118 protein-coding genes (2 of these 118 running past the window's edge) are annotated in these 110,838 nt (G+C 65.8%); 81 read left to right on the forward strand and 37 right to left on the reverse strand.

Annotated features, from left to right (window positions below):
• A protein-coding gene (locus M2342_RS01910) for an isopenicillin N synthase family dioxygenase (protein ID WP_264577834.1) crosses the window boundary here: on the forward strand, positions 1-507 show its 3' portion. It extends 441 nt beyond the left edge of the window; 507 of the gene's 948 nt are visible here — the last part of the coding sequence; its start codon lies off the left edge, out of view; it ends in the stop codon at positions 505-507.
• Between the two features lie 79 nt (positions 508-586).
• Here M2342_RS01910 and M2342_RS01915 read toward each other — a convergent pair whose 3' ends face one another.
• Positions 587-958, reverse strand: coding sequence for a dihydroneopterin aldolase (locus tag M2342_RS01915; protein WP_181560925.1), 372 nt, complete (start codon positions 956-958; stop codon positions 587-589).
• Positions 959-1,123: 165 nt separating this feature from the next.
• Between M2342_RS01915 and M2342_RS01920 the strand changes: the two genes are divergently transcribed.
• The 4 genes from M2342_RS01920 to M2342_RS01935 all read left to right on the forward strand — a co-directional run bounded on the left by M2342_RS01920 (position 1,124) and on the right by M2342_RS01935 (position 4,132).
• Entirely contained in the window at positions 1,124-1,669 is a 546-nt protein-coding gene (locus M2342_RS01920; RefSeq protein WP_264577835.1) for a GNAT family N-acetyltransferase, read from the forward strand.
• Between the two features lie 83 nt (positions 1,670-1,752).
• Positions 1,753-2,319 carry a DUF1285 domain-containing protein gene (locus M2342_RS01925; RefSeq protein ID WP_264577836.1) on the forward strand — a complete coding sequence of 189 codons (567 nt, stop codon included), beginning with the start codon at positions 1,753-1,755 and terminating at the stop codon, positions 2,317-2,319.
• Entirely contained in the window at positions 2,316-2,915 is a 600-nt protein-coding gene (locus M2342_RS01930; RefSeq protein WP_264574110.1) for a CoA pyrophosphatase, read from the forward strand. The genes M2342_RS01925 and M2342_RS01930 overlap by 4 nt, the downstream gene beginning before the upstream one ends.
• Positions 2,912-4,132: a CCA tRNA nucleotidyltransferase gene (locus tag M2342_RS01935; protein WP_264577837.1), complete on the forward strand. Its 1,221-nt coding sequence runs from the start codon at positions 2,912-2,914 to the stop codon at positions 4,130-4,132. Before M2342_RS01930 ends, M2342_RS01935 begins: the two co-directional genes overlap by 4 nt.
• Here the strand turns inward: M2342_RS01935 and M2342_RS01940 are convergent.
• The 4 genes from M2342_RS01940 to M2342_RS01955 all read right to left on the reverse strand — a co-directional run bounded on the left by M2342_RS01940 (position 4,096) and on the right by M2342_RS01955 (position 10,248).
• The gene (locus tag M2342_RS01940; RefSeq protein ID WP_264577838.1) at positions 4,096-5,811 is read right to left on the reverse strand and encodes a putative bifunctional diguanylate cyclase/phosphodiesterase; all 1,716 of its coding nucleotides are present in this window, start codon (positions 5,809-5,811) and stop codon (positions 4,096-4,098) included. The genes M2342_RS01935 and M2342_RS01940 overlap by 37 nt on opposite strands.
• Positions 5,812-6,016: 205 nt before the next feature.
• A complete protein-coding gene (parC, locus tag M2342_RS01945; RefSeq protein WP_264571535.1) occupies positions 6,017-8,308 on the reverse strand; it encodes a DNA topoisomerase IV subunit A in 2,292 nt (763 codons plus the stop codon).
• A 41-nt stretch (positions 8,309-8,349) separates the two neighbouring features.
• Positions 8,350-8,835 (reverse strand): cyclodeaminase/cyclohydrolase family protein, encoded by a 486-nt coding sequence (locus M2342_RS01950; RefSeq protein WP_264577839.1) that lies wholly within the window; start codon positions 8,833-8,835, stop codon positions 8,350-8,352.
• Between the two features lie 48 nt (positions 8,836-8,883).
• The gene (locus M2342_RS01955; protein ID WP_264577840.1) at positions 8,884-10,248 is read right to left on the reverse strand and encodes an MFS transporter; all 1,365 of its coding nucleotides are present in this window, start codon (positions 10,246-10,248) and stop codon (positions 8,884-8,886) included.
• A gap of 175 nt (positions 10,249-10,423) precedes the next feature.
• On the opposite strand from M2342_RS01955, the gene hemB reads away from it, so the two are divergent.
• The 3 genes from hemB to M2342_RS01970 are packed head-to-tail and all read left to right on the forward strand — an operon-like array spanning position 10,424 to position 12,570.
• Complete coding sequence (gene hemB, locus M2342_RS01960) at positions 10,424-11,419, forward strand: porphobilinogen synthase (protein ID WP_264579966.1); 996 nt, start codon at positions 10,424-10,426, stop codon at positions 11,417-11,419.
• A gap of 21 nt (positions 11,420-11,440) precedes the next feature.
• Positions 11,441-12,016 carry a GNAT family N-acetyltransferase gene (locus tag M2342_RS01965; RefSeq protein WP_264577841.1) on the forward strand — a complete coding sequence of 192 codons (576 nt, stop codon included), beginning with the start codon at positions 11,441-11,443 and terminating at the stop codon, positions 12,014-12,016.
• Positions 12,013-12,570, forward strand: a complete 558-nt coding sequence (locus M2342_RS01970; protein WP_264577842.1) for a gamma carbonic anhydrase family protein — start codon at positions 12,013-12,015, stop codon at positions 12,568-12,570. The genes M2342_RS01965 and M2342_RS01970 overlap by 4 nt, the downstream gene beginning before the upstream one ends.
• Here the strand turns inward: M2342_RS01970 and M2342_RS01975 are convergent.
• Positions 12,545-13,069 carry a hypothetical protein gene (locus M2342_RS01975; protein ID WP_264571530.1) on the reverse strand — a complete coding sequence of 175 codons (525 nt, stop codon included), beginning with the start codon at positions 13,067-13,069 and terminating at the stop codon, positions 12,545-12,547. The genes M2342_RS01970 and M2342_RS01975 overlap by 26 nt on opposite strands.
• Positions 13,070-13,296: 227 nt before the next feature.
• On the opposite strand from M2342_RS01975, the gene rplU reads away from it, so the two are divergent.
• From rplU to M2342_RS01990, 3 genes are all read left to right on the forward strand, one after another.
• Positions 13,297-13,659, forward strand: a complete 363-nt coding sequence (rplU, locus tag M2342_RS01980; RefSeq protein ID WP_181561558.1) for a 50S ribosomal protein L21 — start codon at positions 13,297-13,299, stop codon at positions 13,657-13,659.
• Positions 13,660-13,749: 90 nt separating this feature from the next.
• Positions 13,750-14,019 carry a 50S ribosomal protein L27 gene (gene rpmA / locus M2342_RS01985; RefSeq protein ID WP_181560913.1) on the forward strand — a complete coding sequence of 90 codons (270 nt, stop codon included), beginning with the start codon at positions 13,750-13,752 and terminating at the stop codon, positions 14,017-14,019.
• A 231-nt stretch (positions 14,020-14,250) separates the two neighbouring features.
• Complete coding sequence (locus M2342_RS01990) at positions 14,251-14,823, forward strand: GNAT family N-acetyltransferase (RefSeq protein WP_181560912.1); 573 nt, start codon at positions 14,251-14,253, stop codon at positions 14,821-14,823.
• Between the two features lie 231 nt (positions 14,824-15,054).
• Here M2342_RS01990 and M2342_RS01995 read toward each other — a convergent pair whose 3' ends face one another.
• Positions 15,055-16,023: a magnesium and cobalt transport protein CorA gene (locus M2342_RS01995; protein ID WP_264577843.1), complete on the reverse strand. Its 969-nt coding sequence runs from the start codon at positions 16,021-16,023 to the stop codon at positions 15,055-15,057.
• A gap of 125 nt (positions 16,024-16,148) precedes the next feature.
• On the opposite strand from M2342_RS01995, the gene obgE reads away from it, so the two are divergent.
• The 7 genes from obgE (at position 16,149) to lptG (ending at position 23,674) form a co-directional block, all read left to right on the forward strand.
• Entirely contained in the window at positions 16,149-17,219 is a 1,071-nt protein-coding gene (gene obgE, locus M2342_RS02000; protein ID WP_181560910.1) for a GTPase ObgE, read from the forward strand.
• 268 nt (positions 17,220-17,487) lie between these two features.
• Complete coding sequence (gene proB, locus M2342_RS02005; RefSeq protein ID WP_264577844.1) at positions 17,488-18,618, forward strand: glutamate 5-kinase; 1,131 nt, start codon at positions 17,488-17,490, stop codon at positions 18,616-18,618.
• Complete coding sequence (locus M2342_RS02010) at positions 18,615-19,538, forward strand: NAD-dependent epimerase/dehydratase family protein (RefSeq protein ID WP_264579967.1); 924 nt, start codon at positions 18,615-18,617, stop codon at positions 19,536-19,538. The genes proB and M2342_RS02010 overlap by 4 nt, the downstream gene beginning before the upstream one ends.
• A 101-nt stretch (positions 19,539-19,639) precedes the next feature.
• Positions 19,640-19,888: an acyl carrier protein gene (locus tag M2342_RS02015; RefSeq protein ID WP_181560908.1), complete on the forward strand. Its 249-nt coding sequence runs from the start codon at positions 19,640-19,642 to the stop codon at positions 19,886-19,888.
• A 4-nt stretch (positions 19,889-19,892) separates the two neighbouring features.
• Positions 19,893-21,152, forward strand: a complete 1,260-nt coding sequence (spt, locus tag M2342_RS02020) for a serine palmitoyltransferase (RefSeq protein WP_264576896.1) — start codon at positions 19,893-19,895, stop codon at positions 21,150-21,152.
• Positions 21,153-21,364: 212 nt separating this feature from the next.
• Positions 21,365-22,576 carry an LptF/LptG family permease gene (locus tag M2342_RS02025; RefSeq protein WP_264577845.1) on the forward strand — a complete coding sequence of 404 codons (1,212 nt, stop codon included), beginning with the start codon at positions 21,365-21,367 and terminating at the stop codon, positions 22,574-22,576.
• A 3-nt stretch (positions 22,577-22,579) separates the two neighbouring features.
• On the forward strand, positions 22,580-23,674 hold the full coding sequence (lptG, locus tag M2342_RS02030; RefSeq protein ID WP_264574122.1) for an LPS export ABC transporter permease LptG: 1,095 nt from the start codon (positions 22,580-22,582) through the stop codon (positions 23,672-23,674).
• Positions 23,675-24,206: 532 nt separating this feature from the next.
• On the opposite strand, the gene M2342_RS02035 is transcribed toward lptG, so the two are convergent.
• Positions 24,207-25,022 carry a flagellin gene (locus M2342_RS02035; RefSeq protein WP_264577846.1) on the reverse strand — a complete coding sequence of 272 codons (816 nt, stop codon included), beginning with the start codon at positions 25,020-25,022 and terminating at the stop codon, positions 24,207-24,209.
• A 374-nt stretch (positions 25,023-25,396) separates the two neighbouring features.
• Here M2342_RS02035 and M2342_RS02040 point away from each other — a divergent pair, with 374 nt between their 5' ends.
• The 21 genes from M2342_RS02040 to M2342_RS02140 all read left to right on the forward strand — a co-directional run bounded on the left by M2342_RS02040 (position 25,397) and on the right by M2342_RS02140 (position 43,352).
• On the forward strand, positions 25,397-26,656 hold the full coding sequence (locus tag M2342_RS02040) for a sigma-54 interaction domain-containing protein (RefSeq protein ID WP_264577847.1): 1,260 nt from the start codon (positions 25,397-25,399) through the stop codon (positions 26,654-26,656).
• 17 nt (positions 26,657-26,673) lie between these two features.
• A complete protein-coding gene (gene fliE / locus M2342_RS02045; protein ID WP_181560903.1) occupies positions 26,674-27,030 on the forward strand; it encodes a flagellar hook-basal body complex protein FliE in 357 nt (118 codons plus the stop codon).
• Positions 27,031-27,034: 4 nt separating this feature from the next.
• Positions 27,035-28,801 carry a flagellar basal-body MS-ring/collar protein FliF gene (gene fliF / locus M2342_RS02050; RefSeq protein WP_264577848.1) on the forward strand — a complete coding sequence of 589 codons (1,767 nt, stop codon included), beginning with the start codon at positions 27,035-27,037 and terminating at the stop codon, positions 28,799-28,801.
• On the forward strand, positions 28,794-29,810 hold the full coding sequence (gene fliG, locus M2342_RS02055; RefSeq protein ID WP_264571519.1) for a flagellar motor switch protein FliG: 1,017 nt from the start codon (positions 28,794-28,796) through the stop codon (positions 29,808-29,810). Before fliF ends, fliG begins: the two co-directional genes overlap by 8 nt.
• The gene (locus M2342_RS02060) at positions 29,797-30,486 is read left to right on the forward strand and encodes a flagellar biosynthesis protein (RefSeq protein WP_264577849.1); all 690 of its coding nucleotides are present in this window, start codon (positions 29,797-29,799) and stop codon (positions 30,484-30,486) included. The genes fliG and M2342_RS02060 overlap by 14 nt, the downstream gene beginning before the upstream one ends.
• Positions 30,483-31,814: a FliI/YscN family ATPase gene (locus tag M2342_RS02065; RefSeq protein WP_264577850.1), complete on the forward strand. Its 1,332-nt coding sequence runs from the start codon at positions 30,483-30,485 to the stop codon at positions 31,812-31,814. Before M2342_RS02060 ends, M2342_RS02065 begins: the two co-directional genes overlap by 4 nt.
• Entirely contained in the window at positions 31,811-32,239 is a 429-nt protein-coding gene (locus M2342_RS02070) for a hypothetical protein (RefSeq protein WP_181560898.1), read from the forward strand. Before M2342_RS02065 ends, M2342_RS02070 begins: the two co-directional genes overlap by 4 nt.
• Positions 32,236-33,627, forward strand: coding sequence for a flagellar hook-length control protein FliK (locus M2342_RS02075; protein ID WP_264577851.1), 1,392 nt, complete (start codon positions 32,236-32,238; stop codon positions 33,625-33,627). Before M2342_RS02070 ends, M2342_RS02075 begins: the two co-directional genes overlap by 4 nt.
• 12 nt (positions 33,628-33,639) lie before the next feature.
• Positions 33,640-34,260 carry a flagellar basal body-associated protein FliL gene (gene fliL / locus M2342_RS02080; protein WP_264571515.1) on the forward strand — a complete coding sequence of 207 codons (621 nt, stop codon included), beginning with the start codon at positions 33,640-33,642 and terminating at the stop codon, positions 34,258-34,260.
• A 38-nt stretch (positions 34,261-34,298) separates the two neighbouring features.
• Positions 34,299-35,168: a flagellar motor switch protein FliM gene (locus M2342_RS02085; RefSeq protein ID WP_181560895.1), complete on the forward strand. Its 870-nt coding sequence runs from the start codon at positions 34,299-34,301 to the stop codon at positions 35,166-35,168.
• An 11-nt stretch (positions 35,169-35,179) separates the two neighbouring features.
• The gene (gene fliN, locus M2342_RS02090; RefSeq protein ID WP_181560894.1) at positions 35,180-35,509 is read left to right on the forward strand and encodes a flagellar motor switch protein FliN; all 330 of its coding nucleotides are present in this window, start codon (positions 35,180-35,182) and stop codon (positions 35,507-35,509) included.
• The gene (locus tag M2342_RS02095) at positions 35,506-35,778 is read left to right on the forward strand and encodes a flagellar biosynthetic protein FliO (protein ID WP_181560893.1); all 273 of its coding nucleotides are present in this window, start codon (positions 35,506-35,508) and stop codon (positions 35,776-35,778) included. The genes fliN and M2342_RS02095 overlap by 4 nt, the downstream gene beginning before the upstream one ends.
• Positions 35,771-36,730 carry a flagellar type III secretion system pore protein FliP gene (gene fliP, locus M2342_RS02100; RefSeq protein ID WP_264577852.1) on the forward strand — a complete coding sequence of 320 codons (960 nt, stop codon included), beginning with the start codon at positions 35,771-35,773 and terminating at the stop codon, positions 36,728-36,730. Before M2342_RS02095 ends, fliP begins: the two co-directional genes overlap by 8 nt.
• A 25-nt stretch (positions 36,731-36,755) precedes the next feature.
• A complete protein-coding gene (gene fliQ, locus M2342_RS02105) occupies positions 36,756-37,028 on the forward strand; it encodes a flagellar biosynthesis protein FliQ (protein WP_181560891.1) in 273 nt (90 codons plus the stop codon).
• Positions 37,025-37,801, forward strand: a complete 777-nt coding sequence (fliR, locus tag M2342_RS02110) for a flagellar biosynthetic protein FliR (RefSeq protein ID WP_181560890.1) — start codon at positions 37,025-37,027, stop codon at positions 37,799-37,801. The genes fliQ and fliR overlap by 4 nt, the downstream gene beginning before the upstream one ends.
• Positions 37,802-37,804: 3 nt before the next feature.
• Positions 37,805-38,950, forward strand: coding sequence for a flagellar biosynthesis protein FlhB (locus M2342_RS02115; RefSeq protein WP_264577853.1), 1,146 nt, complete (start codon positions 37,805-37,807; stop codon positions 38,948-38,950).
• 58 nt (positions 38,951-39,008) lie between these two features.
• On the forward strand, positions 39,009-39,452 hold the full coding sequence (locus M2342_RS02120) for a hypothetical protein (RefSeq protein ID WP_264577854.1): 444 nt from the start codon (positions 39,009-39,011) through the stop codon (positions 39,450-39,452).
• Between the two features lie 120 nt (positions 39,453-39,572).
• A complete protein-coding gene (gene fliD / locus M2342_RS02125) occupies positions 39,573-40,955 on the forward strand; it encodes a flagellar filament capping protein FliD (RefSeq protein ID WP_264577855.1) in 1,383 nt (460 codons plus the stop codon).
• 76 nt (positions 40,956-41,031) lie between these two features.
• Positions 41,032-41,400 (forward strand): flagellar export chaperone FliS, encoded by a 369-nt coding sequence (fliS, locus tag M2342_RS02130; protein WP_264576883.1) that lies wholly within the window; start codon positions 41,032-41,034, stop codon positions 41,398-41,400.
• A 133-nt stretch (positions 41,401-41,533) separates the two neighbouring features.
• Positions 41,534-41,686: a hypothetical protein gene (locus tag M2342_RS02135; RefSeq protein WP_264571511.1), complete on the forward strand. Its 153-nt coding sequence runs from the start codon at positions 41,534-41,536 to the stop codon at positions 41,684-41,686.
• Positions 41,687-41,852: 166 nt separating this feature from the next.
• Positions 41,853-43,352: a PQQ-dependent sugar dehydrogenase gene (locus M2342_RS02140; protein WP_264577856.1), complete on the forward strand. Its 1,500-nt coding sequence runs from the start codon at positions 41,853-41,855 to the stop codon at positions 43,350-43,352.
• 46 nt (positions 43,353-43,398) lie between these two features.
• On the opposite strand, the gene gdhA is transcribed toward M2342_RS02140, so the two are convergent.
• Positions 43,399-44,748 (reverse strand): NADP-specific glutamate dehydrogenase, encoded by a 1,350-nt coding sequence (gene gdhA / locus M2342_RS02145; RefSeq protein ID WP_264576881.1) that lies wholly within the window; start codon positions 44,746-44,748, stop codon positions 43,399-43,401.
• A 324-nt stretch (positions 44,749-45,072) separates the two neighbouring features.
• Between gdhA and M2342_RS02150 the strand changes: the two genes are divergently transcribed.
• From M2342_RS02150 to M2342_RS02160, 3 genes are all read left to right on the forward strand, one after another.
• Positions 45,073-45,225, forward strand: a complete 153-nt coding sequence (locus M2342_RS02150) for a hypothetical protein (RefSeq protein ID WP_264577857.1) — start codon at positions 45,073-45,075, stop codon at positions 45,223-45,225.
• Positions 45,222-45,962: a uracil-DNA glycosylase gene (ung, locus tag M2342_RS02155; RefSeq protein ID WP_264577858.1), complete on the forward strand. Its 741-nt coding sequence runs from the start codon at positions 45,222-45,224 to the stop codon at positions 45,960-45,962. Before M2342_RS02150 ends, ung begins: the two co-directional genes overlap by 4 nt.
• A gap of 74 nt (positions 45,963-46,036) precedes the next feature.
• Positions 46,037-46,966 (forward strand): DUF808 domain-containing protein, encoded by a 930-nt coding sequence (locus M2342_RS02160; protein WP_264577859.1) that lies wholly within the window; start codon positions 46,037-46,039, stop codon positions 46,964-46,966.
• Positions 46,967-47,021: 55 nt separating this feature from the next.
• On the opposite strand, the gene M2342_RS02165 is transcribed toward M2342_RS02160, so the two are convergent.
• A complete protein-coding gene (locus M2342_RS02165) occupies positions 47,022-47,375 on the reverse strand; it encodes a hypothetical protein (protein ID WP_264577860.1) in 354 nt (117 codons plus the stop codon).
• 44 nt (positions 47,376-47,419) lie between these two features.
• Here M2342_RS02165 and M2342_RS02170 point away from each other — a divergent pair, with 44 nt between their 5' ends.
• Positions 47,420-48,532 (forward strand): serine hydrolase domain-containing protein, encoded by a 1,113-nt coding sequence (locus M2342_RS02170; RefSeq protein WP_264577861.1) that lies wholly within the window; start codon positions 47,420-47,422, stop codon positions 48,530-48,532.
• A gap of 4 nt (positions 48,533-48,536) precedes the next feature.
• Here the strand turns inward: M2342_RS02170 and M2342_RS02175 are convergent, their stop codons facing one another.
• From M2342_RS02175 to pdxH, 4 genes are read right to left on the reverse strand one after another with little or no spacing between them, the layout of a single operon-like run.
• The gene (locus tag M2342_RS02175) at positions 48,537-48,950 is read right to left on the reverse strand and encodes a hypothetical protein (RefSeq protein WP_264577862.1); all 414 of its coding nucleotides are present in this window, start codon (positions 48,948-48,950) and stop codon (positions 48,537-48,539) included.
• Positions 48,951-48,956: 6 nt separating this feature from the next.
• Positions 48,957-49,784: a PhzF family phenazine biosynthesis protein gene (locus M2342_RS02180; protein WP_264577863.1), complete on the reverse strand. Its 828-nt coding sequence runs from the start codon at positions 49,782-49,784 to the stop codon at positions 48,957-48,959.
• Positions 49,781-50,785, reverse strand: a complete 1,005-nt coding sequence (locus tag M2342_RS02185) for a cation diffusion facilitator family transporter (protein ID WP_264577864.1) — start codon at positions 50,783-50,785, stop codon at positions 49,781-49,783. The genes M2342_RS02180 and M2342_RS02185 overlap by 4 nt, the downstream gene beginning before the upstream one ends.
• Positions 50,786-50,795: 10 nt before the next feature.
• Positions 50,796-51,413 carry a pyridoxamine 5'-phosphate oxidase gene (gene pdxH, locus M2342_RS02190; protein ID WP_264579968.1) on the reverse strand — a complete coding sequence of 206 codons (618 nt, stop codon included), beginning with the start codon at positions 51,411-51,413 and terminating at the stop codon, positions 50,796-50,798.
• Between the two features lie 166 nt (positions 51,414-51,579).
• On the opposite strand from pdxH, the gene M2342_RS02195 reads away from it, so the two are divergent.
• The 10 genes from M2342_RS02195 (at position 51,580) to M2342_RS02240 (ending at position 61,577) form a co-directional block, all read left to right on the forward strand.
• Complete coding sequence (locus tag M2342_RS02195) at positions 51,580-52,275, forward strand: DUF4136 domain-containing protein (RefSeq protein WP_264577865.1); 696 nt, start codon at positions 51,580-51,582, stop codon at positions 52,273-52,275.
• Positions 52,276-52,368: 93 nt separating this feature from the next.
• A complete protein-coding gene (locus tag M2342_RS02200; protein ID WP_264577866.1) occupies positions 52,369-53,295 on the forward strand; it encodes a DnaJ C-terminal domain-containing protein in 927 nt (308 codons plus the stop codon).
• A gap of 95 nt (positions 53,296-53,390) precedes the next feature.
• Positions 53,391-54,347 carry a YihY/virulence factor BrkB family protein gene (locus tag M2342_RS02205; protein WP_264572320.1) on the forward strand — a complete coding sequence of 319 codons (957 nt, stop codon included), beginning with the start codon at positions 53,391-53,393 and terminating at the stop codon, positions 54,345-54,347.
• Positions 54,344-55,153: an enoyl-ACP reductase FabI gene (gene fabI, locus M2342_RS02210; RefSeq protein ID WP_181560875.1), complete on the forward strand. Its 810-nt coding sequence runs from the start codon at positions 54,344-54,346 to the stop codon at positions 55,151-55,153. Before M2342_RS02205 ends, fabI begins: the two co-directional genes overlap by 4 nt.
• A gap of 52 nt (positions 55,154-55,205) precedes the next feature.
• Complete coding sequence (aroC, locus tag M2342_RS02215; RefSeq protein ID WP_264577867.1) at positions 55,206-56,276, forward strand: chorismate synthase; 1,071 nt, start codon at positions 55,206-55,208, stop codon at positions 56,274-56,276.
• Positions 56,273-56,860, forward strand: a complete 588-nt coding sequence (locus tag M2342_RS02220) for a hypothetical protein (RefSeq protein ID WP_264577868.1) — start codon at positions 56,273-56,275, stop codon at positions 56,858-56,860. The genes aroC and M2342_RS02220 overlap by 4 nt, the downstream gene beginning before the upstream one ends.
• Before the next feature lie 27 nt (positions 56,861-56,887).
• The gene (locus M2342_RS02225) at positions 56,888-57,304 is read left to right on the forward strand and encodes a secondary thiamine-phosphate synthase enzyme YjbQ (protein ID WP_264579969.1); all 417 of its coding nucleotides are present in this window, start codon (positions 56,888-56,890) and stop codon (positions 57,302-57,304) included.
• 73 nt (positions 57,305-57,377) lie between these two features.
• Complete coding sequence (locus M2342_RS02230; RefSeq protein ID WP_264577869.1) at positions 57,378-58,700, forward strand: dicarboxylate/amino acid:cation symporter; 1,323 nt, start codon at positions 57,378-57,380, stop codon at positions 58,698-58,700.
• Between the two features lie 8 nt (positions 58,701-58,708).
• On the forward strand, positions 58,709-59,644 hold the full coding sequence (locus M2342_RS02235) for a glutaminase (protein ID WP_413715072.1): 936 nt from the start codon (positions 58,709-58,711) through the stop codon (positions 59,642-59,644).
• 76 nt (positions 59,645-59,720) lie between these two features.
• Positions 59,721-61,577: an ABCB family ABC transporter ATP-binding protein/permease gene (locus M2342_RS02240; protein WP_264577871.1), complete on the forward strand. Its 1,857-nt coding sequence runs from the start codon at positions 59,721-59,723 to the stop codon at positions 61,575-61,577.
• A 1-nt stretch (position 61,578) separates the two neighbouring features.
• On the opposite strand, the gene M2342_RS02245 is transcribed toward M2342_RS02240, so the two are convergent.
• The 4 genes from M2342_RS02245 to M2342_RS02260 all read right to left on the reverse strand — a co-directional run bounded on the left by M2342_RS02245 (position 61,579) and on the right by M2342_RS02260 (position 64,777).
• A complete protein-coding gene (locus M2342_RS02245; protein ID WP_264577872.1) occupies positions 61,579-62,271 on the reverse strand; it encodes a methyl-accepting chemotaxis protein in 693 nt (230 codons plus the stop codon).
• A 100-nt stretch (positions 62,272-62,371) separates the two neighbouring features.
• Positions 62,372-62,902 carry a L,D-transpeptidase family protein gene (locus M2342_RS02250; protein ID WP_264577873.1) on the reverse strand — a complete coding sequence of 177 codons (531 nt, stop codon included), beginning with the start codon at positions 62,900-62,902 and terminating at the stop codon, positions 62,372-62,374.
• Complete coding sequence (ribA, locus tag M2342_RS02255) at positions 62,899-63,963, reverse strand: GTP cyclohydrolase II (protein WP_264577874.1); 1,065 nt, start codon at positions 63,961-63,963, stop codon at positions 62,899-62,901. The genes M2342_RS02250 and ribA overlap by 4 nt, the downstream gene beginning before the upstream one ends.
• Before the next feature lie 13 nt (positions 63,964-63,976).
• Entirely contained in the window at positions 63,977-64,777 is an 801-nt protein-coding gene (locus M2342_RS02260) for an exodeoxyribonuclease III (protein WP_264577875.1), read from the reverse strand.
• 621 nt (positions 64,778-65,398) lie between these two features.
• On the opposite strand from M2342_RS02260, the gene M2342_RS02265 reads away from it, so the two are divergent.
• Entirely contained in the window at positions 65,399-65,884 is a 486-nt protein-coding gene (locus M2342_RS02265) for a vgr related protein (RefSeq protein ID WP_264577876.1), read from the forward strand.
• Between the two features lie 5 nt (positions 65,885-65,889).
• Here M2342_RS02265 and M2342_RS02270 read toward each other — a convergent pair whose 3' ends face one another.
• From M2342_RS02270 to M2342_RS02310, 9 genes are all read right to left on the reverse strand, one after another.
• A complete protein-coding gene (locus M2342_RS02270) occupies positions 65,890-66,384 on the reverse strand; it encodes a flavin reductase family protein (RefSeq protein WP_264571491.1) in 495 nt (164 codons plus the stop codon).
• 134 nt (positions 66,385-66,518) lie between these two features.
• Positions 66,519-66,950 (reverse strand): SufE family protein, encoded by a 432-nt coding sequence (locus M2342_RS02275; protein ID WP_413715075.1) that lies wholly within the window; start codon positions 66,948-66,950, stop codon positions 66,519-66,521.
• A 40-nt stretch (positions 66,951-66,990) separates the two neighbouring features.
• A complete protein-coding gene (locus M2342_RS02280) occupies positions 66,991-67,251 on the reverse strand; it encodes a hypothetical protein (protein ID WP_264571489.1) in 261 nt (86 codons plus the stop codon).
• 25 nt (positions 67,252-67,276) lie between these two features.
• Positions 67,277-67,576, reverse strand: a complete 300-nt coding sequence (locus M2342_RS02285) for a hypothetical protein (RefSeq protein WP_181560864.1) — start codon at positions 67,574-67,576, stop codon at positions 67,277-67,279.
• Between the two features lie 29 nt (positions 67,577-67,605).
• The gene (locus tag M2342_RS02290; RefSeq protein WP_264572317.1) at positions 67,606-67,908 is read right to left on the reverse strand and encodes a cell division protein ZapB; all 303 of its coding nucleotides are present in this window, start codon (positions 67,906-67,908) and stop codon (positions 67,606-67,608) included.
• Positions 67,909-68,003: 95 nt separating this feature from the next.
• Positions 68,004-68,384 carry an envelope stress response membrane protein PspC gene (pspC, locus tag M2342_RS02295; protein WP_181560863.1) on the reverse strand — a complete coding sequence of 127 codons (381 nt, stop codon included), beginning with the start codon at positions 68,382-68,384 and terminating at the stop codon, positions 68,004-68,006.
• Between the two features lies 1 nt (position 68,385).
• A complete protein-coding gene (gene pspB, locus M2342_RS02300) occupies positions 68,386-68,652 on the reverse strand; it encodes an envelope stress response membrane protein PspB (RefSeq protein WP_181560862.1) in 267 nt (88 codons plus the stop codon).
• Positions 68,653-68,655: 3 nt separating this feature from the next.
• Positions 68,656-69,324: a phage shock protein PspA gene (gene pspA, locus M2342_RS02305; RefSeq protein ID WP_181560861.1), complete on the reverse strand. Its 669-nt coding sequence runs from the start codon at positions 69,322-69,324 to the stop codon at positions 68,656-68,658.
• A 66-nt stretch (positions 69,325-69,390) separates the two neighbouring features.
• On the reverse strand, positions 69,391-69,612 hold the full coding sequence (locus tag M2342_RS02310) for a hypothetical protein (RefSeq protein WP_264577878.1): 222 nt from the start codon (positions 69,610-69,612) through the stop codon (positions 69,391-69,393).
• 137 nt (positions 69,613-69,749) lie between these two features.
• Here M2342_RS02310 and pspF point away from each other — a divergent pair, with 137 nt between their 5' ends.
• Positions 69,750-70,790, forward strand: coding sequence for a phage shock protein operon transcriptional activator (gene pspF / locus M2342_RS02315; protein ID WP_264571488.1), 1,041 nt, complete (start codon positions 69,750-69,752; stop codon positions 70,788-70,790).
• 33 nt (positions 70,791-70,823) lie between these two features.
• On the opposite strand, the gene M2342_RS02320 is transcribed toward pspF, so the two are convergent.
• The gene (locus M2342_RS02320; RefSeq protein WP_181560858.1) at positions 70,824-71,387 is read right to left on the reverse strand and encodes a urate hydroxylase PuuD; all 564 of its coding nucleotides are present in this window, start codon (positions 71,385-71,387) and stop codon (positions 70,824-70,826) included.
• A gap of 247 nt (positions 71,388-71,634) precedes the next feature.
• Here M2342_RS02320 and M2342_RS02325 point away from each other — a divergent pair, with 247 nt between their 5' ends.
• Positions 71,635-72,246, forward strand: coding sequence for a superoxide dismutase (locus M2342_RS02325; protein WP_264571487.1), 612 nt, complete (start codon positions 71,635-71,637; stop codon positions 72,244-72,246).
• A 181-nt stretch (positions 72,247-72,427) separates the two neighbouring features.
• On the opposite strand, the gene M2342_RS02330 is transcribed toward M2342_RS02325, so the two are convergent.
• The gene (locus M2342_RS02330; RefSeq protein WP_181561548.1) at positions 72,428-72,883 is read right to left on the reverse strand and encodes a universal stress protein; all 456 of its coding nucleotides are present in this window, start codon (positions 72,881-72,883) and stop codon (positions 72,428-72,430) included.
• Between the two features lie 142 nt (positions 72,884-73,025).
• Between M2342_RS02330 and M2342_RS02335 the strand changes: the two genes are divergently transcribed.
• The 5 genes from M2342_RS02335 (at position 73,026) to M2342_RS02355 (ending at position 80,609) form a co-directional block, all read left to right on the forward strand.
• Positions 73,026-74,339, forward strand: coding sequence for a pyruvate dehydrogenase complex dihydrolipoamide acetyltransferase (locus tag M2342_RS02335; RefSeq protein ID WP_264571486.1), 1,314 nt, complete (start codon positions 73,026-73,028; stop codon positions 74,337-74,339).
• A 7-nt stretch (positions 74,340-74,346) separates the two neighbouring features.
• On the forward strand, positions 74,347-74,751 hold the full coding sequence (locus tag M2342_RS02340) for an acyl-CoA thioesterase (RefSeq protein WP_181560855.1): 405 nt from the start codon (positions 74,347-74,349) through the stop codon (positions 74,749-74,751).
• Between the two features lie 66 nt (positions 74,752-74,817).
• A complete protein-coding gene (gene lpdA, locus M2342_RS02345) occupies positions 74,818-76,233 on the forward strand; it encodes a dihydrolipoyl dehydrogenase (protein ID WP_264571485.1) in 1,416 nt (471 codons plus the stop codon).
• 11 nt (positions 76,234-76,244) lie between these two features.
• The gene (locus M2342_RS02350) at positions 76,245-76,907 is read left to right on the forward strand and encodes a phosphatase PAP2 family protein (RefSeq protein ID WP_264577879.1); all 663 of its coding nucleotides are present in this window, start codon (positions 76,245-76,247) and stop codon (positions 76,905-76,907) included.
• A 378-nt stretch (positions 76,908-77,285) separates the two neighbouring features.
• On the forward strand, positions 77,286-80,609 hold the full coding sequence (locus M2342_RS02355) for a TonB-dependent receptor (protein WP_264577880.1): 3,324 nt from the start codon (positions 77,286-77,288) through the stop codon (positions 80,607-80,609).
• A gap of 100 nt (positions 80,610-80,709) precedes the next feature.
• Here the strand turns inward: M2342_RS02355 and mtgA are convergent, their stop codons facing one another.
• Entirely contained in the window at positions 80,710-81,462 is a 753-nt protein-coding gene (gene mtgA / locus M2342_RS02360; RefSeq protein WP_264571482.1) for a monofunctional biosynthetic peptidoglycan transglycosylase, read from the reverse strand.
• Between the two features lie 29 nt (positions 81,463-81,491).
• The gene (locus tag M2342_RS02365) at positions 81,492-82,829 is read right to left on the reverse strand and encodes a dihydroorotase (RefSeq protein ID WP_264577881.1); all 1,338 of its coding nucleotides are present in this window, start codon (positions 82,827-82,829) and stop codon (positions 81,492-81,494) included.
• Between the two features lie 49 nt (positions 82,830-82,878).
• Here M2342_RS02365 and M2342_RS02370 point away from each other — a divergent pair, with 49 nt between their 5' ends.
• From M2342_RS02370 to M2342_RS02380, 3 genes are all read left to right on the forward strand, one after another.
• Entirely contained in the window at positions 82,879-83,655 is a 777-nt protein-coding gene (locus M2342_RS02370) for a YgfZ/GcvT domain-containing protein (RefSeq protein ID WP_264577882.1), read from the forward strand.
• Positions 83,652-84,398: a glutaminyl-peptide cyclotransferase gene (locus M2342_RS02375; RefSeq protein WP_264577883.1), complete on the forward strand. Its 747-nt coding sequence runs from the start codon at positions 83,652-83,654 to the stop codon at positions 84,396-84,398. The genes M2342_RS02370 and M2342_RS02375 overlap by 4 nt, the downstream gene beginning before the upstream one ends.
• 102 nt (positions 84,399-84,500) lie before the next feature.
• A complete protein-coding gene (locus M2342_RS02380) occupies positions 84,501-84,683 on the forward strand; it encodes a DUF2892 domain-containing protein (RefSeq protein WP_264571478.1) in 183 nt (60 codons plus the stop codon).
• Between the two features lie 139 nt (positions 84,684-84,822).
• Here M2342_RS02380 and M2342_RS02385 read toward each other — a convergent pair whose 3' ends face one another.
• From M2342_RS02385 to M2342_RS02395, 3 genes are all read right to left on the reverse strand, one after another.
• Positions 84,823-85,545, reverse strand: coding sequence for a DsbA family protein (locus M2342_RS02385; RefSeq protein WP_413715156.1), 723 nt, complete (start codon positions 85,543-85,545; stop codon positions 84,823-84,825).
• A 92-nt stretch (positions 85,546-85,637) separates the two neighbouring features.
• Positions 85,638-87,062: a M48 family metalloprotease gene (locus tag M2342_RS02390; RefSeq protein WP_264577885.1), complete on the reverse strand. Its 1,425-nt coding sequence runs from the start codon at positions 87,060-87,062 to the stop codon at positions 85,638-85,640.
• A gap of 89 nt (positions 87,063-87,151) precedes the next feature.
• Positions 87,152-89,839, reverse strand: a complete 2,688-nt coding sequence (locus M2342_RS02395) for an Rne/Rng family ribonuclease (RefSeq protein ID WP_264577886.1) — start codon at positions 89,837-89,839, stop codon at positions 87,152-87,154.
• Positions 89,840-90,351: 512 nt separating this feature from the next.
• On the opposite strand from M2342_RS02395, the gene M2342_RS02400 reads away from it, so the two are divergent.
• The 5 genes from M2342_RS02400 to M2342_RS02420 all read left to right on the forward strand — a co-directional run bounded on the left by M2342_RS02400 (position 90,352) and on the right by M2342_RS02420 (position 96,511).
• Positions 90,352-91,257, forward strand: a complete 906-nt coding sequence (locus tag M2342_RS02400) for an N-acetylmuramoyl-L-alanine amidase (protein ID WP_319801074.1) — start codon at positions 90,352-90,354, stop codon at positions 91,255-91,257.
• Between the two features lie 71 nt (positions 91,258-91,328).
• The gene (locus M2342_RS02405; RefSeq protein ID WP_264577887.1) at positions 91,329-93,830 is read left to right on the forward strand and encodes a penicillin-binding protein 1A; all 2,502 of its coding nucleotides are present in this window, start codon (positions 91,329-91,331) and stop codon (positions 93,828-93,830) included.
• A gap of 123 nt (positions 93,831-93,953) precedes the next feature.
• Positions 93,954-94,505 (forward strand): DUF2062 domain-containing protein, encoded by a 552-nt coding sequence (locus tag M2342_RS02410; RefSeq protein WP_264571473.1) that lies wholly within the window; start codon positions 93,954-93,956, stop codon positions 94,503-94,505.
• A 120-nt stretch (positions 94,506-94,625) separates the two neighbouring features.
• Complete coding sequence (gene prfB, locus M2342_RS02415) at positions 94,626-95,753, forward strand: peptide chain release factor 2 (RefSeq protein ID WP_181560842.1); 1,128 nt, start codon at positions 94,626-94,628, stop codon at positions 95,751-95,753.
• On the forward strand, positions 95,753-96,511 hold the full coding sequence (locus tag M2342_RS02420; RefSeq protein ID WP_264577888.1) for a class I SAM-dependent methyltransferase: 759 nt from the start codon (positions 95,753-95,755) through the stop codon (positions 96,509-96,511). Before prfB ends, M2342_RS02420 begins: the two co-directional genes overlap by 1 nt.
• Before the next feature lie 12 nt (positions 96,512-96,523).
• Here M2342_RS02420 and M2342_RS02425 read toward each other — a convergent pair whose 3' ends face one another.
• Positions 96,524-97,195 (reverse strand): helix-turn-helix transcriptional regulator, encoded by a 672-nt coding sequence (locus tag M2342_RS02425; RefSeq protein WP_264577889.1) that lies wholly within the window; start codon positions 97,193-97,195, stop codon positions 96,524-96,526.
• 102 nt (positions 97,196-97,297) lie between these two features.
• On the opposite strand from M2342_RS02425, the gene M2342_RS02430 reads away from it, so the two are divergent.
• Together M2342_RS02430 and M2342_RS02435 are read left to right on the forward strand one after the other, a co-directional pair.
• Entirely contained in the window at positions 97,298-97,483 is a 186-nt protein-coding gene (locus M2342_RS02430) for a hypothetical protein (RefSeq protein ID WP_181561545.1), read from the forward strand.
• Between the two features lie 38 nt (positions 97,484-97,521).
• Positions 97,522-97,875 (forward strand): hypothetical protein, encoded by a 354-nt coding sequence (locus M2342_RS02435; protein ID WP_264577890.1) that lies wholly within the window; start codon positions 97,522-97,524, stop codon positions 97,873-97,875.
• Between the two features lie 21 nt (positions 97,876-97,896).
• Here M2342_RS02435 and M2342_RS02440 read toward each other — a convergent pair whose 3' ends face one another.
• Entirely contained in the window at positions 97,897-98,376 is a 480-nt protein-coding gene (locus M2342_RS02440) for a hypothetical protein (RefSeq protein WP_264577891.1), read from the reverse strand.
• Positions 98,377-98,515: 139 nt separating this feature from the next.
• On the opposite strand from M2342_RS02440, the gene M2342_RS02445 reads away from it, so the two are divergent.
• The 4 genes from M2342_RS02445 (at position 98,516) to M2342_RS02460 (ending at position 104,405) form a co-directional block, all read left to right on the forward strand.
• Entirely contained in the window at positions 98,516-99,475 is a 960-nt protein-coding gene (locus tag M2342_RS02445; protein WP_264577892.1) for an NAD(P)H-dependent flavin oxidoreductase, read from the forward strand.
• Positions 99,476-99,577: 102 nt separating this feature from the next.
• Entirely contained in the window at positions 99,578-99,880 is a 303-nt protein-coding gene (locus tag M2342_RS02450) for a hypothetical protein (RefSeq protein ID WP_181560836.1), read from the forward strand.
• A 358-nt stretch (positions 99,881-100,238) separates the two neighbouring features.
• Positions 100,239-101,615 (forward strand): GSCFA domain-containing protein, encoded by a 1,377-nt coding sequence (locus M2342_RS02455; RefSeq protein ID WP_264577893.1) that lies wholly within the window; start codon positions 100,239-100,241, stop codon positions 101,613-101,615.
• A gap of 288 nt (positions 101,616-101,903) precedes the next feature.
• Positions 101,904-104,405 carry a PAS domain S-box protein gene (locus M2342_RS02460; RefSeq protein ID WP_264577894.1) on the forward strand — a complete coding sequence of 834 codons (2,502 nt, stop codon included), beginning with the start codon at positions 101,904-101,906 and terminating at the stop codon, positions 104,403-104,405.
• Positions 104,406-104,421: 16 nt separating this feature from the next.
• On the opposite strand, the gene M2342_RS02465 is transcribed toward M2342_RS02460, so the two are convergent.
• The gene (locus M2342_RS02465; RefSeq protein WP_264579970.1) at positions 104,422-104,916 is read right to left on the reverse strand and encodes a MarR family winged helix-turn-helix transcriptional regulator; all 495 of its coding nucleotides are present in this window, start codon (positions 104,914-104,916) and stop codon (positions 104,422-104,424) included.
• A 270-nt stretch (positions 104,917-105,186) separates the two neighbouring features.
• On the opposite strand from M2342_RS02465, the gene ectA reads away from it, so the two are divergent.
• The 6 genes in view from ectA to M2342_RS02495 are tightly spaced (at most 32 nt apart) and all read left to right on the forward strand, a layout consistent with a single transcriptional unit that may run on beyond the window.
• Complete coding sequence (ectA, locus tag M2342_RS02470; RefSeq protein WP_264579971.1) at positions 105,187-105,702, forward strand: diaminobutyrate acetyltransferase; 516 nt, start codon at positions 105,187-105,189, stop codon at positions 105,700-105,702.
• Positions 105,699-107,009, forward strand: coding sequence for a diaminobutyrate--2-oxoglutarate transaminase (gene ectB, locus M2342_RS02475; RefSeq protein WP_264577895.1), 1,311 nt, complete (start codon positions 105,699-105,701; stop codon positions 107,007-107,009). Before ectA ends, ectB begins: the two co-directional genes overlap by 4 nt.
• A gap of 15 nt (positions 107,010-107,024) precedes the next feature.
• On the forward strand, positions 107,025-107,438 hold the full coding sequence (locus M2342_RS02480) for an ectoine synthase (RefSeq protein WP_264577896.1): 414 nt from the start codon (positions 107,025-107,027) through the stop codon (positions 107,436-107,438).
• Between the two features lie 32 nt (positions 107,439-107,470).
• Positions 107,471-108,391: an ectoine hydroxylase gene (thpD, locus tag M2342_RS02485; protein ID WP_264577897.1), complete on the forward strand. Its 921-nt coding sequence runs from the start codon at positions 107,471-107,473 to the stop codon at positions 108,389-108,391.
• Complete coding sequence (locus tag M2342_RS02490; protein WP_264577898.1) at positions 108,388-109,824, forward strand: aspartate kinase; 1,437 nt, start codon at positions 108,388-108,390, stop codon at positions 109,822-109,824. The genes thpD and M2342_RS02490 overlap by 4 nt, the downstream gene beginning before the upstream one ends.
• A gap of 22 nt (positions 109,825-109,846) precedes the next feature.
• A protein-coding gene (locus M2342_RS02495; RefSeq protein WP_264577899.1) for an MFS transporter crosses the window boundary here: on the forward strand, positions 109,847-110,838 show its 5' portion. Its footprint extends 244 nt past the window's final position; only the first 992 of its 1,236 coding nucleotides appear in the window; the start codon lies at positions 109,847-109,849; its stop codon lies off the right edge, out of view.

Below are 110,838 nucleotides of genomic sequence, written 5' to 3' on the forward strand. Positions count from 1 at the left end.
CTCTCCGGCGTCGCGCGCCATCTCGGCCTCGGGCCCGACTGGTTCGACGCCAAGATCGACGACGGCAATTCCATCCTGCGGCTGCTGCATTATCCGCCCGTCTCCGCGCAGGCGCCCGGCATTCGCGCGGGCGCGCATGAGGACATCAACCTCATCACCCTGCTGCTCGGCGCCGAGGAAGGCGGGCTGCAGCTGCTGACGCGGGAGGGTGAGTGGATTCCGGCCACACCGCCCGCTGGCGCGCTGGTCATCAATGTCGGCGATATGCTGCAGCGGCTGACCAATCATGTGCTGCCCTCGACCAGCCACCGCGTCGTCAATCCCCCGCCCGAGCGCCGCCACATCCCGCGCTATTCCATGCCTTTCTTCTTGCATCTGGAGCCGGACGTGATGATCGAGGCGCTGCCGCAATGCGTGAGCGCGGAAAATCCGCTGCGTGAACCGCCGATCAGCGCGCATGACTATCTGCATGAGCGGCTGCGGGAGATTGGGCTGAAGAAGGGTTAGGTTTTCACGCCCCCACACATCTCGTGTCTCGACTTTGCTCGACACGAACGGGGGGCGGAGGGATGTGGGTCTGCGGACCCTATTTCCGCCAGCGGGAGAGGGTGATGCCGATCTTTTCGTTCCGCTCGGAGAGGGCCAGCTTGACGATCTTCACCGTCACATGGCGCGCCTTGCGGTCCTGCAGGAAGATGGTGTCGATGATGTGATCGGCCACCGCCTCGACCAGCATGAAGTGCTGGCCCCGGGTGATCGCCGTGGTCGCCGCATGCTTGAGGTCCATATAGTTTTTGGACGTGCTGAGCGGCGTGTTGGGCTCGTAATGGCTGCGATGCTCGAGCAGGGCGCGAATGCTGATTCGCAGCGGCTGCGGCAGATGGGTCTCTTCGGAATAGATGCCGGTCAGCACATCCACCTCAAGATCCTCGATCTCGAGCAGCAGCATGTCATCCATGGGATTCACGCCGTTTGCCGGATTGGCGCTGTGCCCTCCCGTTCCTGGCATTCCCGCCTCGCGTCCCGCCATCATAGCCTCGAATAACCCTTTTCATTTGGGCGTGAAGCGCTAAAGGCCGCCGCCTCGGGCGCTATTGCCCGCTTGGAAGGCGGACGGCAAGCGGTGACACGGATCGGCGAGCTGGCAGGAACCGGAGACGCGGCCATCACCGCGCTGCTCGATGCGGCATTTGGCCCGGCGCGCCACGGCCGCACGGCCTATCGCATCCGCCTGGGCATGGCCTGGTTCACGGATCTCTCCTTCGCCGCCTTCGATTCGGACGGGCAATTGATCGGCACGCTGCAAAGCTGGCCGGTGGCGCTGCACGGCCCGGACGGTCGCGAAACACCGCTGATCATGGTCGGGCCGGTGGCGGTCGTTCCCGCGATGCAGCGCCATGGCACCGGCCGTGCGCTGATGGACCGGCTGATCGAAACCGTCGATCTGCATCCGGGCGATCCGCTGGTGATGATTGGCGATCCCGAATATTATGGCCGTTTCTGGGGCTTCTCAGCCGATGCGACCGGGGATTGGGCCGTGCCCGGTCCGGTCGAGCGGCACCGCTTGCTGACCCGCGCGGCGCCCGGCGTCGTGCTGCCCTCCGCCGGCAGTCTCGGCCCGCGCGGCACGGCCCTGGTGGCGGGGGCGACGGCCACGCCGGCGGTCTGAGCGCGCTGATCGCGGTCAGCACCGCGTGGCACTGGTGTGAGACGCCCTTTGCCAAGCCGGCTGGCCTTGCCTATCTGCAGCGCATGGTTGCGCCTCTCGATCCCGGTTCCGATCTGCCGATTGCCGGCGTCCCGCAGGATGCCGATCCGGCGCGGCCCTATCCGGTCATGGACTGGTCGCCCACGCGCTGCGGGCACAGCGCGATGCGAATCGATGCGCAAGGCCGCTGGTTTCATGAGGAGCGCGAGATCCGCCGCCCCGAACTGGTGAGCCTGTTCGCGCGCCTGCTGCGGCGCGAGCCGGACGGGCGGCATGTGCTGGTGACGCCGGTCGAGATGCTCGACATCGAGGTCGAGGACGCGCCTTTGTTCGCGGTGGAAATGGCGAGCGAGGGGGAAGGGGAGGCGCGCACGCTGCGGTTCCGCATCGGGGCGACCGGGCAGTGGATCACGGCTGACGGCGCCCATCCGCTGGGGATGGAAGAGAATGCGGCCGGGCCGCGTCCTGCGCTCGGGCTGGAGGCAGGGCTGCGGGCCCGGCTGATCCGCCCGGTCTATTATGCGCTGGCCGATCTTGCCATTGCGGAGGGGCACGATCCTCTGGGCCTGTGGAGCGGCGGCATCTTTCACGCGCTGGAGACGACGGCATGAGCTGGCGGGACCGGCTGACCGCCTCGCTGCGGCCGGAATTCGACTCGGCGCATACGCATGATTTCTTCCTGTATCGCAACCGGCCCGAGCCGGAGGGGCCGTTCACGCCGGCAGCGGTGCTGATCGCGGTCACGGACCGTCCCGATCCGGGCATGATCTTCACCCTGCGCCACGCGGGGCTGCGCGCCCATGCCGGGCAGGTCGCCTTTCCCGGTGGCCGGCTGGACCCGGGTGATCGCGACGCGGTGGAGGCGGCGCTGCGCGAGGCGCATGAGGAAATCGCGCTGCCGCCCGAGGCGGTGGAGGTGATGGGCCGATCGGATCGCTTCCGCACCGGCACGGGGTTCGAGATCGAGCCGATTGTCGGCATCGTCCCGCCCGATCTGGCGTTGCGGCCTTCCGAGGCGGAGGTTGACGCCATCTTCGAGGTGCCGCTCGATTTTCTGCTCGATCCCACCAACCGGGCGTTGCGCACCGTGGATTGGGAAGGCGGCACCCGCAGCTATTACGAGTTTCTGTGGCAGGAGCACCGCATCTGGGGCGTGACGGCAGCGATGCTGGTCAACCTCGCCCGGCGCATCGAGGCGGCCGCATGAGCGCGCCCCTCCCCGAGCGGCTCCCCGATGCCGAATGGCGGGCCTGGCCGGGCCTGCTGGCGCTCTGCGAGGCGCTGGGCGCAGACCAAGGCGAAGCCCGCTTCGTCGGCGGCGCGGTGCGGGACGCGCTGCTGGGCATCGCGGTCAAGGATATCGACATCGCGACCGTCCATCTGCCGGAGGAGGTGGTCCGCCGGGTGAAGGCCGCTGGCCTGCGCGCCGTGCCGACCGGCATTGCGCATGGCACGATCACTGCCATTCTCGATCATCGCCCGATTGAGATCACCACATTGCGCCGGGATGTTTCCACCGACGGGCGCCGGGCCACGGTCGCCTTCGGCACGGATTGGCGAGATGACGCGGCCCGCCGCGACTTCACGATGAACGCGCTTTATGCCGATCCCGCCAGTGGCGCCTTGTCCGATTATTTCGACGGGCGCGCCGATCTGCTGGCTCGCCGCGTGCGCTTCATCGGTGATCCCAATCAGCGAATCGCCGAGGATCATCTGCGCATCCTGCGCTACTTCCGCTTTACGGCCCGGTTCGGCACGCTGGATCGTGACACGCCGGATTATCGCGCCTGCGTGGCGCACGCGACCAGCCTCATGGCGCTCTCTCGCGAGCGCGTCGCGGACGAGATGCTCAAGCTGCTCGGTCTGCCCGACCCGGCGGACGTGATCGCGGCGATGGTGGGCGACGGGGTGCTGGCGTCCGTGCTGCCGGAGATCGATGCCCACGGCGTGGCCGCCTTGCGCGCGCTTATCGCCGCCGAGCAGGCGACGGGCATTGCGCCGGCCGGCTTGCGCCGTCTGGCGGCGCTGCTGCCGTCCGATGGCGCGCTGGCCGATCAGGTCGGCGCGCGGCTGCGACTCTCCAACAAGGCGCGGCAGCGCTTGCGCGCGGCGGCTACGCCGGCCTCGGCGACCACCCCGCAGGCACTGGCCTATGCGCTGGGCGAGGACAGCGCGATCGATCAGCTGCTGCTGGGCCGGGCCTTTTCGCCCGACTGCGCGCCCGCGCTGATCGGCTGGCAGGCGCCGCGCCTGCCGCTTTCGGGAGGCGATCTGATTGCGATGGGGCTGACGGCAGGTCCGCTGGTGGCGCGGACGCTTCAGGCGCTGGAGAGAGCGTGGATCGACCGGGGCTTTCCCGCGCCGGATGAGACGCGCGAGATGGCGCGTCAGATGGTCGGGGCGGCGCTGCGCTCCAGCCAGTAGTGGAAGGCCTCCTGCGGCGGCAGGGGGCGCGCGAAGTGATAGCCCTGGCCGAAATGGCAGCCGAGCTTGCGCAGGGCATCGGCCATGTCCGGGGTCTCGATGCCCTCCGCCGTGGTTTCCATACCGAGCGCGCCTGCAAGGCTGACGATGGCGCGCACGATGGCGATCTTGTCGGCATCGCCGATCATGTCCGTCACGAAGCTGCGGTCGATCTTGAGCACATCGATGGGGAGCGACTGGAGGCTGGCGAGGTTGGAAAAGCCGGTGCCGAAATCGTCCATGGCCACCGTCACGTCCATCGCCTGCAGCGCCCCCAGCAATTGCCGGGTCTTGTCCGGGTCGGCGATGAGCGCGCTTTCGGTCAGCTCGATGATCAGGCGGTTGCCGGCAATGCCGGCATAGCGCAGCGCTTCTTCCACCGCGCGGGGCACATTGTCGCGCACCATCTGCACCGGTGAGAGGTTGACGTTCATCGTGATCGGCAGGGTTTCGCCGAAGCGGCTGTCCCAATCCGCAAGGGTCTGCACGCACTCGCACATTGCCCAGCGCCCCAGCGGCACGATCAGCCCCGATTCCTCGGCGACCGGAATGAACTCATTGGGGGAGACCTGCCCCAGCACCGAATCTTCCCAGCGGGTGAGCGCCTCGAAGCCCTTCACCGCGCCGGTCTGCAGGTTGATGAGCGGCTGGAACACCATGGTCAGCTCGCCATTGTCGATCGCCTCGCGCAGGCGGTTCTCCAGCGTGAAGCGCTTGAGCGCCTCGCGGAGCACATTGGCCCGGTAGACTTCCAGCGCGCCGGACTTCTTGGCGCGCTTCACCGCCGCCTGCGCCTGCCGGAGCAGCCGCTCGATATCGTCGCTGTCTTCCTGCGCCAGCGCGCAGCCCAGCGCGACCTCGACGTTGATGAGATAGGTGGAGAGGCGGATCGGCGTCTCGAACGCCTTGCGCACGCGCTCGGCAATCTGCAGCACTTCGGAGAGGCCGTGGCCGACATGGGCGAAGATGGCGAACTCGTTGCCGCCGATTCGGGCCAGCACGTCGCCCGCGCGCAGCACGGATTTGACGCGCCGCGCGACGGTGATGATCAGCTCGTCGCCCGCCATGGCGCCCAGCGATTCATTGATGCGGCTGAACCGCACGAGATCGAAGCCGATGATCGCATAGGTCGCCTTGCTGGCGGCCGGGCGGCCATTCTCGGCGAGGCCTTCGATCTGCTCCACAAAGCCGATGCGGTTGGGCAGCGAGGTCAGGCTGTCCGTCATCAGCTCCTTGCGCAATGTGCTTTCCGCATTGCGCTCGCTGGTGCGGTCCGTGGCGGTGAAGAGCACCAGCCGGGCGGGCTGCGCATCGTCTTCCTCCACCCAGGTCAGCGAGCAGCTGTAGGCGCGCAGCCCGAGCCGGTCATGAAATTCCAGCTCGAAGCGGTCGGAGCGGCGCTGCGAATCGAACATCGCCTGCGCGCGGTGCCGCCAGTTGCGCTGCCTGCGTTGGCTGTCCTCGCAGTCGAGCAATTCGTTGGCGGCCTGATCCTCGACGAAGCTGAAAAACTCCGCATTGCCGACCAGAACGTGCAGGCCTGATGGGGATTGGGTCAACAGTGCGGCCGGGTAGGGCAGCGCCTTGAGGAAGGCGGTATAGCCGCGCAGGTCGTCGACCGCCGGCAAGGGCGCTGTCATGGAGGCGTCAAAGGGCGCAGGGCGCGGGCGTGCCGCTGCCTCTACATGCTCCGTCTCGCGTTTTGCGCTTGCCGTCATGGATCGCCGGGTTAACGGCCCATGGTAAATTAAGGCTGAAAGTCTGGCGCAAGCCCCTATTTTTGTTGATGCTGCAACAGTCCCCCTCGTCCCGTGACGGGAAAAGGAGGATTTGTGCGCTGACGGGTCAGTCGAATCGGTTGTCGCGGGGGAAGCCGTTGGGCGGCATTCGCCCGGCAGCGCCGCGGGCCGCGCGCCAGGAGAGCAGGTCGGTTTCGGTGCGAGTCCGGCCGCTGTCCCCGCCCATCGTCCAGGAGAGGCCCTGCGCAAGCGTAAGCGTCATCGCGTCGGAGAGGCCGCCATCCTTGTAGCGCTGCAGGGTGACGCCCTGTCCGCGCGCCATTTCCGGCAGTTCGGCGAGCGAGAAGATGACCAGCTTGCGATTCTCGCCGATGACAGCGACCGAATCGGCTCCCGGCGCGACCGGCCGCACCACCTTGAGCTGCGCGCCGGCCTTGAGGTTCACCACCTGCCGGCCCTTGCGGGTCTCGGCGATGATCTCGCTCATCGCGGCGATGAAGCCGCGCCCGTCGCTGGCGGCGAGCAGCAGCTTGCCGTCGGCTTTCGCTGGCAGCAGCGCGACGATGTCGGTCTCATTGGCCAGGTCGATCATCAGCCGCACCGGCTCGCCAAACCCGCGCCCGCCCGGCAGCTTGTCCGCGCCCAGCGTGTAAAAGCGCCCGTCCGATCCGGCGAGCAGCAGCTTGTCGGTGGTCTGCGCGTGGAAGGCATAGGCCGGGCCGTCGCCTTCCTTGAACTTGAGCGCATCGGTGGCGGTGAGATCGGCATGGCCCTTCATCGCGCGAATCCACCCGCGCTGGGACATGATGACGGTGATCGGCTCGCGCTCGATCATCGCCTCGAGCGGAATCTCGCGCGCCGGCCCGGCCTGCTCCAGCCCCGTGCGCCGGGCGCCAATGCCCTTTTCCGGCGTGTAGCGCTTGCGCAGATCGGCAAGGTCGCGCTTGAGGCGGGTGCGCTGGCGGGCGGGCGATTCGACGAGCTTGTGCAGATCTTCGCGTTCGGCGGCGAGGTCGTCGCGCTCGCGCCGCAGCTCCATTTCCTCCAGCTTGCGCAGCGAGCGCAGCCGCATGTTGAGGATCGCCTCGGCCTGCCGGTCGGTCAGCTGGAACTCCGCCATCATCACCGGCTTGGGCTCATCCTCGCTACGGATGATCTCGATCACCCGGTCGAGGTTGAGATAGGCGATGATATAGCCGTCGAGCAGCTCCAGCCGGTTGTCGATCTGCTCGATGCGGTGCCGGGCGCGGCGGACCAGCACCTCGATCTGGTGCTTGAGCCATTCGGTCAGCAGATCGCGCAGGCCCATCACGCGGGGCGTGTGGCTGGCATCCAGCACGTTCATGTTGAGCGGGAAGCGGCTCTCCAGATCGGTGAGGCGGAACAGGCTGTCCATCAGCACGTCCTGATCCACCGTGCGGGCGCGGGGCTCCAGCACGATGCGCAGAACCTCGTCCGACTCGTCGCGCACGTCGGCGAGGATCGGCAGCTTCTTGTCGGCGATGAGCTGGGCGATCTGCTCGATCAGCTTGCCCTTGGCGACGCCATAGGGAATCTCGTCGATCACCGCGATCCAGGTGCCGCGCCCTTCATCCTCGCGGTGCCAGCGGGCGCGCAGGCGCATGCTGCCCCGGCCGGTCGCATAAGCGTCCGAGATCACCGAGGGCGGATCGACGAGCACGCCGCCGGTCGGGAAATCCGGCCCTCTCATATACTGCATGAGCTGGGCGTGATCGGCTTCCGGCTGGTCGATCAGCAGGGTGGCCGCATCGATCACCTCGGCGACGTTGTGCGGCGGAATGCTGGTCGCCATGCCCACCGCGATGCCGCTGGCGCCATTGGCGAGCAGATTGGGGAACAGGCCGGGGAAGACCTCGGGCTCTTCCTCCTCGCCATTATAGGTTGGGCGGAAATCGACGGTGCCATGGTCGAGGCCGGCCATCAGATCGGCAGCGGCCTGCGTCAGCCGCGCCTCGGTGTAGCGCATGGCGGCGGCGTTATCGCCATCGATATTGCCGAAATTGCCCTGCCCGTCGACCAACGGGGTGCGCAGGGAGAAGTCCTGCGCCAGCCGGACCATCGCATCATAGACCGAGGCGTCGCCATGCGGGTGATATTTGCCGATGACGTCGCCCACGACGCGGGCGCATTTCTTGTAGCTGGTGGTGTTCCGCTCGGGATTGGCGACGAGAATATCCGGCGCCGGCCCGCTCGGTTCGAGCCGCAAGAGGCGCATTGCCCACAGCAGGCGGCGATGCACCGGCTTCAGCCCGTCGCGCAGATCAGGTAGCGAGCGCGCGGTGATCGTGGAGAGCGCATAGACCAGATATCGCTCGGACAGTGCGGAATCGAAGGGGTGGTCCTTGATGCTGTCCAGCGGATCGCGAAAATCTGTCATGCCGCGCGATTAGCAAGCGCAGCGGCGCTTGGGTAGGGGAGCTATGCGCCTTCGGTTGCGTCGCCTGCGTTCTCCGAGCCATTGGCCTCCATGATCGCGGAGGCGGCGTCGGCCAGTCGGCGAGCGGCGAGGATGTCATTGGCCATGTTGGCGCGCAGCAGTGGCGCCAGCCGCTCGGCTTCAGCCATGAGTTGCGCGCAGAGCCAGGTGAAGCGGTCGGCCAGCGCCACCAGATCGTCCGCGGCCTGGGCTTTCTCACCCTCCGGGCGGGCGCGGACGAGGCGCGGAAAGCCGACGGCGTCCGCCTTGGCGGCGGCGAGCGCGCGATCCTGCAGGGCGCAAAGGCGCGCCGCCGAATCGTGCAAGGCAGGGTCGACAGGGGGATGGTGGAGGCTCACCGCGATCGCCTTGCGCAGGCAGGCAATGGCCATCGCCAGCGCACAGGCTGCAGCCGTGCCGGAGCCGGACGAGAGGTCGCCCGAGGCGATCTCCTCCAGAACATCCTCAAATGGTGCGCGCGCCAGCATGCGCCTTAAGCGGACCTGCGCAGATTAGGTTCCCGGGTCTTGATCCGCTCAGGCGGGCAGCGGGACCGGGCGCCCGGCGGGCGGCATATGCTGGTCGACGATGAAGGAGGCTGCCGAGACGAGAATGGCGCCGACTGCCAGCACCGCGAAGAAGGGAATGACGCTGCCATTGCCCAGCTCCAGCAGCGCGCCGCCGAACGCGCTGGCCGACACCGCGCCGACCCGGCTCATGAAGATGCCGAAGCCGATTCCCGACGAGCGGCAGGAGGGCGGATAGCCATGGGTCATGATGACATACATGGTCGCGATGCCGCCGCTGAACGCCGCCGCCGAGGCGCCGATCAGGCTGACCACGATCAGCCGCTCGGTCTCGGTCGGCACCGGGGAGAGCGTCTCGACGAAAAAGCCGAGCGTGACGATGCAGAGGAACAGCGCGATGCTGATGCCGCTCATCACCGTGCGGGTGCCCAGCCGCCGGCTGAGGAAACCGGCGGCAATCGCCGCGACCATGGAGGTGATGCCCGCCACCGAGACGGCATTGCCCGCCTGGGGCAGGGTGAAGCCGGCGGCGGTCAGGAATGTGGTGGACCAGTTGAGGATGCCATAGGCGACGAGGGCGCAGGCGGTGAAGGAGGTGCAGACGCCGATGTTCATCCGCAGGTTGCTGCGATGGAGCACACCGATGGCAACGCCGGCGCCATCATCCGCGCGATGGCGCTCCGGCATGAGGTCGATGTCTTCATCCAGCACGCGGCGGGCAACGGCCTGCGCCTCCGCCTTGCGGCCGCGCGCGATGAGGAAGGAGGGGCTGTCGCGCAGCACGGCGATAATCAGCACGATGAGGAAAAGCGTCGCGATGCCGAAGACCATGAAGGTCCAGCGCCAGCTATAAAGATCCGACAGGGCCGGGGCGACCCAGCCGACCACGGCGCCGCCAATCGGGGTGCCGACCGAGAGCGAGCTGACCGTAATCGGCCGCAGCCGGTCCGGCAGCCACTCGCTGGCCATGGTCAGCGCGTTGGAATAGGCCGCGCCAAAGCCGATGCCGCTCACCAGCCGCCACAGGGCCATGCTGGTCACACTGCCGGCCTGGCCCGCCGCGATGGTGCCGAGGCCGAAGATGATCGCGGCGAAGGCGAGGGCGTAGCGCCGACCGATCCTGTCGCCCAGCATCCCGCCCAGCCAGCCGCCGAGACCGAAGCCGATCAGCGCCGCGCTCATCGCAATGCCGAATGTGCCGCGATCCACGCCGAAATCGGCGATCACCAGGGGCGCGACGATGCCGAGCAGCTGCATGTCGATGCCATCGCTGACGAGGATGAGCAGGCAGATGCCGACCGTGATCCACTGAAACCTGCGCACGGGCCTGCTGGCCAGCGCGGCGCTGAATGTGGTGGCGGCGGTGGATGCCATGCCTGCCTCTCCCTCGGATATGTTGTTGGCCGGATATCGGCCGTTTGCGACGGCGTAACGGATTGAATATCATTTGTCGAAGGAATGAACGTGGATGGGCGCGCCCCACCGTCTCTCAGGGGCGGGCGGCGCCGCAGCCATTGATCGGGGCGCGCGAGAGGCCTATCCCGCCGGCATGACGCACGCTGCCTATCCCGAGCTTCGCCTTCGCCGCACCCGCGCTGCCGCTTGGAGCCGGCGCCTTCATGCCGAGCATCGCCTGACGCCGGCCGATTTCATCTGGCCGCTGTTCATCACGGCGGGGCGTGGGGTCGAGGAGCCGGTCGGCTCGCTGCCGGGCGTCTCGCGCTGGTCGGTCGATCTCGCCGTCGCGCGCGCGCGGGAGGCGGCAGCGGCGGGCATTCCGTGCCTCGCCCTGTTCCCCAATACCCCGCATGATTTGCGCAGTGACGATGGCACGGAGGCGCTCAACCCGGATAATCTGATGTGCGAGGCGATCCGCGCGATCAAGGATGCCGTGCCGCAGATCGGCCTGCTGACCGACGTGGCGCTCGACCCCTATACCGCGCACGGCCAGGACGGCCTGCTCGATGAAGCCGGCTATGTCGTGAACGACGCTACGGTGGAGATGCTGATCGGCCAGGCGCTCAATCAGGCCGCCGCCGGGGCGGACATCATCGCGCCGAGCGACATGATGGACGGGCGCATCGGCGCGATTCGCGAAGCGCTCGAGGCCGATGGTCACGCCAATGTGCAGATCATGGCCTATGCCGCCAAATATGCGAGCGCCTTCTACGGCCCGTTCCGCGATGCGGTCGGCTCGGGCGGGCGGCTCAAGGGCGACAAGAAGAGCTACCAGATGGACCCGGCCAATGGCGCCGAGGCGCTGCGCGAAGTGGCGATGGACATTGCCGAGGGCGCGGACAGCGTGATGGTGAAGCCCGGCCTGCCCTATCTCGATATCGTCGCGCGGGTGAAGGATGCCTTCAACATCCCGGTCTTCGCCTATCAGGTGAGCGGCGAATATGCGATGATCGAGGCTGCCGCGACCGTCGGCGCGGGCGAGCGCGACGCGCTGGTGATGGAAACGCTGATGAGCTTCAAGCGCGCCGGCTGTACGGGCGTGCTGACCTATCATGCGCTGCATGCCGCCCGGCTGCTGGGCGGCTGAGCGGGCCAGTGAGGGAACGCCATGGCCAGAATGATCGCTGAAACCGAGCGGCTGATCCTGCGGACCGAGCGGCCGGGCGATCAGGCGGTCTGGCTTGCCCATATGAACACGCCGGAAGTGCGGGCCTATCTGGGCGGCCCCAGACCGGCGGAGGCCATAGCGGACAATTTCGCGCGGATTGCCGCCGATTGGGAAGCCAAGGGCATCTCGCTGGCGATGATCGAGCGCAAGTCCGATGGGCTGCTGCTGGGCGATTGCGGGCTTGGCGTCATCGATTCGCCGGAAGCACCCGACGAGCTGGCCGGGCAGTGGGAGATCGGCTGGATCATCCGGCACGATTGCTGGCGCAACGGCTATGCGCAGGAGGCTGCGCGGGCGATGTTGGCGCGGGCGTTCGGGCCGTGGGATTTGCCGGCCGTTTTCGCGCAGACCTCGCTCAGCAATCCGCCCTCCTGGGGCCTGATGGAGAAACTCGGCATGCGGCGTCGTGCCGATCTGGACTATGTCGACAGCCGTTATCCGGCGGCCGACAATCCCACGATCATCTATGAGATGCGGCGCGCGGACTGGACGGCGCTGAGCGAGGACAAGTCATGACCAGGCCTCTTATTCTTCCCTTCAACGGCAAGACACCGAAGATTCACGAGACCGCCTTCGTGGCGCCGGGCTGCGTCATCATCGGCGACGTCGAGATCGGCCCGCAGGCCAGCGTGTGGTACAATTGCGTGCTGCGGGCGGACATCAACGCCATTCGCGTGGGCGCGCGTTCGAACATTCAGGATGGCAGCACCGTCCATGTCGAGAGCGATTTCGGTGATGGCGGGCATCCGGCGATCATCGGGGACGATGTGCTGATCGGGCATATGGCAATCATCCATGGCTGCACGCTGGAGAACCGCGCTTTCGTCGGCATGGGGGCCATCGTGATGGACGGCTGCGTGGTCGAGGGGGATGCGATGCTCGCGGCAGGCGCGATGCTCACGCCCGGCAAGCGCATGCCCTCAGGTCAGCTGTGGAGCGGGCGACCGGCCAAATATATGCGCGATCTGGGCGAGGCCGACCTGCACGGGATGCGCCGCGGCGTGGAGGCCTATGTCGAGGAGGCGGCGGTGCACACCGCCGCGCTCAAGGCTGCGGAAGCTGGCGCCTGAGGGCATCCAGCGCATCATTCTGCGCGTCGACCATTGCCAGCACGCGCAGGCGGGCCGGATCGATGACGGCAAGGTCTGCGGCGACGCGGGCGGCATCCTCGGCATCCTGCCGCTCGACAAACAGCGTGTCGAGCGCGGCGAGCGCGGCGACGCTTTCATAACGGGCACTGTCGAGCGCGCTGATCGCCGTCTGGGCGGTCACCCAGGATTCGCTGTTCGGCGCTGCGCCTGCCCCTGCTGCCACGCTGGCGCGACTGCCGGCGAGCAGGCTCTGAAAGGCCGTGTCGGCGCTGCCCGCATCGCGGGTGAAGCGATCCACCTGCGTGGCGAGCGCCGGGTCCGTCGCGGCGGGCTTGATCGCCGGGGCCGGCGGCACCGTGCGATCGCGGCTTTCCACCGGACGCTTAGCGAGCGACGGGAAGGCGCGCGGGTCGGCCTGCGCGTTGACGGCGGAGCCCAGAATCATCAGGGCGAAAAAGGCGGTGAGTCGGCGCAGCATGATGCCTTTCATTTAGGGTGGCGGGAGAAGCGCTTCAACCATGGCGCGCAGGCGGTGCCCGTTGCAGGTTTGACGGCGCGGCGCGTGAGGTTGCGCGGCGAAAATCCGAGTCTTTCCGTTGACAGGTCCGGCGACCCTCACTAAGGGGCCACATTCCCGCGCGGACAGCTCCAAATGGCTGTGCCATGCCGTTCGCGCCAAGCATTTGATTGATGGAAGTTAAGCCCATGTTCGCTGTCGTGCGTACGGGCGGCAAGCAATATCGCGTCGCCGCCGGAGACAAGATCGTCGTCGAGAAGATCGCTGGTGAAGCCGGCGAAACCGTCACGCTGGACGATGTCCTGCTCGCGGGTGACGGCTCGGAAATCAAGGACAGCAAGGGCCTCACGGTCTCGGCTGAGATCATTGCCCAGGCCAAGGGCGAGAAGGTGATCGTCTTCAAGAAGCGTCGCCGGCACAATTACCGTCGTCGCAACGGCCATCGCCAGCAGCACACGATCCTCAAGATCGTAGCGATCGGCGGCGAAGCGCCGAAGAAGAAGGCGGCCGCCAAGAAGGCCGACGCCGCTCCGGCAGCCGCCGAAGCCTGAGCCTGAATTTGGTTGATTGAGCATTTTCGGACGCAAAACCGGTTTCCACTTTTGCTGAAAATGCTCTGAAAGTTTCGAGGAGTTTAGACCATGGCACATAAAAAAGCTGGCGGTTCATCGCGCAACGGTCGCGATTCAGAATCGAAGCGCCTTGGCGTGAAGAAGTTCGGCGGCCAGAGCGTGCTCGGCGGCAATATTCTCGTCCGTCAGCGCGGCACGAAGTTCTACCCGGGCCGCAATGTCGGCATCGGCAAGGACCACACCCTGTTTGCGCTCACCGAAGGTCGCGTGGTGTTCCACGACGGCAAGCTCGGTCGCAAATTTGTGTCCGTGGACGTGATGGCGGAAGCCGCCGAATAATCGGACGATTCATGACAGGGATCGTCCAGCGGGACGATCCCTTGGTGAGCCGATGCCGGTTCATCTGAAACCAAGGGAGAAGGGATCGCCCCTCCTCCCTTTTTTCTTGTTCTCCCTGGACCCTCGATAGACCTCGGCGCGTCAGGAGCACGGTTGCTCGCAGCGTTCGCAAGGCTGTCTCACAGGCGTCATCTGTCTGCGGCAGAGCGCCCCGGAACCGGAGACAAGACCATGTTTGCACGTACCCCCCGTTTGCTGCTGCGGCCCGGCTGGCCGGAAGATGCGCAGGCGCTCTATGCCGCCATCGCGGATGAAGCGATCGTGCGGAATCTTGCCCGCGCGCCCTGGCCCTATACGCTGGACGATGCGGTCGATTTCCTCGCCGGCGATCACGATCCGCTGCAGCCCAAGTTTCTGGTGATGAAGCGCACCCAGGGAGTACCGCGTCTTATCGGCTCCTGCGGCATCCATACGCAGGACGATGGCGCGCTGGAGTTGGGCTACTGGATCGCGCGCCCTTACTGGGGCCTGGGTTTCGCGACCGAAGCGGCTTCGGCCGTGATGCAGATCGCCCGCGCGACGGGCGTGCGCAACATTCGCGCCAGCCATTTCACCGACAATCCGGCGTCCGGCCGGGTGTTGCGCAAGCTCGGCTTCCGTCCGGCGGGCCGCCCCGAGCCGCGCCACAGCCGTGGCCGCAATCGCGCCGATCTCTGCCAATTCTACGAAGAGGGCGGCGAAGGCGACATGCGCGAGGACGTGGCGGTGGAAATTTATGCGGATCGCGAGCCCGTCGCGGCCTAGGCCAATCGACATTCAGTCCTGACGGCCTGCAAATGGCGGCTTCCCGCGCTTCCGGTGCTCACGTACTAGAAGTACGCTGCGTCCGGGGCGCAGAAATCCACCATTTTGCCCTCCGGTCGTCTTCGACTCCGCCACGTCATCTTCTGAATATCGATCGGCCGGCTGGTCGCGCGACGGCGATGGGTTTGGCGGTCCGTGACCGTGCTCATCCCGAGTGCGGCCACGGGCCGATCACAGCCAGCCCAGCTTGCGGAAGCGCCGATATAGGAGTGCGCAGATGATCGCGATGCCGCCCAGCACGATGAAATAGCCGTAGCGCCACTGCAATTCGGGCATGTTGCTGAAGTTCATGCCGTAGATGCCGGCAATGGCAGTGGGCACGGCCAGAATCGCGGCCCACGCCGCCAGCATCCGCGTGATGTCGCCCTGCCGGCGCTGTTCGAGCAGGCTGCTCGTTTCCGCGACGGAGGTCAGATAGTCGCGCAGCCCCGCGACGCGATATTCGACCCGCCGGACATGATCCAGCACGTCGCGGAAATAGGGCAGCATGTTCTCATCGATGTTCGGCTGGACATGATTGACCATGCGCCCGGCAACATCGCTCATCACCCCGAGGATGCGCTGGAAGCGGACGATCTCCCGGCGGGTCGCGAAGATCTGGCGGATCTGGTCTGAGTCGAGGAAGGCCTCGCCGGCGGCGGCTTCCATCGCCAGCACCTGTTCCTCCAGCGCATCGACGACCGGGAAATAGCCGTCGACGATGAAGTCCATGATCGCGTGCAGCACATAATCCGGGCCGTGGGCCAAGGCGGCGGGCGCGCTCTCCAGCCGGGCGCGCAGATCCGAATGCGCCCGCGCCGAACCGTGGCGCACGGTGACGATGAAGTCCGCGCCGAGAAAGACCGAGGTCTCCCCATAGCCAATGAGATCGCCTTCCAGATGCGCCGTGCGCAGGATCAGGAAGAGCTGGTCTCCGTACAGCTCCAGCTTGGGCAATTGTTTGCCCTTGCGCGCGTCTTCCTGCGCGAGCGGGTGCAGGCCGAAACAGGTGCCGACCTGAGCCAGTTCTTCGGCATCCGGCTCATGCAGGCCGATCCAGACGAACTCGCCCGCCGGCAGCCGGTCATGGCGGGGGCAGTGGATGTCGACATCCCCCACAACCTTGCCATTGCGATATCGCCGTGCTGCTATGACGGTCACGCGCGTGCCTTTCACCAGTCGAACCCGGCTGAGGTAACGCCTCGCCGGAGAAATGGAAGCATGGGAAGGCCGGACCTTATGAGGCCGCGCTTCACCTTTGCGGGCAAAGGCCTTATGGGCGGCCGATGCATTTCCTAGATCAGGCCAAGATTTTCATTCGCTCGGGTGCGGGCGGGCCGGGAGCGGTCAGCTTCCGGCGCGAGAAATATATTCAATATGGCGGCCCCAATGGCGGCAATGGCGGCAAGGGTGGCGACATCATCTTCGAGGCGGTGCCCGGCCTCAACACGCTCATCGACTTCCGCTACACCCAGCATTTCAAGGCGCCGCGCGGCGGCCATGGCGAGGGTGGCGACCGCACCGGTGCGGGCGGCGATGATCTCGTCATCAAGGTGCCGGTGGGCACGCAGGTCATCTCCGAGCCGGATGAAGAAGGCTATAGCGAGGTGCTGGCCGACTTTACCGAGCCCGGCCAGCGCATCGTTCTGCTGCGCGGCGGCGATGGCGGCCGCGGCAATGCCAGCTTCAAGACCAGCACGAATCGCGCGCCGCGTCAGCATGGCACCGGTTGGCCCGGCGAGGAGCGCTGGGTGTGGCTGCGCCTCAAGCTGCTGGCCGATGTGGGGCTGGTGGGGCTGCCCAATGCCGGCAAGTCGACCTTCATCAATCAGGTGACCAACACCAAGGCCAAGGTCGGCGCCTATCCGTTCACGACGACCAAGCCGCAGCTCGGCGTGGTGCTGCACAAGGGGCGCGAGTTCGTGCTGGCCGATATTCCGGGGCTGATCGAGGGTGCCTCGGAGGGCGCTGGCATTGGCGACCGGTTCCTCGGGCATATCGAGCGCTGCCGGGTGCTCATCCACCTCATCGACGCGACCGGGGACGATCCGGTCGAGGCTTGGCGCATCGTGCAGACCGAACTGGAGAATTACGGCGAGGGGCTGGAGGACAAGCCGCAGCTTCTCGCGCTCAACAAGGGCGATCTGCTTGGGCAGGAGCTGATGGAAGATGTCGCCAAGGACCTGAAGAAGGCCGGCGCGGGCAAGGCCTTCATCATCTCCGGCGCGACCGGCGAGGGCATGGAGGCGCTGCTCGATGCCGTGCTGCCCATGCTGGGCGAGGTTCACCGCGCCGAGGCCGAGGAGAAGGCCGCGCAGGAAGGTGAGGTGGAGGACAAGCCATGGTCCCCCATTTGAGTGCCATTCTGCTCCCCTCCTCTTTAGGGGAGGGGGCGGGGGTGGTGATGCGCCGGTGTCGGGTGCGTAGTGCTTGCTCGCCCCTGTCCAGCACCACCCCAACCCCTCCTCTGAAGAGGAGGGGCTTTTCCCCTGTCCCCCGCGCCGTTCGTGTCGAGCGCAGTCGAGACACGGTTAGCACTGTCCTCGCGTGTCTCGACTGCGCTCGACACGAACGGAGCGTTTGTTCTGAGCATAAGAAGAGAGTGCGTGGGGGATGCCGCTCATTATGATTGACGCCCTCACCGGCTTCCCGCCCGCCGCCGTTCGGCGCATTGTCATCAAGGTCGGCTCGGCGCTGCTCGTCGCCCCGGACGGCTCCGTGCGGCGCGACTGGCTCACCAGCCTTGTCGACGAGATCGCCGCCCGCCGCGCGGATGGGCAGGAGATCATCGTCGTGTCTTCCGGCGCGATTGCGCTCGGCGCGCGCCGTCTGGGCCTCGCCAAGGGGGGGCGGGCGACGCTGGAGGATGCGCAGGCTGCGGCCGCCGTCGGCCAGATCGCGCTCAGCCAGGTCTGGGCCGACCTGCTTGCCGGGCACGATATTCCCGCCGCGCAGATGCTGGTGACGCTGGGCGACCTTGAGGATCGCCGCCGTTACCTCAATGCCTCCGCCACGCTGGACCGGCTCGCGGGCCTCGGCGTGGTGCCGGTGGTCAATGAGAATGACAGCGTCGCCACCGAGGAAATCCGTTTCGGCGATAATGACCGGCTGGCCGCGCGCATTGGCCAGGCGGCAGGCGCGGATGCGGTGGTGCTGCTCTCGGACATCGACGGGCTCTACACGGCGAACCCGCACAGCAATCCCGATGCCACATTGATCCCGCTGGTCGAGAAGATCGACGCCGCCGTGCTGGCCATGGGCGATGGCAACAGCGCCTCGGGCATGGGATCGGGCGGCATGATTTCCAAGCTGCAGGCCGCGCAGATCGCCACCGGCGCGGGTGCGCATCTGGCGATCATCTCCGGCCGCGTCGATGCGCCGCTCGGCCATTGGCAGAGCAGCGGACGCGGCACATTGTTCCGCGCCTCGGCCAAACGCGGCGGGCGCAAGGGCTGGCTCGCCGGGCGCCTCACCGTCAAGGGCAAGCTCAGCGTCGATGCCGGCGCGCGCGAAGCCCTGCGCAAGGGCCGCAGCCTGCTGCCGGCCGGTGTCACTGGGACGAGCGGCGTTTATGCGCGCGGCGACGTGATCGACATCGTCGGGCCGGATGGCGCGGTGATCGCGCGCGGCCTCGCGCAATATGACAGCCAGGATGCCGAGCGGATCATCGGCAAGCGCAGCGCCGAGGTTGCCGGCCTGCTCGGCGGCACCCCGCGCGCCGCGATGGTCCACCGTAGCTACATGGTGCTGCTCTGAGCACGCTTGCCCTCACCGGCGCCACCGGCTTTGTCGGCAAGGCGACGGTGGAGACGGCGCTGGCCGCCGGCCATGCCGTGCGCGCGCTGACCCGCCGCCCGCAGCCGCCGCGTGAGGGCGTAAGCTGGATTGCCGGCTCGCTGGATGATGCCGCTGCGCTGGATGCGCTGGTCGCCGGCGCGGATGCCGTCGTCCATATCGCCGGCGTAGTCAATGCACCGACCCGTGCCGGGTTCGAGGCGGGCAATGCCACCGGCACCGCTGCCGTCATCGCCGCCATGCAGCGTGCGGGCGTGGTGCGGCTCGTGCATGTCTCCAGCCTCGCCGCGCGCGAGCCGGGGCTCTCCGATTACGGATGGTCGAAGGCGGAGGCCGAGCGCCATGTGCAGGCCAGCGGGCTCGACTGGACGATGATCCGCCCGCCCGCGATCTACGGTCCGGGTGATGCCGAACTGCTGGAGTTGTTCCAGATGGCGACGCGCGGCTTCGTGCTGCTGCCGCCCGGTGGGCGCCTCTCAGCCATCCATGTCGATGATCTGGCCGATCTGCTGGTGCGGCTCGGCGCTCGGCAGGGCGGCGAAACGCAGGGCAAAGTCTATGAAGTGGACGATGGTACGCCCGAGGGCTGGAGCCATGGCGATTTTGCCCGGGCCATTGGCCGCGCCGTGGGGCGTGCCTCGGTGCGGACCATTTCCATGCCGTCCGCCCTGGTTCGCCTCGGCGCCCGGATCGACCGGCTGCTGCGCGGCGACAACGCGCGCTTGACGCCCGACCGCGCCGCTTATTTCTGCCATGCCGACTGGGTGTCTAAGGCAGCATTGCATCCGCCAGCCGATCTCTGGCGCCCGGCCATTGCCACCGAGGCGGGCCTTGCCATGACCGCGCAGGCCTATCGCGACAAGGGCCTGCTGCCGCGCTGATGCCCGAATCCCGCCTTATTCGCTTGCCATAGGCAGGGCGAAGCGGGCATTCGGCTCGCAACAGGGCCTTATTGGGCTATTACGGAAAGAAAGTCGCAGCCATGTCGGACCGTCAGGACGTCTACGCGCAGATCGCAGCGCAGATCGAACCCTTCAACAAGAAGGGCGTCGCCTTGAGCGACAGCACCACCTTCGCCGGCGACCTGGAGTGGGACAGCCTCACCGTCATGGATTTCGTCGCCGCCATCGAGGACGAGTTCGAGATCATCATCACCATGAACATGCAGGCGGAGATCGAGACGGTCGGCCAGCTCGTCGATGCGGTGATGAAGCTGAAGGCGGAGGGCTGAAGCCATGGCGAGCGTGATCGACGGGGCGGAAACCACCATGCGCGTGGCGGAGGCCGACAAGGACCTGTTCTCCAAGTTCGACCCCCTGATCGCCGAGCGCGAGGCGCTGCTGGCGACTGGTGTGCGCGATCCCTTCGCCATCGTGATGGACGAAGTGAAGTCGCCCACGCTTGCGGTGATCAAGGGCAAGGAGACGATCCTGCTCGGCACCTATAACTATATGGGCATGACCTTCGACCCGGACGTGGTCGCGGCGGGCAAGAAGGCGCTGGACGAGTTCGGATCGGGCACCACTGGCAGCCGCGTGCTCAACGGGACCTACCAGACCCACAAGGCCTGCGAGGATGCGCTCAAGGACTTCTATGGCACCAAACATGCCATGGTGTTCTCGACTGGTTATCAGGCCAATCTCGGCATGATCTCCACGCTGGCCGGCAAGGGCGATTATATCGTGCTGGATGCCGACAGCCATGCCAGCATCTATGATGGCTGCGCGCTCGGCAATGCCGAGATCGTGCGCTTCCGCCACAACAGCGTCGAGGATCTGGACAAGCGCCTCGGGCGCCTGCCGGCCGATGCGCTCAAGCTGGTCGTGCTGGAGGGCGTCTATTCGATGCTCGGCGATGTCGCGCCGCTGCCGGACATGGTCGCCGCGATCCGCAAGCACCCCAATTGCATGATCCTCGTCGATGAGGCGCATGGCATGGGCTTCTTCGGCCCCAATGGCCGTGGCGTCTATGAGGAGCAGGGCGTCGAGAAGGAGATCGATTTCGTCGTCGGCACCTTCTCCAAATCGGTCGGCACGGTCGGCGGCTTCTGCGTCTCGGATCATCCCAAGTTCGATGTGATGCGCCTCGTTTGCCGGCCTTATGTGTTCACCGCCTCGCTGCCGCCGAGCGTCGTCGCCACCGCCGCGACCTCGATCCGCAAGCTGATGCACGCCGGCGAGAAGCGCGCGCATCTGTGGGAGAACAGCCGCCGCCTGCACAAGGGGCTGATCGATCTCGGCTTCACGCTCGGCACCAAGACGCCGCAGTCGGCGATCATTGCGGTGATCCTTACGGACCAGACGCAGGCCGTGGCGATGTGGCAGGCGCTGCTGGAGCTGGGTCTCTATGTGAACATGGCCCGTCCGCCCGCGACACCGGCCGGCACCTTCCTGCTGCGCTGCTCGCTCTGTGCCGAGCATTCGAGCGAGCAGGTTGGCCAGATTCTCGAGATGTTCGCCACGGCGGGCCGGATGACGGGCGCCATCGCTGGCTGATCGACCGGCCGGGCCTGTCACGGCCCGGTCAAACCGCCCGCTTGTCGCACGACCGGGCGCCTTCCCGGCTCCGGCTGGCGCGTGGCGCTATGATCTGGCGAGCGTCCATACACTCTAAGGTTGCGGCGCGGGCGCATCCCGCTTACGGCCTTGCCGTGTCCGGACCTTCCGGCCGGGCCACCTGAACCGGCTCAAGGAACCTGCGGACTCTCATGCTGACCGCTCTGGACCGCTACATGGCGAGGCTGATCGCGGTCCCGCTTTTCGCAAGCCTCATCGTTGCGGCGATGCTTCTGGTGCTGGACCGGATGCAGCGGCTGTTCGTCTTCGTCGCGACCGAGGGCGGGCCGGTGAGCGTGGTGTGGCGGATGCTCGCCAATCTCCTGCCCGAATATCTCGGCCTTGGCATTCCCATCGGCCTCATGCTCGGCATCCTGCTCGCCTTCCGCAAGCTGGCTCTTTCCTCGGAGCTCGATATTCTGCGCGGCGTCGGCCTTTCCTATACGCGCCTGCTCAAGGTGCCGTATATGTACGCCATCGCGCTGGCGATCCTGAACCTGACCATTGTCGGCTTCATCCAGCCGGACAGCAAATATGCCTATGAGCGGCTGCGGTTCGAGCTGCGCTCGGGCGCGCTGGGCGCATCCATCAAGGTCGGCGAGTTCACCAAGCTGGGCGATGGCATCACCATCCGCATCGAGGAGAGCGAGGACGAAGGCAAGAAGCTGAGCGGCATCTTCGCGCGCATGGATAGCGACGGCGGCCAGTCGCTGGCGGTCACGGCGGCGCGCGGCCAGTTCCTGGCGACCGACGACCCCGATACGATCATCATGCGCCTCACAGATGGCGTGCTGGTGCATAATTCCCCCAGCTTCACCGAGCCGCGCATCCTCTCCTTCTCCAACCACGATCTGCCGATCTCGCTGCCGAAGATCGAGGAGTTCCGTACGCGCGGCGATGGCGATGTGGAGCTGAGCCTGCCGGAGCTGTTCCGCGCCGGCCTCACCCGCGATACGGCGCTCGGCCGGGCGCAGGCTTGGTCGAACTTCAATTTCCGCGTGGTGGAAGTGGCGATGATGATGTTGCTGCCGCTCGCGGCGATTGCCTTCGCGATCCCGCCGAAACGCTCAACCTCCGCGCTCGGCGTCTTCCTGTCGATCGTCTTCATCGTCACCTATCACAAGATCAACCAGACGATGCAGTCGCTGGGCGCACTGGGCCGGATCGATCCGTTCCTCGGCCTGTGGGGACCGTTCCTCATTTTCGCCGGGATCATCGCCTGGCTCTATTATCAGACCGCCTATGTGCCCGGCGGCCAGCCCATCGGCGCGCTGGATCGTCAGTTCGCCAAGCTGCTCGGCCTGTTCAAGTCGCTGCTCAAATGGTTCGGCGACCGGCGTTACCGCAAGGCACATCGGGGATAGGCCATGCTGCTCAACTTCTTCCCTTCCCGCGCGCTGGCGCTGTATCTGGGCAAGACCTTCCTGCTGCGTTGCCTGGCGATGCTGGCGATGCTGGTGCTGATCCTGCAGATGCTCGATCTGCTGAGCGAGGCAGGCAAGGTGCTGGCCTATCCCGGCAATGGCGATGCGCAGCTGTGGCAATATGTCAGCCTGCGCGCGCCGCAGATCATCTCGCGCTTTCTGCCCTTCTCGGTGCTGCTCGGCACGCTGATCACGCTGGCGACGCTCAATGCCAATAGCGAGGTGGTGGCGATGAAATCCGGCGGGCTCTCGGCCCACCAGATTCTCGCGCCGCTCATATTGGCCAGTCTTGCCGTCGCCGCGATCAGCTATGTGTTCAACGAACGGGTGGTCGTGCGCGCCACCGCGACGCTCACCGCCTGGGAGGCCGCCAAGTTCGGCCCCATCCCTTCGGACCCGGGGGTCAAGGGCAATGTCTGGGTGCGGCATGAGGATGACCTCATCCGGGCCGGGACGATCACCGGCCGCGGCAATGCCGTGCGGCTGCAGGATGTGAACGTCTATGACCGGCATAACAATGCCCTGATCTCGATCGTCTATGCCAAGCACGGGCGCTTTACCCCGGATGGCTGGCTGCTTGAGGATATCCGCGTGTTCGATGTCGTGCGCGGGGTCAGCCGCCATGTCGACCGGATGGTTGTCGGCAAGGGGGTCACGCCGGACCAGTTCACGCTGTCCTCGGTCGATCCCGACGCCATGTCCTTTGCCGACCTGAGCGAGGCGATCGATACCTTGCGCGAGGCGGGGCGCCCGGTTGCATCGCTCGAAGGGTCGCTCTGGCACAAGATCAGCGGGCCTTTGTCGGCATTGCTCATGCCGTTGCTGGGCTCTGTCGCCGCTTTTGGTATTGCACGCTCCGGCAAGCTGTTCGTGCGCGCGGTGATCGGCATGGCGTTGGGCTTCGCCTTCTTCGTGGCCGATAATTTCGCGCTCTCCATGGGCAATCTGGGCGTGTATCCCCCGATGCTGGCGGCGTGGGCGCCGTTCCTGCTCTTTCTGGTGGTTGGCGAAGCGGTGTTGATTACCACGGAGGAATAGGGTTCTGCCCGGATGGGTGGGGCGGTCCTTCGATACGCCGCTTCGACAGGCTCAGCAGCTACTCAGGACGAACGGAAGTGGATCCTTGGCACTCCACGTGCTGGATCGGAGCGGAACCGCCACTGTTTTCCCAAGCTCGGAATTTTGTCCACGCCGCCTAACCTTCCGTTCGTGTCGAGACACGTCGTGCGTAACGCTTCTCGACTTCGCTCGAAGCGAACGGAGGGGGAGTGCAATGGAAGGGATCATGGCTGGCCGCTCTCCTTTTGGCCTGCCCCTTACACCTCCGCATACGCATCTGCCTGACGGCTCACTCAGGTGGCTGTTCGATCAGGCCCCTGGATCATCCGCCGGGGGCCGGCGTCCCGCTCCCCACAATAGAAGAAACCCTCCGCCCGGGGGAGCGAAGGGTTTCCATATTCCCTGTTGGGGATGCTGACCCCCGGCACGATGGGGACTCTATGGTGCCGGGGGTCAACCGGGCCGGCGAGTGTGGACCAGTACCCTCGCCGTCCGATCTTAGGTGCTGCCCTTAGCGGAGCAGGCTGAGCACGCCCTGCTGGCTCTGGTTCGCCTGAGCGAGCATCGCCGTGGAGGCCTGGCTGAGGATCTGGTTCTTGGCGAGCGCCGTCGATTCCTCGGAGAAGTCGGCGTCTTCGATCCGCGAACGGGCGTCGGACAGGTTGGTGATCGTGGTGGTCAGGTTGCTGGCAGCCGATTCGAGGCGGCTCTGCGTGGCACCCAGATTGGCACGGCCGGTAGCAACCGCTTCGATCGCGGTGTCGATGGCGGTCATCGCCGCACCCACCGTCGCGCCGGCGCCGCCGATGTTCGGGGCAGCGGTTGCGAGCGCCGTCAGAGCCGTCGTCACCGCCGAGGTGTCAACCGAGACAGTGTCGGTCGAGCCGGTGCCGACCTGGATCGAGGTAGCCGTCGCGCTGAACAGCGCCACACCGTTAAACTCCTGGCCCTGCACCTTGCCGATCTGCGTCATCAGCGCGGAGACTTCCGCCTGCAGATTGTCGCGGGCGGCGGTGTCGTTCGTGCCGTTTGCGGACTGCACAGCCAGTTCCTTCATGCGGACCAGCATGTTGGAGATGTCGCCCAGCGCGCCTTCAGCGGTCTGCGCCAGCGAGAGGCCATCATTGGCGTTGCGGCGTGCGGCAGCGAGGCCACGGACTTCGGCGGTCATCTTGGTGGCGATGGCGAGGCCGGCGGCGTCGTCCTTCGCGGTGTTGATGCGCTTGCCGGAGGACAGGCGCTCCATGGCCTGCGACAGGCCCTGATTCGCAGCGGCCGAGGCATTCTGGGCCCGAATCGCGGACACGTTGGATGCAATAACAGTCATGTGGTTTCCTTTCCCGCTTCACTGAGGGTCGCTGCCCTTTGGCGGTGGCGGCCTCGAAACCACAGAACGGATAAGGCCTCAGGAGCTTTAGGTGACCGTCTCAAATTTCCCGAAATCACCAATTAATATAATGAAATAAAACGATATATTTTGCAACAAAGTGCGGCGGGATGGTTCGTCGAGAGGGAGAGCGGAGGCTCTGCACGTCAAGCGCGACATGATTTTCGCGCCTTCAGACGGTCGGCAAAATCCTGCCGCACTGCGGCAATGGTTCGCCGTCGTTAACCGAATGCTAAGCATTTTTTATCACTTTTAACGGGCAAGACGGGGGTGGCTCGCAAGAGCCCGGACTGGACCAAAACGGGGGCTTACGCATGTTGCATGTCGACATGAGTCAGCGCGTACAGCGGCTATTGCCGGATCTGGACGCGTGGCTCGATACTGCCTGCTTTTCTGTACGAACGGTAGGCGCGGACACGCCGCGTGGTAAATCTATCCAGCGCATTCTCCTCGCCGAGGAAATTGCCGATGCAACCTGTCGCGACCTGCTGATCGAGTGGCGCGAGGGCGCGCCGCGCTTCATGCCGGCCTCCAATGGCTTCCCCGCCCGCATTGCCTTCGGTGCGCAGGACAAGGCGATGGCCTTTGCCCTGATCGCCGAGCTGCTCCGCCCCGCGCGGATGCCGGCGGTGGGTGATGAGAGCAGTGCCATGCTGATGCGCCTCGCCCAGCGGATCGCCGCCAGCGACGCGACAGTGCTCGTTCAGGGCGAGACCGGCACGGGCAAGGAAGGCATTGCGCGCTTCCTTCACGATATGAGCCCGCGCGCCGACAAGGACTTCATCGCCGTCAATTGCGCGGCGCTGCCGGAAACCATGATGGAAGCCATGCTCTTCGGTCACAAGAAGGGCAGCTTTACCGGTGCTGGCGCGTCGTCCGACGGCCTGTTCCTCGCTGCCAATGGCGGCACGCTGTTCCTCGACGAGATCGCCGAACTGCCGCTGGCCCTGCAGGCCAAGCTGCTGCGCGCGCTGCAGGAAGGCGAAGTGCTTCCCGTCGGCGCGACGCATCCGGTGCCGGTCGATGTGCGCGTCGTCGCCGCCTGCAACCGCGATCTTTCGGCGGAAGCCGATGCCGGTCGGTTCCGTGCGGACCTTTACTGGCGGCTCAACGTGATGCCGCTGCACCTGAGCGCGCTCGCAAGCCGCCCGGGTGACATTCCGGCGATCACCGCCTCGTTTCTGCTGCGCCATCAGGGCGGCCAGTCCGGCTTCGCCTGGCCGACGCCCGCGGCGCTGGCGCATCTTGGCGCGCACAGCTGGCCGGGCAATGCCCGTGAGCTGGGCAATGTCCTGCAGCGGGCCATCGTGCTGCGGGAAGGCGACCAGATCGACGTGAGCGATCTCAGCCTTGCCGGCAACACCATGCCCGCGCCCGTTCCGGCCGAGCCCGCACCGCTGCCGGCCCGCGCTCGTCTTCAGGATGTCGCCCGCGCCTCGGCGATGGACGCCATTCGCCTCGCCCTGCGTGACACCGGCGGGCACCGCGCCCGCGCGGCGCGCATCCTTGGCATTTCCGAACGTACCCTGCGCTACCGTCTCGCTGAAATGCGTGACCTCGCGCTGGCCAGCTAAGCGCAGGAGGCATCATCATGTCGGGACTTTCCGTCGATAGCGTGCTGGCCCTGCGCCAGAGCATTCTCCAGCGTAACTCCGCGATCCAGGACGCCGCGAAAAGCGCCGCCGGTGCCGCGACCGGCGGCGCGCCCGCCAGCAGCCCTGCGGGTGGCGCCGATTTCGCGGACGCCATGCGCAGCGCCATCGAGGGCGTGAACAAGCTGCAGACCCAGTCGAGCGACGCGACCGCTGCCTATGAGCGCGGCGAAACCACGGACATCGCGGCCGTGATGCTGACCCGCCAGCAGGCATCCGTGGGCTTCGAGACGACCCTGCAGGTCCGCAACAAACTCCTGTCCGCCTACAAGGACATCATGAGCATGCCGGTGTAATGAGATGAGCGACGCGAACATCACCACCACCACTGGCAGCCAGGTCGCGATGCAGCCCGGCTTGCCCGCCCTCTCCGGGTCTGGCGCGGGCTTTGCGGCCGGCGCGCAGGGCATGAAGCTGCGCCTCACCGGCCTGCTCCAGCAGCCCGCCGTGCAGCGCAGCCTGCCGATGATCGGGCTCATCACCGTTGCCGCGCTCGCCGCGCTGGCCTGGCTGGCGCTGCGCGAACCGCCGCAGCGCGACCTGTTCCGGGGCTTGCCCGAGGCCGACCAGGCCGCCGTGGCCGAGGCGCTGGGCAAAAGCGGCATCGCCTATAATTTCGATCAAACGAGCGGTGCGATCACCGTCGCCGAGACCGATTATTTCAACGCCAAGATGAAGCTCGCCGCCGAGGGCCTGCCCCGCAGTGCGCCGACCGGCGACACGCTGATCGACTCCATGCCGATGGGCGCGAGCCGCGCCGTCGAGGGCGAGAAGCTGCGCAGCGCGCGCGAAATGGATCTCGCCCGCACCATCGAGGCGATCGATGCGGTCACCAAGGCGCGGGTCCACCTCGCGGTCGAGGCGCCGAGCATCTTCCTGCGCGAGCGCTCCCGCCCGACGGCATCCGTGATGCTGCAACTGGCCAATGGCCGCTCGCTGTCCGAAGGGCAGGTCGAGGCCATCGTCCATCTCGTCGCCTCCTCCGTGGGCGACATGGCGCCGGAATCGGTGTCGGTCGTCGATCAGAATGGCCGCCTGCTCAGTAATGCGACCGGGGCCGGCGCGGAGACGGATCGGCAGATCCAGATCCAGAGCCGCATCGAAGATCGCTACCGTCAGGCTGTGACCGCGCTGCTCACGCCGATCATCGGTGCCGGCAAGTTCTCGACCGAGGTGCATGCCGAGGTGAACTTCGCCGAGCGGCAGGCCACGCGCGAAACCTATCCGCAGGACGAAGCCCGTCTGCGCGCCGAAACCGGCAGCTGGAACACGGATGCGCAGGGCAATGCGAATGCCGCACCCGGCGGCATCCCCGGCGCGCTGCAGCCCAATCCGCCGGTCAATCCCGCCGATCCGGGCGGGCCGCCGCCGACGCAGGCGCAGGCACAGGCCAACGCCATGCAGACGCCGCCCGCACCCGGCATGCCGCCGTTCAAGACGACCGAGACCTTCAACCGCAGCTTCGAGCTGGGCCGCGAAGTCTCCGTGACGCGGGACGCCGTGGGCACCGTGCAGCGCCTGTCCATCGCCGTCGCGCTGGATCAGGGCACCGATGGCAAGCCGCGCACGCCGCAGGAGATTGCCGCGCTCGAGGCGCTGGTCAAAGGCGCAATCGGCTTCGATCAGGCGCGCGGTGACGTGGTGGCGATTTCCTCGCGCAAGTTCGCCGAAGCCGCCGGGGACGCCGCGACCGATGCGACGCCCTGGTATCAGGAAGCCTGGGTGGCGATGCTCGCCCGTAACGTCTCGGCCCTGCTCGTCGCGCTGCTGCTGCTGGTCGGCATCGGCCGTCCGCTGCTCAAGCGCTGGTCCGCCGCGCAGGCGGAGCGCCAGGTGCTCGATGCACAGATCGGCCAGCAGATCGGCACGGAAATCCAGGCCGAGATCGGCCGGGCCTCGGCAGCGGTGCATGACCCCGCCCAGCCCGTGACCCTCGATATGATCAGCGCCACGCATGACTATAGCGACCGTGCCACGCTGATCCGCAACTTTGTGAAGCAGGACCCTGATCGCGCTGCGCTCGTCGTGCGCGATCTCCTCAAGGATGGAGTGAAGGCCGATGGCTGAGGTCGAAGCCGCTCGCCCGCTCACCGGCAGCGCCGCTGCCGCCGTGCTGCTGATGCTCTTCGAGGAAGACGAGGCCGCGCAGATCCTCTCCCGGCTGGAGCCGGACGAGGTGCGCCAGCTCGGCTACGCCATGTATGACGTCGCCGATGTCGAGGTGGACGAGGTGAATGCCGCGCTCGACCAGTTCGTCTCCAAGGCGCGCGGTCGCACCACCATCGGCTACGGCGCCACCCAGCATATTCGCGGCGCCATGCACAAGGCGCTCGGTCCCGACCGCGCGGACAATATGCTCGCGCGCATCACGCCGCCGACGCGCTCGACCAAGCTCTCGATGCTCAAATGGATGGAGCCGGCTGAGATCGCCGCGATCATCGAGCCCGAGCATCCGCAGATCATGGCCATCGTGCTGGCCCATCTGGACCCCGCCGTGGCGGCCGCGACGCTGCAGCTGCTGCCGGCCGAGGTGCAGGACGATGTCGTCTATCGCGTCGCCACGCTCGGCCCGGTGAGCACCGAGGCGCTGGACGAGCTGGAGCAGCTCATCGCCTCCCGCCCGGCGCAGGGCCGCTCGTCCGCCGGCACCACCAAGCGCGGTGGCACCAGCGAGGCCGCCGCGATCATGAACAACATCCGCAAGGATCATGAGCAGCGCATCATCAAGGCGCTGAACAAGCGCGATCGCAATGTCGCCCAGCTCATCGAGGATGAGATGTTCGTCTTCGAAAATCTGCAGGCCCTGTCGGACAAGGATTTGGGCACGCTCATGCGGGCGGTGGACAACGCCATTCTCGTCGTCGCGCTCAAGGGGGCGAGCGACACGCTGCGCACGCGCATCCTGGGCTGCATGTCGCAGCGCGCCGCCCAGTCCATTCAGGACGAGATGGACGAGCGCGGCCCGATGCGCCTTGCCGAAGTGATGGAAGCGCAGAAGGCGATCATCGCCGAGGCGCGCCGCATGGGCGAGGAAGGGGCGATCATGCTGGGCGGAAAGGGCGATGACTATGTCTAGGATCTGGTCGGCCGACTCCGTCAGTGGCGCCGCGCCGCTGGAGAGCTGGGGCGCTTTCGGCAGCGTCGGGCGCGATGGCAGGGGCTTTCGCCACCTCTATGCCGAGGAGCAGGGCCATCGGGCCTGGAACGTCACCTTCCCCGGCGGAAGCGGGCCCGGCGGCGGCTATGATGAGACGCTGGCCGCTCAGCCGCCGATCGACCCCATCGAGGAAGCCGCGCGCGATGCCTTCGTGCAGGGCTTTCAGGAAGGAGAGCGCATCACACGCGAAGCCGCCGAGCAGGACGATGCGGCGCGGCGGGAGCTGGCTGCCGCTGTTCTGGCGCTCGGAAAAGTGGATGAAGGCGCCTTCGCCACGCTGCTCTCCCAGGCGGTCATCCGTCTGGTCGGGCAGATTGTGGGTGAAGTGCCGATCGACGCCGATGTGCTCCGTGCGCGCTGCGAGGCAGTCGCCGCCTGCATCGACACCGAGGATGCCAAGGCCCGGCTGGAGGTCAATCCCGAGGATCTGCCGCTGCTGCAGGCCGAGCCGCTGCGCTTCTCACTAGCGGCCAGCGCCGATGTGCCGCGCGGATCGGTCCGTCTCGCTACGGCGGATGGCTGGATCGAGGATGGCCCGGATGTGCGGCTGGCGCGCCTCAAGGCGCTGATGGACGATATGGACGGCCGGCTGTGATCCAGGCGGAACTCGCCCGCGCCACGCGCTTGCTCGATCATATGCAGGTGCCCAATCAGGCGCCGCGCCATGTCGGCCGGCTGGTTGGCCATGATGGCGGGATGCTCGAAGTGACCGGCTTCTCCCGCCCCATCGGCGCCGGCGCGCGCATTCGTGCAGCCGATGGCATGTCGGTGCGCGCCGAGGTCGTTGGCTTCCGGGGCAGCCGCGCCGTGCTGGTGCCGCTGGATCAGGATGCGCCGCTGGAAAATGGCGCGCGCGTCGAGCCGGACAGCGCCGCCAATATGGTGCAGGTCGGCGAGGGGCTGATCGGCCGCGTCATCGATGCGATGGGCCAGCCGCTCGATCGCAAGGGCCCGGTGCTTGCCAATGGCCAGTGGCCGCTGGCTGGCGTGCGCGGCAATGTGCTGGATCGCGGCCGGGTGCTGGAACGCTTCGATCTCGGCGTCCGCGCCGTGAATGCCTTGCTCACGGCCGGGCGCGGCCAGCGTATCGCCATCATGGCCGGTTCGGGCGTCGGTAAATCGGTGCTGATGGGCCAGATGATCGCCGGGGCCGAGGCGGACGTGATCGTCACCGGTCTCATCGGCGAGCGCGGCCGCGAGGTCAGCGACTTCCTCGAGACCAAGATCGGCGGCGCGCTCATGAACAAGAGCATCGTGGTTGCCGTTCCGGCCGATCATCCGCCGGTGCTGCGCCTGCGCGCGGCTGCCCGGGCGACCGCCATCGCCGAATATTTCCGCGCGCGGGGCAAGCAGGTGCTGCTGCTCATCGACAGTCTTACCCGCTGCGCCCATGCCCAGCGCGAGATCGGGCTGTCGCTGGGCGAGCCACCGGCGATGAAGGGCTATCCGCCCTCGGCGCTGTCGCTCATTCCCCGCCTTGTCGAGCGGGCGGGCGTGGACAGCCGCTCGGGCGGGTCGATCACCGCGATCTACACTGTGCTGGCCGATGGCGACGATACCGACGACCCCATCGTCGATACCGCGCGCGCCATTGTCGACGGGCATATCGTGCTCTCGCGGCACCTCTCCGAACAGAGCATCTTCCCGGCCATCGACGTCGGGCGCTCGCTCTCGCGCGTCATGGCGGACATCGTCGATGACGAGCATCTGCGCGCCGCCGCCAATTATCGGCGGCTGTGGGCGGCCTATGAGGAAAATCGCGACCTCATCCTGATGGGCGCCTATCGCCCCGGCAACGATCCGACCATCGACGAGGCCGTGGAACGCCGGCAGCAATTGCTGGGCTTCCTGCGCCAGAGCAGCAAGTCCACGATTGACGTCGATACCAGCGCCGCAGCGTTGATCGCGGAGTTCGGGGCATGAGCCGCATGGTCGCCGCGCGCAAGCGCCTCGTCCGGGTGCGGGACGTGCAGCATAATCAGGCCGTCGCCGCGCTCACGCTTGCGCAGGACGAGGCGAGCCAGATTGCCAGCAATGCCCGCCGCATCGCGCAGGTGCGCGAAGAGCTGTGCGGCCAGAGCGGGCAGCAGATCGGCGGACTCTTCGCTGCGCGGCGCGAACTGGCCAGCCGCCTGGAGCGCGCCGGCCGGCAGCTCGATGGCGCGCTGTTCGATGCCAATCGGCGGATCGACGCGCGCGATGCGGAACGAGTGGTGGCGGATCGTGAACGCGAAATTGCCGAGCGCCTCAAGGACAAGGCCAAGGCCGCACGGGAAGCGCAGCGCGAAGCCCGGCTGGCCGCGCAGCCGCGCGTCCGGCGGATGCAGAACAGGGGACTGGAAGAATGATCAACATCACGTCGCTCTTCAGCATGATGACGGGGCGCGCTCCGGCTGCCGATGCGAAGGCCGGGGAGCCGGGCCTCGCCACGGGCGGGCAGTTCGCTGCGCTTGTCGAACTGGCTGCGCTGAACGGCAACGCTCCGGCGGCCGGGAGCGCGGGCCTCAGCCTTGTCGTCGACAATGACGGGACCGCCACGACCGGCCCGGCCGGCGCCCCGGACGAAGGCTTCAGCGCCGATATCCTCGCGCTGGTCGGCGGTGAAAAGCTGGCTTTGACAGCACCCGATCGGTTCGCGAGCCAGCCTCAGCAGGCTGTTACCGTCGCGGCTCAGCTGCAGGCGCAGCAGGCCCAGCAGGGCGCTGCGATAGCGCAGCCGCCCCAGGATGCCGCCCTGGCGTTGACCGAAGGCGAGCCGAATGCAGACGCCGAGGCCGGTGACGCGGCCGCAACGGATGAGGGCGCCACCAACGCTGCGGCGCCCGGGCAGCCGCTGCAGGCGCAGGTCATTCCCTTCCCGCTCGCGCCCGGCATGCCGGCCATGGCTGCGCACGTCGCCGCCGGGACCGGACCCAAGGGAGGCCGTGCCGCCGCTTCATCGCAGGATGGCGCGACGGCAGCCGCCGGCGTGGCAGCGCTCGCTGCCCCCAAGGCCGATGGCGCGGACTCTCCAAAGGCGGAGGGTGCCAGCCTGGCAGATGCTCTGGCGGCGCAGGGCGCAACGACCGGCAAGGCCGCGGCGCCGGCTCCAGACACGGCCCAGCGCTTCGTCATCGACCTGCCGGTTGGCATCTCGACCGAGAGCGGCGCTGTCAGCAGCAGTGGCGGCGCAGGCCAGGCAGCGCCTTCGGCCGCATCGGCACTGGGCGCGCAGGTCATCGACATGGGCGTTTCGGGCCAGTGGATCGATCGGCTGGCGCGGGAAATCGCCGGGCTGGCGGAAGGCGGCGGCCATAGCCGCTTCTCGCTCAATCCGCCGCATCTTGGCCGGCTTGAGGTCGATGTGTTCCAGGGCGCCGGCGCCATGGACATCCGCCTGACGGCCGAAACGGATGAGGCCGCACGGCGCCTCAACGAAGGGCGCGGCACGCTGCAGGCCGATGCACGTCTTGCCACCCTGCATCTCGGGCAGATCACGGTCGAGAAGGCCGGCGCCTCCTCGGATACCGCGCGCGATCAGGGTCAGGCGCAAAGCCAGGCCCAAAATCAGGCGCAAAATCAGGCCCAGGGCCAGGCCCAGCGCGATCTGGCGAGCCAGATGCAGCAGCAGGGTCGCGGACAGGATGGCGATCGCGGGACATCGTTCACGCGCGTCGCCGGGGAACAATCTCGCCAGCCCGATGAGAGCAGGGTCGCCGCGCGCGACAGTGCCGACGGGCATGTGCGCTTTGCTTAAGGGGATCGATCGATGAGTGACGCACCGGACGCCGGCGCCGCCAAGAAGAAGGGCGGCGGCAAGAAGAAGCTGATCATCATCCTTGGCGCCGTGGCGCTGCTGGGTGGTGGTGGCGCGGCGGCGGGGTTCTTCGCCGCGGGCTCCATGCACAAGGAAAGCGGGCCGGCGGAAGATGCCTTTCGCCCGCAGCTGGTGCTGACCGGCGAGAAGCCTGAGGAGGTCGCCAAGACCTGGGCTGCCAAGGCCGCCGAGCAGCACGCGCCGGAGCGCGAGGGCAAGGGCGTGGATCTGCCCCGCCCGGCCAATGCCTCGGCCTATCAGGCGACCTATTTCCAGATCCCGGCGCCGTTCACCTCCAACCTCGCGGACAGTGACTCCTTCGCGCAGGTCTCGATCGCCGTGTCGACCTATTACGACCAGCGCGTGATCGAGGCCGTGCAGGCGCACGAGCTGCCGATCCGCTCGGCCATCCTGATGATGATGGCGCAAGAGCAGGAGCTCGACCTCTCCACCCCGCAGGGCAAGGAGAAGCTCCAAGCGAAACTTCTGACCGTTATTAACGATGTTTTGAAGGAAAAGACGGGCTACGGCGGCATTGATAACGTTTATTTTACCAATTTCGTTATTCAGTAGCGCCGTGTCCGACGGGGGTCGGACGGGGACAATGAACGATGAATGACGTGCAGCCTTTCGCGCTCGGGCGACAGACCAGTGAGCCGGTCGCCGCGATCAGCGGACTGGAAAAACTCGGCGAGCGGGTGAGCCGCCGGTTGCGCGCGATCATCGAGCCTTATGGCGGCGCGCGTCCGCTGGTCACCGCGCTGCCGCTCGAAGAAACCATGTTCATGATGTGGGATGCGAGCGCGCCGGAGTTCGCCAGCCTCTCGCTCTATCGCCTGCACCCCATCAAGGGGCCGGTGGTGCTTCGCATCGACGCGCCGCTGGTCTCGCTGCTGGTCGACCGCTTCTATGGCGGCAAGGGCGACCGTGCGAGCAGCGACAAGCGCGAGTTCACGCCCACGGAGACGCGGCTCGGCGCCCGGCTTGCCGATGGCATCATCGCGGCGCTGGTCGAATGCTGGGCCGAGATCGCCCCGCTGGAACCAGTGCTCATCAACCGCGAGACCAATCCGGCCCATGCCCAGCTGATGCCCGGCGAGACGGCCATCGTGGTGCAGGGGTTCGAGGTCGACATGGGCGATCATCGCCCGCGCATCATCGAGTTCATTTATCCCAAGGCCGGCTTTGGCGGGCTGGAGATCGTCGGCTCGCCCAAGGCGGGGGACGAGGCACGGCCGGCCGATCCGGTCTGGCGGACCCGTCTGGCCACCCGGCTGGATGATGTGCGCTTCCCCGTCCGCACGGTGCTGGCGCGGCCCAATCTCAAAATGGCGGAGCTGATGTCGCTGAAGCCCGGCGACGTCATCCCCATCCACATCGCGCGGCAATTGCCGCTGCTCGTCGGTGACCGCGTGTTCGCGCAGGGCACCGTGGGCGAACAGGACGGCAGCGCCGCCTTCATGATCGAAAAACTGGCCTGAGGACCAACATAATGAGCGAGATGAGCGAAACACTCCGGGCTGAGGCCGCCGCACCGGTGGACATGGGTCTGGGCCGCAACATGGCCCTGCTGGCCGATATCCCCGTCCGCATGTCCGTCGAGGTCGGCGCCACCCAGTTGCGTCTGGCCGAGATCATGAATCTGGGCGAGGGCAGCGTCGTGCAGCTCGATCGTCAGGCCGACGACCTGCTGGACATCATGGTCAACGGTACGCTGGTCGCCCGGGGCGAGGTGGTGACGGTGAACGGCCGCTATGGCGTGCGCATCGTCGAGATCGCCTCCACCGAGGCGCGCCTCGCCGGGCTCGAGCGTCGCGCATGAGCGCGCTCGCCTGGTATTTCCTCAAGCTGCTCATCATGCTGCCGCTGGTCGGCGGCATGGCCTATGGCGCGCTGTGGCTGTGGCGCAAATATCAGCCCGGCATGCTGGGCGCCGGCCAGCGCGACCGGATGGTCAAGCTGGTCGATGTGCTGCCCATGGGCACGCTCGGCAAGCTCGCGGTCGTGGAGTTCGAGGGCAAGCGCCTCCTGCTCTCCGTCTCGCGCGGCAAGGTCGAGAAGATCGCGGAGAGCGAAACCCGTCATGGCTGACCCCATTCTGGCGACCACCCAAGTGCTCCTGCGCAGGCAGGAGCCCAGGGCGCAGTCGCCGTTCCTCTCCGCCCTGGGCTCCTGCCTGCGCAGGAGCACGGGCTTGCTGATCGGCGCTGCGCTGTTCTGCGCGCTGCTTGTGGCGACGCTGAGCCTCACGCAGCCCGCCTTCGCCCAAGCTGCGCCCGCCGCGCCGGCTGCGCCAGTCGCAGCGCCCGCGCCGCAAGTGCAGGCGCCGGCAACCGGCGCGCTGCCGCAAGGTGCCGCCGCTGCCTCGGGCGGGCTGACCCGGGCGCTCGACGATGTTTCGGGCGATGGGCGCCCGCTCTCCATCTCGCTGCAGATCCTTGTCCTGATGAGCCTGCTGACGGTGCTGCCGTCGCTGGTGCTGATGATGACCAGCTTCACGCGCATCATCATCGTGCTCTCGCTGCTCCGTCAGGCGCTGGGCCTTGCGCAGACGCCGCCGAACCAAGTGCTCGTCGGCCTCGCGCTGTTCCTCTCGCTGTTCGTGATGCGCCCGGCGATCGACCAGATCACCGCCAGTGCCTACACGCCTTATGGCGAGGGCCAGATCAGCATCGAGGAAGCGGTGAGCCGCTCGGGCAAGGTGCTGCATGGCTTCATGGCCAAGCAGACCCGCCAGAACGACCTCGCGCTGTTCCAAAACCTCGCCAACGTGCCGGCCTTCCGCTCGCCCGAGGAGATTCCCTTCTCGATCATGCTGCCGGCCTTCATCACCAGCGAGCTGAAGACCGCCTTCCAGATCGGCTTCATGATCTTCCTGCCCTTCCTCATCATCGATCTCGTCGTCGCCTCCACGCTGATGGCGCTCGGTATGATGATGCTCTCGCCGACGATCATCTCCATGCCGTTCAAGCTGCTGCTGTTCGTGCTGGTGGATGGCTGGGCGCTGACCATGGGCTCCCTCGCCGGCTCGTTCGCGACCTGAGCGGGTAGAAAAGGGAGCACATCGCATGGAAAATGGCGATTTCTTCGTCGGCCTCGCCCAGCAGGCGCTATGGGTTGCCGCGCTGGCGACCGGGCCGATCCTGATCCCGGCCCTGCTGGCGGGGGTCATCATCGGCATGATTCAGGCCGCCACCTCCATCAACGAGGCGACGCTCTCCTTCGTGCCCAAGCTCATCATCGTCGCGGTGACGCTGGCGCTGTTCGGCGGGGCGATCCTGATGCTCATCGCCGATTTCACGCGCGAGATCTTCGAGCGGATTCCGGACCTGCTCAGATGATCGCACCGGCATTTGCGGGCCTAGAGGCGCAGCTGTGGCTCTGGATGCTGGCGATGATCCGGCCCGGCGCCGCATTGCTCGCCGCGCCGATCTTCGGTGCTGCTGCCGTCCCGGTGCAGCTGCGCATCATCCTCAGCCTCGCGATCGGCATTGCCGCGCTCAACAGCGCCCCCTTTGCGCTGCCCGAGCAAGGGCTGGCGAGCATCGCCGGCATCGCCCTCGTCGCGGCGGAAGTGATCGCCGGCCTCAGCCTCGGCTTCGCCTTGCAGATCGGCTATTCGGCGGCGTTCATCGCCGGCGAGACGATCGCCAACGCCATGGGCCTCGGCTTTGCCTCCATGGTCGATCCGCTCTCGGGCCAGCCGACGCCGGTCGTCGGCCGCTTCCTCTCGATCATTGCCACCTTCCTGCTGCTCGCCATGGATGGGCATCTGCTGCTGATCCAATATGTCGTGATGAGCTACAAGGCGCTGCCCCCCGGCAATCTCATGCCGGCGAGCGCGTTCGAGAGCATCGCGCAGTTCGGCGGCACCATGTTCGCCTCGGGCGTTATCATCGCCCTGCCGGTCACCTTCACGCTCATTCTCGTCCAGCTCGTCATGGGGATGCTCGCGCGCACTGCGCCGTCGCTCAATCTCTTCGCGGTCGGCTTGCCGGCGACGCTGCTGGCCGGCCTCGTGCTGCTCGCCATCGCCGCGCCGGTCATGGGCGAGGCGATCAGCGACGCCTTGCGCCAAGGGCTCGACATGAGCCGCTTGCTGGCGGGCGGCTGAACCATGGCGCAGGAAGCCTCCGGCGGCGGCGAAAAGACCGAGAAGCCAACAGCCAAGCGTCTGACGGACGCGGCCAGCAAGGGCGACATTCTCCAGTCCCGCGAACTCTCCACCGCCATGGTGGTGATGGCCGGCGTCGGCTGGCTCGCGATTGCCGGGCCGGCATTGATCGACGCCATCCGCCTGATGCTCGCCGAGGCCCTGCGGTTCGATCAGGGCGATATTGCGGGCTTCGCCCCGGAGCAGCGCGCCTATCATCTGCTCGCCATCATTGCGCTGCCGCTCGCGGGCGTGCTGCTGGCGACGGTCGTCGCGGCGATCGCCGCGCCTGCCGTGCTTGGCTCGCTCGGCTTCCGCACCGGCGCGCTCGTGCCCAAGCCGGAGCGGATGAACCCGATCAATGGGCTCAAGCGCATCTTCGGCATGCAGGGCATCATCGAGCTGATCAAATCGCTCGCCAAGGTGGTGCTGCTCGGCAGCATCGGCGGCGTGCTGCTGTGGCGGCAGTTCGATGCGATCCACGGCATGGCCAAGACCGGGGTGATGCCGGCGATGAGCGAGATGGGCCACATCTTCGTGGTCGTCACGCTCGCGCTCGCGGCGGCCCTGTTCCTCATCGCGGGCATCGACGTGCCGGCGCAGATCTTCCAGCGCATGAAGCGGCTCAACATGAGCAAGCAGGAAGTGAAACAGGAGCACAAGGAGACGGAAGGCTCGCCCGAGCTCAAGGGCGCGATCCGCCGGCGGCAATATGAGACGCTCAACGGCTCGGTGCGCAAGGCGGTGGAAGAGGCCACGGTGGTGCTCACCAACCCGACGCACTTCGCCGTCGCGCTGCGCTATCATCCGGGGCGCGATGCGGCGCCTGTCGTTGTGGCGCGCGGTTCCGATGAAATCGCCGCGGCGATCCGCACGCTCGCGGCCGATCAGGGCCGGCCGGTGCTGCAATATCCCGAGCTCACCCGCGCCATCTACTTCACCTCGCGCGCCGGGCAGGAAGTGGACGAGCGGCTGTTCATGGCCGTCGCCGCGATCCTCGCCTTCGTCTACCGGATCGAGCATGCCATGGCGACCGAGATGGACCGTCCGCACATCGATCTGCCCGACGCGATGCGATTCGATGCCGATGGGCGCAATATCGTGAATTAAAGCTTAGCCGAACTCGTCCGTCTTTTGTTGATGGGGACACATTAGAAGGCAATGTGTCATGAACGAGTTCTTGCCCCGCGCCGGGGCTGTCACCCCGGTGACCAGCGCAACGGAGCGCAGCCCCCTGGCCGTGCCTGCCGTTTCCCAATCCCGTGCCATGCATGGCGGGGCGGAGGGCGAGACCTCCCGCGCCGCTTTGCTGCGGGATCGCGAACGCTCCGCCGCCGCTGCCGATTATGCCCGCATCCATGCCGAGATCGCCGATGTGCTGGCGCATATCCAGCCCTCGGCCCGCAATTCTGAATCGAGCGTCGAACTGGCCGACCGGGCCATCGTCGCATTGATGCCGAGCCCCGTCGTCATGCTCCCCATGCCGCCGACCGACGAGCAGATGGTCACCTTCGTCGCCAACGTGGCGCAGGCGGTGGCGCGACAGGCCGGGCTGGCCCAGGCGGCGCAGGCATCGGTCACCTCGCTCATGGTGGAAGCCGCCTCGCACTGAGGGTTCCGGCGCCCAGCGCGCCGCTGTTCGACGACTGAATGCGCCTGCCCTGATTCTTTGCCCATGGCACTAAAGCCGCGCCCTCCGCTGCCGTTCTGAAGCCTTGAAAGGACGACGGATATGGCGACGGATATTGCGAGCGCACTGGGCATCGGCTCCGGGATCAACATCACCCAGATGGTGTCCGATCTCACCAATGCCTCGTTCCAGCCGCGCCAGAGCGCTGTCCAGTCCCGGCTGGATACCGCCAGTGCCCGCGTGTCGGCGCTGGCCTCCGCCAAAAGCTCGCTCGAGACCTTCTCCAAGGCCCTGACCGACCTGCTGCAGGGCACCGGCTATCGCGGCAATCCGGTCTCCAACGATCCGACCATCGCGGCCGTGTCGCTCATTCCGGGCGGCGTGCCCAAGGGCCTCCCGGCGCAGCTTGAGGTGCGCCAGCTTGCCGCCGGGCAGGTGCTCCAGTCCGCCGCGCTGGCCGACAGCGCCGCCGTCGCCGGCACCGGCACGCTCAAGCTCACCGTGGGCAGCACCGAGACGATGATCACCGTCGGCGGCACTGGCACGCTGGCTGACCTTGCCTCATCCATCAATGCCGCGAATGCCGGCGTGACGGCTTCGATCGTCACCGATCAATCCGGCGCGCGCCTGGTTCTGAAGGGTGAGACCGGCACCGCCAAGGCCTTCACGCTCACGGCCGAGGCCGATGCGGATGCCAATCTCCAGCGCTTCGTCTGGGATGGCGCCGCCGGGACGCTGACGCAGAGCCAGGTCGCCGCGAATGCGCTGATCCGCATCGACAATGTCGATATGGAGTTCGGCTCGAACAAGATCACCACCGCCATCCCCAATATCCAGATCGATCTCAACAAGGCGGAGCCGGGCAAGACGATCACCCTCGCCACGGACCAGCCGACCAGCACCATGAGCGATCTCGTTCGCGAGTTCGTCACCGCCTATAATCAGCTCAAGGGCGCCCTCAACGATGCGACGGTCGCGCAGGGCGATACGGCCGGCCTGCTTTCGGGCGACTTTGGCGTGCGGGATCTGTCGCGTCGTCTCGCCGGCCTCGTCTCGCAGCCGCTGACCGACAGCGGCACCTATCGTACGCTGAGCGACCTGGGCGTGCGCACCGAGCGCAACGGCACGCTCACGCTGGATACCAAGCGGCTCGAAGCGGCGCTGGCGGCGGACCCGGAAGGCGTCACCCAGATGCTCAATCCAGCCGTGCCCAGCGCGACGCAGCCGGGCATTGCCGGCGCGCTCAAGGACATCACGGATTATGTGAACGGCAGCGAAGGTCCGCTCGCCAGTTCCGCAGCCATTTACGGGAAGCAGAAAGCCGCGCTGGAGAAGGAGCTGGAGAAGCTGGACGATCAGCGCAGCACCTACAGCACCCAGCTCACCGCGACCTATACGAAGATGCAGACGCGCCTGCTGCAGTTCCAGGCGACGCAATCCTATCTTGAGCAGCAGGTCAAGATCTGGAGCCAGAACAACGACTAACAGTCCGGGCGCAGGCGCTGGACACACCAAATAAGGGATACGCTGTATGTACATGGGTTCGCATCCGATGAGGCCGATGGCCGCGCTCCGCCATTATGCGGCGGTGGATAGCGGCAGCCGCGTCGAGGGCGCTACGCCGCACCAGCTCGTGCGCATCCTGTTCGATGAGCTGCTGCTCGCGCTGGATACCGCCGCACTGGCGCTCAAGGCTGGCGACCGCCACAAATGCCTGGACCGGCAGACGCGCGCGCTCGCCATTCTTCACGCGCTGGAGACGAGCCTGGATTTCGACCAGGGCGGCGAGATCGCCATCAGCCTTGCGACCATCTACCGCGAGACGCGCCGCCGGACGCTGGAGGCGACCGTCGCCAATGATCCCAGCCTGATGGAGAGCGCCCACGGCTTCATCGCGGAAATCGCGTCGGCCTGGAAGCAGATCGGCTGACGGCCTAGCCGGCCCGTCCGACGTTCCTTTCAACTCGTCCGCTTTTGCGGCATTCGTCGCAAAGCCGGGCACTGGCCGGCCCGCTATCCGTTTCTCTCCCATGCCCATCAAGGGCGACAAGAGAGGATGGACCATGGCAAATCAGAACCAGCAGAACGATCAGCAGCGCCAGCCCGGCCAGGGCGGCCAGCAGGACCAGTCCAACACGGACAAGTCCGGTCGCCAGCAGGGCGGACAGGACGATCAGAACCAGCAGGGCGGCGGTCAACGCCAGAACCAGCGCTGATCGGATCAGGCATGCGAAGGCCGCCGGTGTTCCGGCGGCCTTTGTTGTGTCCACGCATTCCGCAGCATCTTCACGCCCCCGCCGGCTCACATTTCACCGCCTTGTCCTTGACTTAGCGCCATATTGCCGATCTCCTCGCATCTGAAGGAACAGGCGGGAGCGAGTGATGCGGTCGGTTATCCTGTCGTGCATGATCCTCGCGCTGGCCGGATGCGGTGGCGATGACTCCGCCACTCCAACGCCCACGCCAACCCCCACACCGTCATCCAATCGCGCGCCCGCTTTCACGTCGCCCGCCGCGGTCTTGGTCATCGAGAACGTCACGGCTGCTTATGCCGCCCGCGCCAGCGATCCGGATAATGATCCCGTCACGATCAGCATCGCCGGCGGTGCCGATGCAGCGCTGTTCTCGATCAACGTCACCGGCGATCTGGCCTTTCGCACGCCGCCCAACTTCGACGCGCCGGGCGATGCCAATGGTGACAATGTTTATGAGGTGGCGCTCAGCGCCAGTGACGGGCGCACGAGCGCCCAGCAGGATGTCCGGATCACGGTTGCCAATGATCGGGAGGGCATTGCCGTTCGCCGCGTGGGGCAGGGCTTCAGTCAGCCGATAGCGGTGTATCGCAGCCCCGACGGTTTCTCCGTTATCTACGTCGCCGAGCGTGGCGGACGCGTCTACCGGCTGGACACCACCAACGGCTCGCGCACGCTGGCGTTGACCCTTCCCAATCTCTCGACCGATGGCGAACGGGGCCTCATCGGTATGACGGTGGGGCGGAGCGGTCTCGGCAATGCGAGCGATCCGCACGCGCTCTTCCTGCTTTGGACGGACTCAGTCGGCACCATTTGGCTCACCAGCCATGCCGCTCAATCCGATGGCACATTCTCGGCGGGAAGCGCGGTCTTTTCAGCCCCCCATCCCAATTTCAGCAATCACAATGGGGGATGGGTCGATTTTGGCCCCGGCGGAGATAGTCCCGCCGGCGTGCTCTATGTCGGCCTCGGCGATGGTGGCGGAGCGGGGGATCCCAATAATAACGCCCAGAACAATGCTTCGAGCCTCGGGAAGATCATGCGCGTGGCGCGCAGCCCGGACCCCTATGGCGGTGCCTCAGTTCAGTTTTGGTCGCCAGCCACCGTCTTTGCCTCGGGCCTGCGCAATCCCTTCCGTGGCGCTCTTGAGGATTCGACCATCATCATCGGCGACGTCGGTCAGGATCAGCGCGAGGAGATCAATGTGCTGCCGATTGCAGAGGGGCCGTACAATCTCGGCTGGCCCTATCTGGAAGGCACGCTTCCCTATAAGGGCGCGGTCCCGTCGAACGTCAGTCTGACCGCGCCCAAATTGCAATATGGCCACGGGACGGGGCTGTTTCAGGGCCGGTCAGTGATCGGCGGCGTGGTCTATCGGCAGTCGATTCCCGCGCTCAATGGTCATTATCTGTTCGCCGATTTCGTCAGCGGCAATCTCTGGTCGGTCCCGTTCGACCGGCTGCGGAACGGGCCGTTGCTGGACGGTACGGGTTTCGAGAACCGCAATGCCGATTTTGTGCCGGACGTGGGCACGATTGATCAGCCCGTCGCCTTCGGCAAGGATTCCCTCGGAAACGTCTTCATCATCGATTTCGACGGCGAGATTTTCCAGATCGTCCCGGCCAGTTGATTCGCATCCGGAGGCCACCGTCTCGCCGGCAGCCTCCGTCACCGCGTCAGATTACCCCAAGCGCGTCCATCGCCTCGGCCACGCGGACGAAGCCGGCGATGTTGGCGCCCAGCACATAATCGGCGGGGGCGCCATATTCCTCGGCGGTTTCCGCGCAGCGGTCGTGGATGTCGTGCATGATCGAGGCGAGGCGGCTTTCCGTCTTCTCGAAGGACCAGCTGTCGCGGGAGGCGTTTTGCTGCATCTCCAGCGCTGAGGTGGCGACGCCGCCAGCGTTCGCGGCCTTGCCGGGCGCAAAGAGGATGCCGGCTTCCTGGAACAGCCGCACCGCATCCGGGGTGGAGGGCATGTTGGCGCCTTCGCCCACCGCGATGACGCCATTTTTGAGCAGCGTCTTGGCGTCATTGCCGGTCAGCTCGTTCTGGGTGGCGGACGGCATGGCGATGTCGCAGGGCACATCCCAAACCGAGCCGCCCTCGACATAATGGCTCTTGCCGCCCTTGAGGCGCACATAGTCGCTGATCCGGTCGCGGCGGACGAGCTTGACTTCCTTGACCAGTTCGAGGTCGATGCCGTCCTCGTCCATCACATAGCCGTTCGAGTCCGAGCAGGCCGCGATGATGCCGCCGAACTCGATGACCTTCTCCATGGTGTAGATGGCGACATTGCCCGAGCCGGACACGGTTACGCGCTTGCCATCGAAGCTCTGCTTGCGGGTCGCCAGCATCCGCTGGACGAAATAGGTCGCGCCATAGCCGGTGGCCTCCGTGCGGGCGCGCGAGCCGCCATGGAACAGCGCCTTGCCGGTCAGCACGCCAGCCTCATAGCGGTTGGTGAGCCGCTTATACTGGCCGAACATATAGCCGACCTCGCGCCCGCCCACGCCGATATCCCCGGCCGGCACGTCGGTATATTCGCCCAGATGCCGGAACAACTCAGTCATGAACGACTGGCAGAAGCGCATGATCTCGCCCTGCGAGCGCCCGCGGGGGTTGAAGTCCGATCCGCCCTTGCCGCCGCCGATCGGCATGCCGGTGAGGGCGTTCTTGAAGGTCTGCTCGAAGCCGAGAAACTTGATGATGCCGACATTGACCGAGGGATGGAAGCGGATGCCGCCCTTGTAGGGCCCGAGTGCCGAGTTGAACTGGACGCGGAAGCCCCGGTTGATCTGCACCTGGCCATTATCGTCCACCCACGGCACGCGGAAGATGATCTGCCGCTCGGGCTCGCACAGCCGCTCGATCAGGGCATTGTCCAAATAATGGGGCCGCTTTGCGACGACGCGGCCGAGGCTTTCCAGCACCTCGGTCACAGCCTGATGAAATTCCGGCTCGCCGCCATTGCGGCGGATGACGTCATGCAGGACCGGGCGAAGCTTATCGTCAATTCTCAGCAATGTTTGGTCTTTCTTCTCTGGACGTAAATTTTGATGGCTGGGGCTGGACGGCGCCGACAGGGCGCGCGTGGGGCAGACAGAGACGAAGCGACCGAACATTGCCGGGCCGAGCAGGACTCAGCGCGCGGTGAAGGCCGGTGTGCGTGCTCTGGTCAGGCCCCGGCAGGGTGGCGGACTGGGATGGCGTGGCGTGGCATCATGCGGACTTTCGGGCGTGGGGCGTGCGCGTCTGGAACGTCGCACGGCGGTTCGGCGAAAGGGCCCCGAGCCCGGCGCGCACGGCACCGGGTCCCGGGGCTAGATGCCCGCGAGAAGCTGCCCCGCATGATGGCGGATGGAAAAATGCCTGATGCATATCCGCATGAAAATCCCATGCGTTTCATTGCCTTGCGTGTCAACCGGCAGGGGCTGTCCGCCGTTCGCGCCTATGCGGACCGATTTGCCCGGCGCCGCAAATGCTCTAAGCCGGGCGAATGACTGCCGATGCCGACACCGCCATAACCCCGCCCTCCATCCCCGCATCGCTCGATAAGAGCTGGCGGGTGGCGCTGGCCGATGCGTTCGCCGCGCCCTCCATGGCGCAGCTCAAGGCCTTCCTTCAGGCCCGCAAGGCGGCGGGGGCGCAAATCTTCCCGCGCGGCAGCGACTGGTTCAACGCGCTCGCCCTCACGCCCCTGCCGGATGTCCGGGTGGTGATCCTCGGGCAGGATCCCTATCATGGGCCGGGGCAGGCGCATGGCCTGTGCTTCTCGGTGAAGCCGGGCGTGCGGCCGCCGCCGAGCCTCGTCAACATCTTCAAGGAATTGCGGACCGATGTGGGCTTTACTCCGCCCGGCCACGGCCACCTCGTCCATTGGGCGGAGCAGGGCGTGCTGCTGCTCAACAGCGTGCTCACCGTCGAGATGGGGAAGGCCGGCGCCCATGCCAATCAGGGCTGGGAGCGGTTCACGGATGCGGTGATCGCTGCCGTCGCCGCGCAGGACAAGCCCGTCGCCTTCCTGCTCTGGGGGGCATACGCCCAGAAGAAAGCGGCGTTCGTGCAGGATGTGAGCGCCGGGGGGCGGCATCTGGTGCTGAAGGCGCCGCATCCCTCGCCGCTCTCGGCCCATAATGGATTTTTCGGCTGCCGGCACTTCTCGCGGGCCAATGCGTTTCTCACCGCGCAGGGGCGGGGGGCGATCGACTGGTCGTTGCCGCCCGAGCCTGCCGCCTGACCCGCTGCCCGATCTTTCCGCCCGCCGGGAAATCAGGCAGGGTGGCTGCAATATCCTGACGAGGAGCATCTCTTATGGCCTCCGGCCTCGCCGCCCTGCTTGACGACGTCGCCGCCATCGCTCGCCTCGCCGCGGCATCCGTCGACGATGTGACGGCCGCGGCCGGCCGGGCCAGCGTGAAGACAGCCGGCGTGGTGGTGGACGATGCCGCCGTGACGCCGACCTACGTCACCGGCTTTTCGCCGCAACGCGAACTGCCGATGATCTGGCGCATCGCGCTCGGGTCCATTCGCAACAAGCTCATCATCCTATTGCCGCTCGCGCTCCTGCTCAGCGCGTTCCTGCCGCAAGCGATCACGCCGCTGCTGATGATCGGCGGCACCTTCCTCGCCTTCGAGGGGGCCGAGAAGATCATCGAGATGCTGCGGGGCGGCCATGCGCAAGAGGAGGACGCACTCCCCGCCGATGGCGACGCCAAGGCGCTGGAAAAGGCGAAAGTTTCTGGCGCGATCCGCACCGACCTCATCCTCTCGGCCGAGATCATGGCGATTGCCCTGGCGGACGTGGCAAGCCGGCCGCTGCTCACGCAGGCGCTGGTCCTCGCCGTCGTGGGCCTGCTGGTCACCGTCGCGGTCTATGGTGTGGTCGGGTTGATCGTGAAGCTCGACGATATCGGTCTGCATCTGGCCAAGACCGGTGGCCCTTTGGTCCAGCGGGTGGGTCGCGGGCTGGTGCGGATGATGCCGGGGGTGCTGAGCCTGCTCGAATCGATCGGCATGGTGGCGATGCTGTGGGTCGGCGGCGGGATCATTCTGCACGGGCTGGAAGGGACGCCGCTGGCTGGGCTGCCTCATGGCCAACATGCGATTGCCGAAGCGGTGAGCCACGCTCCGGTGATTGTCTGGACGATCAGCGCGATGCTGGCGGCGCTGTTCGGCTTCCTCGTCGGCTTGGTGGTGGCGGCCGTGGTGCACCTGATCCAGCGGCTGCGCGGCAGGCACTGATCCATCTTAGCCCCTCCTCTGAAGAGGAAGGGAGACATAGCGGTTCACCCTGCCCTCAGCGCTCGGGCATGCAGCCGAAGCCGCGCTTGAGCCGCGCGGATCGCGTGGCCAGCATGGGAACCTTGGCGGTCAGGCGCCGGGCCTCGGGCGCATCCTCATAGCGCACGAGCGCCATCCAGGGCACGCCGGCCAGATCGCTCTGGCAGCTTTCGAGCGGGCGATTCTCGACATAGCGGCACGAGCAGCCCAAGCGCGCGGCGAGGCCGGCGGCTTGGTCGGCCTCCCGCTCCCAGCCCGGCCAGCTCACCGCGACCCAGAAGGCGACCAGAACCAACGGCAGCAGGGCGAGCCAGCCGCTCGCGCGCTTCATCATGGCCTTGCGCTTGAGAGGATCGCGCTGCCCCCACATCTGATTATCCCCTTTCATCGCGCTGCGTGATAAGGCCGCGCGCCATGAAGATCAAAAGCCTTTCCCGCTGGCTGTGCGTCACCGCCGTCAGCCTGATGCTCGCCGGGGCGGGTGCGTCGCAAGACGTGCCGGCCAGCCGCTATGCCGTGCTGAAGGACAGCCCCGGCCTCTCCGCCATGGCGCTGCGCGAGGCGGTGGACCCGCTGTTCGATCCCGGCGATGGCGCGGACGTCGGCGAGACGCGCGCACTCATCGTGATGCGCGGGGGCGAGATCGTCGCCGAGCGCTATGCCGATGGGTTCACGCCGCAGAGCCGCTTTTTAAGCTGGTCAGTTGCCCGCACGGTCACCGGCCTCATCGCCGGCATGATGGTCTCGGACGGGCTGCTGGCGCTGGACGATCCGGCCCCCGTGGCCGCCTGGCGACAGACCGGCGATCCGCGCGCCGCGATCAGCTTGCGGCACCTGCTGCAGATGAGCAGTGGCCTGCAATATCGCGAAGATTGGCAACCGGGCGAGCCGAGCGATACGCTCGCCATGCTCGCCGGCGAGGGCAGCATGGATCAGGCGGCATTCGCGGCAGCCAAGCCGCTGGTGCAGGCCCCGGGCGCGACCTTCGCCCCGAGCGCGGGCAGCACCATGATCCTCACCGGCATCATGACGGACCGGCTGACCGCGAGCCATGATCCGCTCGCCCGGCGCGCCGCCATGGCGCGGTTTCTCGATGCCCGCTTCGCGAAACCGCTCGGGCTCAAGGACTTCGTGCCGGAATTCGATGCGCGCGGGACGCTCGAGGGCGCGTTGATGATGCATATGACGGCGCGCGACTATGCGACAATCGGCGAACTCATCCGCCAGCGCGGCCATGTCGCGGGGCGCCAGCTCATCGCCGATCCCTGGTTCGATTTCATGACCGCGCCGTCGCCGGCTCATGCCGCATTTGGCGGGCATCTCTGGCTCAACCGGGGTGGCGACCCCTCGCCGCTCTTTCCGGGCCAGGCCAGCGCCGGCGTGATGGCGGCAGTGGGCGAGCGCGGCCAGTTCGTCCTGGTTTCGCCTGAGCAGCGACTGGTCATCGTCCGCCTCGGCATCACCCGCGAGGAAGACATGGACGCCCTGCGCGAAGCCATGGCGCGACTGGTCCGGCGGTTTTCGTGACTGGTCAGGAGTGTGGCGCTGCCAGTTTAACGGACCAACCGTAGCACGAGGCGTTGGCGTGGATGACGCTTGCGCGCGGTGCGTCGGTCACGACGATCAGCGTTGCCTGCGCCCACTCCAGACGAACAGCTGGTTGACCGTCGATCGCTACGGCTCGACAGGCGAAGAGCCGATCCGTTGGAAGCCAGCGGGGCTGTATCCAGACGACTCTGGAGAAGCCGGACAAAGCGCCGCAGTCCGTCATTTGAACGCGCGCTCCGGTCCAACCGTCGGGCGAAAGACTTTCATAAAACGTCGTTGTGTCGCACATTGCGCTGCCGGCTGACCGCACAAGTCCGAACGCCAGAATGAGGAGCAAGGCGGCGCAGCCCAAGTGGAACTGCCGACGTTCGTTTTGCGTCAGTTCTCTCTTGCTCATGACGGCTTACCACCCTGAAAGCAAAAACTGCCCCTCGATCACCGTGCGGCAGCGACCGGTGAGGATGACGCGGTCGCCGGCGCGTTCGCAGTCGACATAGCCGCCGCGCGCGCTGGCCTGATAGGCGGTGAAGCGGTCGCGGCCGAGCCGGTCGCTCCAATAAGGCGTGAGCAGGCAATGAGCCGAGCCGGTCACCGGGTCTTCGTCGATCCCTGCGCCCGGCACGAAAGCGCGGCTGACGACATCGGTCTCGATGCCCGGCGCAGTGGCGATGATGAGCAGATTGCCGAGCTTGCCGAGCGCCGCGAAGTCGGGGCGCAGCGTGCGCACTTGCGCTTCGTCCGCATAGACGAGCAGGCGATAGCCGCCGTCGCGGGCGTGCATCTCCTGCGGCGCGGGGCCACCGAGCAGGGCGGCGATTTCTGCCAGATCGGCTGGCGCGGTGGTCATGCCGGGCAGATCGAGCCGGTAGGCGTCGCCCTCATCGCTTGTCACGCGTTCGACCACCAGATCCCCGGCCTGCTGTGTGCGGAAGCGCAGGCTCTGTCGCGCAGCGCCCATCAGGGCATGGCCGCTCGCCAGCGTGGCATGGCCGCACAGCGCGACTTCCACGGTCGGCGTGAACCAGCGCAAGTCATAGTCCGCCCCGGCGCCGGGCGGCAGCGGCACGGTGAAGGCCGTCTCCGCGAGGTTATTCTCCTGCGCGATCGCCTGCAGCACATCGTCCGCCAGCCAGTGATCCAGCGGCATGACGGCAGCGGGGTTGCCGGTGAACGGCGCATGCGCAAAGGCATCGACCTGGACGAAAGGGAGGATCATCGGCGCTGCCGTCATGGGGCGGGCGCCTCCGGCGCGGGCGTCTTGTCGCTCGCGGCGGCTTCGTTGACGAGCACCGTGCGGGCATCCTGCTGGGTGAGCAGGTCGCTTTCCGGCTGGTCGGCGGGGTCGGGGTGGATGATCAGCTCCAGGCCGGGGAAGTCGGCGGTCAGGTCGCGGGTGATGTCCTCCATCACGTCATGCGCCTGTTTCAGCGACATATGCGGGTCGAGCCAGATGTGGAACTGGGCGATGTCGTGCGATCCGCTGCTGCGGGTCCGCAGATCGTGGATGCCGTGCAGGGCGGGGTGCCGCTCGGCAATGTCGAGGAAGCGCTGGCGCTTTTCCAGCGGCCACTCCTTGTCCATCAGCTCACCAATGGCGTGCATCGCCGTCCGACCCGCATTGAGCGCCAGCCACAGGCCGATGCCGAGGCCGAAGAGCGCATCCGCGCCGCGCAGGTGCAGCGCCGTTTCCAGCACCAGCGCGAGAATGACCGAGCCGTTGAGCAGCAGGTCGCTGCGATAATGCAGGCTGTCTGCGCTGATCGCGACCGATCCCGTCGCCCGGATCGCGCGTGCCTGATAGCTGACGAGCAGGATGGTCAGCACGATGGCGAGGATGGAGACGCCGATGCCATATTCGATCGCCGTGGGCGTGCCGGCACTGCCGAACCGCTCGACCGAGCGCAGGATGATGAGGACGGCGGCAACGCTGATCAGCGAGACCTGAAACAATGCGGCCAGAGCCTCCGCCTTGCCATGGCCGAACCGGTGGTCGTAATCCGCCGGGCGCGCGGCGAGGCGGACGGCGAAGAGCGTGACGAGGCTGGCGACCAGATCCAGCCCGGTGTCCGCCAATGAGCCCAGCATGGCGATGGACTCGGTGCGCAGCACGGCCCAGCTCTTGGCCGCCGCGAGAATGAGCGCCACGGCGACGCTGGCGAGCGCGGCCTTGCGATTGATCGCGCCGGTCGTGGCGAGATGATCCTCGCGCGCCGGAGGTGTCGCCGCACTCACCGGCCATGCCTCATGGATAGAGCATCTGCGCGGCCCAGCGACCCGCGTTGTCGGCCTCATAGCGGCGACGCTCGTGGAGGCGGAAGGCCCGGTCCAGCCAGAACTCGATTGCGCGCGGGGCGAGGCGGAAGCCCGACCAGTGCGGCGGGCGCGGTACATCCACGCCGGCGAAGCGCGCCTCGACCTCCCTGATGCGATCCTCGAAGGTCTCGCGGGCATCCAGCGGCCGGGACTGATCGGATGCCCAGGCGCCGATCTGCGACACGCGTGGGCGCGAGGCGAAATAGGCGTCCGCCGTTGCGGCATCCACCGGGCCGACCGGTCCCTCGATCCGGATCTGGCGCCGCAGCGACTTCCAGTGGAACAGCAGGGCCGCCTCGGGATGGGCGAGCAGTTCCCCGGCCTTACGGCTCTCGAAATTGGTGTAGAAGGTGAAGCCTTCCGGCCCATAGCCCTTGAGCAGGACCATGCGGGTGGAGGGGCGGCCCTGCGCATCGACCGTCGAGAGCGCCATGGCCTCGGGATCATTGGGCTCGCTGGCGCGGGCGTCGGCCATCCATTGGGCGAAGAGGGCGAAGGGATCGTCCGTCAGCGTGGTCGGCTCGGATGAGGTCGCGGTCTGTGTCATCATGCGCTTCACCTAGCCTGTGCGGCCGCGCGTGGAAACTCTCCTGTCGATGGTCGACCGCCTTTCATTCATGCGCGCGCAAGGCGCCGTGCCATAAAGTTCCCGTGCCGATGCCGGGCCAGTGGGGTGGACTGGCGCGGGACAATCCCTGCGCAAGAGGACATTGATGATCGTCTCTCCCCTCGTCCGGCTGATCGCCGCCACTTCCTTGCTTGCTGTCGCGTCGCCGGGCGTTGCCCAATGGGGTCGCGGCCCGGATCGCTGGGGCGGCTCGCGCATCGATTCGCCGCGTGCACCCCTCATGAGCAGCGGCCGTGACTCGCGCGAAGGGCAGGTCGATGCCGCACAGTTCACCGCCGAGGGCGGGGCTGCGCGGCTCGGCAGCGGGCCGGTCCAGGTTTCGACGCTGACCGGCGCGGTCGATGATGTCCCGGGCACCGCGCCCTTTGAAGCGGCGGTGATCGATCAGTTGGTGAAGGCCGGCTATGATACGCTGGCGCAGTCGCAGGGCGACAGCGGGCAGGTGACCGAACTGCGCATCCGCCGTGAGACGCTGGTGCCCGAGGAGACCAAGCGCAAGCCGGTGAGCGGCGAAATGATGGTCGGAACCGGCACCTATGGCTCGACGATGGGCATGGCGCTCGCGGTCGATCTCTCCAAACCGCGCAAGGCGCTGGTGTCGACCCGCATGGAAGCGCGCATTCTCGATAAGGCCACCGGCGCGCCCCTGTGGGAAGGCCGGGCCGAGATTGCGACGCGCGAGGGCGATTCGCGCTGGAGCGACCAGGCGATCGCCACGCGCCTCGCCGAGGCGATGTTCGAGCGCTTTCCGAACGGGCCGGCACGCGTCGCCGCGCGCTAGCCGCACGCGCATCCCCACTTGCGGCGCCGCGCCGCAATCGCCAGATGAATGCCATGAGGCATGATATCTTCGTGAACGGGTGGGTAGAACGACATGGCTGATCCCTATTCGCTGCTGGGCGTCCCCCGCAGTGCGGACGAGGCGGCGATCAAGTCCGCCTATCGCAAGCTCGCCAAGGAGCTGCATCCGGACCGGAACAAGGACAATCCCAAGGCCGCGGAGAAATTCTCCGAGGTGACGCGCGCCTATGATCTGCTGTCCGACAAGGACAAGCGCGCCCGGTTCGACCGGGGCGAGATCGATGCCGATGGCAACCCCACGCATCCCTTCGGCTTTGGCGGACAGGGCGGGGGGCGCTCGCAGGGCGGCGGGCCGGAAGGCTTCGAGTTCGGAGCCGGCGGCGCGGACTTTTCGGACATTTTCGAGGGGCTGTTCAGCGGCGGCCGTGGCCGATCGGGCGGCGGCTTCGGCTTTGGCGGGCGCGGCGCGCCACCGCCGCAGCGTGGCGCCAACATGGCCTATCGCCTGTCCGTGCCGTTCGTCGATGCCGCGACACTGGCGCCGCAGCGCATCACGCTCGCCGATGGCAAGACCATCGATCTCAAGCTCCCTGCCGGTGTCGAGAACGGCACCCAGATGAAGCTGGGCGGCAAGGGCCAGCCGGGACCGGCGGGCGCGGGCGATGCCATCGTCACCATCGAGATCGGCGATCACGCTTTCTACAAGCGCGATGGCGACAATGTGCGGCTGGACCTGCCGATCAGCCTTAACGAGGCCGTTGCCGGCGCGCGTGTCAAGGTGCCCACGGTCGATGGGCCGGTGATGCTCGCTGTTCCGGCGGGCGCGCATTCCGGGCAGACGCTGCGGCTCAAGGGCAAGGGTTTCCATCGCAAAAGCGGTGGTCGCGGTGACCAGCTCGTCACGCTGATGATCGACGTGCCGGGCCATGATGCCGCGCTCAAGGCTTTCGTGGAGAGCTGGAGCGACACGCGGCCGTTGCGGACGCATCTGGGCGTGTGATCCCGGCGCGGGCGAGCCCTGCGCTATGGCCGGGGGGCGAGGGGTGCATGTGCGCGATTCCCTCGCCTGCCGCTTTGTTCTAGAGATCGGGCGTGCTGACCAATCCCTCTCCGCAATCGCCTGAAGCGCGCCGTCGCCGGTTGCGCGATCGGGGCGAGCGCCTGCGCGCGGAAATCGAGCGGAGCCGCTGGGCGAGCCGCGCCCTGGCCGTGGTTAAGCGCGTTGCGGTGGGCGTCTATAATGACGGCTTCATCCATGCCGGCAATCTCGCTTATCTGACCTTGGTCGCGGTTTTTCCCTTCTTCATCCTCGCTGCGGCAATCGCGCAGATCCTCGGGCGCACCCGCGCCGGTCTCGAAACGGTGAACGGCTTTCTGCTCACGGTGCCGCCCAGCGTTGCACAGGTGCTGCGGCCGGCGATCGTGGATGTGCTGGAGGCGCGGACCGGCCCCTTGCTCTGGCTGGGCGCGATCATCGGCCTGTGGACCGTCGGCAGCCTGATCGAGACGATCCGCGATATTCTCCGCCGGGCCTATGGCACGCGCTCGACATCGCCCTTCTGGCACTACCGGCTGCGGGCGATGGGGATTATCGTGCTCAGTGTCTTCGGCGCGCTGCTGGCGCTTTCCCTGCAGGTTCTGCTGGTGGCGGCGGAGACGATCGTCGAGCAATTGCTGCCCGGCAGCGACCAGGCTTTCGCCATTCTGACCGCCACCCGCTTCGTGCCGGCGATCATCCTTTATCTCGCGCTTTACTTCATCTTCGCGGCGCTGACCCCGAGCCGTTATCGCGCCAAGCGCTTCCCGAAATGGCCCGGCGCGGCGTTCACGGCGGGCTGGTGGTACGTCACCTCGTTGCTGCTGCCGCTCTTCTTCTCGAACATCACCAGCTACAGCCTGACCTATGGCGGTCTGGCGGGCGCGATGATCACGCTCATTTTTTTCTTCATCATTGGGCTTGGCGTGGTAATTGGCGCCGAACTCAACGCCGCGCTGGCTGATTTCCCGGACGGGGAAGAACCGGCGGAAGAGACGGAGGATCCAACATCATGACAGGCCTTATGGCCGGCAAACGCGGCCTCATCATGGGGTTGGCCAACGACAAGTCGCTGGCCTGGGGTATTGCCAAGGCACTTCACGCGCAGGGCGCACAAATGGCCTTCTCCTATCTGGGCGAGGCGCTGGAGCGGCGCGTGCGCCCGCTGGCGGCGGAAGTCGGCTCCGATTTTCTGTTGCCCTGCGACGTGTCGGACATGGCGTCTGTCGATGCCTGCTTCGAGGGACTGGCCGCGCGCTGGCCGACCATCGACTTCGTGGTCCACGCCATCGGCTTCTCGGACAAGAACGAACTGCGCGGCGGTTATGTCGACACCAGTCTCGAAAACTTCCTGCTGACCATGAACGTCTCGGCCTACAGCCTCGTCGCCGTGACGAAGCGCGCGGTGCCGATGATGAGCGAAGGCGGGTCGATCGTCACGCTGACCTATTACGGCGCCGAGAAGGTGATCCCCCACTATAATGTGATGGGCGTCGCCAAGGCCGCGCTGGAGACCAGCGTCAAATATCTCGCCATGGACCTGGGGCCGCAGAACATCCGCGTGAACGCGATTTCGGCCGGGCCGATCAAGACGCTCGCGGCATCGGGCATCGGCGACTTCCGCTATATCCTCAAGTGGAACGAGCTGAACTCGCCGCTGCGCCGCAACGTCACCATCGAGGATGTCGGCGGGGCCGGGCTGTATCTGCTGTCTGATCTTGCCTCCGGCGTGACCGGCGAGATCCATCATGTCGATGCAGGCTATAACGTCATTGGCATGAAGGCCGAGGACGCGCCGGATATCGCGCTCGACAAGGGATGAGCGGCAGCGCAGCCGTCTGCGCTGCCCTGGCGGCTGAGCTGGAAAGAATGGCATGAGCTTCAATAGTTTCGGGCGGGTCTTCCGCTTCACCACCTGGGGCGAGAGCCATGGCCCGGCGATCGGCGCCGTGGTGGATGGCTGCCCCCCGGGACTGACGCTGAGCGAGGCCGATGTGCAGCCCTGGCTGGACAAGCGCCGCCCGGGCACATCGCGCTTCACCACCCAGCGGCAGGAGCCGGATCAGGTGCGCATCCTCTCCGGCGTGTTCGAGGGGAAGACGACCGGCACCCCGATCAGCCTGATGATCGAGAATGTTGACCAGCGCTCCAAGGACTATTCCGAGGTCGCGCAGGCCTATCGGCCCGGCCATGCCGATTATGCCTATGATGCCAAATATGGCCTGCGCGATTATCGCGGCGGCGGCCGCTCATCGGCGCGCGAGACGGCGAGCCGGGTTGCGGCGGGCGCCGTGGCCCGGCTGGTCGTGCCGCAGGTCCAGATCCTTGGCTATGTGAGCGAGATCGGCGGAGACGCCATCGATCCTGCCGCATTCGATGCCAGTGAGATCGGCAACAATCCCTTCTTCTGCCCGGACCCGGCTGCGGCCGCGCGCTGGGAAGCGCTTGTCGATGCGGCGCGCAAGGATGGCTCCTCGCTCGGCGCCGTGGTCGAATGCGTCGCCATGGGCGTGCCCGCCGGCTGGGGCGCACCGCTTTATGCCAAGCTGGACAGCGAACTGGCGGCGGCGATGATGAGCATCAACGCAGTGAAGGGCGTGGAGATTGGCGACGGCTTTGCCGCTGCGCGGCTGCGCGGCGAGGAGAATGCCGACCCGATGCGCCCGGGCAACGACGGTCGCCCCGTGTTCCTCGCCAATCATGCCGGTGGCATCGCCGGTGGCATCGCCACCGGTCAGCCGATCCGGGTGCGGGTGGCCTTCAAGCCGACCAGCTCGATCCTCATTCCGCAGGAAACCGTGACGCGCGAGGGGACGGCAGCGGACATCCGCACCAAGGGTCGCCATGATCCCTGCGTTGGCATTCGCGGCGTCCCTGTGGTCGAGGCGATGATGGCGCTGGTGCTGGCCGATCAGGCGCTGCTCCACCGGGCGCAGTGCGGATGAGGGCGGCCCTCGCGATCCTCGCTCTGGCAAGCCTTGCCGCCTGTCAGTCCCAGCCTGCCGATCCGGACAATGGCGCGCAGGCGGGTCGCAACATGGCTGTGCCGGCCAATGACAGCGCCGCCGCGGCGAATGCGGCTGAGGAGCCGGCGGAGGCAGAGACGCTCGACCAGGTCGGGCCGATCCGCATCGGCGCGAACCTCGCCGATCTGGCCGCGCAAGGGCTTGCGGTCGCTGGGCGGGATGATCCCATGCCGGGCTCGACCTGCACCTATGCGCATTTCAAGGGCTGGCCCGATGCGGCAGTGATGCTGGATGGCGACCATGTCGTGCGGGTCGATGTCTCCGATGCGCAGCATGAGGGACCATTTGGCCTGCGCGTGGGTCAGAGCGAAGCCGAGGCGATCAAGCGGCTCGGTTCGGCCGAGGTGCAGCCGCATCCCTATACTGGCCCGACCGGCCATTATCTGGTGTTCCATCGGACCAATGCGCCGACGGGGCTGATCGCGGAGACGGACGGCAAGACCGTGCAGAGCTGGCGCATCGGCCAGTGGGAGCAGGTCCAGTGGGTCGAGGGCTGCTCGTGATCTTAGCGCCCGCCGGTCATGGCTGATCTGCGGCAGGCCAGCACGGTCCTGCGTATCGCGACGCCGGGGCAGGCCATGGTGGAGATCAGCCCCGAGGTTTCGCATTGGGCTTTGGCGCAGGGCATGGACGAAGGCCTGCTGACCGTCTTCTGCCGCCACACCTCCGCCTCGCTCACCATTCAGGAAAATGCCGCGCCGGCGGTGCAGAAAGATCTGCTCGCCTGGCTGGCGCGGATGGCGCCTGAGGACCAGCGCTATCTCCATGACGATGAAGGGCCGGATGATATGCCGGCGCATCTCAAGGCGGTCCTGACCGGCGTTTCGCTCAGCGTGCCGCTGATCGGCGGGCGGCTGGCGCTCGGCACCTGGCAGGGCATCTATCTGGTCGAGCATCGCCGTGCCCCGCATCAGCGCGAGGTGGCGTTGCATCTTCTGGGATGCTGAGTGGCTTTTTGCGTATTTGCGATGCGCTCCCCGCACTGTTAGCCTGCTTCGCAACACCAAAAGGGGATCGAGCATGACCGAAGCCAGCGCGGGCGAAGACCGCAAGGAAACGCGCCTGCAATACTGGATGCTCGGCGGGTTCCTTGCGGGGCTGGTGCTGGGGCTGATCGTCCACAGCGTCGCGGCGGACGCGGCCTGGGTGGCGATCGTCACCACCTATGTCACGCAGCCCATTGGCCAGATCTTCCTGCGCCTGCTGTTCATGCTCATCATTCCGCTGCTGGTCTCGGCGCTGATCGTGGGCGTCGCGGATATGGGGGAGGCGCGGCATCTCAAGACCGTGGGCCTGCGCACCTTGCTCTACACGGTCGTTGTTTCCAGCATTTCGGTCGCCATCTCTCTGGCACTCGTCAATCTGCTCCAGCCGGGCGGCGGCATCGATCCGGCGCTGGCCCGGAGCATGATCGCGCAATCCTCGGAAGGGGCGGCCTCCATCGTGGCGCAGGCCGGCGAGTCCAAAACCGGCGTCGAGGCGGTGCTGGCGATCGTGCCGACCAACTTCGTCGCGGCGATGAGCGCGAACGACATTCTGGCGGTGATGTTCTTCGCGCTCTTCTTCGGCGTCGGCTTCCTGCTGGTCGATCCAGCGAAGACCGCGACGATCAAGGCCGGGTTCGAAGGCATTTTCGAGGTCTCGATGCGGCTCATCGGCCTTGTCATCAAGCTCGCGCCCATCGCCATCTTCTGCTTCATGTTCAATCTGGCGGCGCTGTTTGGCTGGGAACTGATCGGGCGTCTTTCCGCCTTTGTCTTTGTCGTGCTGCTGGCGCTCGGTATGCAGATGTTCGGCGTGTTTCCGCTCATCCTCAAGTTCATCGCCGGCAAGAATCCCATCGCCTTCTTCCGCGAGACCCAGGAAGCGAGCGTGATGGCTTTCGCCACGGCCTCTTCCAATGCGACCCTGCCCACATCGTTGCGGGTCGCCGAGGAGAAACTAAAGCTTCCGCGCCCCATCTCCCGCTTCGTGCTCACCATCGGCGCTACCGCCAATCAGAATGGCTCAGCCATGTTCGAGGGCGTGACGGTGCTGTTCCTCGCGCAGTTTTTCGGCGTCGATCTGACGCTGGGCCAGCAGCTCGTCGTGATGCTCATCTGCATCATGGGCGGGATCGGCACGGCGGGCGTTCCGGCCGGTACGCTGCCGGTAATCGCGCTCATCCTCGCCAGCGTGGGCGTGCCCCCGGCGGGCATCGGGCTCGTGCTGGGTGTGGACCGCTTCCTCGATATGTGTCGCACCACGGTGAATGTGGTGGGCGATCTTGTCGCGGCGCAGGTGATCGCCAGCACCTCAGGCGATGAGCTGCCGCCGGAGCCTGCCGATATCGTCATCCATTGATCGCTCCGATGGCTGGCGACCTTCAGACAATCGTCGACGAGATCGTCGCGGCCATGGCGGCCGAGCGGGATCGCGGCGCCGTCGCGACCTATATCCCCGGCCTTGCCAACGTGTCCCCGGACCAGTTCGGCATGGCCATTGTCGGCGCGGATGGGACCATCGCCATGGGCGGGGATGCGCGCAGGATCTTTTCGATCCAGTCCATCTCCAAGGTGTTCGCGCTCACCATGGCGCTCGGCAAGGTGGGGGACCAGCTCTGGAAGCGCGTCGGCCGCGAGCCTTCGGGCAATGCCTTCAATTCCATCGTCCAGCTCGAGGCCGAACGGGGCATTCCGCGCAATCCGTTCATCAACGCGGGCGCGCTGGTGGTGGCGGACGTCAATCTCTCCGGCCATCAACCGCGCGAATCCATCGGCGCGCTGCTGCGCTTCGTGCGCTATCTGGCCGATGACGAGAGCATCGCCATCGATGAAAGCGTGGCGCGCGGCGAGGCGGAGACCGGCTATCGGAACATCGCGCTGGCCAATTACATGCGGGCCTTCGGCAACATCCACAATCCCGTCGAACTGGTGACGGGCTGCTATTTCCACCAATGCGCCATCGCCATGGATTGCGTGCAGCTGGCGCAGGCCGGCCGCTTCCTCATGCTGGATGGACGCCAGCCGGCGGGTGGGCGCGTGGTCTCGCCCCGCCGCGCCCGCCGTATCAACGCACTGATGCTGACCTGCGGCCATTATGACGCCAGCGGCGACTTCGCCTTTCGGGTCGGGATGCCGGGCAAATCCGGCGTCGGCGGTGGCATTCTCGCCGTCGTACCGGGCAAGGCGAGCATCGCCGTCTGGTCGCCCGGCCTCAACGAAAGCGGCAACTCCCACCTCGGCACGCGTGCCCTCGAACGGCTGGCCGAAGCCACCGGCTGGAGCGTCTTCAGCGCGCGGGCGTGACCGGGCAGGGTTGCTCTTGCGCATTGGGATGATCACCACCCTTGGCAAGCGGTTGCCGCGCGCCTAACTGGCATCCATGCCACCGGACAATCAGGATAAGGATCTGCCCACGCCGCCCGCATGGGCGACGTTGCGGCGCTTCCTGCCCTATCTCTGGCCGGCGGGCGAACCCAATCTCAAGGCGCGAATCATCGTCGCGCTGGTGCTGGTGTTGCTCGGCAAGGCGATCATCCTCGTCATGCCCTTCGCCTATAAGGGCATCATCGACCGGATGGGGCCGGGGATGCAGGCGGGGGTGGCCGTCGCATTGGGGCTGGTGCTGGCTTATGCGGGCGCACGCTTTGGCGGCGTCGTCTCTGACAATCTGCGCAATGTCGCCTTCGAGCGGGTCGGGCGCAATGCCCAGCGGCTGATGGCCGAGCAGACGCTGCGCCACCTGCACAATCTCTCGCTGCGCTTCCACCTCAACCGCAAGACCGGCGGCGTTACCAAGGTCATCGAGCGGGGCACCACGTCCATCGAGACGATGCTGCACTTCCTGCTCTTCAACATCGCCCCGACGGCGATCGAGCTGATCGCGGTGTGCATCATCTTCCAGGTCAAGTTCGGCTTCGGGCTGGTGGCGGGCACGTTGGTGATGATCGCGCTCTACACGGCCTTCACGCAGAAGATCACCGAATGGCGCAACGCGCTGCGGCGGGAGATGGTCGATCTCGATACCGGGGCGACGGCCCATGCCGTGGACAGCCTGCTGAACTTCGAGACGGTCAAATATTTCACCGCGGAAGACCGCGAGGCCGCGCGCTACGGAGCGGCGCAGCGCAGCTACATGAACGCCGCGACCAAGAGCAACAACAGCCTTGCGATGCTCAACATCGGCCAGGCGCTCATCACCAATGTGATGATGGGCGGCGCGATGGCGTTCACGGTGTGGGGCTGGGCGCAGGGCCGGTTCACGCCGGGCGATGTCGTGCTGGTGAATGCGCTGCTGATGCAGCTTTTCCGCCCGCTCGATCTGCTCGGCATGGTGTATCGCACGATCCGCCAAGGCCTCATCGACATGGAGGCGATGTTCCGGCTGATCGATACCGAGACCGAGATCAAGGACGTGCCCGATGCGCCGCCGCTTACGGTGACGGCCGGCGATATCCGCTTCGAGGACGTGGTATTCGGCTATGATCCCGACCGGACGATCCTCAAGGGCGTGAGCTTCCATGTCGCGGCGGGTACGACGCTCGCGGTGGTCGGGCATTCCGGCGCGGGCAAGTCGACCATCGCGCGGCTGCTCTTCCGCTTCTACGATATTCAGGGCGGCCGCATCCTCATCGACGGGCAGGATATCGCCCGCGTGCAACAGACCTCGCTGCGCGCCGCCATCGGCATCGTACCGCAGGACATGGTGCTGTTCAACGATACCATCGGCTACAACATCGCTTATGGCCGTGACGGCGCGACGCAGGCGGACATCGAGGCGGGCGCGCGCGGGGCGGCGATCGACCGCTTCATCGACTCGCTGCCCAAGGGCTATGACACGCGGGTGGGCGAGCGCGGCCTCAAGCTCTCCGGTGGCGAGAAGCAGCGCGTTGCCATTGCGCGCACGCTGGTGAAAGATCCGCCGATCCTGGTCCTCGACGAGGCGACCAGTGCGCTCGACAGCCGCACGGAAGCGGCGATCCAGACCGTGCTTGATGACGTAGCCGCGCGCCGCACGACGATCATCGTCGCGCACCGGCTCTCGACCATCGTCCATGCCGACAGCATCATCGTGATGGATGACGGCCGCGTGGTCGAGCAGGGTACGCACGCGCAATTGCTCGCGCTCGGCGGCCATTATGCGCAGATGTGGATGCGCCAGCAGGCCGAGCGGATGAACCCGGAGGCGGGGTTGGCGGCATCCGAACCCAGCGCATCGCTGGAGGATGCGGCGGAGTAGCTCAGGCGGCGATATCCGGCGCGATGCTGTGCTTCATCATGTCCACCGCGCGGGAGGTCGCGAGGCGGGTGTCCCCGGCCAGCTTCTTCACCTCATTGGCGACGACCGCGAAACCCTGACCGGCCTCGCCGGCGCGGGCGGCTTCGATGCGCGCGTTGAGCGCCAGCAGGTTGGTCTGGTTGGCGATGGCGCCGATCGTGGTCACGATGGCCGCCAGTTCGGCCATGGTGGACTGGAGCCGCGCATTGCCGCGCTGCAACTCACCCTGCAGGCGCTGGCTTTCCTCATAGCGGGCCTGCACTTCCTGTTCGAGCTGGACCTGCCGGGTGACGTCGGATGCGATCTTGAGGATGCGCACCGGTCTGCCCTGACAATCGACAACGGGATTGTAGGTGGCCTGAAGATAGACGGGGGCGCCGCCGCGTGAGCGCCGCTCATAGCGGCCGGCGTGGAACGCGCCGGAGGTCAGTGTCCGCCAGAAGGCCGCATAGTCAGTGGAGCGCACGAAGGATGGCGCGCAGAAGATGCGATGATGCTCGCCGACCACCTCATCGAGGCGGTAGCCCAATGTCTCGAGCAGGACGTCATTGGCCCACAAGATGGTGCCTTCGGGGCTGAATTCGATGACGCCCTGGGACCGGCAAATGGCTTGCCAGGCTGCGTCGGTCCGCCCGTCTTCGAGATATGCGTTCATGAATCACCTTGTGGTCGTCCCGGCAGGTGAGGCCCCTGTGGTTAAGCGCTGCTTACCATAAGGAGGTTTCGCGACGAGCCGTTGAACGCGGCAGGAGGGGTTATCGCAAACGGAGCATCATGCCGGGGCGAAGCAGCCCAAGGACGGCGCGCATATCCTCCGGGGCGATGGCGACACAGCCTTCCGTCGCCCGGGGCTGGCCATTCTCGCCGATTACCCATTGGTGGAAGAAGATCGCGCTGCCCATGCCGGGCGCTGGCGGCGCATCATTATGGCCAAGGACGATGATGACGTCATAGGCCTGATCCTCGCGCGCAAGCCGCTCGTGGCTGGTGTGGCGCGGCAGGTGGACGGGCCGGTTATAGGCAGGGTCGGCGGGATCGTCGCTCCAGCCATCGTCCGGCCGGACCCAGCGCCACGGGATTGCGGGCGCCTGAGCGGCATCGATGCGACCGGGGCGGAGCAGCGCGGCGCGCACCGGCCAATCACCGATGGGCGAGGCGCCGTCGCCTTCGCGCTTGTCCGCCGCAGCGATGAGGCCGCCCTTGCCGATGACGCAGGCGCAGGACCAGTCGCCGATGGTCAGGCGCCCTGCCTTGCCATCGACCAGAATGGCTGGCGCTTCGCTCACAACTGGTGGCCGGTGCGGTCCCGCTTGGTCGCGAGATAGCGCTCATTATGGGGATTGGAGGGCAAAGCCAGCGGCAGCCGTTCGGCCACGCGGATGCCCTGCGATTCCAGGCCTGCGACCTTCTCCGGATTGTTGGTCAGCAGCCGGATTTCGTCGATGCCGAGCAGATCGAGCATGCGTGCCGCGACGCCGAAATCGCGTGCATCGATGGCGAAGCCCAGGCGGACATTGGCGTCTACCGTGTCGAAGCCCTGATCCTGCAGCTGATAGGCGCGCAGCTTGTTGATGAGGCCGATGCCGCGCCCCTCCTGCCGCAGGTAGAGCAGCACGCCCCAGCGCGCATGGGCGATCTCGTGCAGAGCGCCGTGCAATTGCGGGCCGCAATCGCATTTGAGCGAGCCAAGCACGTCGCCGGTCAGGCACTCGCTGTGCAGGCGGACGACCGGGGCGCTGCCGTCACGCTCGCCGATGACGAGGGCGATGTGCTCACGCGGATCTTCGGGCGAGCGGAAGGCGACGATCTGCGCATCCACGCTGGCTTCGACGGGCAGCCGCGCGCGGGCGGCGATGGCGAGCCGGGTCGGGTCTGCATAAGTGGCGATATCGTCCGCGCTCAGCTGGACCTCGGCCTCGGCGTCCTCAGATCCGATGAAGAAGGCGGGCAACATGCCGGCGAGGCGCGCAAGGGTGAGGGCGGCGGCGGCCAGGGCCGGGTTCGGCACCGTCAGGGCGCGGAACGGGCCTTTGAGCGGCGTCGCGAGATCGCGCACCGGATCGGCAATGGCCATGGCGGCGGCCGGCGAATCGATCCAGCGCTCGCGAGCGATGAGCGCCGGTGCCTGCGGGTCTGCCGCCTCCCGCTGGTTGGCGAGCTTGAGCGTGACGGCGCGCGCGGCGGAGAGCAGCAGCGGCGCCTCTGCGGCCGGGTCGAAAGAGGAGAGGCTGGCCGGCGTTGCGCCTTCCACAGGCAGCAGCGTCAGCGCGCCGCCTGCATCGACCAGCCGGATGGGCCAGCCACGCCGAAGGGCATCGATGGCGCGAGCCGCAGCGCGCCCGTCCATTATCGCGCGCCCATCAGAAGGCGAATTCCGTGATCAGCGGGGCATGGTCCGAGGGGCGCGTCCAGCTGCGGCAATCCTCGGCGACCTGATGCGAGATCGCCGTTTCCGCGAGATCGGGGCTCAGCCACATATGATCGAGCCGGCGGCCACGATCAGACTTCGCCCAATCCTGCGCGCGGTAGCTCCACCAGGTGTAGAGCCGCTCGGGCGCGGGCACGAAGTGCCGGCCAAGGTCGATCCAGTTGTGCGAGCTTTGGAGATGGCCGAGCAGGTCGCGCTCGATCTGCGTGTGGCTGACGACGTTGATGAGCTGCTTGTGGCTCCACACATCGCACTCCAGCGGCGCGACGTTGAAGTCGCCGAGCAGCAGGGTCGATCCGCCGAGCTTGCCCGACCAGTCGATCATGCGCTGCAGAAAATCGAGCTTCTGGCCGAACTTGCGGTTGATCGTGCGGTCCGGCTCTTCGCCGCCGGCGGGCACGTAGACATTCTCGATACGCAGGCCGTTTTCCAGCCGCACGCCGATGTGGCGCGCCTCGCCATTGGCCTGCCAGTCGAGTCGCTCGTCCTCACGCACCGGAATGCGGCTGACGATGGCCACGCCATGGTGCATCGGCTGGCCGTGCAGCACCTGATGATTATAGCCGAGCCGGCGGAACAGGCCCTCCGGAAAGGAGCCGTCCACGACCTTCGTCTCCTGCATGCACAGAACGTCCGGCTGATACTCGGTGAGGAAACGCTCGACGATTTCGAGGCGGGCGCGGACGCTGTTGATATTCCAGGAGGCGATCTTGAGAGTCTGCTTGGTCGACATGGCCAAAGTCCCTAGCCGCCCTCGGCGCCGAACCCAAGCCGCGAAGCGATTATTTTGACTCGAGCGGCTGTGCGCCGCGGCACCAGGCCGGGCGGATCGCGCGGACATCGAAAACCCCCGCTCCGGGGGGCATGGAGCGGGGGCTCGAAGAAAGCGCCTGAATTTTTGCGCATGTGGTGCGGGGCGAAGCCCGGGCAACAGGGGGGAATCCCGAGGTCAGTCCCCGCGCCACATCGCTTTTCTAAGTCAGCCCAGATGACCGCCCGATGAATGGACCTGTCAGACTTGGGCAAGATTGTCGGTTTTTGCGCACGGGAAGAGGGCAGCTGTGATTATCCGTAAAAAATTCCGCCGGGACGGGGCGGGCGCGCGGGTTTGATGCCGATCAATGTCGGCAGTGCCGTTCGGTGAAAAGAGGTCTCATCACATGGTTTGCAGGAGCATTCGCGATGAACCTTCTTATGCAGTGGCCGGTCCTGACCTTCATCGGCATGGTTGCGGTCTTTGGCGTCATTCTGGCGGCGGTTTCGGTTCTGGATCTCAAGAGCGAGTGACGGCCGGCGGGCATGCGCCGGGAGAGGCGGGCCTTGCCGGTGAGGTAGGGGCGCCTATCTCGGCTGCATGGCCGTCCCATCCCCGCACATTGGCGCCGTCGATCGGCCGCTGTCCCAGCCGGAGCGCGCGCTGGTCGAGCGGGTGTTCGGCGATGCGATCGCCCTGGACGAGGTGCGGATTCGCAACCGCAAATGGTGGCCCTTTCAGCCGCGTGCCATCGTCATGGCGCCGCGCGGGCATATTCATTTCCATCCGCAGGGGCGCAGCTACTGCGATTGCTTCGGCGCCGGCGATCTGGCTTCCCAAGGCCTGTTCATTCACGAAATGACGCACGTCTGGCAGCACCAGACCGGCACCAACCTATTGGTGCGGCGGCACCCGTTCTGCCGCTATGATTACGACTTCCAGCCGGGCAAGCCGTTCGCGCGCTACGGGATCGAGCAGCAGGCGGAAATCGTCCGCCATGTCTTCCTGATGCGCAGCGGTCGGCAGGTGCCGGGCAAGCCGTCTTTGCCGGAGCTGGAGGCGATCCTGCCGTTCGGCCGGGCGTGAGCCGGTCAGGCGGTGGCTTCTTCCAGATCGACCAGCCGGTGATAGCCACCCCGATAGAAGATCAGCGGCGATCCCTCGGGCGCACGCTCCATGGCCTGCACCGCGCCGACGACGAGAAGATGGTCGCCCAATTCCACGACCTTTTCGATCGCGCATTCGATCCATGCGAGCGCACCATCGAGAATCGGCAGGCCGCCGGGGCTGGTGCCATGGGCCATGCCCTCGAACTTGTCGTCATGCCGCGAGGCGAATCGCCGGCAGGTCTCCAGCTGGGCATTGCCGAGCACATTCACGCAGAAGCGGCCGGTGGTGGCGATATTGGCCCAGCTGCCCGAGCGCTTGTCGGGAAGGAATCCGACAAGCGGCGGGTCCAGCGAGATGGAAGAAAAGGTGCCGACCGCCAGACCCCAGCGCTGACCGTCCGCATTGTTTGAGGTGATGACGCATACGCCGGTGGGATAACTGCCGAGAACGTCGCGGAAATGCTTGGGATCAATCAATGCGCCACCTGTTTCTTCTGGCGCCCGCCCTGTTCGTGACGGAGGCCGCATTCCAATTACACTGCGGTGAAAACCGCTCACCGGCATGGCGCCCAACCTGCAAGCTGTGATGCGAGCCTGTCAACCGCCCCCTTTCAACCGGCAGCATCCTCCGCCTGCAGGCGAGTCGCCGTTTCCCGGATTAGCGCGATCATGTTCGGCAGCCCTTGGGTGCGATTGGACGAGAGCTGGCGCTTGAGGTCGAAGGGCGCCAGCGCCTGTTCGATATCGAACGCGGCGACCTCCGCCGGCATCCGGTCCTGCACGGTGAGAAGGACCAGGGCGATGATGCCCTTGGTGATGGCGGCGTTGCTGTCCGCCAGGAAATGCAGCGCGCCATTGTCCAGCCGTGTCGGGTAGACCCAGACGGAGGCGGAGCAGCCCCGCACGAGCGTCGCGTCCGTCTTCAGCGCGTCCGGCATCGGCTCCAGTTCGCGGCCCAGGTCGATCAGCAGCCGGTAGCGCTCATCGCCTTCGAGCAGTTCGTAATCGTCCTGGATGGTCTGCAATGTCGTCATGCCGCCCATATAGGTCGCGGCGCGCGGGAGGCCAGTGAAACTCTGCGGATCAGACGTCGATGCCGGCGGCGATGGCTTCCAGCTTGCGAATGCGCTCCTTGAGGTCGGCCATCTCGATCAGGCCGCCGGCCAAGGGCGCGTCCGGGGTCGGCGCGCGCGGGGCGGCGCGGCTGGCGGCCATGTCCAGCTCCGCCCGCTTGAGCGCCAGCCATCCGTTCCAGCCCTTGAGCGAGGCCAGGGCGACAAGTGCAAACGACAAAGTTAGCGCTATCATGGTCATGGCGTGCTTCACGAGGTCAAGATCGGTCATGACTCTATCTCCTCCTGTCGATGTCTTAGTGGTCGGTCCGCGTGGGGATTTCGTGAGGGGCGGATTCAGCGCCGCCGAGCTGGTCGATTTCATGGGCCAGAGCGGCGCCGCGATCGGTCACGATCCGCTCCAGCACCCGCACCCGCTGCTCCAGCCGCTCGACCTGCGCGGCATATTGTGCGGCCTTTTCTGCGGTCTGTGTGCCGAGCACGTCCAACTCGCGTTCGCGGAGCTTCATCTTCTGCCGCATATATTTGCTCCAGATGCCCCCGATGACCGGGATGCCGACGACAATCATGAAGAATAACAGCATTGAAGCGGGCATGATGGGGCTCCCGGCCAGTTGGATGGCGATCAGTTGGAGGGGGTGCGCAGGCTTTCGATCTCGTTGGTCAGATGAAGGGCGCTGTCGGTCACGATGCGCTCCACATTGGCCAGCCGATCCTTGACCGCGCCAAGCTCGGCACGCAGCTGCGCATTCTCCTGGCTGAGCAGCTTGATCCGCTCGCTGAGCTCCTCATTCTTCTGCGGATAGACGGCCTTGCCCCAGCTGTTCTCGAGCGGATAGCCGTGCCGGACGCGCAGCCATGTGTTGAAGACCCATCCGGCGATGGCCAGCAGGCCGATCAGTGAACTGGCGCCGACGATGAGCGGCATCGATTCGACGACGGCGTCCGCGGTGATAGGATCCATGGTTCAAATTTCCCTGTAATCGAGCGCTGTTGCGCCTCTCATTTGCCTCGCGCCTTGTGTCAGCGCAGGCTGTCGATCTCGTCGGCAAGCCGGGTGTTGCGGCTGGTGTAGAAGGTCTCGATGTCGGACAGGCGCCGGTCGATGTCGCGGAACTTGCTGCGCACATCACGGGTAGAGCGCGCGGGGTTGGTGCGCACGCCCTGCCAGAAGCGCTCGTCTTCCCGGTCGGCATAGAGGCCGGTCGGCTTGGGCTCGGCCATCCATGCGGCGAGCAAATAGGCGATCACCGTCCAGGGGAAGCCGCCAGCCAGCGTAACGAGCACGGCGCCAATGCGGACCCAGAGCACGTCGATGCCCATATAGTCGGCAATACCGGCGCAGACGCCCATGGCCTTGGCATTCTTCTTGTCGAGGTAGAATTTGGTGCGGCGGGCGGACATCTCAGTTCCTCCTGTCGAAATAGGGATCGTCGCTCGCGCTCGGGCGGGCTGGACGGAAATCGGGATTGTCGGCGGCGATGATCCGCTCGACCGTCTGGAGGCGCTCCTCCAGGCGACGGGCGAGCATGTGCATCTCATCGAGCAGCCGTTCGTCCTCATCGGTGATCTTGGGCGCCTGCTTCCACTTGGTGACATAGTGGAAGATCAGCCACGGCATGCCGATGAACAGCATGCCGCAGATGACGATGGGCAGAAAGACGTCCTCCATGGATCAATCCTTCCTGGCTTGCGCGGCCTTGAGCGCCGCGAGTTCGGCTTCCACCTTGTCGGCGGACTGAAGCTCGGCGATCTCCTGCTCCAGCGTCTTGGGCTGACCGCCCAGACCCATGGCATCGGCCTCGCCTTCGGCCAGATCGACCCGGCGCTCCAGCAGTTCGAAGCGGGAGAAGGCATCCTGCACGCGCTCGCCATTATACATCTCGCGCGCACGCCGGCGCGTCTGTGCGCTCTCCATGCGGGCGACGAGGCTGTTCTGCCGGACGCGCGCCTCGCGCAGCTTGGCCTGCAGCTTGGCGATGTCTTCTTCGGATGCGGCCAGCGCCTCATCCAGCATGGCAATCTGCCCGCGCAGCTGCTCGGCCATGTCGCCGGCCTTCTGCTTCTCGACCAGCGCGGCCTTGGCAAGGTCTTCGCGATCCTTGGAGAGGGCGAGTTGCGCCTTCTCGACCCAGCTTTCCTGCAGGGCATCGAGCTTGGCGATGTGGCGGCGCATCTCCTTCTGGTCGGCGATGGTCCGCGCTGCCGATGCACGCACCTCGACCAGCGTCTCCTCCATTTCGAGGATGATCATGCGGATCATCTTGGCCGGGTCCTCGGCGCGATCGAGCAGATCGGTCACGTTGGCGGCAATGATGTCCCGGGTGCGAGAGAAAATACTCATGTACATACTCCAACTGAGGCGGTTCGGTCGGGGCAGCGGGGGTGTGCTGCCCCGACCTTGAAGCCGTCACACAAGGGATTGTGACGGCTTGTCCGGTGTGTTGTCCAGAGCCGCTGCAGTCATGGCGGCAGGGTTGCCGGTGACAGCAGGGCCGACAGCGCCGATCACCATGATGGCGCTGAAAATGAGGGTAAGACATGCTGCGGCGGTCTGAGCACCGAAGCGGTCGATCGTGTTCAACATGGCGGTCTCTTCCTGATCCTGGTTGGCCTTCAAAATCCCGCTCATTGGCGGATTGTCCAATGCGTTGCAGGGGGCGTGCCAATTTCTGAGAAGCCCGGATTTCCGCCAATCTCTTCCCGGCCGAGGTGCGCGCGAAGCATTGCTTGTTGCAATGAGTTGGGAAATATCCCTAAAAGTTGGGAATGGAAAAGACGACGCATTTTGTCGGGGAATCCCTCGCTTTTCTGGATGCGGTCGAGCAGGCCGGCCGCGCGGCCGATCTCAATCGCCCGGTGCTGGTCATCGGCGAGCGGGGCACCGGCAAGGAGCTGATCGCCGAGCGTATCCATCGTCTCTCCCAGCGCTGGGATGGGCCGCTCATCATCATGAACTGCGCCGCCTTGCCCGAGACGCTGATCGAGGCCGAGCTGTTCGGCCATGAGGCCGGGGCCTTCACCGGCGCGACACGGGCGCGGGCCGGTCGCTTCGAGGAGGCCGATGGCGGCACATTGTTCCTCGATGAACTGGGTACGCTCTCCATGGCGGCGCAGGAGCGTCTGCTGCGCGCCGTGGAATATGGCGAGGTGACGCGCATCGGCAGTTCGCGGCCGCTCAATGTGGATGTGCGGATCGTTGGCGCGACCAACGAGCATCTGCCCGATGCCGTGGAAGCCGGGCGGTTCCGCGCCGACCTGCTCGACCGGCTGAGCTTCGAGGTGATTACCCTGCCGCCTCTGCGCGGGCGCGAGGGCGATGTCGACGTTCTGGTCGAGCATTTCGGGCGCAAGATGGCATCGGAATGCGGCTGGTCGTCATGGCCGGGCTTTTCCATGCGGATGATGACGGCGCTCAACGCCTATCGCTGGCCCGGCAATGTGCGCGAGCTGCGCAATGTGGTCGAGCGCGCCGTGTATCGCTGGCCCGATCCGGATCGGCCGATCGACGAGATCCAGCTCGATCCCTTTGCTTCGCCATGGAAGCCGCAGCCGATGCCGGGAAAACCCGCTGCCGCCACCGCGGCGCCTGTTGCCGGTCCTTCAGAGGAGGGCGCGGTCGAGGACGGGCGATTGCTGATCGCGCTGGACGATGTCGCCGACTTTCGCGGCGCTGTCGACGCGCATGAGGCCGCGATCCTGCGCCATGCCCTCCAGCGCCACCGCTTCAACCAGCGTGCAACGGCCAAGGCGATCGGGCTCTCCTACGACCAGTTGCGGCACTGCCTGAAGAAACACGCCCTGCTTTGAGGCGCTTGCCGCCTCGCGCAGGGCGCCGGCCGCTCAGCCGCCGTTGAAGTTCACCATGCAGTAGAGCATCGGGATCGACAGCAGCGTGTTGGTGCGGCTGAAGATCATCGCGCGGGTGGCGGCGCTGGCCTTGGTCGCATCGTCGGCGGCCACCAGACCCAGCGCTTTCTTCTGCGCCGGCCAGATCACGAACCACACGTTGATCGCCATGATCAGGGCGAGCCACATGCCCAGACCAATCAATTGATAGGGCGCCTTGAACGCGAACGCCTCGTGCAGATAGCCGGTGCGCCACGCCACCAGCAGGCCGGTCAGCACGGTCAGCGCTGCGGCCCAGCGGAAGAAGAACAGCGCGGAGGGCGCAATGAACTTGGAGACGCCCGGCTTCAGCTCTGCCGGAACCTTGGGCATGGTCGGGATCTGCACGAAGTTGAAGTAATAGAGCAGGCCGATCCACAAAATGCCGAAGAAGGTGTGCAGCCAGCGCAAGGCGGCGGAGACGGATTCGCCATTCGGGCCAATGCCGTAAATGACAGCCAGGGTCAGAATAACCCCGATCAGCAGGACGAGATGCAGATTGCCGAACAGTTTCGTCATGATGCTCCCCCAGTCGTTTGCCGGGTGCTTTGACCGCACCCTCCCCTAAAGCCGGTTATCGGCCATCGCACAGGCTATGCCAAAGTCGCGCCGCTGTCATATCGAAATTATATTTGGCGCTGATCGGGAGAGATGACTGGAAAGCTGCCGGTCTACGCGCCATCTGCTGCGGGCAACCGACACGAATCGCGCGCCTGCGCGTTTCGCCTGCAGAACGACTTTAATGCACCAAGAGGAGATTAGCGCCATGGCATTCACACTGCCCGACCTTCCCTATGCCAAGACCGCCTTTGGCGACGACATGTCGGCCGAAACCTTCGACTATCACCACGGTAAGCACCACAATGCCTATGTGACGAAGGCCAATGAGCTGGTCGCCGCCGATCCGGCCCTGCAGGGCAAGTCGCTGGTCGAGCTGATCAAGTCCTCCAAGGGCGGCCTGTTCAACCAGGTCGGCCAGATCTGGAACCACAGCTTCTTCTGGCAGTGCCTCTCGCCCGAGACGCAGGAGCCCAGCGGCAAGCTGGCCGATCTCATCAACGAAGGCTTCGGCTCGACCGATGCGCTGATCGAGAAGCTGAAGGCGGAAGCCGTCGGCCACTTCGCCAGCGGCTGGGCCGCCCTCATCCTTAAGGATGGTAAGCTGGAAGTGACCAGCTACCACGACGCCGACTGCCCGGTGGCGCATGGCGATACGCCGCTGTTCATCCTCGATGTGTGGGAGCATGCTTATTACATCGATTATCGCAACGCGCGCCCCAACTTCGCGGACACGATCCTCAAGAAGCACGTCAACTGGGCGTTCGTCGCGGAGAATCTGGACGGCAATGGCGCCGAGCGGGCCAACCAGCCGGGCTGAACCCGCCGCGTTGGATTTTGAAGGAGGGGCTGGCGAAAGTCGGCCCCTTTTCGTTGTCGTAATGAAATTAACAGTGCTCCTGCGAAGGCAGGAGCCCAGGGCTCAACCGACGCACCTCGCCGCCCTAGGCTCCTGCCTTCGCAGGAGAACGGCTTTGATTTGACTTGGAGGCAGCAGCCCCTCAGCTCAGCCGCTCGATATCCTCGCGGCTCAGCGATCCGGGGATGATCATCACCGGGCAGGGCAGTGTGCCGGCGTCATTGCCGGCAAAGTGCGCCACCAGTGGTCCGGGCGCGCCCTTGGGTGCCGCGCCCAGCACGAGCGCGGCGACCGTTTCTCCCGAGGCCAGCATCTCTTTCACCGATGCCACGGGATCACCGACCTTGACCGTGATTGCGGGCTGGATGCCGGCTTCCGCCATCAGCGTGCCGGCGGCACTGGCCGCGAGGGCCTCGGCGCGGGCGCGCGCTTCTTCCTCCATCGTCGCCTGCACGGCGCCCCATTGGACGAACTCGGTCTTGGGCACGAGCGCCAGCATATGCACGCCGCCGCCCGTCTTGGCAGCGCGGCGCGCGGCGAACAGCAGGGCCGATTCCGCCTCGCTGCTTTCGTCCACCACGACGAGATAAGTCCGCATCATCGCCTGCTCCCCCGAAGAAACCGGCTCGGTAGGTGCGGGAAATTCGGTCTGGATGCAAGGGATGGCCTTGACCCCGACGGGCAAAGCGTGAAGGTGGCCGGTGATTGTCCAACCCGAAAAACAGGAAAGCCTGGCCCCCATGGCGATCAATATCCAGATGCCCGCCCTCTCGCCGACCATGGAGGAAGGCACGCTTTCGAAATGGCTCGTGAAGGAAGGCGACACCGTCTCGTCCGGCGATCTGCTCGCCGAAATCGAGACCGACAAGGCCACCATGGAATTTGAAGCCGTGGACGAAGGGGTCGTCGGCAAGATCCTCGTCGCCGAAGGGACCGACAATGTGAAGGTCGGCACCGTCATCGCGGTTCTGGTCGAGGAAGGCGAGGAGGTGCCGAGCGGCGATGCTCCCGCTGTAGCCAAGCCCGCACCCAAGGCCGACGCCGCTGCGGAGAAGAAGCCGGAAGCAGCCAGCGCCCCCAAGCCGGAGCCGGAAGTCGCGAAATCGACCGCTGCGCCGGCCGCTGCCTCCTCTGGAGATCGCGTCAAGGCGAGCCCGCTTGCCCGCCGCATCGCCACGAACAGCGGCATCGATCTGGCCGCGGTTTCCGGTACTGGTCCCAATGGCCGCATCGTGAAGGCCGATCTGGAGGGCGTGAAGCCCGGCAGCACCGCGCCCAAGCCGGCCGCGAGCCCGGCCGCGGCGCCCACAGCGTCGGCTTCGGCCGCGCCTGCCCCGGTGGCCGCGGCCGCGCAGGATTTCGGCATTCCGCACGAGGTCGAGAAGCTCTCGAACATGCGCAAGACCATTGCGCGCCGCCTCACCGAATCGAAGCAGCAGGTGCCGCACATCTACCTTACCGTGGATGTGCGCCTCGACGCGCTGCTCAAGCTGCGTGGCGAGCTGAACAAGGCGCTCGAATCGCAGGGCGTGAAGCTCTCGGTCAACGATCTGCTGATCAAGGCGCTGGCCAAGGCGCTGCTGGCTGTGCCCAAGTGCAATGTGCAGTTTGCCGGCGACCAGTTGCTCAAGTTCAGCCGAGCCGACATCTCGGTGGCCGTGTCCATCGAGGGCGGACTGATCACGCCGATCATCACCGATGCCGGCGCCAAGTCCGTCTCTGCCATCTCGACCGCGATGAAGGACCTCGCCACCCGCGCCAAGGAAGGCAAGCTCAAGCCGGAAGAGTTCACCGGCGGCACCGCCAGCCTCTCCAACATGGGCATGATGGGCATCAAGCAGTTCGAGGCGGTGATCAATCCGCCGCAGGCGATGATCATGGCGATCGGCGCCGGCGAGAAGCGGCCCTATATCGTTGATGATGCGCTTGGTATCGCAACCGTGATGTCCGCCACCGGCAGCTTCGACCATCGCGCCATCGACGGTGCGGACGGCGCGGAGCTGATGAAGGTGTTCAAGGAACTGGTAGAGGCGCCGCTGGGTCTGGTGGCGTAAGCGCACCATGGCCGCTGACGAGGATGTCCTGCCGGAAGGTGCGCCCGCGACGCGGATCACCGCCATGCCGGCCGATGCCAATCCCTATGGGGACATTTTCGGCGGCTGGCTGATGGGCCAGATGGATATGGCGGCGGCGCTTGTCGCCTCGCGGCACAGCAAGGGCCGGGCTGTCACCATCGCCGTGGAAGGCATGCAGTTCCACCGCCCGGTGCTGGTGGGGGACGAGGTCTCCGTCTTCGCGACGCTCGTGAAGGTGGGCAGCACGTCGATGACCATTGAGGTCGAAGCCTGGCGCCGCGCGCGGCACAGCGAGGAAACCTACAAGGTCACGCAGGCCCGGTTCATCTTCGTCGCCATCGACGAAGTGCGCCGCCCCCGCAGGGTGCCGCCCTTGGCGAACGCGCAATGAAGGCGCAATCGGTCATTTTAGACCCCTCTCCCTCAAGGGGAGAGGGCATCATGGATGGAGCATTTCGTGTCTGAATCCTATGACGTCATCGTTCTCGGTTCCGGCCCCGGCGGCTATGTCGCGGCGATCCGCGCGAGCCAGCTTGGCCTCAAGACGGCCATTGTGGAGCGCGAGCTGCTCGGCGGTATTTGCCTCAACTGGGGCTGCATCCCGACCAAGGCGCTGCTGCGCTCGGCCGAGATCTTCCATTATATGAGCCACGCCAAGGATTATGGCCTGGCCGCCGAGAAAATCAGCGCGGACATCGAGGCGGTGGTGAAGCGCTCGCGCGGTGTCGCCAAGCAGCTCAATGCCGGCGTCACGCACCTGATGAAGAAGAATAAGGTTGCCGTGCATATGGGCAGCGGCACGATCACCGGCAAGGGCAAGCTCTCGGTCACGGACAAGGACGGCAAGAAGACCGACTTGGCGGCCAAGCACATCATCGTGGCGACTGGTGCGCGGGCACGCGACCTGCCGTTCGCGCCGGCGGACGGCAAGCGTATCTGGACCTATCGCACCGCGATGACCCCGCCGGAAATGCCGGGCAAGCTGCTGGTCATCGGCTCGGGCGCCATCGGCATCGAGTTCGCGAGCTTCTATAACGACATGGGCGCGGATGTGACCGTGGTCGAGATGATGGATCGCATCGTACCCGTCGAGGACAAGGACGTCTCGGCATTCCTCGAAAAGCAGCTGGTGAAGCGCGGCATGAAGATCGTCACCGGCGCCTCGCTGGAGAGCCTCAAGGCCAGCGACAAGGGCGTCACCGCCGCCATCAAGGGCAAGGATGGCAAGAGCGAAACCAGCGAGTTCAGTCATTGCATCGTCGCCATCGGCATCGTCCCGAACACCGAGAATATCGGGCTGGAGGCGCTGGGCGTCACGCTGGAGCGCGGCCATATCAAGACCGATGGCCTCTGCCGCACCGGCGTCGATGGCATCTGGGCCATCGGCGATGTCACCGCGCCGCCATGGCTCGCGCACAAGGCCAGCCATGAGGGCGTGACCGCCGCCGAGGCGATTGCGCAGGCGTTGGGCAACAAGGATGTCCACCCGCATGAGATGGACCCGCTGAACATTCCGGGCTGCACCTACTGCCAGCCGCAGGTCGCCTCCGTGGGCCTGACCGAGGCGAAGGCGAAGGACGCGGGCTACACGGTCAAGGTCGGCACCTTCCCGTTCATCGGCAATGGCAAGGCGATCGCGCTCGGCGAGGCGGAAGGCTTCGTGAAGACGGTGTTCGACGCTAAGACCGGTGAGCTGCTCGGCGCGCATATGGTCGGCGCTGAGGTGACCGAGATGATCCAGGGTTACACCATCGGCAAGACGGCCGAGCTGGTGGAGCAGGACTTCATGCAGACGGTCTTCCCGCACCCGACCATCAGCGAATCCATGCACGAGAGCGTGCTGGCCGCTTATGGGCGGGCGCTCCACATCTGATCCAAAGGCGGATGCGGCAACTGCCAACTCCGGGCGTCGCGCTCAGTTTTGCGCTCGGCCTGGCGTTGTTGGTCGCGGCCATCGGCTTCCTCCAGCCCACCGGCCTGTTCGTGCCCATCGATGAGCGGCTGATGGCATTGGCGGGCAAGCTGCACGGCGTGCGCGGTGCGGGGCTTGTGACGCATGGCGCGGTGGCGCTGGACCGGCTGGGCGCGGTCGGCGGTCGCACGCTGATCGTGCTGGCGGTGGGGCTGGTCTTCATCAAGCTGGGGCATCCCGAACGCCTGATCCCGCTGTTGGTCGCGGGCGTCGGGACTGCCCTCGTCATCGGGGTGGTGAAGCTCGGCTTCAATGCGCCGCGCCCGATGACGCTCTCCCCGGATATGCTCCCCAGCCTCGTCGAGACTGTGGGCACCAGCTTTCCCAGCGGGCACGCAGCTGGCGCTATGGCGCTCTATGGCGCGATTGCGCTGCTGGCGCGGAGCCGGGTGGTGACATGGATCTGCGCGGCGATGATTTTCGGTACGGGCGCCAGCCGGGTGTGGCTCGGCGTGCATTGGCCGAGCGATGTGGCGGGCGGCTGGGCGGTCGGCCTGATCTGGCTGCTGCTCGTGCTTTTCATCCTGCCCTGGTGGCGTCCGCTTCTATCATGGCAGGCCGTCTCGCGAGACTGAACCTCGCCGGCAGCCCGGACGACCGATTGGCCCGCCGATCCGTTCATCTTATGGCAAGATTCTGCGCGAGCGTTGCATGGATGCCGCACTGCACAATATGCCATTGATATCGCGCGATTTTATCGCCGCATAACGAGCGAGTTGCGGAATTTTGCTCCTTATTCCGGGTACATACCGCTTATTTCGCAATGGCGAGAATGGGGCGGTCGCCCGTATGAACCCGCCATCGTCATAATTGAGTCACGTCCGCCAGACACGGGCGCTGACATAAGGATCGCAGACCAGGCGAGAGGATGTGTCCGAGCCCATAGGGGTGAAGGCAGCCGTGAACAGGACGGCTCAAGACCAGTTTTCGTGATGATCTAAAGGGGATCTTCGATGCGCAACTTCCGCTTCTTCCTCGCTGCCTCGGCCGCGAGCATCGCCACCTGCGTGGCGCTCAGCCCTGCCCATGCGCAGGAAACCACCTCTTCCGTGCGCGGCACGGTCACGGCGGAAGGCGCGCCGGTCTCCGGTGCCGCCGTCACCGTGACGCACGTCCCCTCGGGCACCGTCTCGCGCACCACGACGGGCGCCGACGGCAGCTTCTCGACCAGCGGCCTGCGTATTGGCGGACCTTACACGGTTGAGGTCGCCGCATCCGGCTTCGAAGATGTCCGCGTGACGGACGTGTACACGGTCGTTGGCCAGTCCTTCACGCTGCCGATTGAGATGGCCTCGGGCGACGCCATCGTCGTGACGGCATCAGCCATCCGCGGCGCGGGCAACGTGTCACAGGGTCCCGCCATGGTCATGACCGCTGAGCAGATCGGCAAGATCGCTTCGGTCAATCGGGACATCCGCGACATTGCCGCGCGCGACCCGTTCGCGACGCTCGACACCAGCCAGACGACGGGCCGCCAGGTTTCGTTCGCGGGCCAGAATCCCCGCTTCAACCGCTTCACCGTGGACGGCGTTCCGGTCACCGACAGCTTCGGCCTCAACCCGGACGCGCTGCCGTCACGTCGTGGTCCGGTTCCGCTCGATTCCATCGGGCAGTTCGAAACCAAGGTTGCGCCTTATGATATCCGCGAAGGCTTCTTCCAAGGCGGCGTTTCGAACGCGATCCTCAAGTCGGGCACCAACGAATTCCACGGCACGGCCTTCTTCACCTTCAGCTCGGACGAGCTGACCGGGAAGCGCACCAAGCCCTATATCCTCAACACCGCCGGTCGCGTCACGCAGCCCGATTTCACCAGCAAGGACTTTGGCGCCACCCTCTCGGGTCCGATCATCAAGGACAAGCTGTTCTTCATGGTCTCCGCCGAGCGCGTGCGTGCTGCCCGTCCGGTGGCCTTCGGCACGCAGGAAGACAATGCTGGCACGCCGGTCATCGGCGCGACCAATGCCGCCTTGCAGCAGATCGTGGGCATCGCCCAGAGCCGCTACAACTACGACGCAGGCGGCCTCCTGCGTACGGATGGCGACAAGGACGACCGGATCGTCGGCAAACTGGACGCCAACCTCTCCGAAACGCAGCGCGTCTCGCTGACCGGCCTCTATACCAAGGACGAGCTGAACGTCAGCACGACCACCGGCACCCGTGATCTTGGCCTCGAATCCAACGCCTATCGCAAGCCCAACGAACTGAAGGCCGGTATTCTGGCCTGGAATGCCGACTGGTCGGATAGCTTCTCGACCGAAACCCGCGCGCTCTACAAGACCTATGACAGCGGTCAGTTCCCGCTGATGGGCCGCAGCGCCCAGATGTCTGTCTGCGCGGCGCCGACCTCGGATCGCACGACGAATGGCGCTACCACGACCGCGGCCAGCATCGTGTGCCCCACTGGGACGCCCCAATTCGTCCTGGGTGCCGGCGGCCCGAGCCAGTCGAATGTGCTGAACATCAAGAGCTGGGGCGGGTCCGTTTCCGCCAAGCTGAAGGCGGGCGACCACAACCTCCGCGCTCTTGCGGAATGGAATCACACCAAGTCCTTCAACATGTTCGTCAACCCCTCGGCGGGCACCTATTATTTCGACTCGATCGCAGACTTCCAGGCGGGCACGGCGCAGAGCTTCAGCTACAACAATGCGGCCTCGCTCAATCCTGCGGATGCCGCGGCCAGTTTCTCCTACAATGTGTACACCTTCGGCCTTCAGGACGACTGGCGCGTGAATGAGACGCTCTCGGTCGGCGTCGGTCTGCGCTGGGATGTGTTCGGGATGAAGAGCACTGCGGCGGTAAACCCCAACTTCTACCCGCGCTACGGCTTCTCGAATAACAGCAACATCAGTGGCATCGACCTGCTGCAGCCCCGCCTTGGCTTCACCTACAAGGCAACGCCGCGCCTCACCATTCGCGGTGGTGGCGGCATCTTTGGTGGCGGATCGCCGGACGTTTATATCGGCAACTCCTTCTCCAACACCGGCGTGATCAACACATCGATCACGGCGCGCCAGACGGACGGCGGCATTTACCAGCTTAACGGTTCCGCGAGCGGCGCCAACAGCGCAAATGCGTCCTCCATCCTCAACAACCCGTCGTTCACCAACATTCCCGCTGCTGCCAACACTGCGGTGGTCGCCGCAGCCAACGGTCTGTCTGCGAACCCGAACGCGACCACGTCGATCAATGCGATCGATCCGAACTTCAAGGCACCCAACCAATTCCGCGCGACCTTGTCGGCGGACTATGAGGCCGATCTGGGTCCGCTCGGCGACGGCTGGCGCTTCGGCGCCGATGTGCTGTATTCGAAAGTGCGTTCGCAGGTGAAGGTCATCGATCTGCGGTCGATCCCCGTTGCAGGCTCGCTCACGCCGGACGGCCGTCAGCGCTACACCAGCAAGATCGGCAACGCGAACGATACCGGCCAGGACCTGCTCCTGACCAACACCGATTATGGTCGCGGCTGGATCGGCGTCCTGCGCGCCGAGAAGAGCTGGGACTGGGGTCTGACGCTCGGCGGTGCCTATACCCGTCAGGACGTGCGTGACGACACCTCGCTCACGTCCTCTCAGGCAAGCTCGATCTACGGCAACACCGCGGCTTATGACGCCAATCTGAGCGGGCCTGGCCATTCGAACGACGAAGTGACTTGGGCCTTCCGCTACAATGCGTCGTTCGAGCGCGCGTTCTTCGGGGATTACAAGACGCGCATCGACCTGTTCGGCTCGACCCGTGCCGGTGCCCGGTACAGCTACACGATGCAGGATCTCTCGGGGGGGCGCTCGGGTGTGTTCGGCACGGCCGGCAGTGCACAGCGCTATCTGTTCTACGTGCCGACCGGCGTGAACGACCCGAAGGTCATTTATGATAGCGCGGCGACGGCGACGCGGATCGACAGCATCATCCAGTCCTCTGGGCTGGCAGGCTATCGCGGGCAGGTTGCGCCGCGCAATGCCTTCCGCTCGAAGGCGTTCACGCGCATCGACCTTCATGTGGAGCAGGAACTGCCGCTGCCACTGGGCACGCGCTTCGCGCTGTTTGCGGACATCGAGAACTTCACGAACCTGCTCAACCACAAATGGGGCCAGCAGCTTCGGTCGAGCTTCCCCTTCCGCAAGACCGTTGCGAAGGTGAGCTGCGTGGCAGTGGGCGCCAACAGCTGTGCTCAGTACAAATATGAGCAGCCGAGCAGCGACACGGTGCTGGCGGACGAACTGGTGACGACCAACGGCTCCTCGCTTTACGCGATCCGCCTCGGCGCGCGCTTCAGCTTCTGATCTGCCGCGAATAGAAACCGGAAGGGCGGGGGCAGCGATGCCTCCGCCCTTTTTGTTGGGCTGCTTATTTGCTCTTTGTGCGGGAACTGCGTCTGCCCGCTCAGTTCAGATCCAGGCAGGCATCCAGTCCGTCGGCTTTCACATGGCCGATCCAGCGGGCGATGTTGTTGCCGTGGCGGCGGGTGAAGCCGGTGGGGGCGATGGCGCCGCGCTTTTTGGGCAGGGGGAGGACGGCGGCGATGCGGGCGGCCTCGGTGCGGCTCATCCTGTCTGCGCCATGGTTGAAGTAGCGGATTGCGCCGGCCTGCACGCCGTAGGTGCCGATGCCCGTCTCGGCGACGTTGAGATAGACTTCCATGATCCGGCGCTTGCCCCAGATCGCCTCGATCAGCACCGTGTACCAGGCTTCCAGTCCTTTGCGGAAGAAGCCGCCGCCCTGCCAGAGAAACACATTCTTGGCGGTCTGCTGGCTGATCGTGGAGCCGCCGCGAATGCGCCCGCCGCGTGCGTTCTGTTGCATGGCCTGCCGGATGGCATCGGTGTCGAAGCCGTGATGCTGGCAGAATTTGGCGTCCTCGCCCGCAATGGCGGCACGCGGCATGTCCGGATCGATGTCCGACAGCGGCGTCCAGTCCTTGGTGATGCCGTTCTTGTCCATCAGCATGGTGATCGTCACCGGCACCGGCACGACTTTATAGACCAGCACCTGCAGCAACGAGATGCCGATGAAGGCGAGGATGAGCATCAGCAGCCAGCGGAACAGCTTGCCCGGCAGGCTGGTGGGATTGCCGGGAAAGCGCAGGCCCTTGCGCCGGGGCGCCTTGCGTCTCGTGGTGCTCCGCGTTGTCGCCATCGCCCCGCCTTCCCCCTTTTGCCTTTGCCTCAGTGGCCGGGGAACTCGGTCGCCTCGAAGCGCACCGGTTCGCCCACCGCCTCATTGGCGAGTTGGTTGTCCCACATCACCCGATGGCCGCGCACGATGGTGCCGATCGGTCGGCCGGTCACGCTCATGCCCTCGAACGGCGACCAGCCGCAGCGGGAGGCGAGCCAGTCCGCTTCCATCGTCCAGCGCGCCTTGAGGTCGACGACGGTGAAGTCGGCATCATAGCCGGTCGCGATGCGGCCCTTGCCGACCAGGCCAAAGATGCGCTGCGGTCCGGCGCTGGTCAGATCGATAAAGCGCTGGAGCGTCAGGCGGCCGTTCGCGACATGATCGAGCAACAGCGGCACCAAAGTCTGTACGCCGGGCATACCGCTCGGGCTGGCCGGGTAGGTCTTGGCTTTTTCTTCCTTGGTGTGCGGCGCATGGTCGGAGCCGAGCACATCGGGCACGCCCTGGCCGACCCAGTGCCACAGTCCGTCACGGTGCGCGGCGCTGCGGATCGGCGGGTTCATCTGCGCATAGGTGCCGAGGCGCGGATAGGCGTCCTCGCCCGCCAGCGTGAGGTGCTGGGGCGTCACCTCGCAGGTCGCGACATCCTTGTGCTGGCTCAGAAACTCCAGTTCCGCCGGCGTGGTGACGTGCAGCACGTGGATGCGGCGCCCGGCCTCGTGCGCCAGCTTCACGATGCGGCGGGTGGCCATCATCGCGCTTTCATCGTCGCGCCAGACCGGGTGGCTGGCCGGATCGCCCTCGATCCGCTCATCTTTGCGCGCATTCATTCGCGCCTCGTCCTCGCAATGCACGGCGACGCGGCGGCGGCCATGGGCGAGCACCCGCGCGAGGGCCTCGTCCTCGGCGACGAGCAGGCTGCCGGTGGAAGCGCCCATGAAGATCTTGACGCCTGCCGTGCCGGGAATGCGCTCCAGCTCGCCGAGCTGCTCGGCATTGTCGCCGGTGGCGCCGACATAAAAGGCATGGTCGCACCACATGCGGTGATGGGCGCGCTTGAGCTTGTCGGCCACGCGCTCGGCAGTGTCCGTGTTCGGATTGGTGTTCGGCATCTCGAACACGGCGGTCACGCCGCCCAGCACCGCGGCCCGGCTGCCCGATTCGAGATCTTCCTTATGCTCCAGCCCGGGTTCGCGGAAATGGACCTGGCTGTCGATCACGCCCGGCAGCACATCAAGGCCGGCGCAGTCGATCGTTTCGCCCGCATCGCCCAGGCTGGTGCCGATCGCCGCGACCCTGCCGGCAGTGACGCCCACGGCCACGCGTGCCGGGCCGCTCGGGAGGTGGACGGTGCCGCCTTTCAGCAGCAGGTCGAATGTCTGGGCCATCGCGCGAACCTCTCTTGGCTTGGTGCTCCTCTCCCCCTACCTAAAGCGCATGTCCGCCACCACCCCCCTTGCCACGCCGCCCCTCGCAACCACGCTGCGCGATCGGGCCATCCTTCGTGTCGGCGGGGCGGAGGCACGACCGTTCCTGCAAGGCCTACTCACGCAGGACGTGCTGAGCCTGCAGCCTGGCGCGCCGCGTTATGCCGGGCTGCTCACGCCGCAGGGCAAGGCGCTCTACGATATGCTCCTCTGGGCCGATCCGGCGGGCGGCGAGGATGTGCTGATCGATTGCGAGGCATCGCGGGCCGAGGCTCTGGCTCGGAGGCTGACGCTCTACCGGCTGCGCCGCCCCGTCACCATCGGCATCGAGGAAGGGCTTGCGGCCCACTGGTCTGCCGATCCGGTCGAGGGTGCCTCCGCCGATCCCCGCCTCGCGGCGCTTGGCTGGCGCTGGCTGGCGGCGCAGGAGGAGGGGGATGCTTCGGACATGTATCGCGCGCATCGCCTGGCCCAGGGCGTGCCGGAGGGCGTGGCGGAGCTGGGCGAGGACAAGACCCTCTGGCTGGAATGCAATGCGGAAGAGCTGCACGGCGTGGATTATGGCAAGGGCTGCTATGTCGGGCAGGAGAATACCGCGCGGATGCACTATCGCAACAAGGTGAACCGGCGGCTCGTGGTGGTGCCGCTTGACCGGTCCGACCCGGCCCGGCTGCGCATTGCCTATCCCGCGCTGGGGTTGGCGGTGGATCATCGCCCGGTCGATTCGCTTGAGGGTCTCGCGCTGCCGGCCTGGCAGGCCGATGCGCTCGCGGAAGACGCCGAATGAAGCGGGTGCTTTTCACGCTCCTCGTCCTCGTCTTCAGCGCGGGGCCGGCGCAGGCGGAGATCAAATGGGAGATCGTGCGCGAACTGCCGCATGATACCAAAGCCTTCACCCAGGGCCTCACCATCCATGGCGAGCTGATCTACGAAACCACCGGCCAAGTCGGCGAGTCAGATGTGCGGATCATGCGGCTGAGCGACGGCAAGATCCTACAGCGGCGGCCCATGCGCGCCGATGTCTTCGGCGAGGGCAGCACGATCTGGGGTGACCGGATCGTCAGCATCACCTGGAAGGACGAGACCGGCTTCGTCTGGAACCGCAAGGATTTGAAGCCGATCGGCTCGTTCCGCTACACCGGTGAGGGCTGGGGCCTCACTCATGATGGCCACGCGCTGATTATGAGCGATGGCACGCCGGACCTGCGCTTTCTCGATCCCGAGAGCTACAAGGAGCAGCGCCGCGTCACCGTCACATGGGAAGGCAAGCCTGTGCGCTTTCTCAACGAGCTGGAGCAGGTCGGCGACGTTCTCTACGCCAACATCTGGTTCTCGCCGCTCATTGCCCGCATCGATCCGGCCAGCGGCAAGATCGACGACTGGATCAACCTGCAACCGCTGGTGGCGAAGAATATGAGCGCGAGCGGCGAGGGCGTGCTGAACGGCATCGCGTGGGATGCCAAGGCGCAGCTTCTCTACGTCACCGGCAAGAACTGGCCCAAAATCTACGCGCTGCGCCTGCGGGACTGAGCCTGAACGACTGAGATCGCGCCTGTTTGATCTTCATCAAGGTCAGGCGCCTGCGACCTGCCTAGCATCACTATCAGATGAAATGGTGAGAGGGCTGTGGCCATGGCTGCGAACATCGGACGACTGGACCGGATTATCCGGATCCTGATTGGCCTCGGGCTGATCGCGCTCGTCTTTGTCGGCCCGCGAACGCCGTGGGGCTGGATCGGCCTGGTGCCGCTGCTCACCGCGTTCGTCAGCTTCTGCCCGCTCTACGCACTGATCGGAATCAGGACCAAGTCCTGACCGTCACTTTGCGCGCCTCTCGTCCCACCGTCCGGGCATTGGAGGCCAGTGCAAAGGGAGGCCCCCTCTTGGCAGCGGAGGGGGCCTCCAATGTTCGGCCGGGAATGTTCAACGGCGCCGACTGAGCCGTTCCGGTCGATCAGCCTTTGGTGCGCGCCTTGTCCACAGCAGCCTGTAGCGTCTCGGTGCCGACCAGGCCGTTGAACACCTGATCGCCCACCACGAACAAAGGCGTACCCTCGGCGCCGAGGGCCTGGGCGAGGCGGATGTTGCTCATGAACTCATCATCGCCGCCCTTCGCCGCGATGGCCGCCTTCGCCTTGTTGGCATCCAGCCCGGCCGTGCGCGCGGCCTTGAGGATGGCGTCCGACGAGACGCCGCCGGCCGCGTACATCGCCTTGTGGAAGGCCATGAATTTGTTCTCGCTGGCGGCCAGCAGGCTGACCTTCGCCGCATTGGCACTGCCATCGGCAATGATCGGCAGTTCGCGATAGACGACGCGCAGATCGGGATTGGCCTTCACCAGTTCCTCGATATGCGGCAGCGCGGCGCGGCAATAGCCGCAGGCATAGTCCATGAACGCGACGAGGGTGACCTTGGGCTGGGCCGCGCCTTCCCATGCGCCCGGATAGGGCGTTTCCAGCGCGGACCGGTTCTGATCGACGGTGCCGGCGGTCTGCTTGGCTTTCAGCCGTTCCATCGCCTGCGGAATGATCTCGGGATGCTCGAGGATATAGTCGCGCACCACCGATTCGATGGCGGCGCGGTCTGCCGTCGGCATGGTTGGACTTTGGTTGGTCGCAGCATAGGTCACCGCCGCGCCGCCGGCGAGCAGCGCAACGGCCAAAGCCGGCATCACCATCCGCCCGCGCTTGCGCTCGCCGGTGCGGGTGCCCAGCGCGGACACGATCACCCCGGCTGCGCGGAACAGCGCGCCCGCGCCTGCCTTGTTCGTCATTTCTTTCGTGTCCTTTCCATGGCGGCGCGGCTGGCCATCGCAATGTCCTGCGCCCGCAAATAATCGGGTGAGTTGGGCTGGATGCCGGCCAGTGCCACATCGGCATGGCGCAGGGCGAGAGCGTCCTGCCCTTCCATCGAGTAGCGCTCGGCCGTGGCGAGCGCGGCGCGGGCGGTGTCGCCCTTGCGCTGATAGACGACGCCGAGCGAATACCAGGCAAACGGATTCTGCCGATCCCGCGCGACCGTGTTGCGGAGCACGCGCTCGGCCTCATCGAGATGGCTGTCATCCTCGGTCGCGACGAGGGCATGGCCGAGCATCGCGGCGATCAGCGGCTCGCCATTGGTGCGCTGCACGGCCTCTCGCAGCGGCGGGATGGCATCGGCGGGCTTGCCGGATTCGAGCATGACCTGCCCTTGCAGCTCCAGAAAATAGGGGTCGTGCGGCGCAGCCTTGAGCAGGGTATCGACTTCCGCCAGCGCTTTCTCGGTGAAGGCGCTCTTATGATAGGCATAGGCCCGCGCATAATGGGCGGGCAGGCTCTGGTCCGAGGGCGGATAAAGCTTGAGGGTCTTTTCCGGCTCACTGACGAAGCCGATCAGCTTGGCGCGCACACGCTGGAAGCGGGCTTCCAGCGCGGGATCGGTCGGCTTGTTCCAGGCCGGATCATTCTCATACAGCGCCGTCAGAGCCGAGATGCGGTCGCGCGAGAGCGGGTGGGTGCGGACATAAGTGTCCTGCGGCACGTAGAGCCGATATTCCAGATTCTGCAGCTTCTGGAAGAAGGCGATGCTGCCCTTGCCGCTGATGCCGGCGGCCTTGAGATAGCGCGCGCCGGCGGCGTCCGCGCTCGATTCCTGCGTGCGCGTGAAGGTGAGGAAGCGGCCCATTGCAGCCTGTTGACCGGCCGCCATGATGCCCATGCCGGCCTCGCCCCCGCCCGCTGCCATCGCCGCCGCACCGAGCAGCAGCGAGACGAGCTGGATGCCGGTGGCTTCCCGCGCGCCATCGGCAAAGCGCACGATATGGCCGCCCTCGATATGGCCGAGCTCGTGGGCCATCACGCCCTGCACCTGATTGAGATCATCGGCCTCGGCGATCAGCCCGCTGTGGAACCAGACGATCTGCCCGCCCGCGACGAAGGCGTTGAGGCTGGGATCGTTGATCACCAGCATCTGCACATTGCGCTCATCGAGCCCGGCGGCCCGGATGATCGGGACGGAGGCATCGCGCATCAGCGCTTCGGTTTCGGCATCGCGCAGGACGGACTGGGCCAGCGCGGGCTGCGCGGCGAGCAGGCTCAGCAGCGCAAGAACGGCGACAAGGCGGCCGATCAGCCAGGGCGCGACAGCCGCCTCACCGGGATGATGGGGTTTGAGCTGGCCGGCAAGCTGCCGGGGAGGGGAGAGCGGCCGATCCATGACCGGCGCCTTAGCCCGGCGAGCCTGAACCCGGCATGACGGATCGCGCGATCCATCATGCCGGTTCTCAGACCGCAGGGCGGTGTGCGTCACGCGCCGAACGTGCGCTGCCACCAGCCGCGACGGGGCGTTTCCGCGCTGTCGCCATCGGCTTGCGCCGACGCATCAGCGTCCGTTGCCGTGTCGGCGGCATCCGCGACCAGCGTCTCACGCGCCTCGGTAGCGGCCTCGACGGTCTTGGGCTTGCGACGCGCGCGCGGCTTGGGGGCGGCCTTGGGCGCCTCTTCTGCCGCCTCGGTGCTTGCCTCAGCTTCGGGCTGGGCTTCACCCTCGGTCGCGGCGGGCGTTTCCGCAGCCTTGGTCGTCTTGCGACGCGTGCGGCGCTTGGGAGCCGGTGCCTCTTCGGCGGCCTCGGTCGGTGCTTCAGCAGCAGGCGCTTCGGCGGTCGGGGTCTCGGCCAGTTCCGGCGAGACTTCCACCGTCACGGCTTCATCCGTGGCTTCGGCAGCCTTGCGGGTGCGGCGACGGCGCTTGGGCGCAGGCGCTTCTTCCGCTTGCCCAGCAGGCTCGGGCGATGCGGGCTCGGCCGTCTCCTGCACTGTCTCGGCAGCGTCCACCGATGCGACCGGCGCGGCGTCTTCTGCGTCGTCCGTCTCGCCTTCGCGGGCTTCGGCACCATTGTCTGCACCGTCGCTCTGTCCGCCCCGCCGGCGACGACCGCCACGGCGACCACGGCGGCCGCGACGCGGTGCCTCGTCAGACCCTTCGGCCTCGCTCGATTCGGACGGGCCGGCTTCGGCCTGCTCGTCATCGCGCTCATCGGCATCGGCCTGCGCGTCGTCATCCTCGTCGGACGCCGCACCATCGCTGTCCTGCGGCGACTGGTCGTCCCGGTCGCGCCGGCCCCGGCGACCGCGACGGCGACGCTTGCGCTTGCGTCCCTCGCCACCTTCGTCGTCTGCGCGAGGCTGGCGCTCTTCAGTGACCTCTTCCTCTTCCTCGACGTCCTCGATCTCGTCCTCTTCGTCTTCCACCTCTTCGGTGATGACGGGGGCATAGCTGACCTGCATGGTCGGGCGCGGGCCACTGGCCTCGACCGACATGCGGGCGCCCTCGATCTCGCCATCGGGCAGGATGAGGATGGTCACGCCATAGCGGTTCTCGATCTCATCGAGTTCGCGGCGCTTGTTGTTGAGCACGTAGAAGGCCGCTTCCTGGCTGGCGCGCAGGGTGATCTGGCTGCCACGACCGCGCGCGGCTTCCTCTTCCAGCATGCGCAGGGCCGAGAGGCCCGCCGAGGATGCCGTGCGGACGAGACCGGTGCCCTCGCAATGGGGGCAGGGCCGGGTCGAGGCTTCCAGCACGCCGGTGCGCAGGCGCTGGCGGCTCATTTCCATGAGGCCGAAGCCGGAGATGCGGCCGACCTGGATGCGGGCGCGATCGTCCTTGAGCGCCTCCTTCATCGCCTTCTCGACCTTACGGATGTTGGAGTTGTGCTCCATGTCGATGAAGTCGATGACGACGAGGCCGGCCATGTCGCGCAGGCGCAGCTGGCGGGCGATCTCGCGCGCAGCTTCCAGATTGGTGGCCGTGGCGGTCTGCTCGATACTGTGCTCGCGCGTCGAGCGGCCCGAGTTGATATCGATGGAGACCAGCGCCTCGGTCGGGTTGATGACCAGATAGCCGCCGGACTTGAGCTGCACGACCGGATTATACATCGCGGCGAGCTGGTCCTCGACCCCGAAGCGCTGGAACAGCGAGACCGGATCGGCATATTGCTTCACGCGCCGGGCATGGCTCGGCATCAGCAGCTTCATGAAGTCCTTCGCCTGGCGATAGCCTTCATCGCCCTCGACGATCACTTCCTCGATATCGCGGTGGTAGATATCGCGGATCGCGCGCTTGATGAGGTCGCTGTCATTGTGGATCAGCTCCGGCGCGGCGGCCCTGAGCGTGTTTTCGCGAATCTCGTCCCACAGGCGGGCGAGATAGTCGAAGTCGCGCTTGATCTCGGTCTTGGTGCGCGAGAGGCCCGCCGTGCGCACGATGCAGCCCATGGTGTTGGGCAGCTTCATCTCGGCGATGATGGACTTCAACCGCTTGCGATCCGCACCATTGCTGATCTTGCGCGAGATGCCGCCGCCATGGCTGGTATTGGGCATCAGCACGCAATAGCGGCCGGCGAGGCTGAGATAGGTGGTCAGCGCCGCGCCCTTGTTGCCGCGCTCTTCCTTCACGATCTGGACGAGCAGCACCTGGCGGCGCTTGATGACGTCCTGAATCTTGTAGCGACGGCGCAGGGCCATGCGCTTGCGGCGCACTTCTTCTGCGGCCTGCTCATTGCCCTTGCCGTTCTGCTTGCGGGCCGGCGCTTCGCCTTCGCTCTCTTCGTCTTCGTCGAGATTCGGGCGCTCGACGACTTCTACGCCGTCCTCGCCATGATCATCCTCGTCGTCGACATCGCCGCGCAGGGCAGCCTCTTCGGCGGCATGTGCGGCTTCTTCAGCCAGCAGCGCCTCACGGTCCTCGCGGGGGATCTGGTAATAATCCGGGTGGATTTCCGAAAAGGCGAGGAAGCCGTGGCGATTGCCACCGTAATCGACGAACGCCGCCTGCAGCGAGGGTTCGACTCTGGTAACCTTGGCGAGATAGATATTGCCCTTGAGCTGCTTGTGTTCAGCGCTCTCGAAATCAAACTCCTCGATCCGGTTCCCCGTTACGACCGCGACCCGGGTCTCTTCCCGGTGGCGCGCATCGATCAGCATACGCATTGTCATTAAAGTCTCTCCAGCCGGTCATCGCCATGCGCCGCAAGCGGGGATGGCGACCCGGTGTCATGTAGGGGGGCGCGCTCTTGCGTGTCGTGTCGACACGGCAGCGGCGCTGAAAACCCCGGTTTTCAAAAAAGGATTGCGTGTCTGTCGCCTGGGCATGTCCGCGTCCTGCGGATACCGGCTTGAACAGTGCTCGCGGCTGAAGGCCCGCTTTCGCGCGCTCCAAGCTCATCAAGCCATGCCCCATGCAACATCAACCTGTCGGATCGCCCAGAAGGCGATGATTAACCGGAAAAATCCCCACCGCGCGCCAGTCGGGCACAGCGGGTTGTCCGGGAGAACGAAGCGCTAGCAGGGCTTGCTCCGCAGAGCAACGTGGAAAAGCAGAAGGCCCCGCGCTGCCAGACCAAGTCGGACTGCTTGCCAGCGCGGCGGCACCCTGCACGCAAGAGCCTTGCCGGCCGGTTAACTTTTGGCTGGCGCTGGCGGCGCATGGGCGGCAAAAGTCGCCTTCCATGGCCCTGTTGACCGCATTTTCTGCTCTTGTGCTGACCCTCGCCGAGCCGTCGGACGGTGGGCAGGTGCCTGTGGCTTCGGCCCCTGCGTCCGGCGCTGGCGACCTCACAAACCATATGAGCCGCCCGCCCAAGGGGCCGCGCCTTGTCGTGCGCATTCCGGATGCTGCGCCGGCCGTGCCCCTGCCGACCATCGAAGGGCCGAAAGACCCGCGTCGTCCGCTGGTGGTGATCGACGCCGGCCATGGCGGGCACGATCCCGGCGCCTACAATGCCAGCCTCGATATTCGCGAGAAGGATCTGACGCTGGCCATCGCTCAGGCCGTGCGGGACGAACTGCTCAAGACCGGCCGCATCCGCGTTGCGCTGACCCGGTCGGACGATCGCTTCCTCATCCTGCAGGAGCGCTACAGCATCGCGAGCAAGCTGGGCGCCGGGCTGTTTATTTCGATTCACGCGGACGCCGCGCAAGACGGGGAGGCGCGCGGCGCGACTGTCTACACCCTGTCCGACGTCGCGTCCGACCGCGAGGCGGCGCGGCTGGCGGCGCGCGAGAACCGCACGGATATCATCAATGGCGTCGACCTCTCGGGCGCCAGCACGGCGGTCAGCTCGATTCTGATCGATCTGACCCGGCGGGACACGATGGAATCCTCGGCGCGCTTTGCCGAGATTCTGCATCGCGAGGGGCTGCCGCATTTCCGCTTCCGCACGCCCTATCACCGCCAGGCCTCGCTGGTGGTGCTGAAATCGGCAGACACGCCCTCGGTGCTGCTGGAAACCGGCTATGTCAGCAACAATGCCGAGGCCGGCTGGATGGCGACGCGCGATGGGCGGTTGCAGCTGGCCAAGGGCGTTGCTGCCGCAGTCTCGGTCTATTTCGCCCGGCAATCGGTGCAGCGCTGAATTCCAGATTTGCGCGCACCCTGCCGCAAAATCGGTTCCCTCCCGCGGCAGAATTGGTCTAGGTGGCGCGCATGGAAGAAGCGACAAACGAAGCGACGAGCTTCCGGTTGCAGCGGGGCGGGCGTCTTGACGCCGTGCGCGCGCGCCTGCGCGACATGATGAAGCGGCGGCGCTGGCGCTGGCTGGCTTATGCGCTGCTGGCCTTCATTGGCGCGATTTTCCTCTTCTGGCTGCTGTTTGCGCGCGATCTGCCCGATGCGCGCACGCTGCTCGATTACCAGCCGCCGCTGCCGACGGTGGTGCGCGATATCGATGGCCAGCCCGTCTACAGCTTCGCCCGCGAGCGCCGCGTCCAGCTGCAATATTCTGATTTCCCGCCGATGCTGGTGAATGCCTATCTGGCTGCGGAAGACCGGACGTTCTTCAGCCATCACGGCCTCGATTATCCCGGGCTCGCCCGCGCCGCGTTCCAGGGCCTGATGAGCGGGCAGACGCCGCGCGGCACCTCCACCATTACCCAGCAGGTCGCCAAGAACCTGCTGGTCGGCAATGAGGTGAGCTATACGCGCAAGCTCAAGGAAGCGATCCTCGCCTGGCGCATGGAAAGCGTGCTGACCAAGCAGCAGATCCTCGAACTTTACCTCAACCAGATATTCCTTGGCCGCAACGCTTATGGCGTGCAGGCCGCAGCGCGCGCCTATTTCGACAAGGATGTCGGCGATCTCAAGCTGCATGAGGCGGCCTATCTCGCGATCCTGCCCAAAGGGCCGGCGAATTATCGCCCGGAAGTGCACATGGATCGCGCACTCGAGCGGCGGAACTGGGTGCTGGGCGAGATGCTGCGCAACCGCTTCATCACGCAGGGCCAATATGAGGAAGCGCGTGCGCAGCCGCTCGGCGCGGTGCGGCAACGCGGCAGCGGCTACAGTGCTGTGGGCGGCTATTATATCGAGGAAATCCGGCGGCGCCTGATCGCCGAGTTTGGCGAAGCTGCCGAGCATGGCCCCAACAGCGTCTATGCGGGCGGCCTGTGGGTGCGCTCGCCGCTCTCGCCTTTCATGCAGGAGCAGGCGGCGCGGGCCCTGCGCGAGGGCCTGCTGCGCTATGATTCGGGCAAGGGCTGGTCCGGGCCGATCGCGAAGATCGACAATCTGGATCGCTGGGAAAGCGAGCTTGCCGCGTCCAATCTCGGCATCGATTATGCGGACTGGACCGTCGCGGTGGTGCTGGACAAGTCCGGCAGCAGCGCCTCGCTCGGCCTGCCCGGTGGGCAGACCGGCACATTGCCGCGCGCGTCGGCCTTGCTGGCGGACCGGCGCAATGGCCGCCCGACCTTCGATTCGCTCAAGCCCGGCGACGTCATCGCGGTGAAGCCCGAGGGCAATGCCTATGCGCTGCGCAACGTTCCGGGGGTTTCCGGCGGCTTCATGATCGAGGGCGTCCACACCGGCCGCGTCTTCGCCATGCAGGGCGGGTTCGATGCGCGCCTGTCTTCCTACAACCGGGTGACGCAGGCGATGCGGCAGCCCGGCTCGACCATCAAGCCGTTCGTCTATGCCGCTGCGCTCGACAATGGCATGACGCCCGCCTCGATCATCGTCGATGGGCCGTTCTGCGTGTGGCAGGGCGCCAACCTTGGGCAGAAGTGCTTCCGCAACTTTTCCGGCGGGGGCGGTGGCGCGCAGACGATGCGCTGGGGCATCGAGCAATCGCGCAACCTGATGACGGTGCGCACGGCCGCGCAGACCGGCATGGACCGCGTCGTCCGCACCATCAAGGCGATGGGCATTGGCGATTACCAGCCCTATCTCGCCTTCGCGCTCGGCGCCGGCGAGACGACGGTCGAGAAGATGGTCAATGCCTATGCGATGCTCGCCAATCACGGGCGCCAACTCACCCCCAAGGTGATGGATTATGTGCAGGACCGGAACGGCCAGGTGATCTGGCCGCGCAACTGGAAACCCTGCCAGGGCTGCAATGCCGATGACTGGAACGGCAAGGCCATGCCGCGCTTCGCCCATGGCGGGCGGCAGGCGATGAACCCGATGACCGCCTATCAGATGGTCCACATCACCGAAGGCGTGATCCAGCGCGGCACCGCGACCAGCCTGCGCGATCTGGACCGCCCGCTGTTCGGCAAGACCGGTACCACCAACGGCCCGACCAACGTGTGGTTCGTGGGCGGATCGCCGGATATCGTTGCCGGCGTCTATGTCGGCTTCGACCAGCCCCGCAACATGGGCGGCTATGCCCAGGGCGGCACGCTGGCGGCGCCGATCTGGAAGTCCGCCATGGCGCCCATCCTCAAGGATATGCCCAAGACGCCGTTCGTGGCGCCGGCGGGCGTCCGCATGGTGCGGGTCGACCGGCGCAGCGGCAAGCGCGTCTATGGCGGCTGGCCCTCGGACGATCCGCGCACCGCGATCATCTGGGAGGCGTTCAAGCCGGAAACCGAGCCGCGTATTTCCATGCGGCGCGATGAGCTGGAAGAGCGCGCGCGCGAGGACAAGCCGGCCGCGGCCCGCCGCGATGTGAGCCGTGATTTCGCCGGGGAGCAGGGCGGCATCTATTGAGCCGCGGGCCCGGCGACCTATATCGCGTGTCTGGCCCGTTACTTGTCCCGTCCTCGTGCGCCGCGTTCACGCGATGCTCAGCCTTGATGGGATAGACAGGTCGCCTGTCATGGAGGACCCGTCTTGAAGCGCTGGTTGATCGGCCGCCTGCCGACCCGCGAAAGCCTGCTGTCGAATCGGTGGATGAAGCCGTTCGCGCACCGCATCGCGCACCCGCTGCTCTGGCATTTCAACCGGCGGTCGACAGCACGCGGGGTCGCGCTGGGTCTGTTCGCGGGCTTCCTGATTCCCTTCGGGCAGACGCCGGTTGCGGCTATGCTGGCATTTTCCGCACGGGCCAACATATTGACCGCCGCGTGCGCAACGCTGGTCACCAACCCGCTGACCTTCCCGCCCATTTATTTCGCGGCGTACAAGCTGGGGCATGGCGTGCTTGGCGACCGTCTCTCGGCAAGCGGCGACACGATGATTCGCTCGATCGGCGCGCGCGCGCTGGATTTTGCGGCGCCCACCGCGCTGGGGCTTCTGCTGTTTGCCATTGTGGCATCGATCCTGGGCTTTTGCCTCGTCCACCTTGGCTGGCGTGGATGGGTGGCCCATCGTTGGCGGCAGCGCAGCCGCGCGCGGCAGGGCGATTCTGCCGCATCCGATCCGCCCGATCAGTCGTTGATCTGAGAGCAACTTTCCGCCCGCTGTGCCAAGGCCGGCCTTCTCGCCCCTTGACCGGGGGGAAGCGGCGTCGCATCGGGCTGCATTCGGCCCACCATCTGGCCACGGACTTGACGGAGATTTCTCATGCGTGCCGAAGCGCAGGCCCATGTCGACCACATTCAGGCAGCGCTGGATTTGCTGCGCCGGTTCCTCGACTGGGATCGCGCACTGCGCCGCCTGGATGAGCTGAACGCGCGCGTGGAGGATCCGACGCTGTGGGATGATCCCAAGGCGGCGCAGGATGTCATGCGCGAGCGCCAGCGGCTCGACGCAGCCATCAACGCCACCCGCGCCATCGAATCCGAGATGAACGATACCGTCGAGCTGATCGACATGGCGGATGCCGAGGGCGACGAGGAGATGGCCAATGAGGGCATCGCCGGCCTCGCCGCGCTGGCTGAGCGGGCCGACCGCGACAAGGTGACGGCGCTGCTCTCCGGCGAGGCGGACGGCAACGACACCTATCTGGAAATCCACGCCGGCGCTGGCGGCACCGAGAGCCAGGACTGGGCCGAAATGCTGCTGCGCATGTATCAGCGCTGGGCCGAGAAGCGCGGCTACAAGGTCGAGATGATCGAATATCAGGCGGGCGAACAGGCCGGCATCAAGTCCGCGACGCTGCTGCTCAAGGGCGAGAACGCCTATGGCTATGCCAAGACCGAGAGCGGCGTGCACCGGCTGGTGCGGATCAGCCCCTATGACAGCTCGGCCCGGCGCCACACCTCGTTCAGCTCGGTGTGGGTCTATCCCGTGATCGACGATAATATCGAGATCGAGATCAAGGAAAGCGACCTCAAGATCGATACCTATCGCGCGTCCGGCGCGGGCGGTCAGCACGTCAACACCACCGATTCCGCGGTGCGCATCACCCACGTGCCGTCCGGCATCATCGTGGCGAGCCAGAACGACCGCTCCCAGCACAAGAACCGCGCCACCGCGATGAACATGCTCAAGGCGCGCCTCTATGAGGCGGAGCTGCAGAAGCGCGAGGCGGAAGCCAACACCGATTATCAGGCCAAGACCGAGATCGGCTGGGGCCACCAGATCCGCTCCTATGTGCTGCAGCCCTATCAGCTGGTGAAGGATCTGCGCACCGGCGTCACCTCCACCGCGCCCGATGACGTGCTGGACGGCGCGCTCGATCCGTTCATGGCGGCCGCGCTCAGCCAGAAGGTGACCGGGGAGAAGGTCGACGTCGAGGATGTCGACTGATGCTGCGCGGGCGGGATGCGCGGCGCTCTGCCGCGCTGGTCCTGCTGCTTGGCACTGCCTTGCTCTCGGGCTGCGATTCGCTCGCGCCGGCGTCCAGTGGACGGCCTGACACGGCCGAAGCCTTCCCCCGCGCCGACCGGCCGGTGGCGCCGATCATCTCGACGCGCTGGTCCACGGAAGAGGCGCGCGACCGGGTCAACGAGGCCGAGGAAATCATGGACCGTGCCGGCATCGCGCCCGGCATGACCGTGGCGGACATTGGCGCGGGTGAGGGCTATTACACCGTGCGGCTTGCCACACGGGTCGGGCCGAGGGGCCGCGTGCTCGGGCAGGACATCATCGCCGAGGTGATCGACCAGCTCGGCCAGCGCGTGACCCGCGAGAATCGGGACAATGTCAGCGTCAAGCTCGGCACGCCGGACGATCCGCGCCTGCCGGAGCACAGCTTCGACCGGGTGCTGATGGTGCACATGTATCATGAGATTGCCGAGCCCTACGCCTTTCTGTGGCGACTCTATCCGGCGCTCAAGCCCGGCGGGCAGGTGGTGGTGGTCGATATCGACCGCCCGACCGAGCATCATGGCACGCCGCCGGCACTGCTGCGCTGCGAGTTCGAGGCGATCGGCTTCCGCTTCGTCGGCATGGAAGGCCGGACAGCGGCGGGCGGCTATCTGGCGCGTTTTGAGCCCGGGGTACGCCGTGTCGAGCCGAGCGAAATCAGGCCGTGCCGCCTTGCGCGTCGTGGTCGCCCCGGATAGCGGGCGAGGCGATCAGCCCACCCGGCGCCCGGCCCAGATCACGCGACCGACGATATTGACGAGGGCGGGGTCGACATCCTCCCATGTGGGGTAGAGCGGATTGTCGCTGCGGATCGAGAAGAGCCCGCGGCGGGGCGCGAGCGCGACGCGCTTGACCATCAGCACATCATCCATGCGCAACACATAAACGCCGTCGCGCAGCCGATCGATGCCGTCGGCCCGATCGACCATGATGTCGTCGCCATCGCTGAGCGTGGGGGCCATCGATTCGCCATCCACGCGGATGATGGAGAGCTGATCGGGCTGGCCGCCCAGGGCTCTGAGCCAGCGCATGTCGAAGGCCAGCGCGCCAGCTGCCGCCTCATCCTCGACCAGCGCGCCGACACCGGCAGAAGCGCCGAGAGCGAGGCGAGGAACCGCGATGAGACCGCGCGGCAGGGGCGCGCTGTGTCTCATCGGGTTGGGCGTCAGTACTGAAGAGCCGCCGAGCAGCGCCTCCTCGACGCCGAAGAAGCGGGCGAGCAGCTGGCGATCGGCCTCGTCCAGCTTGCGGGGCGAGCCGCGCTTCACGAACTGCTGAATATAGGCCGGATTGCGACCGAGCAGGCGGGAAATGCTGCCATAGCTTTCCCCACGCTCCTGAATCAGCCGCTCCAGATTGGCTCTCGCATCGACGCTGTCCATTGCGGAACACTACACATAGGAATTTTCCTAGACAAGTAGGAAATAACTTTAGAACCTAGGGACCTTCCTATTGTCGAGTCCAGTGAGGAGGTTCGGTTGGCGATGACGGTCCTGAGATCCATTGAGTTATTCCTGCGCCGTACAGGCATGGCGGCAACCCGTTTCGGTCGCGAATGCGTGCGCGATCCCCGCTTCGTGCATGATCTGCGTCGGGGGCGTGAACCCTCCGAACGCACGCGGCGCCGCGTAGAACATTTCATGAACATTTATGAAGAAGGTGCGCAGTGAGAGCGCTGTTGAAATCCAGGCCGGCTCGTTCGTCTGCCATGGCCAGCTCGTTGCCTCGCAAGGCCGCCCCGCCTCGCAGCACGCGGCGCGATTGTCACGGCCGTCTACTGGCTGCCTTGCAGGCGCTGGCCGGTCCGGACTGTGCTGTGGAGGATGGCGGACAGCGCCCCTGGTGCAGCGCGACGTTCGTCGGCGCGCAGCATCGGATCGTGCTGCACCTTCCCGGTCCGGAAGCGTGGGACAAGGCGACGGCGCTGACCAAAGAGTTGCCGGACGCCGAGATCGCCCTCGTCCATCACATCGTCGTCGATCTGGCGGTCGATTCCGTGATGGACGCGCAGGATGGCGGGGTGGACATGGCGTTGGCCGTCCTCACGATCGAGGACTGGTGACCGGCGTGCGGTGCGGCTTTGTCAGTGGCGGGACTGGATGGTCAGCGCGCGCAGGCGGGCGAGCGCCTCACTCAGCGCGGCCTGCATCGCGGCAGAGTCCTCCTCCGTTGCATCGCTGGCAGCAGGGATGGCAGCCTCATCGCTTATCGGGCGGGCGCGGGGCCAGTGCGCAGCGGCCAGCGCGCTGACCTCCAGCTCGCTAAGTGGCGCCGGCATGACCGCGCTGAACGACGCCCATGCGGGCAGCGCGTTGGTCTCGGTGACGAGCATGAGGGCCGGGCGGCGCGGCGTCGGCGCTGTCTCCGCCACATCCGGAGTGGCGGGCAGGTCGTCGTTCTTACGAAGGCGAGGCGCCGGCCTTGGGCTCCATGCGGAGGGTGCAGCCTGACCCTGAGCCGATGCCTGCGCGCGACTCGTGCGACCGAGCAGCCGCGCCAGCAAGCTCGTTACATCCGGCGCGGCCCATGTCAGGCCTGCCCGCATCGTTCTTGTCTGCCCCATGCCGCTTACCCCCTTTGCCTCGATTGGCCCTGCCGTAGCGGTAACTTGCAGATGGTAAATGAAACGGTAACGATGCGATTTTCGCCGGCATTGACGGGTGCAGGCCGCCATGTCAGGCCGGGCGGGAGAGGAGAAACTGGTGTCCGTTCCCGAGAGCCTTCGCCGTGGTTTGCGCCTGCCCGTCATCGGCGCGCCGCTGTTCATCATCTCCAATCCCGATCTGGTCATCGCGCAGTGCAAAGCGGGCATCATCGGTGCCATGCCCTCGCTGAATGCCCGCGCGCCGGACCGGCTCGAGGACTGGCTGGAGCGCATCGTCACCGAACTCGCGGCGCATGATGCTGCCCATCCCGAGGCGCCGGCCGCGCCCTTTGCCGTCAATCTCATCGTTCATCGCTCTAACCCGCGCCTGATGGAGGATCTCGCGATCTGCGCTCGCTTCAAGGTGCCGCTGATCATCACGTCGCTGGGCGCCAATGAGGAGGTGAATGCAGCGGTGAAGGCCTGGGGCGGCCTCGTGTTCCATGACGTCATCAACCAGCGCTTCGCTCACAAGGCGGTCGAAAAGGGGGCGGATGGCCTGATCCTGGTGGCGGCGGGCGCGGGTGGCCATGCCGGCAGCCAGTCGCCTTTCGCGCTGGTGGCGGAGACGCGGGCGTGGTTCGACGGGCCGATCGCCCTTTCCGGTGCCATCGCCACGGGCAGCGGCATCGCTGCCGCGCAGGCGATGGGCGCGGACTTTGCCTATATCGGCTCGGCCTTCATCGCCACGCCGGAAGCGCGGGCCAGCGCCGCCTACAAACAGGGCATCGTGGACGGGCAGGCGGCGGACATCGTCTATTCGGATTACTTCACGGGCGTCTCCGGCAATTATCTGCGCGCGTCCATCCTCGCACAGGGGCTGGACCCGGACGCGCTGCCCGCAAGCGACCCATCGGCGATGGACTTCGCTGCGGCGACAGGCGCCAAGGCGTGGAAGGACATTTGGGGCGCAGGCCAGGGCATTGGCGCGGTCACCGATGTGGTGCCGGCCGCTACACTCATCGCGCGATTCGCCGCGGAATATGAGGATGCGCGCCGCCGCCTTTGCGCATCGTGAAGGCGCGCACGGTGCGCGGGCTGCATAGTGCGCAACGCGCCCGCCGGGCAAAACACGCCATGGGCCTTGATAATCGGCGACAAACCGGCCAATGGCCCGGCCATGGACAATAGTCGCATCTTTGAAGCGATCGCGCTGCGTCGCTGTCTTTCCGCCCGCTACAACAAGCTGGCGCTCGTGCTCGCGCCGCATGTGCTCTACAAGCGCAATGACAGCTACTTCATCGATGCCATCACCATCACCCGCGACGGCGCCGAGCCGCGCGAACCCAAGGTGGGCAGCTACAATCTGGCGGGCCTGAGCGAACTGGACGTTCTTGAGACCACGTTCGATGTCCACCCGCTGTTCGACCGCATGGATCCGAAATATCGGGAAAATACGCTGTTCATGATCGACGCGGACTAAAGGCTGGACGCGAGGTGTAGAACATTTGGAGGCCGGCAGCTTAGGTCAGGCCGGCCCTGCCACCTAATCCTGTTAGATCGCGGATCGGGCTAACACGCCTTCATGCAACTGATATGTTCAAAGATGGGTCATTGCATCAATGATGAAGCACATAATTTTATCTGTGCTAGGTTTTCGCAGCAATGGCTAGACTTGGCGGAGCAGGTTGCGGTACGTTTTCAAGCCGCGACGCCATATTATATAATAAGGCAATCAGGATAAAATTATGCCAGTGGACCGATTTACTGCCCAACAGGCCCAAGACAATTTACGGAAGAAGGGCGCAATTTGGCCAGATGGGAGGAAGACTCGTCTTCGCTTGGGCAAATTCACCACATGTGAGTCCCGCGCGAGTTTCAGTTTTTCGCGTGATGATCTTATCTTCACAATTGGATCTTGTTTCGCGCGTAACATCGAGCGCAAGCTGAGCTCGCTCGGTTTCCGCTTACCGACTATGGAGTTAGAGATCCCGCCCGAAGAGCGGATAAGTAGCTATCCTAACGAAATTCTAAACAAGTATACCACCGCTGCAATTGTCAATGAAATGCGGTGGATATTAGGGCTTGAAACTTTTCCAGAAAATGCTCTCATCGCGCTGGGCGACAATCTTTATTCAGATCCCCATATTCATCCTGGTCTGCCGCCAGTTAGCTTTGAGCGCGCCATTGCGCGGCGTGCGCAGATCCATGCGCTCGGATCTGTTCTGCCGAGCTGCAGAGTTATCATTCTTACTTTGGGATTGGTGGAGACGTGGTTTGATGCGGAAATGGGTCTATACCTCAATGGCGCTCCTCCCCGCGGAATCCTAGGCGAGAAACCCGATCGCTTTTCTCTTCATCGTCAGTCATACAAAGACGTCCTGGAAGACCTCGAAGAAATTCATGCGATATTAAAGGCTCATGGTCATCCTGAATTTAAAATGATATTATCTGTTTCTCCCGTACCATTCAAAGCGACCTATTCTGGCCAGGATGCTATTGCTGCAAATATGTATAGCAAGTCCGTACTTCGCGCAGCTGCCGAAGAATTCTGTCAAAATCATAGCAATGTGGATTACTTCCCTAGTTATGAAATGGTTGTTCTTAGTGATCGAGATCATGTTTTTAATGACGACAGGATTCATGTTACAGACGAAGCGGTTGGTCGGATAATGGAGTTGGCGGCGTATCGATATGTTGAGGGTTATAAATTAGAGGAAGGTGACACATCGCATTGGAAGCATCGTGACAGTCCGTTCCTTCTATATAAATCTGCGATAGCCGAGATCTCTAAGAGAAATTATGACAACGCCGTTGAGTTGTTGAAATATCTGGATGATGCAGGTTTGACGGCAAAAGCAAAAGTCGCCCCTGCGGAGTTCTATTTGGTCTACGGCACGACCTTGGCAAAAGCTGGTCACGCGGGCTTAGCCGAGCCATATCTGGCTCGCGCGGCCGCTCTTCTTCCAGATCAGGCAGATCCACAATACAAACTTGGATTGATCACTGCGCGCTTAAGGCGGCGTGAGGCGATTTCCCACCTTGAGCGGGCTGTCCTGCTTAATCCTGAATCGACAGAGTTTCTTCACCGCCTTGGCGTGCAATATGAACGTGAGCGCCAGCCTGATCTTGCGATCGCAACGTTTCATAAAGTCTTGGCGATTGATCCGGCTCATGAAGGTGCGCAGATCGCACTGCTGCGGGTTAGAGCTTCATAGCAGCAAACCAACCCGGTCATGCAAGTGGGGCATTAGGATTGAGTCACATGCCTCGTGCTTTGCGCCGCGTTAACGAGCATCCCAAAATTTGGCTCTGACTCGTCGATAAGTAGGAAAGTGCGTCAGTGAAAGACCGAGAGTTCACTGTCAGCTTTTAAAAGCCGTACCGAAGACTCTGTACAAAATGGCATTTCGCGACCGTAGGTGGTGAGATAGACCGTCAGACCTTGGCGTATCGGCGCAGATGGCAAAATCTCGCAGGCGGCCCTCGATAGGATCTCGACACGAATGCTCCAGAATATGCCTGCGCGCGCTCAACATCTGGCCTCTGCCGATCTGGCCTTCCTGGCTGGCGGGGGCGAGTGCGCTGCGTTGATCAGGGACAGGGACTGGAGCGCCACGCCACTCGGTCCGATCGAAGACTGGGCGCCCTGCCTCAAATGCGCCGTTTCGCTGCTGCTTCGCTCGCAGGTGCCGATCGTGATGTTGTGGGGCGAGGAAGGCGTCATGCTGTATAACGACGCCTATTCCGGCTTCGCGGGCGGGCGCCACCCCGAGCTTCTGGGTTCCAATGTTCGGGAAGGATGGGGCGAGGTCGCCGACTTCAACGACAATGTCATGAAGGTCGGGCTGGCCGGCAAGACGCTCCATTATCGCGATCAGGAATTGACGCTGCACCGCCACGGCCGGCCCGAGCAGGTATGGATGGACCTCGATTATTCGCCGGTGCTCGATGAGCAGGGCCAACCGGCGGGCGTCATCTGCATTCTCGCCGAAACGACCGAACGCGTCGCGGCTGAGCGCAAGACCGCATTCCTGATGTCGCTGTCCGACGCGTTGCGTCCTCTGACCACGCCCGCCGACATCATCGCCCTGACAGCGGAGCGCCTTGGCGCGTATCTTTCGGCCAGCCGGGTGTTCTACGCGGAAATCACGAACGGCCGAATGACGGTCGAGCGCGATCATCATCGCGGTGTCGGGTCGATTGTTGGCGAACATTCGCTCGAAGCCTTCGGCCCGGATCTGCTGAACGCCTATCGCGTCGGCACGCCCGTGGTGGTGCGCGATGTGCAGGCCGACGCGCGCCTGAGCGCCGAGGCAAAGGCCGGCCTTGGCGCGCGCGAGGTCGGCGCCTTCGTGGACGTGGTGCTGTTCGAGGAGAAGCAGTGGGTGGGCCTGCTCGCGGTCCAGAATGCCACGCCGCGCGTGTGGACGGCGGAGGAGGAAACGCTCGTTCAGGAGGTGGGCGAACGCGTCAAGGTTGCCGTGGAACGCGCGCGCTCGGAGCGGGACCGTCTGTGGACCTTGTCGCAGGACATGCTGGCCCGCGCCGATTTCACCGGCATGATGTCGGCCGTGAGCCCCGCCTGGAAGCAGGTGCTCGGCTGGACCGAAGCCGAGCTGCTCACCCGCGGTTACGCGACCTTCATGCATCCCGAAGACATGCCGCCCACGCTGGAAGCCATTGAGCGCATGGCCCAAACCGGGGAGCCGACGCGGTTCGAGAACCGCATTGCGACGCGCGATGGGGGATGGAAGCATATCGAGTGGACGGTCGCGCCCGAGCCCGATGGCGTGAACTTCGTCGCGGTCGGCCGTGACCTCAGCGAAACCAAGGCTCGCAATGCGGAACTCGAAGCGGCGCGAGAGGCGCTGCGGCAGAGCCAGAAGATGGAAGCCATCGGCCAGCTGACCGGCGGTGTCGCGCATGATTTCAACAATCTGCTGATGGCCATCACGAGCAGCCTCTCGCTGCTCGGCAAGCGGATCCCCGATGACCCCATGTCGAAGCGACTCCTCGACAATGCCCAACAGGGCGCCGAGCGCGGCGCAGCCCTGACCCAGCGCATGCTGGCTTTTGCGCGGCGGCAGGACCTCTCGCCCGAACCGGTCAACGTCTCCTCGCTGCTCGACGGGCTCAAGGAACTGGCGCAGCGGACGCTGGGGCCGCTCTGGCCGCTCGAATTTCATGGCGTTGCGGACGGCCCGTTCATCGTCGCCGATCCCAACCAGATCGAGATGGCGCTGCTCAACCTGCTGGTGAATGCGCGCGATGCCTCACCCGATGGCGGCGCGATCAGGATCGAGACGGATACCAGGCGGATTGCGCCGGGCGAATCGGCCGAACTGGCGCCGGGCAGCTATGTGCGCATTCTTGTCATAGACCAGGGCACGGGGATGGATGCCGAGACGCTGGCGCGGGCGACCGAGCCATTCTTCACCACCAAGGGCGTCGGCAAGGGGACGGGCCTTGGCCTGTCGATGATCCACGGCCTTGTGCGCCAACTCGGGGGCACCTTCACCCTGACGAGCGCGCCCGGCATCGGGACGACGGCGGCCCTCTGGTTCCCCGTCTCCAGCGACGACGCCAACCGGCCGGCACGGGAGGCGGAGCCGGCGCTGTCTGCGGACAGCAAGGTTCGCCCGCTCAAAATTCTCGCCGTGGACGATGATCCGCTCATCCTGATGAACACGGCGGCGTTTCTGGAAGATCTCGGCCATCAGGTGTGGGAGGCCGATTGCGCGGCCGATGCTCTCAAGATCTTGCGGGACAATCCGGGCATCGACCTGCTCGTCACCGATCAGGCCATGCCGAACATGACCGGCGTGCAGCTTGCCATGCAGCTGACGGCGGAGGACATTCGCCTGCCGATCATCCTCGCCACGGGCTATGGCGAGGTGCCGACGGATAGCGGCCTCAACGTCCTCAAGCTGGGCAAACCGTTCTCGCAGGGTGAGCTGAAGGCGGCCATCGCCCGCGCCATGGCGGAAGTCCGGGAGGCTCTGTAAGCGCCGGGATCAGCGCTCAGGATGAATGCGGCTGCGCCCGGTCGATCGGGCCGCTGTCGAGCAAGGGGGCCGCGTCGATATGTTCGGCGTCCATCAACATGGCGAGACGCTCGGTTGCGGCGAGGACCATCGCCTGTTCCCAGATGGGCAGAGCTGAAAAGCGCTCGGTGAAGGTCGCCTGAAGGGGGTCGGGCGCTTCTGAAAGGGCGGTTTCTCCCGCCGCCAGAACATGCAGATGGAACTGCCGCTTGTCGCGTTCGCTGCGCTCCCGCTGAACAAAGCCCAAGGCGACAAGGCGGTCGACGATCGCCGTGATGGTGGCCTGGCTGAACTGCAGCGATTGGGCAATCGCGCTTGGCGTAGGGGAGGGGGCGGCGGCGATCTCCCGCAGCACCAGCAGTTGCGAGGGCGTGAGGCCGGTGGCCGTGGCGAGCTGGCGGCTGCCGATCTCCGTGGCGCGGAGAATCCGCCGCAAGGCGCGCAAAGTGGATGAAGCAATATCGAGGCTCATGCCGTGTCGATAGCGCAAGGCGCGCCCCACGCCAATTCGCCGGAACGACGGGAGCGGGCGGGCATATGCTTTATCAGATGAACTAAAATTTGCCTCTTCCTGTTGAAGTGCGCGAGATAAGTGCCATATATGGCGCCGAACGACGCTCTGCACAGCGTCGCGTCTCAGAAAAGATAATTCGGGAGATAAACAATCTTTGATCGACAAGCTACAGCGGCTCTTGAGCCGCCAAGGGCTTCTGCGCACTTTTTAGATCGCGAGGGGCGATCTATCTCGCTTCGAAAGCCTGCCGCCACGGACGGGCCTGCCGTCAGTGCCCTGATTGCCGCATCACCGCCGCTGGATTCGAACTCCGCCTATTGCAACCTGCTCCAGTGCACCGATTTCGCCGATAGCTGTGCCGTCGCGGAATGCGATGGCGCACTGGTGGGCTGGGTGTCTGGCTATCGCGTGCCGCAATCGCCCGAGACGTTGTTCGTCTGGCAGGTGGCCATCGCCGCCTCCATGCGGGGCCATGGCCTTGCAGGCCGGATGATCGAGGCCTTGCTGGCGCGCCCGCAGCAGCATGGCGTGACTCACGTCACGACCACGATCACGCAGGACAACCGCGCATCCTGGGCGCTGTTCGAAGGACTGGCGCGGCGGTGGAACGTCCCGATCGAGAAGACCGCGCGTTTCGAGCGCGAGTCACATTTTGCCGGAGCGCACGCCCCCGAGTGGCAGGCGCGCCTCGGCCCGCTGCCTCATCTGGCAGCCGCAACAGAAGAAGGAACGCTGACAGCATGACCGCCAACATCTTGCCCCATCCCACGGCCCGCAAACCCGACACCGCCATTTATGAGCGGCGGGAATCCGGCGTGCGCAGCTATGCGCGCTCCATGCCGCGTCAGTTCAACCGCGCGCAGGGCGTCTGGATGCACGACAATCAGGGTGGCCGCTATCTCGACTTCCTGTCGGGCTGCTCGACGCTCAACTACGGCCACAACCATCCGGTCCTCAAAAGCGCTCTGGTCGATTATGTCGCCAGCGACGGCATTACCCATGGCCTAGACCTGCACACCGATGCGAAGGCGGATTTTCTCGCCGCGCTGGAGGAGGTTATTCTGCGCCCGCGCGGGCTGGATTATCGCGCGATGTTCACCGGGCCGACCGGCACCAATGCCGTCGAGGCCGCAATCAAGCTCGCCCGCAAGATCACCGGTCGCGAGATGGTGATCGCGTTCACCAACGGCTTCCATGGCATGACGCTGGGCGCGCTGGCCTGCACCGGCAATGCCGCCAAGCGCGGCGGCGCCGGCGTGCCGCTGAGTCATGTCGCGCATGAGCCCTATGATGGCTATCATGGGCCGGACGTCGACACGGCCGAGCTGCTGGAACGCCGCCTGTCTGATCCCTCGAGCGGTCTCGATGCGCCTGCCGCCATTCTGGTGGAAACGGTGCAGGGCGAAGGCGGGCTCAATGTCGCGTCGGCGGAATGGCTCCGCAAGATCGCGGCGATTGCCAAGCGCCATGGCGCGCTGCTGATTATCGACGATATTCAGGCGGGCTGCGGCCGCACCGGCAACTTCTTCAGCTTCGAGGGCATGGGCTTCACGCCGGACATCGTGACGATGGCGAAGTCGCTCTCCGGCATGGGCCTGCCCTTTGCGCTCACTTTGTTCAGCCCCGCGCTCGATCAATGGTCGCCGGGCGAGCATAATGGCACCTTCCGGGGCAACAACCATGCCTTCGTGACCGCCACCGCCGCGCTTCGCCATTTCTGGAGCGACGACACATTCCAGCAGGACATCGCCCGTCGCGGCGCGCTGCTGGAGCGGCGGCTGGAGGCGATGGCCGCCGAACATGGCCTCTCCACCCGCGGTCGCGGCATGATGCGCGGCATCGATGTCGGATCCGGCGAGGTCGCCGAAACCATCACCGCCGCCTGCTTTGCGCAGGGGCTCATCATCGAAACCAGCGGTGCACATGACGAGATCGTGAAGGTGCTCGCGCCTCTCGTGATCGAGGACGACGTGCTGTCGGCCGGCCTCGACATTCTCGAGGAGAGCATCGGGTCCGCGCTCAGCGTCCCTTATGGCGTCGCCGCAGAGTAAGAGGAGATACGCACTATGATTGTTCGCAAGCTGCAGGACATCCGCAAGACGGACCGCAACGTGAAGTCCAAGGGCTGGGAGAGCGCACGCCTCCTCCTCAAGGATGACGATATGGGCTTTTCCTTCCACGTCACCACCATGCACGCGGGTGAGGAACTGCACATGCATTACCAGAACCATCTGGAGGCGGTGCTGGTCCTCAAGGGCAGCGGCACCATCGAGGATCTGGGCACCGGCGTGACGCACAAGCTCTCGCCCGGCGTCATGTACGCCCTCAACGACCATGACCGGCACATCGTGCGTCCGGAGACGGACATATTGTGCGCCTGCACCTTCAATCCGCCGGTGACCGGCAAGGAAGTCCATGACGAACATGGTGCCTATCCCGCCGACACCAGCGCTCCGCGCGAGCCCGCGCTCGCCGACTGAACTACCTTTCAACCATTAGAAGGGGGAGAAGCATGCAAGACCTCTACCCATCCCGCCACGATAGCGTGGCGGCCTTTTCGCCGCGCCTCGACCCCGTCGTTCACAGCGACTGGAGCGAGGACGCACCCATCAGCCGCGCACAGGCCGAGCGCTTCGACCGCGACGGCTATCTGGTGTTGGAAGACCTGTTTTCCGACGAGGAAGTCGCGTTTCTCCAGCGCCATGCCGGCAAGCTGCTGGCCGATCCCGATGCGCTGGAAGAAGAAACGGTGATCAGCGAGCCGGGCAGCCGCGAGATCCGCTCTATCTTCCGCATCCACGCGCAAAGTCCGGTGCTCGGGCGGCTGGCCGCCGATGCGCGCCTGGCCGAGGTCGCCCGCTTCCTGCTGGGCGACGAGGTGTACATCCACCAGTCCCGGCTCAATTATAAGCCCGGTTTTCGCGGCAAGGAATTCTACTGGCATAGCGATTTCGAGACCTGGCATGTGGAGGACGGGATGCCGCGCATGCGGGCGCTGTCCATGTCCGTGCTGCTGGCCGAAAACACGCCGCATAACGGCCCGCTGATGCTGATCCCCGGATCGCATCGCCAGTTCCTCACCTGCGTCGGTGAAACGCCGCAGGACCATTATCGCCAGTCGCTCAAACGCCAGGAATATGGCGTGCCGGACGAGGACAATCTCGCCGAGTTGGCCGACACGTTCGGCATCGTCGCGCCGACCGGCAAGCCCGGATCCGTGGTGATTTTCGACTGCAACATCATGCACGGATCGAACGGCAACATCACGCCCTTCCCGCGTGCCAATGCCTTTCTGGTCTACAATGCCGTCTGCAACCGACTGGTCGCGCCGTTCGGTGTCGAGACGCCGCGCCCGGCCTTCATTGCCGCGCGAGGCGAGCCGCAGGCGATCACGCCTGTGAAGGGGCCGTTGATGGAGGAGGCGCTGGCATGAGCCATAGTGTGGAAAAGATCGGCGGTACATCCATGGCCGCCACGACGACTTTGTTCGACAATGTGCTGATCGCCGGCCGCAAGGGTGCCGATCTCTACAACCGCATCTTCGTCGTCTCGGCCTATGCCGGCATGACCGACCTGCTGCTGGAGCACAAGAAGAGCGGCGAGCCGGGGGTCTATGCCCGCTTTGTCGCGGATGACGATGCCGATGGCTGGCGCCACGCCATGGACGCGGTGCGCGACGCGATGAAGACGCGCAACGCCGGGATGTTCGTGCGCGAAGAAAGCCTCGCCGAAGCGGACGCCTTTGTCGAGATGCGGATCGCCACCGTCGCCGCCTGCCTCGATGATCTGGCGCGGCTGCGCAGTCACGGCCGCTTCTGCCTCAAGGAGCAGCTGGTGACGGTGCGCGAGCTGCTCGCTGGCCTCGGCGAGGCGCACAGCGCGCATTCGACGGCGCTGCTGCTGCGCGACCGGGGCGTCAACGCCGCGTTCGTCGATCTCACCTTGTGGGACCAGCAGGACATGCGCGAACTGGATGAGCGCATCCTGCAGGCCTTCGCGTCCATCGATCTCAGCAACACGCTGCCGATCGTGACCGGCTATGCCGGATGCAGCGAGGGCATGGTGCGGCTCTATGCCCGTGGCTATTCGGAAATGACCTTCTCGCGCATCGCGGTGCTGACCGGCGCACGCGAAGCGGTCATCCATAAGGAATTCCACCTTTCGAGCGCCGACCCGCGCCTCGTCGGGACGGACAAGGCCCGCAAGATCGGTCGCACCAATTATGACGTGGCCGATCAGCTCGCCAATCTGGGCATGGAGGCCATTCACCCCGGCGCCGGGCGGGGCTTACGTCAGACGGAGATCCCGCTGCGCGTGCGCAATACTTTCGATCGGGAGGATGGCGGCACGCTCATCTGCGGCAAATATGTCTCCGATACGCCGCGCGTTGAAATCGTGACCGGCGTGCGCCAGGCGCAGGCCCTGCAGTTCTTCGAGCAGGATATGGTCGGGGTGAAGGGCTATGACGCCGCGATCCTCGAGGCGTTGACCCGCCACGGCGCGTGGATCGTCAGCAAGGCCTCCAACGCCAACACGATCACCCATTATCTCTCGACGGACGCGCCGACGGTGAAGCGCGTGATCGCGGATCTGCAGCGACGCTACCCCGATGCGGCGATCTCCGCCCAGCCGGTGGCGATCGTTTCGGTGATCGGCAGCGACATCTCGCGGGCGGGGCTGCTGGCCGATGCCTTGCGCGCGCTCGCGGATGAAGGCGTGCCGATCATCGCGATGCAACACCAGATCCGCAATGTCGACGTGCAGTTCATCGTCGCTGTCGAGGATTATGAGACAGCCGTCGGCGCTCTCCACCGCGCCTTGGTGGAAGATGACGCGGCCATGACGGAGGACCGGCGCGCGGCGTGATCCGCGCGCTGCTCCACCCCTGATGCTCGCCGCGATCCAGCCCGTCCGCAGCCTCCTGCTCGCCATCTTCATGCTGATGGCGGGCAGTGGCTTTTTGTCGACGCTGATCAGCCTGCGGCTGGAGCGAGCCGGGGCGGGCACGATCGTGATCGGCGTGGTGGCCACGGCCTATTTCGCCGGGCTGGTCGTCGGCGCGCTGCGGGCCGGGGAGATCGTTCGCCGGGTGGGGCATATCCGCGCCTTTGCGGTGTTCGTCTCGCTGCTTTCGGCGAGCACGCTTTCTTATGCCCTGATCCAGTCCGCGCCGTTCTGGGCAGGCCTGCGCCTGATCGACGGCCTGTGCGTGGCCGGGGTCTTCATCTGCCTCGAAAGCTGGCTCAACGACCGGGCGGAGATGGAGACGCGGGGCAGCATCCTCGCCGCCTATATGGTCGCGCTTTATCTCGGGCAGGCAGTGGGCCAGCTGCTGCTCGGTGCCAGTGGCACGCTGCCGGCCGCGCCGTTTCTGCTCGCGTCCATTCTCATTTCGCTGGCGATCATTCCGCTCTGTCTCACCCGCAGCAGCGCGCCGGCGCCGGTGGATGCGGAGGCCTTTACGATACGAGGACTCTACGCCGCCTCGCCGCTGGGCACGGTCGGTGCGGTGGCGACGGGCCTGATGCTTGGCGCCTTTTACGGCATGGCGGCAGTCCATGTAAGGCGGCTGGGACTGGACCTTAGCGCCACGGCCACGTTCATGATGATTGTCATCCTCGGCGGCGTGGCCCTGCAATGGCCGTTGGGCCGCCTGTCCGACCGGCTGGACCGGCGGCGCGTCATCGTCGGTTGCTTCACGGCGACGCTGGTCGTCAGCCTGATGCTCGCCATTCTGGCATCGCGCGGGCTGGACCTGCTGGTCCTCGGCGCCTTGTTCGGTGGGCTGAGCTTCGCGCTGTATCCGCTCTGCGTCGCGCACTGCAACGACCGGTTGCTGGCCGCCGAGCGCGTCGCGGCGAGCGGGCGGCTGGTGCTGCT

This window comes from Sphingobium sp. B8D3A (assembly GCF_025961995.1).
GTDB lineage: Bacteria > Pseudomonadota > Alphaproteobacteria > Sphingomonadales > Sphingomonadaceae > Sphingobium.

Coding starts and splice junctions, on each gene's coding strand:
- M2342_RS01955 (WP_264577840.1), bottom strand. CDS start 10,248: ATGGCATCCACCGCCGCCACCACATTCAGCGCCGCGCTGGCCAGCAGG.
- fliD (WP_264577855.1), top strand. CDS start 39,573: ATGGCGACGGATATTGCGAGCGCACTGGGCATCGGCTCCGGGATCAAC.
- M2342_RS02150 (WP_264577857.1), top strand. CDS start 45,073: ATGATGGCGGATGGAAAAATGCCTGATGCATATCCGCATGAAAATCCC.
- lptG (WP_264574122.1), top strand. CDS start 22,580: ATGCTGCTCAACTTCTTCCCTTCCCGCGCGCTGGCGCTGTATCTGGGC.
- M2342_RS02350 (WP_264577879.1), top strand. CDS start 76,245: ATGCGGCAACTGCCAACTCCGGGCGTCGCGCTCAGTTTTGCGCTCGGC.
- M2342_RS02245 (WP_264577872.1), bottom strand. CDS start 62,271: ATGAACGCATATCTCGAAGACGGGCGGACCGACGCAGCCTGGCAAGCC.
- M2342_RS02340 (WP_181560855.1), top strand. CDS start 74,347: ATGGCCGCTGACGAGGATGTCCTGCCGGAAGGTGCGCCCGCGACGCGG.
- M2342_RS02405 (WP_264577887.1), top strand. CDS start 91,329: ATGGAAGAAGCGACAAACGAAGCGACGAGCTTCCGGTTGCAGCGGGGC.
- M2342_RS02170 (WP_264577861.1), top strand. CDS start 47,420: ATGAAGATCAAAAGCCTTTCCCGCTGGCTGTGCGTCACCGCCGTCAGC.
- pspB (WP_181560862.1), bottom strand. CDS start 68,652: ATGGAGGACGTCTTTCTGCCCATCGTCATCTGCGGCATGCTGTTCATC.
- rplU (WP_181561558.1), top strand. CDS start 13,297: ATGTTCGCTGTCGTGCGTACGGGCGGCAAGCAATATCGCGTCGCCGCC.
- M2342_RS02035 (WP_264577846.1), bottom strand. CDS start 25,022: ATGACTGTTATTGCATCCAACGTGTCCGCGATTCGGGCCCAGAATGCC.
- M2342_RS02060 (WP_264577849.1), top strand. CDS start 29,797: ATGACTATGTCTAGGATCTGGTCGGCCGACTCCGTCAGTGGCGCCGCG.
- M2342_RS02355 (WP_264577880.1), top strand. CDS start 77,286: ATGCGCAACTTCCGCTTCTTCCTCGCTGCCTCGGCCGCGAGCATCGCC.
- M2342_RS02380 (WP_264571478.1), top strand. CDS start 84,501: ATGGCTGCGAACATCGGACGACTGGACCGGATTATCCGGATCCTGATT.
- M2342_RS02390 (WP_264577885.1), bottom strand. CDS start 87,062: ATGGATCGGCCGCTCTCCCCTCCCCGGCAGCTTGCCGGCCAGCTCAAA.
- ribA (WP_264577874.1), bottom strand. CDS start 63,963: ATGGACGGGCGCGCTGCGGCTCGCGCCATCGATGCCCTTCGGCGTGGC.
- thpD (WP_264577897.1), top strand. CDS start 107,471: ATGCAAGACCTCTACCCATCCCGCCACGATAGCGTGGCGGCCTTTTCG.
- M2342_RS01935 (WP_264577837.1), top strand. CDS start 2,912: ATGAGCGCGCCCCTCCCCGAGCGGCTCCCCGATGCCGAATGGCGGGCC.
- M2342_RS02195 (WP_264577865.1), top strand. CDS start 51,580: ATGATCGTCTCTCCCCTCGTCCGGCTGATCGCCGCCACTTCCTTGCTT.
- M2342_RS02395 (WP_264577886.1), bottom strand. CDS start 89,839: ATGACAATGCGTATGCTGATCGATGCGCGCCACCGGGAAGAGACCCGG.
- pspF (WP_264571488.1), top strand. CDS start 69,750: ATGGAAAAGACGACGCATTTTGTCGGGGAATCCCTCGCTTTTCTGGAT.
- M2342_RS02015 (WP_181560908.1), top strand. CDS start 19,640: ATGTCGGACCGTCAGGACGTCTACGCGCAGATCGCAGCGCAGATCGAA.
- M2342_RS02285 (WP_181560864.1), bottom strand. CDS start 67,576: ATGCCCGCTTCAATGCTGTTATTCTTCATGATTGTCGTCGGCATCCCG.
- M2342_RS02450 (WP_181560836.1), top strand. CDS start 99,578: ATGGACAATAGTCGCATCTTTGAAGCGATCGCGCTGCGTCGCTGTCTT.
- M2342_RS02085 (WP_181560895.1), top strand. CDS start 34,299: ATGAATGACGTGCAGCCTTTCGCGCTCGGGCGACAGACCAGTGAGCCG.
- M2342_RS01925 (WP_264577836.1), top strand. CDS start 1,753: ATGGTTGCGCCTCTCGATCCCGGTTCCGATCTGCCGATTGCCGGCGTC.
- M2342_RS02200 (WP_264577866.1), top strand. CDS start 52,369: ATGGCTGATCCCTATTCGCTGCTGGGCGTCCCCCGCAGTGCGGACGAG.
- M2342_RS02260 (WP_264577875.1), bottom strand. CDS start 64,777: ATGTCGACCAAGCAGACTCTCAAGATCGCCTCCTGGAATATCAACAGC.
- M2342_RS02420 (WP_264577888.1), top strand. CDS start 95,753: ATGCTGCGCGGGCGGGATGCGCGGCGCTCTGCCGCGCTGGTCCTGCTG.
- M2342_RS02325 (WP_264571487.1), top strand. CDS start 71,635: ATGGCATTCACACTGCCCGACCTTCCCTATGCCAAGACCGCCTTTGGC.
- parC (WP_264571535.1), bottom strand. CDS start 8,308: ATGACAGATTTTCGCGATCCGCTGGACAGCATCAAGGACCACCCCTTC.
- M2342_RS02320 (WP_181560858.1), bottom strand. CDS start 71,387: ATGACGAAACTGTTCGGCAATCTGCATCTCGTCCTGCTGATCGGGGTT.
- M2342_RS02230 (WP_264577869.1), top strand. CDS start 57,378: ATGACCGAAGCCAGCGCGGGCGAAGACCGCAAGGAAACGCGCCTGCAA.
- M2342_RS02160 (WP_264577859.1), top strand. CDS start 46,037: ATGGCCTCCGGCCTCGCCGCCCTGCTTGACGACGTCGCCGCCATCGCT.
- M2342_RS02175 (WP_264577862.1), bottom strand. CDS start 48,950: ATGAGCAAGAGAGAACTGACGCAAAACGAACGTCGGCAGTTCCACTTG.
- M2342_RS02440 (WP_264577891.1), bottom strand. CDS start 98,376: ATGGGGCAGACAAGAACGATGCGGGCAGGCCTGACATGGGCCGCGCCG.
- M2342_RS02025 (WP_264577845.1), top strand. CDS start 21,365: ATGCTGACCGCTCTGGACCGCTACATGGCGAGGCTGATCGCGGTCCCG.
- fliS (WP_264576883.1), top strand. CDS start 41,032: ATGGCCGCGCTCCGCCATTATGCGGCGGTGGATAGCGGCAGCCGCGTC.
- M2342_RS02165 (WP_264577860.1), bottom strand. CDS start 47,375: ATGTGGGGGCAGCGCGATCCTCTCAAGCGCAAGGCCATGATGAAGCGC.
- M2342_RS01965 (WP_264577841.1), top strand. CDS start 11,441: ATGGCCAGAATGATCGCTGAAACCGAGCGGCTGATCCTGCGGACCGAG.
- M2342_RS01975 (WP_264571530.1), bottom strand. CDS start 13,069: ATGCTGCGCCGACTCACCGCCTTTTTCGCCCTGATGATTCTGGGCTCC.
- M2342_RS02430 (WP_181561545.1), top strand. CDS start 97,298: ATGACGGTCCTGAGATCCATTGAGTTATTCCTGCGCCGTACAGGCATG.
- M2342_RS02280 (WP_264571489.1), bottom strand. CDS start 67,251: ATGACCGATCTTGACCTCGTGAAGCACGCCATGACCATGATAGCGCTA.
- M2342_RS02140 (WP_264577856.1), top strand. CDS start 41,853: ATGCGGTCGGTTATCCTGTCGTGCATGATCCTCGCGCTGGCCGGATGC.
- M2342_RS02290 (WP_264572317.1), bottom strand. CDS start 67,908: ATGCCGCTCATCGTCGGCGCCAGTTCACTGATCGGCCTGCTGGCCATC.
- pspC (WP_181560863.1), bottom strand. CDS start 68,384: ATGTCCGCCCGCCGCACCAAATTCTACCTCGACAAGAAGAATGCCAAG.
- obgE (WP_181560910.1), top strand. CDS start 16,149: ATGCATTTCCTAGATCAGGCCAAGATTTTCATTCGCTCGGGTGCGGGC.
- fliG (WP_264571519.1), top strand. CDS start 28,794: ATGGCTGAGGTCGAAGCCGCTCGCCCGCTCACCGGCAGCGCCGCTGCC.
- M2342_RS02240 (WP_264577871.1), top strand. CDS start 59,721: ATGCCACCGGACAATCAGGATAAGGATCTGCCCACGCCGCCCGCATGG.
- M2342_RS02480 (WP_264577896.1), top strand. CDS start 107,025: ATGATTGTTCGCAAGCTGCAGGACATCCGCAAGACGGACCGCAACGTG.
- fliF (WP_264577848.1), top strand. CDS start 27,035: ATGAGCGACGCGAACATCACCACCACCACTGGCAGCCAGGTCGCGATG.
- rpmA (WP_181560913.1), top strand. CDS start 13,750: ATGGCACATAAAAAAGCTGGCGGTTCATCGCGCAACGGTCGCGATTCA.
- fabI (WP_181560875.1), top strand. CDS start 54,344: ATGACAGGCCTTATGGCCGGCAAACGCGGCCTCATCATGGGGTTGGCC.
- ung (WP_264577858.1), top strand. CDS start 45,222: ATGACTGCCGATGCCGACACCGCCATAACCCCGCCCTCCATCCCCGCA.
- M2342_RS02220 (WP_264577868.1), top strand. CDS start 56,273: ATGAGGGCGGCCCTCGCGATCCTCGCTCTGGCAAGCCTTGCCGCCTGT.
- fliN (WP_181560894.1), top strand. CDS start 35,180: ATGAGCGAGATGAGCGAAACACTCCGGGCTGAGGCCGCCGCACCGGTG.
- M2342_RS02275 (WP_413715075.1), bottom strand. CDS start 66,950: ATGGGCGGCATGACGACATTGCAGACCATCCAGGACGATTACGAACTG.
- M2342_RS02075 (WP_264577851.1), top strand. CDS start 32,236: ATGATCAACATCACGTCGCTCTTCAGCATGATGACGGGGCGCGCTCCG.
- M2342_RS02135 (WP_264571511.1), top strand. CDS start 41,534: ATGGCAAATCAGAACCAGCAGAACGATCAGCAGCGCCAGCCCGGCCAG.
- M2342_RS02385 (WP_413715156.1), bottom strand. CDS start 85,545: ATGGTGATGCCGGCTTTGGCCGTTGCGCTGCTCGCCGGCGGCGCGGCG.
- fliE (WP_181560903.1), top strand. CDS start 26,674: ATGTCGGGACTTTCCGTCGATAGCGTGCTGGCCCTGCGCCAGAGCATT.
- M2342_RS02115 (WP_264577853.1), top strand. CDS start 37,805: ATGGCGCAGGAAGCCTCCGGCGGCGGCGAAAAGACCGAGAAGCCAACA.
- M2342_RS02370 (WP_264577882.1), top strand. CDS start 82,879: ATGTCCGCCACCACCCCCCTTGCCACGCCGCCCCTCGCAACCACGCTG.
- aroC (WP_264577867.1), top strand. CDS start 55,206: ATGAGCTTCAATAGTTTCGGGCGGGTCTTCCGCTTCACCACCTGGGGC.
- pdxH (WP_264579968.1), bottom strand. CDS start 51,413: ATGACACAGACCGCGACCTCATCCGAGCCGACCACGCTGACGGACGAT.
- pspA (WP_181560861.1), bottom strand. CDS start 69,324: ATGAGTATTTTCTCTCGCACCCGGGACATCATTGCCGCCAACGTGACC.
- M2342_RS02040 (WP_264577847.1), top strand. CDS start 25,397: ATGTTGCATGTCGACATGAGTCAGCGCGTACAGCGGCTATTGCCGGAT.
- M2342_RS02330 (WP_181561548.1), bottom strand. CDS start 72,883: ATGCGGACTTATCTCGTCGTGGTGGACGAAAGCAGCGAGGCGGAATCG.
- M2342_RS02490 (WP_264577898.1), top strand. CDS start 108,388: ATGAGCCATAGTGTGGAAAAGATCGGCGGTACATCCATGGCCGCCACG.
- fliL (WP_264571515.1), top strand. CDS start 33,640: ATGAGTGACGCACCGGACGCCGGCGCCGCCAAGAAGAAGGGCGGCGGC.
- M2342_RS01970 (WP_264577842.1), top strand. CDS start 12,013: ATGACCAGGCCTCTTATTCTTCCCTTCAACGGCAAGACACCGAAGATT.
- M2342_RS01940 (WP_264577838.1), bottom strand. CDS start 5,811: ATGACAGCGCCCTTGCCGGCGGTCGACGACCTGCGCGGCTATACCGCC.
- M2342_RS02265 (WP_264577876.1), top strand. CDS start 65,399: ATGGCCGTCCCATCCCCGCACATTGGCGCCGTCGATCGGCCGCTGTCC.
- M2342_RS02310 (WP_264577878.1), bottom strand. CDS start 69,612: ATGAGCGGGATTTTGAAGGCCAACCAGGATCAGGAAGAGACCGCCATG.
- M2342_RS02435 (WP_264577890.1), top strand. CDS start 97,522: ATGGCCAGCTCGTTGCCTCGCAAGGCCGCCCCGCCTCGCAGCACGCGG.
- fliQ (WP_181560891.1), top strand. CDS start 36,756: ATGGAAAATGGCGATTTCTTCGTCGGCCTCGCCCAGCAGGCGCTATGG.
- fliR (WP_181560890.1), top strand. CDS start 37,025: ATGATCGCACCGGCATTTGCGGGCCTAGAGGCGCAGCTGTGGCTCTGG.
- M2342_RS02425 (WP_264577889.1), bottom strand. CDS start 97,195: ATGGACAGCGTCGATGCGAGAGCCAATCTGGAGCGGCTGATTCAGGAG.
- M2342_RS02375 (WP_264577883.1), top strand. CDS start 83,652: ATGAAGCGGGTGCTTTTCACGCTCCTCGTCCTCGTCTTCAGCGCGGGG.
- M2342_RS02400 (WP_319801074.1), top strand. CDS start 90,352: ATGGCCCTGTTGACCGCATTTTCTGCTCTTGTGCTGACCCTCGCCGAG.
- M2342_RS02235 (WP_413715072.1), top strand. CDS start 58,709: ATGGCTGGCGACCTTCAGACAATCGTCGACGAGATCGTCGCGGCCATG.
- M2342_RS02095 (WP_181560893.1), top strand. CDS start 35,506: ATGAGCGCGCTCGCCTGGTATTTCCTCAAGCTGCTCATCATGCTGCCG.
- M2342_RS02460 (WP_264577894.1), top strand. CDS start 101,904: ATGCTCCAGAATATGCCTGCGCGCGCTCAACATCTGGCCTCTGCCGAT.
- proB (WP_264577844.1), top strand. CDS start 17,488: ATGATTGACGCCCTCACCGGCTTCCCGCCCGCCGCCGTTCGGCGCATT.
- hemB (WP_264579966.1), top strand. CDS start 10,424: ATGACGCACGCTGCCTATCCCGAGCTTCGCCTTCGCCGCACCCGCGCT.
- ectB (WP_264577895.1), top strand. CDS start 105,699: ATGACCGCCAACATCTTGCCCCATCCCACGGCCCGCAAACCCGACACC.
- M2342_RS02070 (WP_181560898.1), top strand. CDS start 31,811: ATGAGCCGCATGGTCGCCGCGCGCAAGCGCCTCGTCCGGGTGCGGGAC.
- M2342_RS02465 (WP_264579970.1), bottom strand. CDS start 104,916: ATGAGCCTCGATATTGCTTCATCCACTTTGCGCGCCTTGCGGCGGATT.
- M2342_RS02180 (WP_264577863.1), bottom strand. CDS start 49,784: ATGACGGCAGCGCCGATGATCCTCCCTTTCGTCCAGGTCGATGCCTTT.
- M2342_RS01915 (WP_181560925.1), bottom strand. CDS start 958: ATGGATGACATGCTGCTGCTCGAGATCGAGGATCTTGAGGTGGATGTG.
- M2342_RS02120 (WP_264577854.1), top strand. CDS start 39,009: ATGAACGAGTTCTTGCCCCGCGCCGGGGCTGTCACCCCGGTGACCAGC.
- M2342_RS02335 (WP_264571486.1), top strand. CDS start 73,026: ATGGCGATCAATATCCAGATGCCCGCCCTCTCGCCGACCATGGAGGAA.
- spt (WP_264576896.1), top strand. CDS start 19,893: ATGGCGAGCGTGATCGACGGGGCGGAAACCACCATGCGCGTGGCGGAG.
- M2342_RS01930 (WP_264574110.1), top strand. CDS start 2,316: ATGAGCTGGCGGGACCGGCTGACCGCCTCGCTGCGGCCGGAATTCGAC.
- fliP (WP_264577852.1), top strand. CDS start 35,771: ATGGCTGACCCCATTCTGGCGACCACCCAAGTGCTCCTGCGCAGGCAG.
- M2342_RS02365 (WP_264577881.1), bottom strand. CDS start 82,829: ATGGCCCAGACATTCGACCTGCTGCTGAAAGGCGGCACCGTCCACCTC.
- M2342_RS01990 (WP_181560912.1), top strand. CDS start 14,251: ATGTTTGCACGTACCCCCCGTTTGCTGCTGCGGCCCGGCTGGCCGGAA.
- M2342_RS01950 (WP_264577839.1), bottom strand. CDS start 8,835: ATGCTGGCGCGCGCACCATTTGAGGATGTTCTGGAGGAGATCGCCTCG.
- mtgA (WP_264571482.1), bottom strand. CDS start 81,462: ATGGCGACAACGCGGAGCACCACGAGACGCAAGGCGCCCCGGCGCAAG.
- prfB (WP_181560842.1), top strand. CDS start 94,626: ATGCGTGCCGAAGCGCAGGCCCATGTCGACCACATTCAGGCAGCGCTG.